This is a genomic window from Streptomyces sp. LARHCF249, from assembly GCF_052871255.1.
Map to the genome: position 1 here is coordinate 152344 of NZ_JBIXJQ010000005.1, position 115343 is coordinate 267686.

95 protein-coding genes and 2 pseudogenes (1 of these 97 running past the window's edge) are annotated in these 115343 nt (G+C 71.4%); 65 read left to right on the top strand and 32 right to left on the bottom strand.

Annotation, left to right across the window (positions count from 1 at the left end; all coding sequences use genetic code 11):
• The first annotated feature begins 140 nt into the window (after nucleotides 1–140).
• From ACIPUC_RS15690 to ACIPUC_RS15720, 7 genes are all read left to right on the top strand, one after another.
• Nucleotides 141–1226, top strand: coding sequence for an LLM class flavin-dependent oxidoreductase (locus ACIPUC_RS15690; RefSeq protein ID WP_446589874.1), 1086 nt, complete (start codon nucleotides 141–143; stop codon nucleotides 1224–1226).
• Complete coding sequence (locus ACIPUC_RS15695) at nucleotides 1223–1837, top strand: FMN reductase (protein WP_446589876.1); 615 nt, start codon at nucleotides 1223–1225, stop codon at nucleotides 1835–1837. Before ACIPUC_RS15690 ends, ACIPUC_RS15695 begins: the two co-directional genes overlap by 4 nt.
• Nucleotides 1838–1897: 60 nt before the next feature.
• Nucleotides 1898–4672 (top strand): helix-turn-helix transcriptional regulator, encoded by a 2775-nt coding sequence (locus ACIPUC_RS15700; protein WP_446589877.1) that lies wholly within the window; start codon nucleotides 1898–1900, stop codon nucleotides 4670–4672.
• 137 nt (nucleotides 4673–4809) lie between these two features.
• Entirely contained in the window at nucleotides 4810–6057 is a 1248-nt protein-coding gene (locus tag ACIPUC_RS15705) for a PucR family transcriptional regulator (RefSeq protein ID WP_446589879.1), read from the top strand.
• 152 nt (nucleotides 6058–6209) lie between these two features.
• On the top strand, nucleotides 6210–7061 hold the full coding sequence (locus tag ACIPUC_RS15710; protein WP_446589880.1) for an alpha/beta fold hydrolase: 852 nt from the start codon (nucleotides 6210–6212) through the stop codon (nucleotides 7059–7061).
• A gap of 41 nt (nucleotides 7062–7102) precedes the next feature.
• Nucleotides 7103–8011 carry a helix-turn-helix domain-containing protein gene (locus ACIPUC_RS15715; RefSeq protein WP_446589881.1) on the top strand — a complete coding sequence of 303 codons (909 nt, stop codon included), beginning with the start codon at nucleotides 7103–7105 and terminating at the stop codon, nucleotides 8009–8011.
• A gap of 170 nt (nucleotides 8012–8181) precedes the next feature.
• Nucleotides 8182–8895: an alpha/beta fold hydrolase gene (locus ACIPUC_RS15720; protein WP_446589882.1), complete on the top strand. Its 714-nt coding sequence runs from the start codon at nucleotides 8182–8184 to the stop codon at nucleotides 8893–8895.
• A gap of 70 nt (nucleotides 8896–8965) precedes the next feature.
• Here ACIPUC_RS15720 and ACIPUC_RS15725 read toward each other — a convergent pair whose 3' ends face one another.
• The 5 genes and pseudogenes from ACIPUC_RS15725 to ACIPUC_RS15745 all read right to left on the bottom strand — a co-directional run bounded on the left by ACIPUC_RS15725 (nucleotide 8966) and on the right by ACIPUC_RS15745 (nucleotide 20303).
• Nucleotides 8966–9607: a hypothetical protein gene (locus ACIPUC_RS15725; protein WP_446590459.1), complete on the bottom strand. Its 642-nt coding sequence runs from the start codon at nucleotides 9605–9607 to the stop codon at nucleotides 8966–8968.
• A 184-nt stretch (nucleotides 9608–9791) separates the two neighbouring features.
• Nucleotides 9792–10244 (bottom strand): annotated as a pseudogene (locus tag ACIPUC_RS15730) (MFS transporter); the annotation flags it as partial.
• Between the two features lie 89 nt (nucleotides 10245–10333).
• Nucleotides 10334–11125 (bottom strand): thioesterase II family protein, encoded by a 792-nt coding sequence (locus tag ACIPUC_RS15735; protein ID WP_446589883.1) that lies wholly within the window; start codon nucleotides 11123–11125, stop codon nucleotides 10334–10336.
• 72 nt (nucleotides 11126–11197) lie between these two features.
• A complete protein-coding gene (locus tag ACIPUC_RS15740; protein WP_446589884.1) occupies nucleotides 11198–18706 on the bottom strand; it encodes an SDR family NAD(P)-dependent oxidoreductase in 7509 nt (2502 codons plus the stop codon).
• A gap of 421 nt (nucleotides 18707–19127) precedes the next feature.
• Entirely contained in the window at nucleotides 19128–20303 is a 1176-nt protein-coding gene (locus ACIPUC_RS15745; protein ID WP_446589885.1) for a magnesium and cobalt transport protein CorA, read from the bottom strand.
• Between the two features lie 135 nt (nucleotides 20304–20438).
• Between ACIPUC_RS15745 and ACIPUC_RS15750 the strand changes: the two genes are divergently transcribed.
• Nucleotides 20439–21602 (top strand): winged helix DNA-binding domain-containing protein, encoded by a 1164-nt coding sequence (locus ACIPUC_RS15750; protein ID WP_446589886.1) that lies wholly within the window; start codon nucleotides 20439–20441, stop codon nucleotides 21600–21602.
• A 144-nt stretch (nucleotides 21603–21746) separates the two neighbouring features.
• A complete protein-coding gene (locus tag ACIPUC_RS15755; RefSeq protein ID WP_446589887.1) occupies nucleotides 21747–23288 on the top strand; it encodes an AMP-binding protein in 1542 nt (513 codons plus the stop codon).
• Nucleotides 23289–23396: 108 nt separating this feature from the next.
• Here the strand turns inward: ACIPUC_RS15755 and ACIPUC_RS15760 are convergent, their stop codons facing one another.
• The 5 genes from ACIPUC_RS15760 to ACIPUC_RS15780 are packed head-to-tail and all read right to left on the bottom strand — an operon-like array spanning nucleotide 23397 to nucleotide 28289.
• Nucleotides 23397–24605, bottom strand: coding sequence for an aminotransferase class I/II-fold pyridoxal phosphate-dependent enzyme (locus tag ACIPUC_RS15760; protein WP_446589888.1), 1209 nt, complete (start codon nucleotides 24603–24605; stop codon nucleotides 23397–23399).
• A complete protein-coding gene (locus tag ACIPUC_RS15765) occupies nucleotides 24595–25332 on the bottom strand; it encodes an alanine--tRNA ligase-related protein (protein WP_446589889.1) in 738 nt (245 codons plus the stop codon). The genes ACIPUC_RS15760 and ACIPUC_RS15765 overlap by 11 nt, the downstream gene beginning before the upstream one ends.
• A 7-nt stretch (nucleotides 25333–25339) precedes the next feature.
• Complete coding sequence (locus ACIPUC_RS15770; protein ID WP_446589890.1) at nucleotides 25340–26314, bottom strand: pyridoxal-phosphate dependent enzyme; 975 nt, start codon at nucleotides 26312–26314, stop codon at nucleotides 25340–25342.
• A complete protein-coding gene (locus ACIPUC_RS15775; RefSeq protein ID WP_446589892.1) occupies nucleotides 26311–27354 on the bottom strand; it encodes a DMT family transporter in 1044 nt (347 codons plus the stop codon). The genes ACIPUC_RS15770 and ACIPUC_RS15775 overlap by 4 nt, the downstream gene beginning before the upstream one ends.
• Nucleotides 27351–28289, bottom strand: a complete 939-nt coding sequence (locus ACIPUC_RS15780; RefSeq protein WP_446589893.1) for a GHMP family kinase ATP-binding protein — start codon at nucleotides 28287–28289, stop codon at nucleotides 27351–27353. The genes ACIPUC_RS15775 and ACIPUC_RS15780 overlap by 4 nt, the downstream gene beginning before the upstream one ends.
• Before the next feature lie 295 nt (nucleotides 28290–28584).
• Between ACIPUC_RS15780 and ACIPUC_RS15785 the strand changes: the two genes are divergently transcribed.
• Both ACIPUC_RS15785 and ACIPUC_RS15790 read left to right on the top strand, forming a co-directional pair.
• Nucleotides 28585–29532 (top strand): LysR family transcriptional regulator, encoded by a 948-nt coding sequence (locus tag ACIPUC_RS15785; protein ID WP_446589894.1) that lies wholly within the window; start codon nucleotides 28585–28587, stop codon nucleotides 29530–29532.
• A gap of 9 nt (nucleotides 29533–29541) precedes the next feature.
• Nucleotides 29542–30486 (top strand): DMT family transporter, encoded by a 945-nt coding sequence (locus ACIPUC_RS15790; RefSeq protein WP_446589896.1) that lies wholly within the window; start codon nucleotides 29542–29544, stop codon nucleotides 30484–30486.
• Between the two features lie 114 nt (nucleotides 30487–30600).
• On the opposite strand, the gene ACIPUC_RS15795 is transcribed toward ACIPUC_RS15790, so the two are convergent.
• Entirely contained in the window at nucleotides 30601–31374 is a 774-nt protein-coding gene (locus ACIPUC_RS15795) for a LuxR C-terminal-related transcriptional regulator (RefSeq protein ID WP_446589897.1), read from the bottom strand.
• Nucleotides 31375–31665: 291 nt separating this feature from the next.
• Between ACIPUC_RS15795 and ACIPUC_RS15800 the strand changes: the two genes are divergently transcribed.
• The 21 genes from ACIPUC_RS15800 to ACIPUC_RS15900 all read left to right on the top strand — a co-directional run bounded on the left by ACIPUC_RS15800 (nucleotide 31666) and on the right by ACIPUC_RS15900 (nucleotide 57698).
• The gene (locus ACIPUC_RS15800) at nucleotides 31666–31872 is read left to right on the top strand and encodes a hypothetical protein (RefSeq protein WP_446589899.1); all 207 of its coding nucleotides are present in this window, start codon (nucleotides 31666–31668) and stop codon (nucleotides 31870–31872) included.
• Between the two features lie 14 nt (nucleotides 31873–31886).
• Nucleotides 31887–32678 (top strand): thioesterase II family protein, encoded by a 792-nt coding sequence (locus ACIPUC_RS15805; protein WP_446589900.1) that lies wholly within the window; start codon nucleotides 31887–31889, stop codon nucleotides 32676–32678.
• 46 nt (nucleotides 32679–32724) lie between these two features.
• Complete coding sequence (locus ACIPUC_RS15810; RefSeq protein WP_446589902.1) at nucleotides 32725–33627, top strand: isocitrate lyase/PEP mutase family protein; 903 nt, start codon at nucleotides 32725–32727, stop codon at nucleotides 33625–33627.
• A complete protein-coding gene (locus ACIPUC_RS15815) occupies nucleotides 33624–34586 on the top strand; it encodes a 3-oxoacyl-ACP synthase (protein WP_446589903.1) in 963 nt (320 codons plus the stop codon). Before ACIPUC_RS15810 ends, ACIPUC_RS15815 begins: the two co-directional genes overlap by 4 nt.
• Nucleotides 34586–36808, top strand: a complete 2223-nt coding sequence (locus ACIPUC_RS15820) for an iron-containing redox enzyme family protein (protein ID WP_446589904.1) — start codon at nucleotides 34586–34588, stop codon at nucleotides 36806–36808. Before ACIPUC_RS15815 ends, ACIPUC_RS15820 begins: the two co-directional genes overlap by 1 nt.
• Before the next feature lie 80 nt (nucleotides 36809–36888).
• Nucleotides 36889–38097 carry an acyl-CoA dehydrogenase family protein gene (locus ACIPUC_RS15825; RefSeq protein ID WP_446589905.1) on the top strand — a complete coding sequence of 403 codons (1209 nt, stop codon included), beginning with the start codon at nucleotides 36889–36891 and terminating at the stop codon, nucleotides 38095–38097.
• A 75-nt stretch (nucleotides 38098–38172) separates the two neighbouring features.
• On the top strand, nucleotides 38173–39342 hold the full coding sequence (locus ACIPUC_RS15830; protein ID WP_446589907.1) for a cytochrome P450: 1170 nt from the start codon (nucleotides 38173–38175) through the stop codon (nucleotides 39340–39342).
• Between the two features lie 110 nt (nucleotides 39343–39452).
• Nucleotides 39453–40562, top strand: coding sequence for a saccharopine dehydrogenase (locus tag ACIPUC_RS15835; RefSeq protein WP_446589908.1), 1110 nt, complete (start codon nucleotides 39453–39455; stop codon nucleotides 40560–40562).
• Nucleotides 40552–41772 (top strand): saccharopine dehydrogenase family protein, encoded by a 1221-nt coding sequence (locus tag ACIPUC_RS15840; protein WP_446589909.1) that lies wholly within the window; start codon nucleotides 40552–40554, stop codon nucleotides 41770–41772. The genes ACIPUC_RS15835 and ACIPUC_RS15840 overlap by 11 nt, the downstream gene beginning before the upstream one ends.
• The gene (locus tag ACIPUC_RS15845; RefSeq protein ID WP_446589910.1) at nucleotides 41769–43136 is read left to right on the top strand and encodes an ATP-grasp domain-containing protein; all 1368 of its coding nucleotides are present in this window, start codon (nucleotides 41769–41771) and stop codon (nucleotides 43134–43136) included. Before ACIPUC_RS15840 ends, ACIPUC_RS15845 begins: the two co-directional genes overlap by 4 nt.
• Nucleotides 43126–44466, top strand: coding sequence for an MFS transporter (locus ACIPUC_RS15850; RefSeq protein WP_446589912.1), 1341 nt, complete (start codon nucleotides 43126–43128; stop codon nucleotides 44464–44466). Before ACIPUC_RS15845 ends, ACIPUC_RS15850 begins: the two co-directional genes overlap by 11 nt.
• A gap of 80 nt (nucleotides 44467–44546) precedes the next feature.
• Nucleotides 44547–45866, top strand: a complete 1320-nt coding sequence (locus ACIPUC_RS15855) for a lysine N(6)-hydroxylase/L-ornithine N(5)-oxygenase family protein (RefSeq protein WP_446589913.1) — start codon at nucleotides 44547–44549, stop codon at nucleotides 45864–45866.
• Nucleotides 45854–46954 carry an NAD(P)/FAD-dependent oxidoreductase gene (locus tag ACIPUC_RS15860; protein WP_446589915.1) on the top strand — a complete coding sequence of 367 codons (1101 nt, stop codon included), beginning with the start codon at nucleotides 45854–45856 and terminating at the stop codon, nucleotides 46952–46954. The genes ACIPUC_RS15855 and ACIPUC_RS15860 overlap by 13 nt, the downstream gene beginning before the upstream one ends.
• Complete coding sequence (locus tag ACIPUC_RS15865; protein WP_446589916.1) at nucleotides 46951–49263, top strand: class I tRNA ligase family protein; 2313 nt, start codon at nucleotides 46951–46953, stop codon at nucleotides 49261–49263. Before ACIPUC_RS15860 ends, ACIPUC_RS15865 begins: the two co-directional genes overlap by 4 nt.
• Nucleotides 49260–52607 (top strand): non-ribosomal peptide synthetase, encoded by a 3348-nt coding sequence (locus ACIPUC_RS15870; protein ID WP_446589917.1) that lies wholly within the window; start codon nucleotides 49260–49262, stop codon nucleotides 52605–52607. Before ACIPUC_RS15865 ends, ACIPUC_RS15870 begins: the two co-directional genes overlap by 4 nt.
• Nucleotides 52604–54136: an AMP-binding protein gene (locus ACIPUC_RS15875; protein ID WP_446589918.1), complete on the top strand. Its 1533-nt coding sequence runs from the start codon at nucleotides 52604–52606 to the stop codon at nucleotides 54134–54136. The genes ACIPUC_RS15870 and ACIPUC_RS15875 overlap by 4 nt, the downstream gene beginning before the upstream one ends.
• The gene (locus tag ACIPUC_RS15880) at nucleotides 54126–54434 is read left to right on the top strand and encodes an acyl carrier protein (RefSeq protein ID WP_446589919.1); all 309 of its coding nucleotides are present in this window, start codon (nucleotides 54126–54128) and stop codon (nucleotides 54432–54434) included. Before ACIPUC_RS15875 ends, ACIPUC_RS15880 begins: the two co-directional genes overlap by 11 nt.
• 3 nt (nucleotides 54435–54437) lie before the next feature.
• Nucleotides 54438–55076 (top strand): GNAT family N-acetyltransferase, encoded by a 639-nt coding sequence (locus tag ACIPUC_RS15885; protein ID WP_446589920.1) that lies wholly within the window; start codon nucleotides 54438–54440, stop codon nucleotides 55074–55076.
• Nucleotides 55073–56122, top strand: a complete 1050-nt coding sequence (locus tag ACIPUC_RS15890) for a C45 family autoproteolytic acyltransferase/hydolase (protein WP_446589921.1) — start codon at nucleotides 55073–55075, stop codon at nucleotides 56120–56122. The genes ACIPUC_RS15885 and ACIPUC_RS15890 overlap by 4 nt, the downstream gene beginning before the upstream one ends.
• Nucleotides 56123–56163: 41 nt before the next feature.
• A complete protein-coding gene (locus tag ACIPUC_RS15895; RefSeq protein ID WP_446589922.1) occupies nucleotides 56164–56916 on the top strand; it encodes a 4'-phosphopantetheinyl transferase family protein in 753 nt (250 codons plus the stop codon).
• 26 nt (nucleotides 56917–56942) lie between these two features.
• On the top strand, nucleotides 56943–57698 hold the full coding sequence (locus tag ACIPUC_RS15900) for a hypothetical protein (protein ID WP_446589923.1): 756 nt from the start codon (nucleotides 56943–56945) through the stop codon (nucleotides 57696–57698).
• Between the two features lie 78 nt (nucleotides 57699–57776).
• Here the strand turns inward: ACIPUC_RS15900 and ACIPUC_RS15905 are convergent, their stop codons facing one another.
• On the bottom strand, nucleotides 57777–58265 hold the full coding sequence (locus tag ACIPUC_RS15905) for a glutathione peroxidase (RefSeq protein WP_446589924.1): 489 nt from the start codon (nucleotides 58263–58265) through the stop codon (nucleotides 57777–57779).
• Nucleotides 58266–58390: 125 nt separating this feature from the next.
• On the bottom strand, nucleotides 58391–59260 hold the full coding sequence (locus ACIPUC_RS15910) for a hypothetical protein (RefSeq protein ID WP_446589925.1): 870 nt from the start codon (nucleotides 59258–59260) through the stop codon (nucleotides 58391–58393).
• A gap of 235 nt (nucleotides 59261–59495) precedes the next feature.
• Between ACIPUC_RS15910 and gcl the strand changes: the two genes are divergently transcribed.
• Complete coding sequence (gene gcl, locus ACIPUC_RS15915) at nucleotides 59496–61283, top strand: glyoxylate carboligase (protein ID WP_446589927.1); 1788 nt, start codon at nucleotides 59496–59498, stop codon at nucleotides 61281–61283.
• 142 nt (nucleotides 61284–61425) lie between these two features.
• Here gcl and ACIPUC_RS15920 read toward each other — a convergent pair whose 3' ends face one another.
• The 4 genes from ACIPUC_RS15920 to ACIPUC_RS15935 form a co-directional block, all read right to left on the bottom strand.
• A complete protein-coding gene (locus tag ACIPUC_RS15920) occupies nucleotides 61426–62004 on the bottom strand; it encodes a TetR/AcrR family transcriptional regulator (protein WP_446589928.1) in 579 nt (192 codons plus the stop codon).
• A gap of 522 nt (nucleotides 62005–62526) precedes the next feature.
• Nucleotides 62527–63984 (bottom strand): catalase, encoded by a 1458-nt coding sequence (locus tag ACIPUC_RS15925; RefSeq protein ID WP_446590429.1) that lies wholly within the window; start codon nucleotides 63982–63984, stop codon nucleotides 62527–62529.
• Nucleotides 63985–64198: 214 nt separating this feature from the next.
• Nucleotides 64199–65089: a 2-hydroxy-3-oxopropionate reductase gene (locus ACIPUC_RS15930; protein ID WP_446589929.1), complete on the bottom strand. Its 891-nt coding sequence runs from the start codon at nucleotides 65087–65089 to the stop codon at nucleotides 64199–64201.
• 75 nt (nucleotides 65090–65164) lie between these two features.
• Nucleotides 65165–65998 carry a TIM barrel protein gene (locus tag ACIPUC_RS15935; RefSeq protein WP_388558968.1) on the bottom strand — a complete coding sequence of 278 codons (834 nt, stop codon included), beginning with the start codon at nucleotides 65996–65998 and terminating at the stop codon, nucleotides 65165–65167.
• 126 nt (nucleotides 65999–66124) lie between these two features.
• Between ACIPUC_RS15935 and ACIPUC_RS15940 the strand changes: the two genes are divergently transcribed.
• The 7 genes from ACIPUC_RS15940 to ACIPUC_RS15970 all read left to right on the top strand — a co-directional run bounded on the left by ACIPUC_RS15940 (nucleotide 66125) and on the right by ACIPUC_RS15970 (nucleotide 72075).
• On the top strand, nucleotides 66125–66376 hold the full coding sequence (locus ACIPUC_RS15940; RefSeq protein WP_079154403.1) for a thiamine-binding protein: 252 nt from the start codon (nucleotides 66125–66127) through the stop codon (nucleotides 66374–66376).
• Nucleotides 66373–66756: a helix-turn-helix domain-containing protein gene (locus ACIPUC_RS15945; protein WP_446589930.1), complete on the top strand. Its 384-nt coding sequence runs from the start codon at nucleotides 66373–66375 to the stop codon at nucleotides 66754–66756. The genes ACIPUC_RS15940 and ACIPUC_RS15945 overlap by 4 nt, the downstream gene beginning before the upstream one ends.
• A 166-nt stretch (nucleotides 66757–66922) precedes the next feature.
• Nucleotides 66923–67441: a 2-oxo-4-hydroxy-4-carboxy-5-ureidoimidazoline decarboxylase gene (gene uraD, locus ACIPUC_RS15950; RefSeq protein ID WP_446589931.1), complete on the top strand. Its 519-nt coding sequence runs from the start codon at nucleotides 66923–66925 to the stop codon at nucleotides 67439–67441.
• A gap of 2 nt (nucleotides 67442–67443) precedes the next feature.
• Nucleotides 67444–67833: a hydroxyisourate hydrolase gene (uraH, locus tag ACIPUC_RS15955; RefSeq protein ID WP_069922566.1), complete on the top strand. Its 390-nt coding sequence runs from the start codon at nucleotides 67444–67446 to the stop codon at nucleotides 67831–67833.
• Nucleotide 67834: 1 nt separating this feature from the next.
• Entirely contained in the window at nucleotides 67835–68758 is a 924-nt protein-coding gene (pucL, locus tag ACIPUC_RS15960) for a factor-independent urate hydroxylase (protein ID WP_446589932.1), read from the top strand.
• A 191-nt stretch (nucleotides 68759–68949) separates the two neighbouring features.
• Nucleotides 68950–70353 carry an 8-oxoguanine deaminase gene (locus ACIPUC_RS15965; protein WP_446589933.1) on the top strand — a complete coding sequence of 468 codons (1404 nt, stop codon included), beginning with the start codon at nucleotides 68950–68952 and terminating at the stop codon, nucleotides 70351–70353.
• A 333-nt stretch (nucleotides 70354–70686) separates the two neighbouring features.
• Entirely contained in the window at nucleotides 70687–72075 is a 1389-nt protein-coding gene (locus ACIPUC_RS15970; RefSeq protein WP_446589935.1) for a nucleobase:cation symporter-2 family protein, read from the top strand.
• A 199-nt stretch (nucleotides 72076–72274) separates the two neighbouring features.
• Here the strand turns inward: ACIPUC_RS15970 and ACIPUC_RS15975 are convergent, their stop codons facing one another.
• The 3 genes from ACIPUC_RS15975 to ACIPUC_RS15985 all read right to left on the bottom strand — a co-directional run bounded on the left by ACIPUC_RS15975 (nucleotide 72275) and on the right by ACIPUC_RS15985 (nucleotide 76229).
• Nucleotides 72275–73465: a GDSL-type esterase/lipase family protein gene (locus tag ACIPUC_RS15975; protein ID WP_446589937.1), complete on the bottom strand. Its 1191-nt coding sequence runs from the start codon at nucleotides 73463–73465 to the stop codon at nucleotides 72275–72277.
• Between the two features lie 288 nt (nucleotides 73466–73753).
• Nucleotides 73754–75373 carry a malate synthase A gene (aceB, locus tag ACIPUC_RS15980; protein WP_446589938.1) on the bottom strand — a complete coding sequence of 540 codons (1620 nt, stop codon included), beginning with the start codon at nucleotides 75371–75373 and terminating at the stop codon, nucleotides 73754–73756.
• A 271-nt stretch (nucleotides 75374–75644) separates the two neighbouring features.
• The gene (locus ACIPUC_RS15985; RefSeq protein ID WP_446590431.1) at nucleotides 75645–76229 is read right to left on the bottom strand and encodes a nucleotidyltransferase family protein; all 585 of its coding nucleotides are present in this window, start codon (nucleotides 76227–76229) and stop codon (nucleotides 75645–75647) included.
• Between the two features lie 329 nt (nucleotides 76230–76558).
• Between ACIPUC_RS15985 and yczR the strand changes: the two genes are divergently transcribed.
• Nucleotides 76559–78049 carry a MocR-like transcription factor YczR gene (gene yczR / locus ACIPUC_RS15990; protein ID WP_446589939.1) on the top strand — a complete coding sequence of 497 codons (1491 nt, stop codon included), beginning with the start codon at nucleotides 76559–76561 and terminating at the stop codon, nucleotides 78047–78049.
• Between the two features lie 31 nt (nucleotides 78050–78080).
• Here yczR and ACIPUC_RS15995 read toward each other — a convergent pair whose 3' ends face one another.
• From ACIPUC_RS15995 to ACIPUC_RS16010, 4 genes are all read right to left on the bottom strand, one after another.
• Nucleotides 78081–79805, bottom strand: a complete 1725-nt coding sequence (locus ACIPUC_RS15995) for a PP2C family protein-serine/threonine phosphatase (RefSeq protein ID WP_446589940.1) — start codon at nucleotides 79803–79805, stop codon at nucleotides 78081–78083.
• Nucleotides 79806–79850: 45 nt separating this feature from the next.
• Nucleotides 79851–80762 (bottom strand): SigB/SigF/SigG family RNA polymerase sigma factor, encoded by a 912-nt coding sequence (locus ACIPUC_RS16000; protein ID WP_446589941.1) that lies wholly within the window; start codon nucleotides 80760–80762, stop codon nucleotides 79851–79853.
• A 141-nt stretch (nucleotides 80763–80903) separates the two neighbouring features.
• Nucleotides 80904–81533 (bottom strand): response regulator, encoded by a 630-nt coding sequence (locus ACIPUC_RS16005; RefSeq protein WP_446589943.1) that lies wholly within the window; start codon nucleotides 81531–81533, stop codon nucleotides 80904–80906.
• Nucleotides 81533–82738: a sensor histidine kinase gene (locus tag ACIPUC_RS16010; RefSeq protein WP_446589945.1), complete on the bottom strand. Its 1206-nt coding sequence runs from the start codon at nucleotides 82736–82738 to the stop codon at nucleotides 81533–81535. The genes ACIPUC_RS16005 and ACIPUC_RS16010 overlap by 1 nt, the downstream gene beginning before the upstream one ends.
• A gap of 134 nt (nucleotides 82739–82872) precedes the next feature.
• On the opposite strand from ACIPUC_RS16010, the gene ACIPUC_RS16015 reads away from it, so the two are divergent.
• Complete coding sequence (locus ACIPUC_RS16015; RefSeq protein ID WP_446589946.1) at nucleotides 82873–83958, top strand: ABC transporter permease; 1086 nt, start codon at nucleotides 82873–82875, stop codon at nucleotides 83956–83958.
• Nucleotides 83955–84647: an ABC transporter ATP-binding protein gene (locus ACIPUC_RS16020; RefSeq protein WP_446589947.1), complete on the top strand. Its 693-nt coding sequence runs from the start codon at nucleotides 83955–83957 to the stop codon at nucleotides 84645–84647. The genes ACIPUC_RS16015 and ACIPUC_RS16020 overlap by 4 nt, the downstream gene beginning before the upstream one ends.
• Nucleotides 84648–84716: 69 nt before the next feature.
• Here the strand turns inward: ACIPUC_RS16020 and ACIPUC_RS16025 are convergent, their stop codons facing one another.
• A complete protein-coding gene (locus tag ACIPUC_RS16025) occupies nucleotides 84717–85520 on the bottom strand; it encodes an IclR family transcriptional regulator (RefSeq protein WP_446589949.1) in 804 nt (267 codons plus the stop codon).
• A gap of 336 nt (nucleotides 85521–85856) precedes the next feature.
• Here ACIPUC_RS16025 and allB point away from each other — a divergent pair, with 336 nt between their 5' ends.
• Nucleotides 85857–87191 carry an allantoinase AllB gene (allB, locus tag ACIPUC_RS16030; protein WP_446590433.1) on the top strand — a complete coding sequence of 445 codons (1335 nt, stop codon included), beginning with the start codon at nucleotides 85857–85859 and terminating at the stop codon, nucleotides 87189–87191.
• A 2-nt stretch (nucleotides 87192–87193) separates the two neighbouring features.
• Nucleotides 87194–88327: an allantoicase gene (gene alc, locus ACIPUC_RS16035; protein ID WP_446589951.1), complete on the top strand. Its 1134-nt coding sequence runs from the start codon at nucleotides 87194–87196 to the stop codon at nucleotides 88325–88327.
• Between the two features lie 161 nt (nucleotides 88328–88488).
• Here alc and ACIPUC_RS16040 read toward each other — a convergent pair whose 3' ends face one another.
• Together ACIPUC_RS16040 and ACIPUC_RS16045 are read right to left on the bottom strand one after the other, a co-directional pair.
• Nucleotides 88489–89223 carry an SDR family oxidoreductase gene (locus tag ACIPUC_RS16040; protein WP_446589953.1) on the bottom strand — a complete coding sequence of 245 codons (735 nt, stop codon included), beginning with the start codon at nucleotides 89221–89223 and terminating at the stop codon, nucleotides 88489–88491.
• Nucleotides 89224–89272: 49 nt separating this feature from the next.
• Nucleotides 89273–90721 (bottom strand): MFS transporter, encoded by a 1449-nt coding sequence (locus ACIPUC_RS16045; protein WP_446589954.1) that lies wholly within the window; start codon nucleotides 90719–90721, stop codon nucleotides 89273–89275.
• Between the two features lie 56 nt (nucleotides 90722–90777).
• On the opposite strand from ACIPUC_RS16045, the gene ACIPUC_RS16050 reads away from it, so the two are divergent.
• Together ACIPUC_RS16050 and ACIPUC_RS16055 are read left to right on the top strand one after the other, a co-directional pair.
• Nucleotides 90778–91776, top strand: coding sequence for an ArsR family transcriptional regulator (locus ACIPUC_RS16050; RefSeq protein ID WP_446589955.1), 999 nt, complete (start codon nucleotides 90778–90780; stop codon nucleotides 91774–91776).
• 120 nt (nucleotides 91777–91896) lie between these two features.
• The gene (locus ACIPUC_RS16055) at nucleotides 91897–92517 is read left to right on the top strand and encodes a dihydrofolate reductase family protein (protein WP_446589957.1); all 621 of its coding nucleotides are present in this window, start codon (nucleotides 91897–91899) and stop codon (nucleotides 92515–92517) included.
• A gap of 49 nt (nucleotides 92518–92566) precedes the next feature.
• Here ACIPUC_RS16055 and ACIPUC_RS16060 read toward each other — a convergent pair whose 3' ends face one another.
• Nucleotides 92567–92935 (bottom strand): hypothetical protein, encoded by a 369-nt coding sequence (locus ACIPUC_RS16060; protein WP_446589958.1) that lies wholly within the window; start codon nucleotides 92933–92935, stop codon nucleotides 92567–92569.
• Nucleotides 92936–93069: 134 nt separating this feature from the next.
• On the opposite strand from ACIPUC_RS16060, the gene ACIPUC_RS16065 reads away from it, so the two are divergent.
• Nucleotides 93070–94008 (top strand): DMT family transporter, encoded by a 939-nt coding sequence (locus ACIPUC_RS16065; RefSeq protein WP_446589959.1) that lies wholly within the window; start codon nucleotides 93070–93072, stop codon nucleotides 94006–94008.
• Nucleotides 94009–94072: 64 nt separating this feature from the next.
• Here the strand turns inward: ACIPUC_RS16065 and ACIPUC_RS16070 are convergent, their stop codons facing one another.
• The gene (locus ACIPUC_RS16070; RefSeq protein ID WP_446589961.1) at nucleotides 94073–95077 is read right to left on the bottom strand and encodes a Gfo/Idh/MocA family protein; all 1005 of its coding nucleotides are present in this window, start codon (nucleotides 95075–95077) and stop codon (nucleotides 94073–94075) included.
• 139 nt (nucleotides 95078–95216) lie between these two features.
• Between ACIPUC_RS16070 and ACIPUC_RS16075 the strand changes: the two genes are divergently transcribed.
• From ACIPUC_RS16075 to ACIPUC_RS16120, 10 genes and pseudogenes are all read left to right on the top strand, one after another.
• On the top strand, nucleotides 95217–96227 hold the full coding sequence (locus ACIPUC_RS16075) for a sugar ABC transporter substrate-binding protein (protein ID WP_446589962.1): 1011 nt from the start codon (nucleotides 95217–95219) through the stop codon (nucleotides 96225–96227).
• Complete coding sequence (locus ACIPUC_RS16080) at nucleotides 96224–97258, top strand: ABC transporter permease (protein ID WP_446589963.1); 1035 nt, start codon at nucleotides 96224–96226, stop codon at nucleotides 97256–97258. The genes ACIPUC_RS16075 and ACIPUC_RS16080 overlap by 4 nt, the downstream gene beginning before the upstream one ends.
• Nucleotides 97228–98124 carry an ATP-binding cassette domain-containing protein gene (locus ACIPUC_RS16085; RefSeq protein ID WP_446589965.1) on the top strand — a complete coding sequence of 299 codons (897 nt, stop codon included), beginning with the start codon at nucleotides 97228–97230 and terminating at the stop codon, nucleotides 98122–98124. Before ACIPUC_RS16080 ends, ACIPUC_RS16085 begins: the two co-directional genes overlap by 31 nt.
• The gene (locus ACIPUC_RS16090; protein WP_446589966.1) at nucleotides 98121–99317 is read left to right on the top strand and encodes an ROK family glucokinase; all 1197 of its coding nucleotides are present in this window, start codon (nucleotides 98121–98123) and stop codon (nucleotides 99315–99317) included. The genes ACIPUC_RS16085 and ACIPUC_RS16090 overlap by 4 nt, the downstream gene beginning before the upstream one ends.
• Nucleotides 99314–99901 carry a hypothetical protein gene (locus ACIPUC_RS16095; protein WP_446589968.1) on the top strand — a complete coding sequence of 196 codons (588 nt, stop codon included), beginning with the start codon at nucleotides 99314–99316 and terminating at the stop codon, nucleotides 99899–99901. Before ACIPUC_RS16090 ends, ACIPUC_RS16095 begins: the two co-directional genes overlap by 4 nt.
• A 28-nt stretch (nucleotides 99902–99929) precedes the next feature.
• Entirely contained in the window at nucleotides 99930–100562 is a 633-nt protein-coding gene (locus tag ACIPUC_RS16100; RefSeq protein WP_446589970.1) for an MBL fold metallo-hydrolase, read from the top strand.
• A gap of 30 nt (nucleotides 100563–100592) precedes the next feature.
• Nucleotides 100593–101378: an exodeoxyribonuclease III gene (locus ACIPUC_RS16105; protein ID WP_446589972.1), complete on the top strand. Its 786-nt coding sequence runs from the start codon at nucleotides 100593–100595 to the stop codon at nucleotides 101376–101378.
• Nucleotides 101379–101453: 75 nt separating this feature from the next.
• Nucleotides 101454–101894, top strand: coding sequence for a DUF6278 family protein (locus ACIPUC_RS16110; RefSeq protein ID WP_446589973.1), 441 nt, complete (start codon nucleotides 101454–101456; stop codon nucleotides 101892–101894).
• A gap of 132 nt (nucleotides 101895–102026) precedes the next feature.
• Entirely contained in the window at nucleotides 102027–102770 is a 744-nt protein-coding gene (locus ACIPUC_RS16115) for an amino acid ABC transporter ATP-binding protein (RefSeq protein ID WP_446589974.1), read from the top strand.
• A gap of 28 nt (nucleotides 102771–102798) precedes the next feature.
• Nucleotides 102799–103152 (top strand): annotated as a pseudogene (locus ACIPUC_RS16120) (transporter substrate-binding domain-containing protein); the annotation flags it as partial.
• A gap of 67 nt (nucleotides 103153–103219) precedes the next feature.
• Here the strand turns inward: ACIPUC_RS16120 and ACIPUC_RS16125 are convergent.
• Together ACIPUC_RS16125 and ACIPUC_RS16130 are read right to left on the bottom strand one after the other, a co-directional pair.
• Nucleotides 103220–104806 (bottom strand): CocE/NonD family hydrolase, encoded by a 1587-nt coding sequence (locus ACIPUC_RS16125; protein WP_446589975.1) that lies wholly within the window; start codon nucleotides 104804–104806, stop codon nucleotides 103220–103222.
• A gap of 156 nt (nucleotides 104807–104962) precedes the next feature.
• Entirely contained in the window at nucleotides 104963–106126 is a 1164-nt protein-coding gene (locus ACIPUC_RS16130) for an Ig-like domain-containing protein (RefSeq protein ID WP_446590435.1), read from the bottom strand.
• 250 nt (nucleotides 106127–106376) lie between these two features.
• On the opposite strand from ACIPUC_RS16130, the gene ACIPUC_RS16135 reads away from it, so the two are divergent.
• Genes ACIPUC_RS16135 through ACIPUC_RS16160 form a run of 6 tightly spaced genes read left to right on the top strand, consistent with a single transcriptional unit; the run spans nucleotide 106377 to nucleotide 113226 of the window.
• Nucleotides 106377–107537, top strand: a complete 1161-nt coding sequence (locus tag ACIPUC_RS16135) for a lipid II:glycine glycyltransferase FemX (protein ID WP_446589977.1) — start codon at nucleotides 106377–106379, stop codon at nucleotides 107535–107537.
• Nucleotides 107534–109192 carry a murein biosynthesis integral membrane protein MurJ gene (gene murJ, locus ACIPUC_RS16140; protein WP_446589978.1) on the top strand — a complete coding sequence of 553 codons (1659 nt, stop codon included), beginning with the start codon at nucleotides 107534–107536 and terminating at the stop codon, nucleotides 109190–109192. The genes ACIPUC_RS16135 and murJ overlap by 4 nt, the downstream gene beginning before the upstream one ends.
• A gap of 39 nt (nucleotides 109193–109231) precedes the next feature.
• Nucleotides 109232–109915 carry a response regulator gene (locus ACIPUC_RS16145; RefSeq protein WP_446589980.1) on the top strand — a complete coding sequence of 228 codons (684 nt, stop codon included), beginning with the start codon at nucleotides 109232–109234 and terminating at the stop codon, nucleotides 109913–109915.
• A 6-nt stretch (nucleotides 109916–109921) separates the two neighbouring features.
• Complete coding sequence (locus tag ACIPUC_RS16150; protein WP_446589981.1) at nucleotides 109922–111367, top strand: ATP-binding protein; 1446 nt, start codon at nucleotides 109922–109924, stop codon at nucleotides 111365–111367.
• Nucleotides 111364–111891 (top strand): hypothetical protein, encoded by a 528-nt coding sequence (locus tag ACIPUC_RS16155; protein WP_446589982.1) that lies wholly within the window; start codon nucleotides 111364–111366, stop codon nucleotides 111889–111891. Before ACIPUC_RS16150 ends, ACIPUC_RS16155 begins: the two co-directional genes overlap by 4 nt.
• A gap of 42 nt (nucleotides 111892–111933) precedes the next feature.
• Nucleotides 111934–113226 (top strand): cytochrome P450, encoded by a 1293-nt coding sequence (locus ACIPUC_RS16160; RefSeq protein WP_446589983.1) that lies wholly within the window; start codon nucleotides 111934–111936, stop codon nucleotides 113224–113226.
• Here the strand turns inward: ACIPUC_RS16160 and ACIPUC_RS16165 are convergent.
• Entirely contained in the window at nucleotides 113186–113911 is a 726-nt protein-coding gene (locus ACIPUC_RS16165; RefSeq protein WP_446589985.1) for a hypothetical protein, read from the bottom strand. The genes ACIPUC_RS16160 and ACIPUC_RS16165 overlap by 41 nt on opposite strands.
• Nucleotides 113912–114007: 96 nt before the next feature.
• Between ACIPUC_RS16165 and ggt the strand changes: the two genes are divergently transcribed.
• A protein-coding gene (ggt, locus tag ACIPUC_RS16170) for a gamma-glutamyltransferase (RefSeq protein ID WP_446589986.1) crosses the window boundary here: on the top strand, nucleotides 114008–115343 show its 5' portion. The gene runs 464 nt beyond the window's last position; the window shows 1336 of its 1800 coding nt (coding positions 1–1336); its start codon is at nucleotides 114008–114010; its stop codon lies beyond the right edge, outside the window.

The window sequence follows — 115343 nt, forward strand, 5'->3', positions numbered from 1 at the left end:
GGTCAACACCGCCCTCCTCGCCTTCCTGGCGAAGTGACGCAGCACCGTTGACCCGCGGGGGGCCGCCGGAGCCCCCGGCGTCACCCCGGCCCCCGGTTCCCGGCGCGGGAACCGGACGAGCCCAGGAGAGCAGACACCCCATGCAGTTCGGCATCTTCACCGTCGGGGACGTGACTCCCGACCCCACCGACGGTCGCACCCCGACCGAACGCGAGCGCATCAAGGCGATGGTGGCCATCGCCCTCAAGGCCGAGGAAGTCGGCCTGGACGTCTTCGCGACGGGCGAGCACCACAACCCGCCGTTCGTCCCGTCGTCGCCGACGACCATGCTCGGCTACATCGCCGCCCGCACCGAGAAGCTGATCCTGTCCACGTCCACGACGCTGATCACCACCAACGACCCGGTGAAGATCGCCGAGGACTACGCGATGCTCCAGCACCTGGCCGACGGCCGGGTCGACCTCATGCTGGGGCGCGGCAACACCGGTCCGGTCTACCCGTGGTTCGGACAGGACATCCGCCAGGGCATCAACCTCGCCAAGGAGAACTACACGCTGCTGCGCCGGCTGTGGCGCGAGGACGTCGTGGACTGGGAGGGCACGTTCCGTACGCCGCTCCAGGCCTTCACCTCGACACCCCGGCCCCTGGACGGCGTCCCGCCCTTCGTCTGGCACGGATCCATCAGGTCCCCCGAGATCGCGGAGCAGGCCGCCTTCTACGGCGACGGCTTCTTCCACAACAACATCTTCTGGCCGGCCGACCACACCAGGCGCATGGTGCAGCTCTACCGGCGCCGGTTCGCGCACCACGGCCACGGCCGGCCGCAGGACGCCGTCGTCGGCCTGGGCGGACAGGTCTTCATGCGCAAGAACTCCCAGGACGCCGTACGGGAGTTCCGTCCCTACTTCGACAACGCTCCCGTGTACGGCCACGGCCCGTCGCTGGAGGACTTCACCGAGCAGACCCCGCTGACGGTGGGCTCTCCCCAGCAGGTCATCGAGCGGACCCTGTCGTTCCGGGAGAGCGTCGGCGACTACCAGCGCCAGCTGTTCCTGATGGACCATGCGGGCCTGCCTCTGAAGACCGTCCTCGAGCAGCTCGACATCCTCGGCGAAGAGGTCGTGCCCGTCCTGCGGAAGGAGTTCGCGAAGGGACGTCCGGCCGACGTGCCGGAGGCCCCCACGCACGCGTCGCTCCGAGCCGTCCGGGAGGTGTCCGCCGCATGAAGCTGATCGTCGTCTCCGCGGGGCTGAGCACCCCCTCCTCCACCCGCCTGCTCGCGGACCGGCTGGCCGAGTCGGCCCGTGACGAACTCGCCGCCCGGGGGCACGCGGCGTCGACCGAGGTCGTGGAGCTGCGCGAACTGGCCGGCGACATCGCCAACCATCTCGTGACCGGATTTCCGCCGCCGCGACTGAGCGCCGCGATCGACGCGGTGACGGGGGCCGACGGCCTGATCGTCGTGACTCCCGTGTTCGCGGCTTCCTACAGCGGTCTCTTCAAGTCCTTCTTCGACGTGATCGATCCGGACGCCCTCTCCGGGAAGCCGGTCCTGATCGCGGCGACGGGCGGTACCGCCCGCCACTCCCTGGTCCTTGAACACGCCGTGCGCCCGCTCTTCGCCCATCTCCGCGCCGTCGTCGTCCCCACCGCCGTGTTCGCGGCCTCCGAGGACTGGGGCTCGGGGGGAGACGAGTACACCGACGGCCTGCCCGGCCGCGTCCGCCGGGCGGGCGTCGAGCTCGCCGCGCTCACGGCGGCGCGCCCGGTCGGTGAAGAGCCCGAGGACGACGTCGCCGTCCTCGAACGGCAACTCGCCGACCTGCGCTTCGACTGAGACGGGCCCCTGGGCCGGGCGACGGCGGGGTGGTTCATATGGTTCATACTGTTCCGCCCTATGAGCGTGAACAGAGTGACGACAAGCACCGTGCCCGAGGAACTCGAGGGTGTACGGACGCCGCTGCGCGGCAGGGACGCCGAACTGGCGTTCATCGAGGCGCGGCTCGACGCGCTCGACCGGGGCGAAGGCGGGATCATCCGCGTCGAAGGCCCCGTCGGCATCGGCAGGTCCAGGATCCTCGCGGAGTCCGCGGCAGCCGCGAGGCGGCGCGGGACGAGGGTGTTCGAGGGAGCGGCGGACCCCGACGCACAGTTCGTGCCGCTCGGCCCGCTCCTCGACGGTCTGCTCTCCGGCGAGGAACCGCTGTCGGGCGCCGTCCGTCTCAGGGACCTCGCGACGACGCCCGGCCAGCGCTTCTGGCTGCTCCAGGAACTGGGGGACCGCCTGCGGGAGACGGCTCGAAACGGCCCCCTGCTCGTCGTCCTCGACGACCTCCAGTGGTGCGACGACCTGACCCTTCTCACCTTCAACACCCTCGCGGCCGGACTCTCGTCCCACGCCATCCTGTGGCTGGTCGCCGTGCGCGGCGGCAGCGTGCCGTCGGGAGTGCGCACGACCCTGGACCGGATCCGGCAGGCAGGCGCACACGAGCTGGCGCTGGGAGCGCTGGACGACCGGGCGACCACACGGATCACCGAGGACGTCCTCGGCGCCGCTCCCGACCCGGACGTCCTCCGCGTCGCCCGCCGCGCCGAAGGAGTCCCGCAGCTGCTGGTCGAGCTGCTCGGCTCGCTGCGGGAGGCGGTGACGATCGAGAACGGCACGGCCGGGCTGTCGGCCGGACCCCCCGCCCCACGGGAACTCCCCTCGGTCGTGCGCCGCCTCGACCAGCTGTCCGACGAGGCACGGGAGCTGGTGCAGACGGCGGCCGCCGCGGGCGCTCCGGTCACCGTCGCGCTGCTGGCCGAACTGCTCGGCAGGTCCTCGGCGGCGCTCATCACAGCGGTACGGGAATCCCTCGACGCCGATCTGCTCACCGAAAGCGGGGATCGCCTCGCCTTCCGCCACGACCTGGTCCGCGAGGCGGTGGAAGCCGGCCTCCCCCTGTCCCTGCGTCAGGCCCTGCGTGGTCCGGGACCAGGAGACGCGGCGGAGGCCGACCGGCTGCGCACCGCCGCGGCGGAACTCGCGGCCACCGCTCCCGGACCCGCCGCGGAACGCGGCCTCAAGGCCCTGGAACTCACCACGGCGGACGCTCCGGAGCGGCCGAGGATCATCGCCGAGACGATTCCGCTGCTCTGGCAGACGGGCCGGGCCGCCCAGGCGCGTGAGCTGGGAGCCTCCGCCCTGGCGACCGGCGGCCTCGGACCTGAGGACGAGGCGCGCATACGCCTTGCCCTGGCACGCCTCGCCGTACCGTTCGACTTCTCCGAGGCGGTCCGGCAGGCCCGTGCCGGGGCGGCACTGCCCGGGATCCCCGTGGACCTCAGGGGGCGACTGCTCGCCATGCTCGCCGTCGGCCTGTCGATGGCGGGCGAGCACTCGGCGGCCGAGCAGGTCGCCGCGGAGGCGTGGGAGACCGCAGCGGCAGCGGGGGACCGCTCCGCCGAGGCCACGTTGACGACGGTCCGCTCGGCCGTGAGTTTCCACCGCATGGACTTGGCCGAGGCGTTCCGGCAGGCCGAGCGGGCCGCCGCGCTGGCCGACGCCCTGGGCGTCAGCACCTCGCTGTGGGTGCCGGAGGCCTTGTGGCACGCTCTCCTGTCGAACACCACCGGACGCTCGGCGGAGGCGCTCGCTGCCGCGGAGGACGGCATCCGGATCACCGGGGAGCAGGGCCGGACGGCGGCCACCCGTATGTGGCTCATGACCAGGTCCCGCATCCTTCTGGAGGCCGGACGGCTGACGGACGCCCGGGCCGACGCCGAAGCCGCGTCCGCGACGACCGACGATCTCGGCCCGGGCAACCTCGCCGACGTCACGCTCCGGTACGTGATGATGCGCGTCGCCCTCCACACCAACGACCGGCAGACCGCTGAAGCGTATGCGGCGGAGGCGAGGCGCATGCGGAGCGACGGCGCACCCGTCGTCCGGCACTTCGGCTCCTGGATGCTGGCACTGATGGCCGACTTCGAAGGCCGGCCCGACCGTGCCATGGCCGAACTCGACGAGGTGATGACGTCGCCCGCCGCGGACCGGCCGGCCTACGCCGGCTTGGTCGACCCTGCCGACGCCCCGGTCCTCGTCCGCCTGGCGCTGCGTGCCGGCGCGCACGAACGGGCCGCGCAGGCAGTGGCCCTGGCCGAGCGGCTGGCCGTGCTCAACCCCGACCTCACGTTCCTCGCGGCCACCGCCGCGCACGCCCGGGGGCTCCTCGACAACGACCTCGCCCCTCTCGTACGCGCCGTCCGGCTGTACGAGGACTGCCCTCGGCCGTTGGCCCGGGCCTCGGCGCTGGAGGACGCCGGACGCAAGCTGGCGGCCACCCGCAGGTCCGAAGCGGTGCCGTACTTCGACACGGCCCTCGCGCTCTACGCGCGAGCGGGGGCCGAGCGGGACGTCGCACGCGTCCGCCGGCGCCTGCGGGCCGCCGGTGTCCGCCGCCGGCCCTCGACGGCCGGACTCTCCGGTGCCTGGCCCGAGCTGACGGCAGCGGAGATACGGGTGGTACGGCTCGTTGCCCGAGGGCTGACCAACCAACAGGTGGCCGAGCACCTCTCCCTCTCGCCGCACACGGTGGGTTCGCACCTGCGCCGGGTCTTCACCAAGCTGGACATCACCTCGCGCGCGGAGCTGGCCCGGCTGGTGAAGCATCGCGACAGCGGAGAGTAGTCGCTTCGCATCCCCCGTGGGCGTCGTGGCAATGGACGATTCGTGTGATGTGCCGACGTCGCCGTTTCCTCAAAATGATCAAGAGCCGCGGAATGGAGAAGTCCGCGGGGAACCGTTGGTCGAGAGAGGAACAGCGCATGACCGCAAGGCTCCAGCGAGCCCGCCCCGGCAGCCCCGAGCTCCAGGCCCTTGTCGACGAGCTCGCGGAGCGGCTCGGCCGGTCCGTCGCCGTCGACGACCCGCTGGTCCGCATGGTGTGCACGAGCCGCCACTTCGGCGACGAGGACCCGGTCCGCATCGGCACCCTCTTGCAGGGCCGCGCCGACAACGCGACCATCCGCTACGTCCTGGCCCAGGGCGTGACCCAGTGGTCCCGAGCCGGATTCATCGATGGCCGTGACGATCTCGGACTGCTGCCCCGTTACGTCGTGCCCCTGCGCGAGCGCGGGCATCTCCTCGGACTGCTCATGGTGGTCGTGCCCGGGAAGACGCTCGCGGAGCACGAGACACGTGCCATCGCCCGGGCCGCGGACGCCATGGCCGCCCAGATGCACGGAGAGCACCTTGCCACCGACAGCCGGAAGGCCGACGAGCGGGACCTCGTCCTCGAACTCGTCGCCGCCGACGTCGCCGCCCGTACCACCGCACGGCGGCGAGGCAAGGAACTCGGACTGCTCGGAGCTGCCGGGCACGTCCTGGTCACCGTCGTCCAGCTGCACTGCGCGACCGAGCTCGTGCGGCAGTCCGAGGCGGCCCTGTGGGGGGCGCTGGAGGGGTTCCGGCAGACGCGTTCGGCCCAGGGCCTCATCGCGATCGGCAAGGAGCGGGCGACACTGCTCCAGCTGCGCGACCGCCCGCCCGGCCAGGACGAGGTCACCGCACAGTCCGCTCGCATCCTGGACGAACTCCGCACCTTCCTGGGTCCGTCGGCGGACCCCGTGATCGGGGTCGGCGGCCGGCACCCCGGCCTGGACGACGCATGGGCGTCGTACGAGCAGGCGCTCGTGGCGGCACGCGCGGCACGCCGACTGCCCACCCTGAAGAGCGTCGGTGACTGGGAGCTGCTCGGGGAGCTCGCGGTGCTGCTCCAGCTCCCCGAGCACGTTCTGAACGCGTCTTTGGTCCCGAAGCCGCTCCGTACCCTGAGCGGCACTCATGGCGGCGACCGCCTGCGGGACACCCTGCGCTGCTTCCTCGAACGCGCGGGATCGATTCCCAGGACCGCGGACACGCTGGGAATCCACCGCACCTCGCTCTACTACCGCCTGCGCCAGATCCAGGAGATCACCGGGCTCGACCTCGACGACGGCGCCCACCGGCTCACTCTGCACCTCGGCCTCAGGATCGAGGAACTCCTCGCCCCGGGCGGCGACGGGGCCGTCTGACCACGGACCCTCTGACCACGGACGTGCTTCGACAAAGCGAGGAGGATCCACGGCCCGATTCCTACAGCTCGCGGTGGTGCGGGCGGCGGGCCCCATTCGATGATGTTCGGGACGGGCGGGACGACGTACCGCCTCTGACCAGGGGAGAGGTCATGAAGGAACTGATCACGACGGACGGCGCACGGCTCGCGTACCAGGACACCGGCGGCGAGGGCGTCCCGCTGGTGATGCTGCACGGCTGGGGGCAGACGCAGGCGATGTTCCGGCACCAGATCGAGGGGCTCGCGCCCGGTCGTCGCGTCGTCACCGTCGACCTCCGCGGCCACGGGAAGTCCGGCAAGCCGCGTCACGGCTACCGCATCGCCCGGCTCTCCCGCGATGTGCTCGAACTCGTCGACCATCTCGGTCTCGACCGTTTCGACGCGCTGGGCTGGTCGATGGGTGTCTCCGTGTGGTGGAGCTTCATCGACCAGTACGGGACCGGACGGATCCGGCGCTTCGTCGCCGTCGACCAGCCCGCAGCGGTCGCCGCCGTGCCCTGGATGACCGAGCGGGAACAGCGGGACTCCGGCGCCATCTTCGATGTGTCGGGGCTGTTGTACCTGGGTGCGGCCCTCGCGGGGCCGGAGGGCGACACGGTCCGCGCCGACTTCGTGCGCGGCATGTTCTCCGGCGAGCCCGACCCCGAGGTGCTGGCCTTCGTCGGCGAGGAGATCCGGTCGACACCCGCCTACGCCGGCGTACCGCTGCTGTTCGACCACTGCGCGCAGGACTGGCGGGACGTGCTTCCCCGGATCGATGTGCCGACCCTGGTGATCGGCTGTGAGGGAAGCCATGTGCACCCCGATTCGCAGCGCTTCGTCGCCGAGCGGATTCCCGGCGCCCGCCTGCACGTCTTCGCACCGGGCGTGGCCAGCTCGCACTTCCCCTTCCTGGAGAACCCGCCGGCCTTCAATGCCGTGGTGGAGAAGTTCCTGGCCGAGGAGCCGGCGAACGGGGTGTGAATCCGCCCTCCGCCCGCACGCACCTACGGCTAGGAATCCCCATGACCCTCACACTGATGTCCCGTGCGCCCGAACGGGTGCCCCGGCAAGCACCCGATCCGGCCCCGCCCTCCTCCCGCTCCGGGTGGCTGGTCCAGATGCTTTCCGAAATGCCGGAGACGAACGACCGGACCCACGTCTACCTCGGCGTCCATGTCCGCGGGCCCGTGACCGTCGTCCACCGGCGTGCCGAGACCCTGTTGGAGCCGAACGACCTGTTCTTCTGCGACCCGGCCCGACGGCATCTGCTGCGGTTCGGTGAGGACTGCCAGATGATCTTCTTCCGGGTGCCCCGGTGCTATCTGGGCGTCACGGAGTCGGAACTCGACCAGGTGCTCGGCGTACCCGTACGCGGCCGGGAGGGGCTCGGGGCGCTGGTGTCCGACTTCCTGACCGCGCTCGCCGCCAAGGCGGAGTCCCGCCAGTCCACGATCGGGGACCGGCGTGCCCGGACAGCCGTGCATCTCCTCTCCGTCCTGGTCATGGAGCTCCTCGAAGCGGACGCGACGGACGAGGCCGACGACGCGTCCGGGACCGTCAACGAGATGCTGTCGCGCATTCGCGTCTACATCGAAGAACATCTGATGGACCCGGACCTCTCACCGGAGTCGATCGCACGCGCCCACCACATCTCCGTCCGGTACCTGCAGAAGCTCTTCCAGAACGACGGCAGCACGGTGAGCCACTGGGTGCGGCAGCGCAGGCTCGAGTTCTGCCGCCTCGAACTCGGCCGCTCCAACCGGAGGGTCACCATGGCCGCGGTGGCACACCGCTGGGGCTTCAGCAGCCCCTCGCACTTCAGCCGCACGTTCCGCGGGGCCTACGGCATGAGCCCCAGCGAATGGCAGGCGCTGGCGACCTCCGCCTTCGCTACGACGACTGCCGGCGCCCAGGACGGGCGAAGGCGCTGAGACGCGTGTGCGCCGTCGTGCCGGCGCGGATGCGCGCACGTACAAGAGGTGCCGCTTCCACGGCTCTACCGTGAGTAGCCGTCGCACGGACCTCTTGCCGCACTCCGGGCCGCGCCCTGACCGTCGTGACGACGCGCCACACGTGGCCCGACACCGAGAAGAGAACTCGCATGCCCCACCCCACCGTCGTCCTCGTGCACGGTGCCTTCGCCGACGCGACAGGCTGGATAGGCGTCATCTCGGAACTGCGGAGCAGCGGTATCCCGGTGATCGCTCCGTCGAACCCGCTGCGGGGGCTGACGTCGGACGCCGCCTACCTCACCTCCGTCCTCGCGCAGGTCGACGGCCCGGCCGTACTCGTCGGCCACTCCTACGGCGGTGCGCTGATCACCGTGGCCGGCGCCGCGCAGAACGTCGTCGCGCTCGTCTACGTGGCCGCCTACGTGCCCCACGAGGGCGAGAGCCTCGGCCAGCTCCAAGGGAGCTTCCCCGAGTCCCCGCTGAAGGGCAGCCTGAAGGAGTGGACCTACCCGCTCCTCGACGGCGACTCCGGGGTCGAGGTCACCATCGAGGAGACGGCCTTTCCCTCCGTGTTCGCGGCGGACGTGCCCGAGGGAGTCGCCGCCGTCCTGGCAGCGGCCCAACGCCCGCTCGCCACTGCCGCCTTCACCGAGACCGCGTCCGCGGCGGCGTGGCGGACCAAACCGTCCTGGGCCCTGGTGGCCGGGTCAGACCGCACGATCAGCCCCGAGGTCCAGCGCTTCGGCGCCGCACGGGCCGGCGCCGTCGTCGTCGAACTTCCGGACGCCTCCCACGCCGTCGCCCTGTCCGAGCCCACACGGGTCGCCGACCTGATCAGGGACGCGGTACGGGCGACGAGCTGACCGACCGGCCTCCGCGACGACAGGGCCCTCTTGGCCGCCACGGCCTCGGCCCCGGCGGGGCTGTCCGTGGTTACTCACGGGTGATGCGCGGCGCCGTCGGTGAGTGGCTTGATGGCGCAGGCGTGAGGAGCAGGGGCGGTACAGCCCCGAGGACCGCACCCCCGCCTCGCCGAGGGGCGTGAGGGGCAGTGGTGGGAAGAGCCTGACACGTCTGGGAGGGCAGGAGGAACGTGGCGGCCACGGCAGCGAGGAGAGTCGCCGCGGCGGCCAGGAAGGCCGTGCCGGTCAGGCCGGCGACGAAGGATTCGCGTGCGGCTGCGAGGAGTTGCCCGCGCAGGGAGTCGGGCAGTGCGGGGGCGGTGGCGATCGTCGTGAGGCCTTGGTGGATGACGGTCTGAGCCAGGGATGCGGGCACGTCGGTGCCGGCGAGGCGGTCGGCCATGTGGTGGCTGTGGATCGTCACGAGGAGAGATCCTTGTACGGCAACGCCCAGTGCCGAGCCGATCTGACGTGTGGCGTCGTTGATGGCTGAGCCGAGTCCGGCACGATCGCCCGGGGTTGCTCCCATGACGGTCTCCGTCGCGGCCGCTGCCGACAGACCCGCGCCCACGCCCGCGGCCGTCTGGAAGACGACGAGATGGCCGTACGCGGAGTTGGCGGTCGTGGTGGCGAGGAAGGTGAAGGCGGCCGTCGCGACGATCAGCCCTGCCACGATCGGGAACCGATCGCCCCACCGGGCTGCGAGCGGCAGGCTGCCCACGGCCCCGATCACGAGTCCGGCCGGCCCATACCAGGAACAGCAATCCGGCGGCGGACGTGAGGGCGCCGGGGACGTCGATGGGTTTGCCCGATCCGTGCGACTCGGGTACCACCAGCACGGCGAGCACGACCGTGATGGCGATGACGGGCAGGTTGATCCAGAAGCCGGCGCGCCAGGAGAAGTGCTCGACGAGCCAACCGCCGATCACGGGTCCGGTGAGACCGCCCGCGCCGAGGACCGCCGTCCATACCGCGATGGCCCGCCGGCGCAGCTGTGGTTCGGGAAAGAGGTTGTGGATGGTCGACAAGGTGGCGGGCATCAGCAGGGCCGCTCCCGCGCCCATGCCGCCGCGTGCCGCGATCACCTGCTCCGGTGTCCGGGCGAGGGCGCCCAGCAGTGACGCTCCAGCACACAGTGCCAGTCCGATGACGAAGGCGCGCCGACGGCCGATGCGGTCGGTCAGTGCACCGGCCGTCAGGACAGTGCCGCCCAGGACGAGGGCGTAGCCGTCGACGATCCACTGGATCTGGGCCATCGACGGCTGGAGATCGGCCTGCAGATCGGGGACGGCGACATTGAGCATGGTCATGTCGATGCCCAGGAGGAACAGGCCCAGGCACACGGTCAGCGTCGCCGCCCAGCGCCGAAGGTCGCCCGATTGCCGTGTCGTGGTCTGGCTCACGGCTGGGTTGCGTATCGCCTGGCGGCGACGAGGTCCTTACCGAGCCGGTCGGTCAACTCGCGTGCCTGGTCACGGGGGTAGGCATGGGAGCCGGGGAAAATGCGCGGTGTGACCGGCTGAGCTGACAGGTCGCTCCAGGTGCGCAGGAACTCCGGAGGGAAGACGGCGTCGTCGCGGGCGCCGTATACGGAGAGCGGCAGGTCCAGGGGCGGTTCGTCGTACTGGTGGTACTGCAGTGCCATCAGAATGTCCGCGAGGAACGGTGTGTACGCCGTGGCCATGAGGCGGGGATCGGCCAGGAGCTCCTCCGGAACGGGGCCGTAGAGGTCAGCCAAGCGGGCGCGACCGGCGAGCATGACCCGCGCGAGCTGTGCGATGGGCACGTCGAGGTGCGGGGCGGGCCACGCGGAGAGCGCGAGGAGCAGGGGGCCGCGGTGTTGCCTGCGACGCAGGACGCGTGTGGTGGCGTAGGCAAGCAGGGCTCCGACGCAGTGCCCGAACAGCGCGAACGGTCGGCGGTCGTCCACTTCGTGGATCACCTCGGCCAACCGGTCGGCGACCTCGTGCGGGTCGGTCAGACACAGCTGCTCGGCGAGCGCTCCGCGGCCCGGCAACTGCACGGCGAACAGATCCACCGTCTCGGGGAGGTGCTCGGCCCAGGTTCTGTAGAAGGCGGGACCCAGACCCGCGGGTGGTACGCATACCAAGCGCAGAGCCGCGGCCGGCCGACGGGTGATCGCGACGAGCGATGGCCGGCCGGCCGGGTTGTGGCCGATGGGCGATGCCACGAGATGGTGTCCCCTCAGGTCTGCAACGGGCTCGGGTGCGGCGCCGGGTTCGGTGTCGCACACGGTCGACGGTCAGTCGTTCGCGTTCGCCTGATAGCCCAGGCGGGTGAGCACGCGTTGGGCGATCTCCGACAGATGCGCGGCTCCGGACACTTCCATCACGGGGAGTTCACAGCCGAGGTCTCTGCTCACTGCTTCGGTGAATTCCAGGGACATCAAGGAGTCCACGCCCAGCAGGTCCAGACGTCGCCCGCGGTCGATGCGTTCCGGGGTGGTCTGCAGGACGCCCGCCAAGAGCTCGGCGAGCTTCTCCTCGACCAGCTTCGCGGCCTGTGCGGGAGTGGCCTCGGCGAATGCGACCCGCATCCGGTCCGCGTATCCCGTTTCGTCCCGTTCGCGGAGCAGCCCGGCGGTGCGCGGTACCGCCAGGTTGGGCGTGAGACGCCCCAGCCGGTCCCAGTCGAAGTGACCGACGGTGACGACCCGGGCGTCCGGGTGGACCAGCAGTCGATCCAGTTCCGCGAGGGCGTCGGCGCAGGTCAGCTCGTTGAGCCCCAGTGCGGCCATCTCGTCGTTCCGTCCGGTGCGGTGCACGTACCCGGAGTCGCCGAGGGCACCCCACTGGACGGCCAGGGCCGGTACGCCGGCCCGGTGGCGGTCGCGGACCAGCGCCTCCAGGACCATGTTGCCGGACACGTAGGGGGCTTGTCGGATGTTGCCGATCAGGGCGGCCACGGAGCTGTAGACGACGAAGAAGTCCAGGGGGCGGTCGCGGGTGAGTGTGTCCAGGAGCAGGCCACCGGTCATCTTGGGGCCCAGGACCGTACGCAGGCGCTCGTTCGACGATCCGGCCAGCGGCGCGTCGTCGAGGACCATGGCCGCGTGGACGACACCGGCCAATCGGCGTCCGGAGGCGTCGATGTCGTCGAGGACGCGTCGCAGCGCCGATTCGTCGGTGACATCCGCCGCGCAGGCGGTGACGTCGGTCCCGTCACCGCGGAGGTCCGCCAGGAGCGATGCGGCTTCGGGGGCCTCGGTGCCGCGGCGGCCGATGAGGGTGAGGTGACGGGCGCCGCGGGCGGCGAGGTGGCGTGCGGTGGCGGCACCGAACCCGCCGAGGCCGCCGGTGACCAGGTACGTGGCTGTGGAATCCAGGTCGGGCCCCGTCGGCGGACTCTGGACCTGTACACCCTCCTCGAACGTGATCACGATCTTGCCGGTGTGCCGGGAGTGCTGGAGGCTCGTGAACGCCTCCTCGATGCGCCGGGCCGGGTAGGCACGGAAGGGCAGCGGGTGGTATGTGCGGTCGTGCACGGAGGCGGCGAGAGCCGCCAAGGCGGTGTCCAGGACGGCTGACGTACCTCCGACCATGGTCGTCAGGTCGACGCCGAAGAACGCGAGGTTGTGCGCGAAGGGGGCCAGCGGCAGCCGACTGTCCAGCAGGAAGTCGCGCCTGCCCAGCTCCAGGAACCTGCCGTGTGGTTTGAGCACGCCGAGGCTGCGGACAAGTGCCTCGCCGGCGAGGGAGTTGAGGACCACGTCGACGCCCTGGCCGCCGGTGAGGTCCTTGACCTGTTCGGCGAAATGCAGTCGGCGCGAGTCCAGGACGTGTTCGACGCCCAGCAGTCGCAGCAGATCGCGCTTCACGGGGGTTCCCGCGGTCGCGATCACATGTGCTCCTACCCGGCGGGCGTACTGGAGGGCGGCCAGGCCGACTCCGCCCGCCGCGCCGTGCACCAGGAGCGTCTCGCCCGCGGCGAGTCGCGCCAGGTGCCCGAGGCTGTACTCGACGGTCAGGCCGACCAGCAGCAGCGTGGCGCCCTCGGCGGACGTCATGCCGGTCGGCAAGGCCATGACGCGGTCGGCGCGGGCCCGGACATGGGAGCCGAAGCAGCCTTCCGCCAGCGCGGCGACGCGGTCTCCCGGCGCGAAGGTGGTGACCCCGGGGCCGATCGCGGTGATCACCCCGGCGCATTCGAAGCCGATGCCGGCGCTGTCCGGCCGAGGGGACGAAGCGGCTGGGACGTGGCCAGTCGCGATCATGACGTCTTTGTAGTTCAACGCGGCCGCCCCGACAGCGACCACGACTTCACCTGCCCGCGGGCGGGGAACGTCGGCGGGGCGCCAGCCCAGCCGGTAGTGCAGTCCCGGCGCGTTCAAAGTGAGCGTGTAGCCATCGGCGCCGCTGGAGCCTTGTGGCGGGCCCAGGGGCCTGACCACCGTCACGAACCGGCCCGCCGGCGTGAGGAGGACCTCGTCCTCCTCCGGTCGCAGCAGCATTTCCCGCGTTACACGTTCAGCCAGCAGGTTACGGTCCGCGGCGTCCCGTACTCCCGCGAGGGCGATCCGGCGGACGGTCAGGTTCTGGTGCTCGTTCGCCAGAGTGCGGGCTGCGCCCCACACGGCGGCGGATTCAGGCACGGGCGGCGTGGACAGGACGGCGTCGCGGCCACAGCTGACCACCCACACGGTGAGATCGGCGGCGTCCGGCCGCCGCTCGCAGGCGGCACCGACGGCCCCCAGTACCGCCAGATGGCACACCGCCGTCTCGGTCTTCTCCGTCGCCGAGCCGGCCTCGTCGGCTTCGGCGATCAGGACGACGTCGGTCGGGGACCGCTTGCCGCACAGAAGTGCCGTCCACGACTCGACGGTGTCCTCGACGGAAACGGCACGGACTGCGCCGCCGTGGCCGTGCTCACGCAGGGCGGCAACCAGTGAACCCGTCATCGGGGTCTGCGTACGGCCGTTGCGCGGCAGCTCACCCACCAGCCAAGTGCGGGACCCGGTGTCGTGCGCGGCCCCCTCCGGGACGCCGCCCGGATCGAGGCCGTGGGAGCGAGGCCTACGGGCAGCGAGGATGACCGAGTTGTCGCTGAGCGAGGCCGCTGCTGCCTGACCGCTCTGCACGGTGGCGGAGAATCCGCAGTCGCGCAGGACGGGCTCCCACTCGGCGCGCGGCAACAGCGGCCCTGCGGGACGCAGCTCGTCGTCGGTCGCCTCCCAGAACGAGTCCAGCAGGCCGAAGACCGGTGCGAGCAGGCTGTTGTCGTGGTACTCCAGCGCGAGTAGGTGTCCGCCGTCGGCCAGCAGGCCGGCGAGGCGGCGCAGAGCGGCCTTGAGGTCCTTCGTGGCGTGCAGGACGTTGGATGCGACCACGATGTCGAACGAGGACTCCGCGAATCCCTGGCCGGCAGGGTCGGCATCCAGATCCAGAGCCCGGTAGTCGACGAACTCGTAGCGGGACAAGCGGTGCTTGGCCTGCGCGAAGAAGGCGGGCGAGATGTCGGTGAAGGTGTAACAGGTGCGCTCGGGCGGCAAGTGCGGCACCAGCGCGGCCGTGGTGGCTCCGGTACCTGCGCCCACTTCAAGGATGCGCAGCGGGCGGTCGCGCGGCCAGCGTTCCACGATGCCCGACATCAGCGTTTCGCAGATTCGGCCCTGATGGCCCATGGCGACGCCGTCGTAGAAGCGCGCGGCCAAGGCGTCGGTGTCGGAGAACAGCAACTCCAGAGGACTGACGGTCCCCCGAAGTACCCCGCTCAAGTGCTGTCCGCAGAGACCGTACGTCTGCGCCATGACGGCCCAGCCCGGGTAATCCCTCAACAGCGCGTCGAACAGCTCCTGCGGGGCGGGTTCCCCCGTCAGACGCCAGCGGTCGGCCCCCTCAGCGGCCAGGACACCGTGCTCGACCGCCGTGCCCAGCAAATGGTGCAGCAGCCGAGTGCACTTGGCATCGGCACCTGCCGCAAGCAGCGATTCCACGGTCACGAGGTCGGTCTCGGGCACGAGTTCGCGTACGGCGGAGCCGACGAAGTGCGCCACCATCCGCAGCAGGTCCGTGCGGAAGGCGCCGTACGGACCTGCGGTCCACCCGGCGGCGAGCGCGCCCAGGTCCTCCTCACAGGTGGCGAATACCTCCGCGGGAGACGGCAACGGGACCGGGCGGACCGCCTCGCCGGGCAGCGGTGCGGCGCGCAGCACCTCCATCAGCCTCTGGGGTCGCGGCGGGCGGCCCGCCTCGAAGCGGCGGAGCGTGCAGCCCAGGACCTCCAGCGCGACCACCCCGTCGGGGTCGCTGACCGTGATGTCCCACACGGCCTCCTGCGCGGTCGCCGTCCGTGCCCGGACATGCACCAGCCCGGTCTCGGGCATCGGCTGCCAGGCGCGCACCGTCTCGATGGAGGCGGGCAGGAACGGGCAGGCATCCCCGCCGAGGGCGGCGATGAGCGGCATGCCCGCCTGGAGGGCACCGTCCAGCAGGGTGGGGTGGGCCTGATGCCCGGGCGAGGGCTCGATCGTGCACCCGTACTCGGCCAGCACCTCCCCGGGCCCCGTGCGCAGCGCGGACAGGGGCCGGAACGCCGGCCCGTAGGGCAGGCCGGCCCGCGCGCAGGCGGCGTAGTGCTCCTGCACGGACACCGCCTCGGACAGACGGGCTCCGACCAGGCCGGGGTCCAGGGCCGGCGGCCGGTCCCGCAGCAGGCGCCGGACCCGGCCGCGGGCGTGTTCGTTCCAGTCGCCCTGCTCGCCGCTTCGGCTGCTGACGACGAGCACACCGTCCGGGGCCAGGCTCGTCGACAGCTGGACCCGCATGTCCGGATCGTCCAACGGCAGCGTCAGGGCCCGGCCGATCCGCAGGCCGGTCACCTCGATCGGGGCATCGAGGATCTCCCGCCCCGCGCCCAAGGCCATGTCCACGTATCCGGCGGCGGGCCACACCACCGCCCCCGACACCACGTGATCGCCCATCCAAGTCAGGGAGTTCGCTTCGACCTGCCGGCGCCAGACGGGATCGGCAACCGGCTGGCGGGCACCCAGGAGCGGATGCTGCGCCCGCGGGGACGCCGCCTGCGCGGCGTCCTCCAGCCACCAGTCCGGGTGACCGTTCCAGTGCCGCTCCCGCTGCCAGGGGTAGGGAGGCAGATCAGCCACCCTTCCCCGCCGTGGGAACACCAGCGTCCAGTCGACCTGCGCACCGACGGCCAGCAACCGCGCGTAGGCCTCGTCAAGCGCCGCTGGACCCGGCAGCGAGCGCGACACCGTCGTCACGACGGCGACCGGCCGTGTCCGCTTCGCCGCCGCCCGCCGCAGGTACGTGCTCAGCACCGGGTGCGGGCCGATCTCCACGAGCACGTCGCACTGGTGCTCGGCACCGGTCAGAGCGTCGACGGCCTCGGCGAAGCGCACCGGCTCTCGGACGTTGAGCCACCAGTACGACGCGTCCAGCTCCGGGCCCGCCACGGCGTTCCCGGTAACGGTGGAGATCAGCGGGATCCGGCACTTGCCGGGGCGCACGTCGGCCAACGCCTCGCGCAGCGGGGCCTCGATGATGTCCATGGCCGCGCTGTGGAAGGCGTAGTCCAGGCCCAGATCCACGAAGAAGACGCCCTCGTCGTCCAGGCGGTCCCCGAACTCCTGCAGCGCCATCGCCTCACCGGCGATCGTCACGTCCTGGTCGGAGTTGATCCCGGCGACGGCCAGGCGTTCGCCGTAGCCCTCGGCGGCCAGCCGCCCGCACGCGGCCTCAGCCCCGAGCCCGATCGCCGCCATCCGGCCCGCTCCTGCCGTCGCCGCCTGGGCGCGGCTGCGCTCGGCGATCACGCGACATGCCTGGGACCGGCTCAGCGCACCCGAACAGTAGGCCGCCGCGACCTCACCCACGCTGTGGCCCACGACCGCCGTGGGTTCGACACCGCGGGCGGCCAGTGCGGCCACGACACCGGCCTGCACCGCGAAGAGCAGGGGCTGCGCCACCTCGGTACGCTGCCAGCGCGACGGGTCCGGTGCCCAGGCCAGCTCCGACAGCACCGACCAGCCCAGCATCGGCGCCAACTCCGCGTCCACGGCCATCACCTCGGTCGCGAACGCGAGGTCCCCGCTCAGCAGATCGGCGCCCATGCCCACCCACTGGGACCCGTTGCCGTCGAAAACGAAACCCACCCGGCCCAGGGAAACCGCGGCCGCCGAGACCGCCCCGGCCGCGGGCTTTCCCTCCGCGACGGACCGCAACGCCGCCGCGACCTGCTGCGGGCCGTCGGCGAGCACGGCGATCCGGTGTTCCTGCCCCGCCCGGCGTCGGCAGGCGGTGAACGCGGCGTCGTAGAAGGCATGTGCGGGCTCCGCGCCGCGTTGCTCCGCCTGTTTCCGGAAGTGCTCACCCCACGCATGCGCTGCGGCGGCGAGGGCCTGGGGAGTCCGCGCGGACACCACCACCGGCAGACGCCCCGTACCACCGGTCGCGTCCTTCGCCGACGACGGCCCGTCCGACATCGACGAGGCACCATCCGACGAGCGGACCGACCTGGCACCGGGCGCCTCGGCCAGGACCACGTGAGCGTTGGAACCCCCGAAGCCGAAGGAGTTCACCCCCACTACGCCCCGGCCGCTCGTGTCCAGTGGCCGTTGGCCGGTCACCGGCTCCAGCCCCAAAGAGGCGAAGTCGATGGCCGGGTTCGGCGGCACGGCATGCAGCGTTCCGGGAATCGTCCGTTTCTGCAGGACCAGCAGCCCCTTGAGGAGACCCGCTACGCCCGACGCCGCTTCCAGATGCCCGAGGTTGGACTTCACCGACCCCACCGGCAATGCCGCCGCCGACCGTCGCCCCCGACCCAGCGCCCTTCCCAGCGACTCGCATTCGATCGGGTCGCCGACCTGCGTCCCCGTGCCGTGAGCCTCTACGTAGGCCACCTCATCCGGGCGGATGCCCGCGGTCGCGTACACGTGCTCCAGCAACGCTGCCTGTGATCGGGCGCTGGGCAACGCCAACCCGGCGGTGCGCCCGTCCGCGTTGACCCCGCTCGCCAGGATCACCGCGTGGACGCGGTCCCCGTCCGCGAGCGCCGCGGCCAGCGGCTTGAGCAGGAGCACACCCGCGCCTTCGGACCGTACGTAGCCGTCCGCCTGCGCCGAGAACGGCCTGCACCGCCCAGTGGGCGAGAGCATCGACGCCTGGGAGAACCCCACGAAACCGCCAGGGTTGAGAATGACGTTCACCCCACCCGCGAGAGCCAGCGGAGCGTGCCTCGAGCGCAGTGCCTCACAGGCCTGGTGCACCGCGGTCAGCGCTGAGGAACAGGCGGTGTCCACCGCGTTTGAGGGGCCGTGGAAGTCGAACACGTAGGAGAGGCGATTGGCGGTGTTGCAGGACGCCGAACCGCCCATCGTGTAGGGGCCGATCGTGCGGGGCCGTCGCTGCTGCAGGTCCAAGTAGTCGTGCGAGGAGACGCCCATCACCACGGCCGCGTCGCTGCCGGCGAAGTCTGCCGGATCGATCGCGGCGTCGTCGAACGCCTCGACCGCGCATTCCAGCAGCAGCCGCTGCTGAGGATCGATGCGCGCCGCTTCCTTGGGTGAGATCCCGAAGTAGCCCGCATCGAACGACGCCAGGTCGTCGAGTAATCCGCCGGCCGCGGTGTAGGACTTGCCGGCCCGTGCCGCGCCGGCGGCCACGAAGGCCGCCGTGTCGAATCGGCCGGCGGGGACCTCACCGACCAGATCCCGGCCCTCCTCAAGAGCAGTCCACAGTCCGCCCAGGGATGTGATCCCGCCTGGAAGGCGCAGACCGACCCCCACCACTGCCACTGCGTCTCCGGCCGGACTTGCGGGTACCGAGCCTGGGCACGAGACATCGATCTCAGCTGACAAGGCAAACCTCCGCAGCGCCAGAAGGGGAGCATTCCCGAACCGCCGGAGTCTCGTTGCAACCAGCAGCGGGGTAACGGGCGGGCCGGATGCACACCAACGTCCCCCGAGCGTGATCGACATGTCCAATCAGATTCGATCTACCGCTGACATTCACCCGTTCGGCGGGCGTGCGCGCTGTCCGGACTCGGAGAGCTGCCGGGCAGCCCCGTGCGGCGGCAGGCTCGGCGAAGTACCGGCTTGTGGTGCCCGCGGTGGTCCGCGTCCGCTACGGCGCTGACGAGACTGCCGTGGGTGCGCTCGGCCGCAGCCGGGGCCACCGCTGCCTTTCACCAACACCAAGAAGAAACAGCGGCTGGGTCTAGAGCCAGTCCCGACGCTTGAAGATGAGGTACAGGCTGAGGCAGACCACCGCCATGAGGGCCACGGCGAAGGGGTATCCGAAAACCCAGCGCAGCTCTGGCATGGCTTCGAAGTTCATGCCGTAGATCGTTCCCACGAGTGTGGGAGCAAACAGGATGGCGGCCCACGAGGAGATCTTCTTGATCTCCTCGTTCTGTTCGAAGCCGGCCTCGGCGAGGGCTCGCATTTCGGCGTTCTGCTGTTGGGAGACCAGGGTGGCGTTGACCGTCAGGATTTCCGTGAGGGCCTGGCGGAAGCCGTCGACGCGTTCGCTGGTGTGGGTGACGTGGTCGGCCACGTCGCGGAGGTAGCGCTGGAGTTCCTCGTCCGTGCCGTACTTGGCGAAGCCCGCCATCAGGCCGTGGAGCATGCCGACCAGGGGGCGGGTGGCGCGCTGGAACTCGACCATTTCGCGGGAGAGTTCGTAGATGCGGCGGGAGACCGCCGGGTCGCCGCGGAAGACCTCGGTCTCGATCTCGTCGATGTCCGTCTGCACGCCCTCGACGACCGGGACGTAGCCGTCGACCACCGCGTCGAGGATGGCGTACAGGGCGGCCTCGGGGCCGAGGGAGAGGAGTTCCGGGGTCTGCTCCATGCGGTGGCGGACCGTGGAGAGGTCCGGGGCCCCGCCGTGCCGGACCGTGATCAGGAAGTCCGGGCCGACGAAGATGTGGAGCTCGCCGAACTCCACCTCCTCCTGGGCGTCGAGGTAGCGGGCCGCGCGCAGGACGACGAAGAGGGTATCGCCGTAGCGCTCCAGCTTCGGGCGCTGGTGGGCCTCGAGCGCGTCCTCGACGGCGAGTTCGTGGAGGTTGAACTCGGCCGCGAGCGAGTGGAGTTCGGGCTCGGTCGGGCGGTGCAGGCCGATCCAGGCCATCCCGTCGGGCTCCTCCCGCAGCTTCCGGAAGGTGTCCGCCAGGGTGGCGGGGGAGGCGACGCGGCGGCCGTCGCGGTAGACGGCCGAGTCGATCACGCTGCGGTGGTTCGGAGGCGTGGCGGCGGGCGGCGCCGGCTGCGGGGCGGCCGGGGACCCCGCCGGGGGAGTGGCGGGCGGGGACGCGGGGCGACGCCATCCCGCACGCTTTCCGGCGGACGGAGGCACGGGGCGGGGGCGGCGGTCTGGGCGCTCCGACATCGCAGGTCAGCTCCCGGTCGAACTTCTGTTTACGGGCAAGATGCAGGATATACGGGCGTTCCGCCGCGCGGACGCGCCGCCGGAACCTTCTCATCGAGGACCGTAGCTGTCCGCAAGGGCGGATAGCTTGCTGTCATGGCCCCCAGGACACCGCACCCCGTACTCGACAGCCGCGCGCTCAACCGTGCCACGCTCGCCCGCCAGCTCCTGCTGAGCCGCGCCGAGATGTCCGCGCGGGACGCCGTCGGCCACCTCCTCGGACTCCAGGCGCAGAACGTGAAGCCGCCCTACTACCAGCTCCACGCCCGCCTCGCCGGCTTCCGGCCCGCCGAGCTGGCCGGGCTCATGGAGTCCCGGGAGGTGGTCCGGATGGTCACCATGCGGTCGACGATCCACACGCACACCGCGGACGACGCCCTCACCCTGCGGCCCATGGTCCAGCCCGCCCGCGACCGCGAGGTGAACTATTTCCGCAAGGGACTCGCCGGGGTGGACCTGGAACGCCTCGCCGAGCTCGCCCGCGCCTTCGTCGACGCCGAACCGCGCACCATGGCGGAGCTCCGCGAGGAACTGCTCAAGGAATGGCCCGGCGCCGACCCGCAGTCCCTCTCCGTCGCCGCCCGCTGCCGGCTGCCGCTGGTCCAGGTCACTCCCCGCGGCGTCTGGGGGCGCAGCGGACAGGTCCGGCTCACCACCGTGGAGAACTGGCTCGGGCGGCCCGCGGCAGCAGCGCAGCCCGTGGACGAGGTCGTCCTGCGCTACCTCGCCGCCTTCGGCCCCGCCTCCGTGAAGGACATGCAGGTGTGGGCCGGGCTGACCCGGCTGCGCGAGGCCTTCGAAAGGCTGCGCCCCGGTCTGGCCGTCTTCCGGGACGAGCGTGGAGTGGAGCTCTTCGACCTGCCCGACGCGCCCCGGCCCGACGCGGACACGCCGGCGCCGCCCCGCTTCCTCCCCGAGTTCGACAACCTCCTCCTCTCGCACGCCGACCGCACCCGGGTGGTCGCGCCCGAGATCAAGGGCCGCACCTGGACGGGGAACCAGTCCCACTGCACCCTGCTCGTCGACGGCTTCCTCGCGGGTCTCTGGAGACAGGACGGAGAAACGCTCACCATCCACCTGTTCCACGACACCTCTGCGGCGCGGAAGGAGGAGATCGCCGCCGAGGGGGAAGAGATGGTGAGGGTGATGGGAGGCCGCCTCGAAGGCCCGGAGGGCCCCGAGGACCCCGGGAAGAACCCTGGGAGCAACACCGGGGAGCCGGGCAAGGTCTCCGTACGCTTCGGGTCAATCCACGGCTGACGCGGTGCTGGTGGTCCGTACGCCCCACGCGGCACGATGCCCGGCATGACATGACGACCGCTGCCGACCAGCCGAACGCCCGGCCGCCGCCCGTTCCGCCGCCGGCGCCCCTCCATGCAGTTGCCCCGATACCAGGAGAGAGCAATGCGGATTCCGATGACCGTCGAGGACTTCCTCGACCGGGCCGAGCTGGGGTTCTCCCACAGCCCCGGCGTGGTCGACGAGCCGGACCAGCCTGCCGCGCCCGTGCCCGTATCGACGTACGGGCGGCTGGGCGAGCGGGTTCGGGCCTGGCAGGCCGGCTTCGACCGGCTCGGTGTCGGCGAGGGCGCGCGGGTGGCGGTGGTCAGCCACAACTCCGCGCGGATGCTCGAGCTGTTGTTCGCGGTGCCGATGAGCGGTCGCATCTGCGTGCCGGTCAACTTCCGCCTCAAACCCGAGGAGGTCGACTACGTGGTGCGGCAGAGCGGGGCCTCGGTCCTGCTCGTCGACCCGGAGCTGGACGAGGCGCTCGCCGGCGTCACGGCCCGCCACCGGTTCGTCCTCGGAGCACAGACGGAGAGCGAGCTGATGCGCTTCGGCGTCGCGCCGCGCCCCTGGTCGAACCCGGACGAGGACGCCACCGCGACGATCAACTACACGTCGGGCACCACCGCCCGTCCCAAGGGCGTACGGCTGACCCACCGCAACATCTGGGTCAACGGCCTGACCTTCGGGCTGCACACCCGGGTGTGGGAGCGCGACGTCTACATGCACACGCTGCCGATGTTCCACTGCAACGGCTGGGGAATGCCATACGTGATGGCCGGCCTCGGAGTCAAGCAGGTGGTGCTGCGCAAGGTCGACGGCACCGAGATCCTGCGCCGGGTCGACGAACACGGCGTCACCCTCATGTGCGGCGCGCCCGCGGTGTGGAACGCCGTCCTGGACGCGGCGGCGGACTGGGAGGGCGAGATCCCGGGCCGTGACCGTGTACGGATCGTCTGCGCGGGGGCTCCTCCGCCCAGCAAGACGATCCAGCGGGTCGGGGAGGAGCTGGGCTGGGAATTCACGCAGATCTACGGCCTGACCGAGACCTCGCCGCTGCTCACCTTCAACCGGGCGAGGCCCGCCGACGCGGACCTGTCGGCCGAGGAGCGGGCGCGCAAGCTGTCCCGTGCGGGGCTGCCCGCTCTCGGGGTGAAGCTGAAGGTCTCCGAGTCCGGTGAGGTCCTGGCCCGGTCGAACGTCGTGCTCGACGGGTACTGGGACAAGCCCGAGGAGACTGCGGACGCCCTCGAGGGAGGCTGGTTCCACACCGGTGACGGCGGCACGATCGACGACGCGGACGGGCACCTGACGATCTCCGACCGGAAGAAGGACGTGATCATCACCGGCGGCGAGAACGTCTCGTCGATCGAGGTGGAGGATACGATCTTCAGCCATCCGGCGGTCGCCGAGGTCGCCGTCATCGGTGTGCCGCACGAGAAGTGGGGCGAGACGGTCAAGGCGCTCGTGGTCCTCGCCGAGGGGGCCACCGCGCAGGAATCCGACATCATCGCCCACTGCAAGCAGCGGATGGCCGGCTACAAGGCGCCGACGACGGTCGAGTTCCGCGACGCCATCCCGCGGACGGCCACCGGAAAGATCCAGAAGTTCAAGCTCCGCCAGCCGTACTGGTCCGGCCTGGAGCGAGAGGTCAACTGAGCGGCGGCGGTGACGAACCTGTGCGGTTGGAATCCGTGCGGGCGGGGCGGGCAGCGGATTCCAACCGACCACAGGTTCCTCAGATCTCCCCGGGCACCCCGCCGCCGTTCACAGCGCCGCCCGGATCCGGTCGAAGGCCTCGCCCAGCACCGCCGGATGGCCGGCGGCATTGATTCGGAAGTACCCGGCGTACGCATCGCCCCCGAAAGCTTCCCCGGGAAGGGTGTGGACCCGGGCGTCGGCGAGGGCGCGGGCGAAGCGCTGCGCCTCGTCCGGCGCGGGGAATCCGGCCCACACCAGATAGGTGGCCTCGGGTGCGACGACGTCCACCCGCAGCGGGAGCCGGGAGAGTTCCGCCCGGACCAGTTCCACGCGCTCGGCGAGCTGGGCGCGCAGCGCGGCCAGCCATCCGGTCCCCTCCTCGTAGCAGGCGACCGTGGCGATGGCGCCGAGGCTTCCCGGGCGCCCGAGCAGACCCTGCGGCAGCCCGGCGAGCGCCCCGGCCGTGCGGTCCGAGGCGTAGACCGTGGCGCTCTTGAGGCCGGCGATGTTGAACGCCTTGGACGCCGAGGTGAGCCCGAAGACCCGGGCCCGGTGCACGGCGGGGTCGGCGAACACGGACCGCGGCTGCCCCGCGAGCCCGAGCGGCATGTGCACTTCGTTCGCGAGCAGCAGCAGGTCGTGCTCGACGGTGAGGGAGAGCGCCGCGGCGATCTCCCCGCTGTTCCAGGCCCGGCCCACGGGGTTGTGCGGCTGGCACAGGATCCAGGCCGCGGCACCGGCCGCGGCGGCGGCGTCGAGCGCGGCGAAGTCGTTCCGGTAGCCGGCCGCGTCCCGCAGCAGGGGCACGGGCACCGGGCGCATGCCGGCCTCCTCGACCACCGTGAACAGGTCGCCGTACACCGGTGTCTCCACGATGACGGCGCTGCCGCGCGGCAGTTGGTCGCGCAGGAGCGTCCGCAGCCCGGCCAGGATGTCGGTGGTGCAGCGCAGTCCTGCGGGGGAGGCGTGGTGCTCACGGGCCAGATGGCGTGCGCAGGCCTGTTCCTGCTCACCGGTGAGGCCGTATCCCGTCTCGCCCTCCCGTACGGCGCGTTCGAGCGTGTGGCGCAGGAACTCCGGTGTTTCCAGATCCATTTCGGCGACGCCGAGGCAGATCCTGTCCGGTTCGAGCGCGCCCACCTGCCACTTCAGGGTGCGCCGGGCGCGCAGGACGTCCATGTCCGCGATGAATCGCGGGGGCGGGGCCTGCCCGTCCGGCCCGGCGGCCGCTCGGACCGGGGCGTTCTCGTGCGGGGGGCGGTCGTCAGTCGGCATCGCGGTCCAGCTCGACGTAGAGGCGGGTGCCGCCCTTCCCCTTGGTGCGCCGGCGCACGGTGATGCCGCCGCGGATCTCCTTCGGGTGCCGCACGTGGGTGCCGCCGCAGGGGATCTCGATCTCTCCCGAACGCCAGACGAAGACGTCGGCGGCCCCCGGCAGCGGGGTCACGACCGCGTCCCCGGCGGACTCGAGAAGGGCGAGGACACGGTCCTGGATCTCCGGCACCGCCTCGCTGGGGATCGCACAGCCGAAGTCGAAACGAGCGGCGCTGTCGCTGATGTGACAGCCGCGGGTCGAGCGCATCTGGCCGTGCGCCGTGAGGTATTCGCCGGTGGCGTGGAACAGGAAGTGCGCCAGGGTGTGCATCTGCATGTTGCGGAAGCGGCGTTCCCAGTCGATCTCCATGGCGACCTCCGCTCCCACCTCGAGCGCACAGGGTTCCTCGAACACGTGGTAGAACACCGCGTCGATCGTGGCGACTTCACCGTTGGGAAGCTGATAGGGCCGGCCGCCAGCCTTCTGTACGTCCACCACCCGCTGTCCGTCGACGGTTCCCTGGTCGGCGACCTGCCCGCCGGACTCGGCGTAGAACAGGGAGCGGTCGAAGATCGCGTGGTGCCCCTCGACCGCCAGGACGACGGCCGTCGCGCTGGTCGCGTACGGGTCGTGGTGGAAGAGCTGGGCCGTGGCGGGAGCCTTGCTCCACAGTGCGGGGTTGATCATCGGTCCGTCATCCGTTCAGCAGTGTCGTTCCGTACAGTTCGCCGCGGTCGGCGAAGAAGGTGAGTATCTCGCCGTCGGCGGACGGTCCGAGGTCCGCGGCGAGTTGGCGGGCGCCCATGTAGCAGACGCCGGACGATCCGCCCACGCTGAGCCCTCGGGCGGCCAGTTCCCGCACGCCGGCGCAGGCCTGGGCGTCGGAGACCCGGTAGACGCCCGCGACCCGGCTCCTGGCCGTGTCGATCACGGCGGGGATCCGGTTCTGGTTGCCGGTGCCGCGCAGGATGCTCCGGGCCGGTGAGCCGCCGAAGGTGATCGAACCCTCGCGGTCCGCCACGTAGGAGGGGATGCCCTTGGCCTCCAGCATCGCGGACAGGGCGGCGAAGTGTCCGCCGCTGCCGACGCAGAAGATTCCGGCGGTGATGCGCGAGAAGTCGAGGGCGCCCATCAGGTGCGGTACCACCCAGCGGGTGTAGACCTGCGGGTTGAGCGGGCTGTCGTTCTGGTTGGTCCAGTAGTGGTCGGGGTGCGCGGACAGGATGGACTGCAGCAGGTCGTCGCGGGCCTGCTGGCTGCCGAGGACCGGATGCGGGGTCTCGGCTATGTGCAGGGTCCCGCCGACCAGTTCGATCTTCCGTCGGGTGATGTCCGGGATGCCGGGGTCGGTCACCAGGTGGACGGGGTGCCCGAGCAGGCGGCCGGCCACCGCCAGGCCGAGGCCCAGGGAGCCCGACGTGGACTCGATGACGGTCTGGCCCTCGGCGAGCAGTCCCTGCTCGCGGGCCAGGAGGAGCAGGCCGAGGCCGAGGATCGACTTGAAGCTGGTCTCGGTGGCCGGGCTGCCGTGGACGGCGCGCAGCCGCAGTGCGGAGGCCTCGAAGCCGCCGCAGTCCACGGTGCTCAGCCGGCTGAGCTCTTCGATGAGTTCGTACGGATCGGGGCTGCGGTGGTGCGGCGCCGTCCGATGGTGCAGCGTCAGGCTCACTTCTTGCCCTCCAGGAGGTTCTTGGCCCAGAAGATCGAAACGAGGAGCACGCCGATGCCCGCCATCTGCACCAGGCTCAGGCGCTGGTCGAACAGGACCAGGCCGTAGACGGCGGCTGCGACCGGCTGCAGCAGCACGAACAGTGCGGCGAGCTGGAGCGGCAGGAACTTCACGGCGTGTGCCATCAGGGTCTGGCCGAGCAGCTGCGAGGTCACCGCGAGGGCGATCAGTACGAGCCAGCCCTTCGCGCTGGTGGGCCACAGGCTCTCGCCGAGCAGGGCCGCCACGGCGAAGCAGGCGATCCCGCAGACCAGGCTGAGGGTGGCCATGATGCGGGTGGCTTCGTGGCGCTCGCGCAGGCCCTTGGCCACGACGAGGAACAGCGCGTAGAACACCGCGGTCGCCAGGGCGAGGAGGTCGCCCCGCAGGTGCTGGGGGTCGAGGCCGGTTCCGAGGATGACCAGGATGTACAGGCCGGCCAGCGCGAGCAGAGCGGGCATCGCGAGACGCCACGGCAGCCGGTCGCCGAAGAGCAGGAGGCAGAGCGGGGCGATGATGAACGGCACCAGATTGGCCAGCAGGTTCGCCTCGGCCAGCGAGGTGTAGAGGAACGAGATGTTCCACAGGCACAGGTCGGCGGCGAGGAACAGCCCGCCCAGGACGATCAGGAGCTGGTCCCGCCGCTCGATCCGGGTGGCGGTGGCGGGCCGGTCGGCGCCGGCGGCCGTGGCGGCGGCGGCGTTCTGGCGCGTGCGGCGTGCGGCGGCCATCGCCATGCCGAGCAGCATGGGTGCGGCGAGCAGCGAACGGTATCCGCCGGTGGCCACCGGGCCCACCTCGCTGATCCGGACGAAGACACCGCCGAGCGCCAGGCAGCAGACCGCGAGGAGCACCATGAGCTGCGCACGGGCACGGCTGCCCGGCTTTTCCTCTGCGGCGGGCTGCGGCTCGTCCGCGACCGGGGCGGGGAGGACCCCGTGTCCCGCTTCTGTCGCCGAGTCCGTCGAGTCCGTCGACTCCGTCGTGACTGCGCGGCTCATGAGCGCCCCGACTCCTTCAGTGTGTAGAGGTCGCTGTCGTACCCGAGAGAACGCAGTGCTCTCCGGGATTCAGCGACACGAAGATCGTGGTCCGTCTGGTGCTTCGAGAAGATGAGCCCGGCCACCGTTCCGCTGTGTGCCACGCACACGCCGAGGGCCCCCCACTCCTTCTTCACCGCCATGAGGTCCCCCAGGGACTTCTTGGGGAGCCGGTCATTGTGCAGTTCGCTGCTGAGGGTCGCTATTTCTGCGGCCGCATCGCCGTCATTCGCGAGGAGCGCCGCATCGAGTTCGGCGAAGAGCCGCTCGTAGATTCTTGCCTTTCCCGGGTCCTCCGGGACTTCCCGGTGGAACTCCTCCGTGCGCACCCAGCCGCCCTCGTCGACTCCGACGATGCTCCACCGCAGATCCGTATCGTATTTCGCGATCAGGGTCTGCGACCGCTGGGCACAGGAGGCGATTCCGGGATGCAGCAGATAGTCGCCGTATTCGAGCTTTCGTGCCACGGAGAGCGCGAGCGCGTGCGCCACCGGCGCGGGGGTCGCCGGGTGGGATTCCCGGAGGCAGAGCAGGGCGACGGCCAGGATGTCGGCGGTCGAGCTCGCGTGTCCTTTGGCCACCGGGATGTTCGACGTGATGTCGATGGTGAGACCGGCGTGTGAGAACCCCACCTCCGCGCTGAGGGCCTCGAAGGCGGCGAGCGCCTTGGTGCGGTCGGCCGGGCTGATCGTGAGTGCCTGCGTGCCGGGGCCCTCGGCCCGTCGCAGCCGCGCCGCGCAGGTCAACTCCTCGACGGGCGCCGTGAAGAGGAAGTGCTCGTAGCCGCGCTCGCCGACGGTGTAGCCCTGCAATATTTCTCCGAATGCGCCGTGGACGGTGCTGGCGATCTTGTCGTGCATGGGGTCGTTGTACGCGGCGGCGAGCGCGTCCGGCAACCAAAGGAAACCTGCTGGCTGCCATAAGCAAGGGCATCGCGGAGGCGATCGCGAATCACACAGCGCGCCCGGTTTGCTCCGGTTGTCATGATAGGCGACCCGTTCAAGATCATCTTGCTTATCGGTGGCGAAAGGACTTCTTATGCAAACCCCCCGCTCGCGGTTGATGTTCAAGACTCGGTAAAACCGCACCCGTATCACTCTGTGGACCGGCCGATGCGTCCATAACGCCCGATACCACCGGGTCCTAAAGCGGAGTTGCTCGATTCCATTTCTCCTGCTTACGGTTCGCCCCATGATCGAGACGCGTCATCTCCGCACGCTGCGCGCCGTTGCGCAAACGGGCTCTTTCGCTGCCGCGGCACGGCAGCTGAGCTGTACCCAGCCGGCCGTGAGCCAGCAGATGAAATCCCTTGAAATGGCCATGGGTACTCCGCTTTTGATCCGTACCAGCCGTGAAGTACGGGTCACCGAGGCCGGTGCGGCCCTGGTGCGGCATTCGGCCGGAGTGCTCGCCGGACTCCACGCGGCCGAGGAGGAGATGGCGGCATTCGCGGGACTGCGCACCGGACGGGTGCGGCTCACCTCCTTCCTCAGCGGCACGTCGGCACTGATACCGTCCGCCATCGCCGCGATGCGCGCCGCCCATCCGGACGTGGAGGTCTCCCTGGCGGAGGCGCCTCCGCCGCGCTCCATCGACCTGCTCCGCAATGCCGACTGCGACATCTCCCTGGCCTTCCGCTACCCGGAGATCCCCGGCGCGGGCGCGAACACGCAAGAGGACTGGAACGACCTCGCGGTCCGCCCGCTGCTCACCGACCCTCTGGTCGTGCTGGTTCCGGAAGGGCACCGCCTCGCCGAGGCGGGACAAGTGGAACTCGCCGAACTGGCCGGGGAATCCTGGATCATGGGCTGCCACCGCTGTCGCCGCCATCTTCTGCAGCTGTGCGAGCGCGCCGGCTTCGAGCCGCGCGCCGAGTACCGGACGGACGACTATCCGACCGTGATCGGGCTGGTCGCGGCGGGCCTGGGCGTCGCGGTGCTGCCCGAACTGGCCCTGGGCGGGCCGCCGACGGCGCCGATTCGGCTGCTCCGCCTGGAGCCCACGGTGCACCGGGAGGTGGTGGCCCTGTCCATGTCGACGTCCCCCTCCGTTCCGGCGGTCGGGCTCATGCTCCGCGAACTGGAACGATCCGCCGCCCGCTTGCCGGGGACGTCACCGGTTCACCGCGGCCCAGGCTAGGTTGCTCATATGAACTCATCATCTGGACGTTCCGGAATGGATCGAGGGGCGCTGTTAGCCGCATCGGTCACCGTGGTGCTGTGGGCCTCCGCGTTCGTGTCCATTCGTGCCTCAGCCGACTATTTCGAACCCGGGGCGCTGGCGCTGGGACGACTCCTGACCGGCTCGCTGGCACTGGTCTGCCTGCTGCTGGCGAAGGGCGGTGGAGTGCCGCCGCGCCGGGCGTGGCCCGGCATCGTGGGATCGGGGGTGCTCTGGTTCGGCGTCTACATGGTCGTACTGAACTGGGGAGAGCAGCTGGTCGACGCGGGAACGGCGTCCATGGTCGTCAACGTCGGGCCCATGGTGGTCGCGCTGCTCGGCGGCTGGTTCCTGAAGGAGGGGTTCCCGCCGCTGCTGCTGGCCGGCATGGCCGTCTCGTTCGTCGGCGCGGTCGTCGTCGGGTTCTCGTCCTCCGGCGGCGGATCGTCCTCGCTCCTGGGCCTCGGGCTCTGCCTGCTGGCCGCCGTGGCGTACGGGGCCGGCGTGGTGTTGCAGAAGCCCGCACTGCGGCACGCGACCCCGATGCAGGTGACGACGTACGGCTGTCTGATCGGCACCGTCGCGTGTCTTCCGTTCAGCGGGCAGCTGGTGTCGAACCTGTCCGCGGCGCCCGTGTCGGCCACGCTCAATGTCGTCTACCTGGGGCTCTTCCCCACGGCCCTGGCCTTCACCACCTGGGCGTACGCGCTGTCGCGGACCACCGCGGGCAAGATGGGAGCCACCACCTACGCGGTGCCCGCCGTGGTGGTCCTCATTTCCTGGCTCGCGCTGGACGAGGTGCCGGGGTGGGTCACCCTCCTCGGCGGCGCCATCTGCCTGGGCGGCGTGGCCGTATCCCGGCTGCCCGGATTCCGCAGGCGCGGACCCGAAGAGGCCACCGCGCCGGCGGCCGGTGTGGAGACAGCACGCTGAGGTGACCCGCCGGGGCGGCGAAGCCGGAGGCGACACGGGCAGGGGCGGGGACATCATGTCCCCGCCCCTGCCCGTGTCCCCGCCCCGCTTCTCGCGTCGCCCCGCTCCCGGACCTCACACGATGAACGTGGTCTCGTTCCTGCCCAGTTCGTAGCCGAACTGAATTCGGGTGTGTGCGCCCAGCTCCTGCTTCATCGCCGCGATATGCCCTTGCAGTGATCTCTCGCTGATACCGAGCCGCCGGGCGATCTGCTTGTCGGGATAGCCCGATACCAGTAATTTGCTGATGGAGTTCCGGAGTGAGGGAATGACCTGCTCGGCCGCCCTCGTGGCATGTGTCGAAACGAAGGGGAAAGGCCTCGCCCGATCCCAGGAGCGCTCGAACATGTCCTTGAGGAAGCGCACGACGGCGGGCTCCCTGATGGCCAGGGCATTCGTACGGTCTTCATTCGCGGAGATGAACGCGACGTCTTCATCGATGATGATCATCCGGTCGAAGAACTCGGCCAGTGTGCGGACCTGGACTCCGTAGTCGGAGACGGTTCGCACGTAGTTCTTCGTCGCTTCGTCGAATCGCGTCGTGTGCTGGTACAGGGTCCGCATGGCGACGCCCCCCGCGATCTGGCGGCGTACGGATTCGAGGGCGTCGTCCAGGGTCGGTCCCGGGCGCGGCCCGTCGGGCTGGGCGGTCAGGATCTCCTTGCGCGCATCGGCGAGAGCCTCGTCGATGGCCGCCGCAATGGCCTGGAGCCCGAAGTGGTAGCCGATCCGGGCATCGGGGGGAGCCGCCGCGGCCGAGGGCGCGGCCGGCGCCGCGGGCGAGTCGGCCAGGCCGCCCGCGACGAGCCGGGAGAGCGCCTGCAAATGCTCGGACATGAGCTGCTGCACACCGCTCGGCCCATCCGGAATTCCGTGTTCCATTACTTTCCCCCACTCGTCCGTCCTGCCGGTTTCCGGGTGCCCAAAAGGTCTTGTAGGGCCGACCGAATGCCCCATATTTCCTGGTGTGCGGCTTTTAGGATCCATCGGATTTTAGCAGTGCGGGAATATGAGACATCTCGAAGCTTGAGCGAAAGTCGATCCGGGCTCGAGAGTGATCAAGGCGGGTCGCAGCGACCGCCCACCACTCCACTCAACGGTCCGGCGGCGCATGCCCCGCCTTTCGGGAGGCTTGACGAAATGTTGGAAACCTTTTCCCGCCCCAGTACGTCGTTCCGCTCGCGCCTGACGGTCCGCATCGTCGCGGCGGGCATTGTCGCCACGCTGGCCGGTGGCTTGTTCGCGGTGTCCGCCGCGCAGACGGACACCGCCCACCAGGCATCGGATGACGTAAAGATCCTGGCCGATGTTGGCTGGAATTCACCCACGCCCAAGGCGACTCCGTGAGCGCGATCGTTCCTGTGAGCTCTTCCCCCTGGTTCATGTGCGACGGAACGGAATCCGAGCCGGGACCCGCCGCACGCGTCTACTGCTTCCCGCACGCCGGCGGCAACCCGCGCTCCTTCCTCGGCTGGCAGCCGGACCTGGCGGGCGTGGCCGAGATCGCCGGGCTCTGCCCCCCGGGACGCGGCCGCCGCTACCGGGAGCCCGCCCTCACCGATGTAGCGGAACTCGCCGACGCCGTGGCCCACGAGATCTCCACCACCGCAGACCGCCCCTTCGTCCTTTTCGGCCACAGCTTCGGCGCGGTGCTGGCCTTCGAGGTCGCACGGCGCATCGGCCACCTGCCGGACTTCCGCCACCTGGTCGCCTCCGGCTGCTCGGCCCCCTCGCTCCTGCCCACCCGGCGGGTGGTGGAGACCGCCCGGCTGGAAGGCCGGGAGTTCACGCAGGCCGTGGGCTTCTTCGGCGGACTGCCGCCGGAGGTCATGGCCGACGAGGGCCTGCAGGAGCTGCTCCTGCCGAACCTTCGCGCCGACTTCCGCATGGTCGCCGGGTACACGTACCGGCCGGCCGCACCCCTGTCCGTACCGGTGACCTTGATCAACGGTGTGGACGACCCCCACATCGGCGAGGCCGGGCTGCAGCCCTGGGACCAGGAATGCCTCCGGCCGCCGGCCCGGAACTGGTCCGAGGGCGGCCACTTCTACTTCGACGGCCGCTCCCGGTCCGTCACCGACATCCTCCGGTCGCTCCTGTCCGGAGCGCCCGACGTCGGGCAGCCTGGCGACTGGCACGTCGAACTCATCTGACCGTGCCGGACCCGTACGACACCAGCGCCACAGAGGAACTCCTGCCGTGAACCTGCCTGTTACCGCCTCCGAATACTCCGTCGACCCCGTCGACCAGCGTGCCCGTGCCCTGGCCTTCCGCCGGCTCCACCAGGGCACCGAGCCCTTCGTCATCCCCAACCCGTGGGACGCGGGAACCGCGCGGCTGCTGACCGGCCTCGGATTCGCGGCCCTCGCCACCACCGGTGCGGGGCTGGCCTACCGCCTCGGCCGGCCCGACGGAACCAATCTGGTGGGCAGGCGGGAGATCCTCGCGAACGCCGCGGAGATCGTGGCGGCGACGCACCTGCCGGTCTCCGCCGACCTCGAGAGCGGTTTCGGCGACACGCCGAAGGACGTGGCCGAGACCATTCGGCTCGCCGCCGCAGCCGGTCTGGTCGGCGGCTCGATCGAGGACTCCACCGGCCGGGCCGACGACCCCGTACGCCCCCTGGAGGAGGCCGTGGAGCGCGTGGCCGCGGCCGTGGCCGCCGCCCGGGAGCTCGACTTCCCCTTCACCGTGACGGCCCGCGCCGAGAACTTCTTCCAGGGCCGCTCCGACCTGGCGGACACCATCCGCCGGCTCCAGGCGTACGAGGCCGCGGGCGCCGACGTCCTCTACGCGCCGGGCCTCCCGGACGCCGAGGCGGTGCGCGCCGTGTGTGCCGCCGTCCGGCGCCCGGTCAACGTCCTGATGGGTTCGCCCGCCCTGCCGCTGTCCGTGGCCGAGCTCGGCGAACTCGGCGTACGACGGATCAGCGTCGGCTCGGCGCTGGCCCGGGCGGCGCTCGGTTCGGTCGTCCGGGCCGCCGAGGAGATCCGTACCCGCGGGACCTTCGGCTTCGGAGCGGACGCCCTTCCCTATCCCGCAGCCAACGCGATGATGACACCGGCCCCGCCGGCCGGTCAGGAAAGCGACTCCTCACGGTGAACGTCACCCCCGTCCATCTGTCCGCCCCGCGCTACGTCCTGGGCGAGAACCCGGCCGACCACACGACCATGACGAACCTGACCGCACGCGCCGCCGAGCTGCGCATGCCGGCCAAGGCCTCGCTGTGGGGATGGGGAACGATCCACCGCACCGGAAAGAACCTGGAGACCCTGGCCGTGGAGGGCGGTCGGGCGACGCTCGCCGCGGCCGGGGCGGGGCCCGACCAGGTCGACGCCCTCATCCTCTGCTCGACCCGGTTCCCCGGCGGACCCCGGACGCACGGTGGCTTCGTCCAGGCAGTCATGACCGGACTGGGGCTGACCGGCGCCGCCTTCACCGGCGTCACCCTGAACCGCTGCACCAATCTGCTCGTCGGAGTGCGCCTCGCGCAGGCGCTGGTGGCCTCCGGGCAGCATCGCACCGTGCTGGTCGTCACCACCGACCGGATATCCGACGAGGCGACCCGCATGGAGAACTTCGCCCTGTTCAGCGACGGTTCGGCCGCCTGCCTGGTGAGCGCCCGGCCGTACGGCGAGGACGCGTACGAGATCCTCGGCGGCGCCTCCGCGCAGGACCTGCCTTCGCTCGGCTGGTCCAACGAGATCAGCTCGGACCTGGCTCGGGTGGTCAACGACCGCATCCTCACCCCGCTCGAGCTGACCCTCAAGGACGTGGACGGTCTGCTGCACCCGAACCTCTTCAAGCCGATCGCCGTCCTGAAGGAACGCCAGGCCGGGTTCAGCGCCGACCAGTTGTTCCTGGACAACATCGCCCGCGTCGGGCACTGCTTCGCCGCCGACCCCCTGATCAACCTCGTGGACCGCGCCGAGGCGGGAACGCTGCGTGACGGCGGTCTCTACCTCCTGGCGTCGAGCGTGCCGGGCGTACGCGTCGGCGTACTCCTGCGCAAGCTGTCCGCCGCCCAGCAGCCGACGAGCGACGAAACCACGGAGTTCTGATGAACGCGCACACCGGATTCCCCCTCCCGGACCGGACCACCTCCCTGCCCCGCGCCCCCTTCCGCTTCAGCCCGAAGGCCGCCGAGGACGCCACCGCGGTCCTCGACGCCGGACCGGCCGACATCTTCCGGCAACTCCTCGACGACCAGGAGAGCGAGACGACCCTGCTCGTCGCCCGCCGGGCCCTGCACGCCTTCCTGCCCACGGCCGGAGACGAGGCCCCCGCGGACGCCGACGCGATCGCCGCCCGCGTCCGGCAGGCCCGCACCGCCCTGGAACCGGACCTCGCCGGCCTGCGCGAGCGCGGCTCGCAGACGTACCGCCTCGTCCTGCGCCAGCGGGCACCCCTCATGCTGCTCGCCGGCTGCTGGCTCGACAACGTCTCGCAGACCGCCACCCAGCCGTCGGCCATCGTCAACCGGCTCTTCGGCCAGTACTTCCACCTCCAGGGCGAGGGCACCCCCGAGCGCGGGTTGCTCGCCAAACGGCGGCGTGCGCTCGCCGAGCTCGAGGTGCACCTGCCCGAGATCGAGACCGTGGACTTCCTGAAGGAGACCGAGGCGCGACCGCTGACCGCGCTGCACGCCTCGTTCTACCTCGCGCTCTCCCGGCTGCCCGCCTCCTTCCTGCCCGAAGTCGTGGGCGTGCACTACGCCGTGACCGCCCTGGGCCTCGACGATCTGCTGCTGGGTACGACCACCCCCTTCCTGGACGAAGCCCAGGCCCGTACGGTCCTCGCCGAGTACCTCACGCTGACGGAGAGCTCGCCGACCGGCGCGCAGGACCGGCAGCGGACGGCCCGCGCGATCGAGCTGGTGCTGCGCCTGGAGCGGGAGCACACCGCGCTCCTCGGCGAACTGGCCGACTGGCACGACGCACTGTCCCTGGACGCCAAGGTCGGACGGATCGTGGCCCGGCACGCGCCGTACGCGGGCCGCCAGCACCGCAGCGTGCGCCTCGGCGACCGGCGGCTGTCAGAGTGGCTCGACGACGAGAACATGGATCTGGCGGCCTTCGTCGGCCGGTTCCGCGAGGCCCGGCAGATGAAGCCCGCCCGCGAGGGCGTGTGCCGGTTCCTGCGGTCCATCAAGTTCGGCGGTCCGATGTTCGGCATCTTCGACGAGCACGAGGCGGCCGTGTTCACCGAGTGGGCGCAGGCCATCGCGGCGGGTGAGCCGGCGGACCTCGACTTCCGGCCGAACACCGCCGGCGACGCGCAGGCCCTGGCCTGGTCCGAGGCGCTGCGCGGCAGCGACCCGGCCGATACGGTCCTGGTCGAGGCCCCCTCCGGCCTCGACGACCGACAGCTGTTCCACCGCGTGGTCAACATCGAGCAGTTCCCCCACATCCTGGGGACCGCCCGGGACCGGGCCGAAGCCAACCTTGCCGACGCGGAAGTGCTGTTCACGCACGGAGCGGGCGGCATCCTCACCGACGCCGAGTACTTCGACTACACGCCCGAGGCGCTGATGGCGCGCGTCGAGGCGATCTACTGGGACAAGCTGGTGAACCCGTACCAGCCCCTCACGGAGATCCCCGACCGCGACACCGTGATCTTCGAGCAGAGCACCTTCGCCCTCGGCAGCCTGATCGACGGCACCTGGGCGCAGCGCATCGGCAACCTCGGCCGCAACCACCGGCAGAGCGACCACATGCTGTTCTCCATCTACGCCGACGAAATGGGCCGCGGCGACCTCGACAAGAACCACATCACGCTCATCCACCAGGTGCTGGCCAGCATGGACATCCACCTGCCGCACATCCGCCAGGACGAGTTCCTGGAGCAGGGCGATCTGCCGGACGGGCTCTACGGGTTCTCCATCCACCAGGTGTGCCTGGCGCTGTTCCCCGACACCCTCTACAACGAGATCCTCGGCTACAACCTGGGCATCGAGATGTTCGGGCTCGGAGCGATGCGACTGCACGAGATACAGAAGCTGCGCAGCCACAACCTCGACGCGGGCTACGAGCAGGCGCACCTGTCGATCGACAACTTCTCCGCCGGGCACGCCCGGCAGTCGGCCGACATCATCGTCTCCTACCTCGACGGCATCCGGCGCACCTCCGGCGAGGAAGCCGTGCAACGGGAGTGGCGCCGTATCTGGCGCGGTTACGCCTCCTTCGCCTACTTCGTCGAGCACAAGCTGGTCGGCCAGGTCCGTGCCGCATCGCCATCGGCCGCCGCTCCCGCCGACGACGACGATGCCGGCCTGCTCATCTGACGATCGTCCGCGCCGCCCTCGAGGCCTTGCCGCATGACGCCGTACCCGCCGACGCCCGCCCCCTCGCACGGAGAACTGTCTTGGACCTCACCAGCGCCTTCGATCAGGAAATCCTGGCCCTCCCCTTCTACGACGACCGGCACCGCGGCCTGGCGAACGCCATCGGCACCTGGTGCGACGGCCGCGCCCCCCTGTGGAACGAGGTCCGCAGACAGGACCCGGAGAAGGCCGGACGGCAACTGGTCCGCACACTCGGCGAGGACGGCTGGCTCGCCTTCCTGGACCCGCGGACCGCGCCCGACGCCCTGCCCGGTGACTTCCGCAGCATCTGCCTGATGCGTGAGGCGCTCGCCTACGCCGAGGACCTGGCCGACTTCGCCTTCTCCATCCAGGCCCTCGCCGCCACGCCGGTCATCCGGTACGGCAGCGAGGAGCAGAAGGAGCGCTACCTGCCGCGGATGGCCCGGGGTTCGCTCATCGGCGCGTTCGCGGTCTCCGAGCACGAGGCGGGTTCGGACATCGCCTCGGTCGGGCTGCGGGCCGAGCGCGACGAGGACGGCGGATACGTCCTGAACGGGCAGAAGGCGTGGATCGCCAACGCCGGGATCGCGGACGTGTACGTCGTCATCGCCCGCACCGGCGAGGGCCCCGGCCCGCTGGGGCTGAGCGCCTTCCTCGTTCCGGCCGACTCCCGCGGCCTGCAGGTCCACGAGCGCCTTGACGCGGTCGCTCCGCGCGCCTTCGGCCACCTCTCCTTCGAGGACTGCCGGCTGCCCCGGGAAGCCGTGCTGGGCAAGCCGGGCAAGGGCTTCGTCATCGCGATGGACCTGCTGGAGCGGTTCCGGATGACGGTCGGTGCGGCGGCGCTCGGGTTCGCCCGCCGGGCCGCCGACACGGCGCTGGCCCACGCCCGCAGCCGCCGGATCGGCAACGACAAGCTGATCGACCTCCAACTGACCAAGGCGACCCTGGCCGACATGGACGTGCGGCTCAACGCGGCCGCGCTGCTGGTGGCGCGGGCGGGCTGGGAGGCCGACCAGGGCAGCAGGCGCTTCGCCCGGCATTCGAGCATCGCCAAGCTGTACGCGACCGAGGAAGCCCAGCACGTCGTCGACTCCGCCGTGCAGTTGCTCGGCGCGGCGGGCGTGGTCGCCGACAGCGTCACCGAGCGCCTGTACCGGCAGATCCGTTCCCTGCGGATATACGAGGGCACCTCGGAGGTCATGCGGCTGACGATCGCGGGCACCCTCGACGCCCGGCGCGCCGCGCTTCCCGCCCGCTATCTCTGACGCACGCTTCCCCCAAGCGACGCCACTGCCCGGCCCCGGGCACCGACATGCCGAGCACCAGCAAGGAGCACCCGGATGACCCACCCGATCGAAGCGGTCAGGCTGGCGGACCCGTACCCCGGCTACGCGGCCCTGGTGGCCGAGCGCCCCTTCGCCTACGACCCGGCCGTGAACGCCTGGGTCGCGGCGGACGCGGCGGCGGTGCGCGCCGTGCTGGGCTCCGCCGCCCTGCGGGTCCGCCCGGTGGCCGAGCCGGTGCCCGCCGGGATCGTCGGCACGGCCGCGGGGGAGGTGTTCGGGGATCTGGTGCGGATGACCGACGGCGACCTGCAGCACCGCCTCAAGGGCGTGGTCTCCCAGGCGCTGGGGACCGCCGATCCCGCGCACGCCGCGCGGCTGGCCGCCGAGCAGACCCGGGCGGTACTCGCGACGGGTGGCCACGTCCCCTTCGAGGAGTTGATGTTCGCCGTTCCCGCCCGGGTCGTGGCGCGCCTGTGCGGGCTGGACGCGGACGGATCGGCGCAAGCCGCGCGGCTGATCGGCGAGTTCGTCCAGTGCATCCCCGCCCTGGCCACCCCGGAGCAGCAGCGGGCGGCGGCGCTCGCCGCGGCCGGGCTCCGGGAGTTGCTCGGCCCCGGCATCGAGGCCGCCGGGGCCGCCGGAGCCGCCGGAGCCGCCGGGGACGGGCTGCTCGCCGCGCTCGTACGGGCGGCGCGCGACGCCTCCTGGACCAGGACGGCCCCGCTGCTGGCCAACGCGGTCGGGTTCCTGTCCCAGACGTACGACGCCACGGCCGGCCTGATCGGGAACACGCTGCTGGCGCTGGCCAGGGAGGAGACCCCGAAATCCCCGGCCGAGCGTGAGGCGTTCGTCCGCGAAGTGGTCCGGCACGACGCGCCGATCCAGAACACCCGCCGTTTCGCCGCCGAGCCGTTCCGGCACGGGGCCGCACAGGTCGCGCCGGGCGAGCAGGTGCTGGTGCTGCTCGCCGCCGCCAACCGGGACCCGGCGGTCAACCCCGAACCGCACACCTTCCGGCCCGGCCGTGAGGCGCCGGCGGTCTTCACCTTCGGCGCCGCCGCCCACCGGTGTCCCGGAGAGAACCTGGCGGTGGCGATGGCCGACGCGGTCGTCGGGACGCTGCTGGACTCCGGGTTCGACCCGGCACACCTGCCGTCCAGGCCGTTCGGGCCGGCCGAAGTGACGTACCGGCCGCTGGCCAACGCACGGATCCCGGTGCTGTAGCGACGCGATCCGCCTCCGCAGTGAGCACATTCAAGGCTACCGCCTGCCCATTTCTTTCAGACTTATGACAATAAGTCAGCGCTTTTCCTCATGAGGGAGAAACAAACCACATGTCAGACAATCCTCACCTTTGGATGCGGGCCGAATCCCGGCCGAGCGAGCGCCGCGCGCCCCTCGTCCCCGAGGACGCCGCCCGCCTGGTGGGCCAGGGCGTCGAGATCACCGTGGAGGAATCGGCGCAGCGCGTCTTCCCCCTCGAGGACTACCTCGCCGCGGGCTGCCGCCCCGCTGAGGCGGGCAGCTGGACCGATGCGCCCGGCAGCGCCCACGTCCTGGGCCTGAAGGAGCTCCCCGAGGGCCCCGAGGAGCTGATCCACCGCCACATCTACTTCGGACACGCCTACAAGGGGCAGACCGGGGCGAGCGAGCTGCTCGCCCGGTTCACGGCAGGCGGCGGCGCACTCCTCGACCTGGAGTACCTGACCAGCGCCGACGGCCGGCGGCTGGCGGCCTTCGGCTACTGGGCCGGCTACGTCGGCGCGGCGCTGGCCGTCCTGCACCGGCGCGGGCGGCTGCGGACCCCGCTCGTCCCGACCGGCCTGGAGGCGCTGGACGCCCTGCTGAAGGAGCCCGGCGAGAACGGGAGCGCGCTGGTGATCGGCGCCCTCGGGCGCAGCGGCCGCGGTGCGTGCGACGCCCTGGCCACGGCGGGCCTCACCCCCACCCGGTGGGACGTCCAGGAGACGGCCGCGCTGGACCGCGCGGCCCTGCTGGACCACGACATCCTCGTCAACACCGTCCTGATGAACCGGCCCACGCCCCCGTTCCTGACCCACGCCGACCTCGACGGCCCCCGCCGCCTCTCCGTGGTGTCGGACGTCACCTGTGACGTGACCTCGGCATGCAACGTCCTGCCGGTCTACACCGAACTCACCGACTGGGACCGGCCGGTACGCCGCCTGCGCGACGGCGACCGGCCGGCCGACCTCATCGCCATCGACAACCTGCCCTCGCTGCTTCCGGTGGAGGCCAGCCGGGCCTTCTCGGCGGAGCTGTGGCCCGTCCTGGCGAACCTCGGCGGGGCCGATCCGGTCTGGGCGCGCTGCCTGGGCCACTTCGAGACCGCCGTCGCCACCGGCGTCGCGGGGACCGGGAACGGCGAGCCCGCCGGGCACCGCGCGGACGACGACGAGCGCAAGGAGTACGCAGATGCCCGCTGACCGGATATCGACCGCCCCGGAGCCCGCCCCGGAGCCCGCCCCGGTGCCCGCCAGCGGCACCGTCCACTGGATAGGCACCGGCCTCTCGACCGGCCGCAGCGGCCTCGGCCTGCTGTGCGCGCAGGCCGGCCACGTCGTGCTGTGGGACCGTACGGCCGAGCGTGCCGCCGACCGGCTCGCCGCCCTGGGCCTGACCGGCCACGCCGAGGTACGGGCCCTGACGGACGGGGCCCTGGAGGCCGAGGTCGGCGCCGGGGACGTGATCGTGTCCATGCTGCCCGCCGCCGAACACCCCCGGCTGCTGCGCCTCGCCATCGACCGCCGGGCGCACTTCGCCTGCACCAGCTACGTCTCCGAGGAGATCGCCGGGCTCGAGGAGCGCGCCGCCGAGGCGGGCATCGTGGTCCTGACCGAGGCCGGACTCGACCCCGGCATCGACCACCTGATGGCGCACCTGCTGGTCGCACGAGCCCGGGAGGCCATCGGGGACACCGCCGAGTCGGTCGACTTCACCTCCTACTGCGGCGGCATCCCCGCCGTTCCCAACGAGTTCCGCTACCGCTTCAGCTGGGCGCCGTACGGCGTGCTCGCCGCGCTAGGCTCCGCCGCGCGCCACGTCGCCGACGGCGTCGAGAGCACCGCCGCACGCCCGTGGGAGGCCACCACCGTCCACCGCCTGGCCGGCGAGGACTTCGAGGTCTACCCCAACCGGGACAGCGTCCCCTTCGTCTCCCAGTACGGCATCCCCGAGGGCTGGCACCTGCGCACCTTCGTCCGCGGCACCCTGCGCAACGCCGGCTGGCGCGCCGCCTGGGAACCGGTCTTCCAGGTCGTGGCCTCCGGTGACGAGGTACAGGTCCGCCGGCTCGCCAAGGAGCTGGCCGAACGGCACCCGACCACCGAGGCCGACCGCGACCGCGTGGTGCTCTCCGTGGCGCTGGACGTACGCGCCGCCGACGGGAAGCGCTGGCAGGGCTCCTACCTGATGGACCTGACCGGCGAGGAGTCGGAGAGCGCGATGGCCCGCGCCGTATCGCTGCCGATCGCCTACGGCGTCACCCGCCTGCTGGCCGGGGCGCTGCCCCCCGGTCTGCACCGCGCCGGCCAGTCCGAGGAGGAGGCCGGCCACTGGATGGCCTTCCTGGACTCCAACGGTCTGGGCAGCACGTTCACCGACACCGTCCCCGCCCCCCGAGGAGCCGACGCATGACCACCGCAACAGAACCCGAAGCCGCTGTGGAGGCCGGTTCCGAGACGGTGCCCGAGGCCTTCGTCCTCACCGGTGCCTTCTGGGTCGTCTGCCGCAACCCCCGCTACCTGGCGGAGCTCGCCGCACGCGGCCTGAAGGTCCTGCTCATCACACCGGCGGGCTACCGCGATGCCGCGGAAGCCGCCCGCAAGGACCCGGAGCACCCGGCGTTCCTGCTCGACGACATCGCCTTCGTGGACGGCTCCCTCGACCAGGAGGGATCGTTCCTGCCGGGGTTCATCGCCCGCGCCCGCGCCTGGCGGCACACGTACACGATCGTCGGCGCGTACGCGGTGGGCGAGACGCTGGTGGAGCCGACCGGCCTGCTGGGCGACGCGCTCGGCCTGCCGGGCCCGGGGCTGCGGGCGACCCGCGCCTGCCGCAGCAAGTACCTGCAGCGCTGGTACCTGGACGAGTTCAGCCCCGCCTCCCTGGTGATCCCGCCGGGGGAGCGGGAGGACACCGCCCTCGACGGGCTGCCGTACCCGGTGGTGGCCAAGCCCGCCACCCGCCATTCCAGTTCGGGCGTGGTGACGATCGCGGACGCGGCCGAGCTGCGGGCCGAGCTGGCCGGCTACCCCGAGTACGAGACCCTGCTGGTCGAGCAGAAGGTCGAGGGCCACGAGTACTCGGTCGAGAGCCTGGTGCAGGGCGGCGAGATCGTCTTCACCTCGGTCACGAGCAAGGAGACCACCGAGTCGGACGCCCGCTCCTTCGTGGAGCTGTCCCACTCGGTCCCCAGCGCCCGCCCCGGGGTGGACGGCCAACTGCTGGACGCCAACCGCCGGCTGCTGCAGACCCTCGGCTTCCGCGACGGCATCGCCCACGCCGAGTGGCGCACGGGTGCGGACGGGCGGGCCTACCTGATGGAGGTCGCCGCCCGGACGCCGGGTGACGGTCTGCTCGCGCTGTACCACCTGGCCACCGGCCGGCCCCTGGAGCCCGAGATCGTCAAGATCGCGCTGGGCGAGCCCGCCGACTACCCGGCGCCGCGCCGCTGGACCCGCCAGGTCTACCTGGACCACACGCCCGGCACCCTGGAGAACGTCTCCGTCGACTGGCCGGGGATCGACCCCGTCTGGGTCGGCGAGGGCGGCATCTGGCCGGAGATCACCCCGGGCGAGGCCGACGACCCGGCCGCGCTGCGGGCGGTCCTGGTGCTCAAGGAGAAGGGCGCCCGGCTTTCGCCGCTGGCCAGCTCCGACGACCGGGCGGTCACCTTCCTCATCGACGCACCCTCCGCGCAGGAGCTGGACGAGCTGGAGCGCCGGGTCCGCGCCGCCGTGACGCTGACCGTGGGGAGGGCGGAAGGACATGGCCTCTGACACCACCACCGAGGCGGACGCCGGCACCGCCGCCGGCGCCACCGCGGAGAAGGAGCAGCGCGCCACCGTATGGGGCACCTTCCGCGAGGCCCCGCTCGCGGTGAAGACCGTGCTCGCCGGGGTCCTGGTCAACCGCCTCAGCGGTTTCCTCCAGATCTTCCTCGTCCTGTTCCTCACCGCCAAGGGCTACTCCGACGGAAACACCGTCCTGGCCCTGGGCGTCTACGGGGCGGGAGCCGTCGTCGGCTCGCTGATCGGCGGCACCCTGGCGGACCGGATGGGCGTGCGCAACGCCACGGTCGTCTCGATGGGCAGCACGAGCGTGCTCACCGCCGCCCTGCTCTACGTGCCGAGCTTCCCGGCGCTGCTCGCCGCGATCGCCCTGGTGAGCCTCGGCTCACAGCTGTTCCGGCCGGCGTCGGCAACACTGCTGGCCGAACTGACCGCCGAGAACCGGCAGGTCATGATCTTCGCGATGTACCGCTTCGGGCTCAACCTGGGCGCGACGGCCGCACCGCTGGTCGGGTTCGCCCTCTACAACGCGGGCGGCCACGGGTACACCCTGCTGTTCTGGGGCGAGGCCGTGATCGCCCTGGCCTACGCGGTGTTCGCCTGGGCGACCCTGCCCGCCCGGGTCGGTCCCGCCCCGGCCGGCGCCACGACGGACGCGGACGCGGCGCCCGGCGGGTACGCGGCGGTGCTCCGGGACCGCCGGTACCTGCTGTACCTGATCGCGGCCCTGTGCCACGCGGCCGTGTACATGCAGTACCTGTCCACGCTGCCGCTCTACATGAAGGACGAGGGGCTGGCGCTCTTCTGGTACACCCTCGCCGTCTCCCTCAACGGGTTCATCGTCATCGCCTTCGAGCTGCTGCTCACCAAGCTCTCGCAGGAATGGCCGCTGAAGGTGACGATCGGTCTGGGATTCGCGCTGGTCGGTGCCGGTGTGGCCTTCTACGGTCTGCCCATCGGACCCGCGGCCGTGATCGTCGGCACGCTCATCTGGTCGATCGGCGAGATCATCGGCGGCCCCGCGGTGTTCGCCTATCCCGCGACCGCCGGACCGGCGAGGCTGCGCTCCCGGTACATCGGCAGCTTCCAGTTCATGTTCGGTCTGGGCACCGCCGTGGGTCCGATGGTCGGCAGCTGGCTCTACCTGCGGCTGGACGGTCTCGTGTGGCCCGTGGTGGCCATGGGGTCGCTGCTCGCGACGGTCTTCGGACTCATCGCCGTACGCCGTCCCGCACCCGCGCCCGCACCTGCGCCCGTGCCCGAATCCGTGCCCGAATCCGTGCCCGTGCCCGTGCCCGAACACGCGTCCGCCAAGTGACCCGCACCCCCCGCACGTACCGCCGTCATCAGCACGACTCGGCCGGTCAGCCGCCGGCACGCCTCGAAGGAGACGACCGCATGAGCACCAACCCCGTCCGCCCCGGGTCCGACCACTACCGCTGCATCGGCATCGGAGTGGGCCCCGCGAACCTCAGCCTGGCCTCACTGCTCCACGGTCGCCCGGATGTGGACAACCTCTTCATCGACCGGAAGGAAGCCTTCGGCTGGCACGACAACCAGCAGATACCCGGCGCCACCCTGCAGGTCTCGATGTTCAAGGACCTCGTCAGCCTCGCCGACCCCCAGAGCCCCTTCTCCTTCCTGTCCTACCTGCACGACCAGGGCCGGGTGTACCACTTCCTCAACGCCCAGTTCGCCGACGTGCCGCGCCTGGAGTTCCGCAACTACCTGGCCTGGGCGGCCCGGCGCAACCCGAACGTCGTCTTCGGCGAGACCGTGGAGGAGGTCGGCTTCGACGAGGTCTTCACCCTGCGCACCGACCGCCGCACGGTGACGGCCGAGAACATCGTCGTCGGCGTGGGCAACCAGCCCTGGGTCCCGCCGCAGGGCACGCTCGGCGCCACCCAGTTCCACGTCAACGACTACGTCGAGGCGGCCCGGAACCTGGGCGGCAAGCGCGTCGTCGTGGTCGGCGGCGGCCAGTCCGGCGCCGAGGCCTTCCTGGACCTGATCTCCCGGCCCGCCGGCGAACGGCCGCGCCGCGTCTCGTGGATCTCGCGCCGCCGCAACTACTTCCCGATCGACGACTCGCCCTTCACCAACGACTACTACATGCCGTCCCACTCGGACTACTTCTACGGCCTGCGCCCCGAGGCCCGCGCCAGCTTCAACGCCCAGCACGTCCTCAGCAGCGACGGCATCTCCGAGTCCACGCTGCGCGACGTCTACCAGGCCGTCTACGTCCACCGCTTCGTGGAGGGCAACAGCGACCTCGTCGGGCTGCACCCCAACCGGGACGTCGTCGCGGTCGAGGAGAACTCCGTCGGGGGCTGGGACCTGACCGTCCGGCACAACGACGAGCCCGGCGCCCCCGCGGAGCACTTCGACGCGGACGTCGTCGTCTGGGCCACCGGCTTCCGGCCGGCCCGGATGGACTTCCTCGCCCCGATCGCCGACCGGCTGGAACGCGACGGCGACGAGCTGCGCATCGACGAGGACTTCGCGGTGCGCTGGGACGGCCCGGCCGACCGCAGCGTCTTCGTCCAGAACGCAGCGCGCGGGCAGCGCGGCCTGGCCGACCCCAACCTCAGCCTGAACGCCTGGCGCAGCCAGCGCATCGCGGACCGGCTGTGCGGGGTGCGCAGCGACGAGCAGCTGGCGTCCTTCATCGAGTGGTCCGCCAAGTCCCCCGAGGCGAGTGCCGCATGGACCGCGTGATGACCCCGCCGCCGCTGGAACCGGAGGCGTACGACATCGCGGTGGTCGGAGGCGGCGTCCTCGGCCTCAGCATCGCCCAGGAGATCCTCACCCGGCAGCCGCAGGCCCGTCTGGTGGTCCTGGAGCGGGACGCGGTCGGCAGCGGCGCCACCCGCCGCTCGGCGGGTCTGCACTTCCCCCGCGGCTCCTCGGAGCGGATCCGCGCCATGGCCGCCCACAGCCAGGAACGCTACGCGGCGCTCAAGGCGGCCCGCCCGGAACTCCCCATCCACAGCCTGGACATGACGGTGGTGGCACCCGCTTCGGCGCAGGAACGGCTGCAGGAGGTCTACCTGCCGCAGGCGCGGCTGCGGCCCGTCCGCGAGGTGGCCGGCGCGACCGCCCTGCTGCCGGAGGGCACCGCCGCCTGGGAGGGCGACGGCTGCCAGTACGCGGACGTCCACGCCCTCACCCAGCTGCTGGCGCGCGATCTGCGCCGCACCGCGGAGTTCCGCGAGGGCGTCGAAGTCACCGCGGTGACACCCGGCGCCGACTCGGTGGAGCTCTCGCTGGGCACGGGCGGCACGCTCCGTGCCGGTCAGGTGGTCCTGGCCCCCGGCCCCTGGCTCGCGGCGCCCGCCTGGAAGGACCTCGTCGCACCGCTCGGGGCCCGGGTGAAGAAGATCGTGGCCCTGCACATCGAAGTCCCGCCCGCCGCGGGCGACCGGGCTGTGGTCTTCCAGGACGAGGACGCCTTCCTGCTGCCCTATCACGAGCGCGGGCACTGGCTGTTCAGCTACACCTGCCAGGAATGGGACGTCGACCCGGACACCGTCGCGTCGAGCCTGACCCCCGCCGACCGGGACGCGGCCCTCGCCGTCCTGGCCCGCTACGCACCCCACCTGATCGAGCACTGCGTCTCCGGACGCGTCTTCTGCGACGCGTACGGCCCCGGCTTCGAACCACTCGTCCGCCCGCTCACGGCCGACGGCCGCGTGGTGTTCGCGGGAGCCGCCAGTGGCTCCGGGTACCGGCTGGCTCCTGCCATCGCGGCACAGACCGCGCACCTGCTCCTCGCTCCGTCCCCCGGAAAGGACGACGTTTCGTGATCATCAACACCTATGACGCCACCGTGCTCAGCGAGGCCTTCGGCATCGACATGAGCGACATCCACGGTCTGGGCGTCGGCGCCGGCTGGGGCCGGGTCTCGCCCGGCACCAGCTCCGACAGCCACCAGCACGACGAGACCGAGTTCTTCGTCATCGTCAGCGGCCGCGGCGAGTTCCTCGTCGACGGCGAGCGCCACCCCGCCGCTCCCGGCACGGTCGTCCTGTTCGAGCCGTTCGAGTCCCACGTCCTGGAGAACACCGGGGACACCGACCTGGTCTTCCTCACCCAGTACTGGCGGGACGCCGGGCGCGCGCTCACCTCGGCGCTCAGCGCCGAGCGCAAGGACTTCCGCGACCGCCCCGTCTTCGTCTTCTCCACCCCGCCCACCCCCAACGGCGACCTGCACCTCGGCCACCTGTCGGGTCCCTACCTCGGTGCCGACGTCTTCGTCCGCCACCAGCGGCTGAACGGCACCAAGGCCTGGCACCTGACCGGCAGCGACGACTACCAGAGCTATGTGGTCGCCGCGGCCGCCGCCGACGGCGTCGAGCCGGCCGAGGCCGCCGCCCACTACAGCGCCGAGATAGCCAAGACGCTCGAGCTGATGGACATCTCGCTCGACCAGTACACCGTCACCGACACCGCACCGGAGTACCGGGCCGGTCTGCAGGACTTCTTCTCCCGCACGGTCTCCTCGGGCCGGGTCACGGTCACCGAGGCGGACGCCCTGTTCGACGCCGAGACCGGCCGGTACCTCTACGAGGTGGACGTCAAGGGCGACTGCCCCGGCTGCGGTTCGGGCGCCGGCGGCAACATCTGCGAGCAGTGCGGCGAGCCCAACGTCGTCACCGACCTGACCGACCCGGTCTCCGCCCTCTCCCCGGCCCCTCCGCGGCGCGGCCCGGTCTCCCGCTGGTCGCTTCCGCTGCACGAGTTCCGCGAGGACCTCGACGCCCACCACCGCCTGGGCAGGGTCCCGGCCAGGCTGCGCGAGCTCACCGACCGCCTCTTCCGCCGCCCCAGCCTCGACATCCCCGTCAGCCACCCCTCCTCCTGGGGCGTTCCCCCGGCCGAGAAGGACCTGGACGGGCAGGTCATCTGGGTGTGGCCCGAGATGTCCTACGGCTTCCTGTACGGCATCCAGGCCCTCGGCGCCGGGCTCGGAGAGAACTGGAAGGCCGCCGAACCGGAGCAGGACTGGAAGATCGTCCACTTCTTCGGCTACGACAACAGCTTCTACCACTCGGTGCTCTACCCGGCCCTGTACAAGCTGGCCTTCCCGGGCTGGACGCCGGACATCGACTACCACGTCAACGAGTTCTACCTGCTGGAGGGCCAGAAGTTCTCCACCAGCCGCCGCCACGCCATCTGGGGCAAGGAGATCCTCGGCCCGGACTCGGTCGACGCCGTCCGCTACTTCCTCTCCCGCACCCGCCCCGAGGGCGAGCGGACCAACTTCCAGCGCGCCGCGTACGAGGCCACCCTCGAGGACACCCTGATCGGCACCTGGCAGGCCTGGCTGAACGACCTCGGATCCCGGGTCGCCAAGCACTACGGCGGCACGGCCCCCGACGCCGGTACCTGGACGCCGGAGCACTCCGCCTTCCTCGGCCGCCTCGGCAACCGCCTCGCCGCCATCTCCGCCAGCCTCGGCTCCGAGGGCTTCTCCCTCAACGAGGCCGCCGCCGAACTCGACGGCATCGTCAACGACACCGTGCGCTTCTCCCGCAAGGAGGGCCTGCTCGCCGAGACCGCCGGCTGGGAGAGCGAGGCGCGCACCGCCATCGCCCTCGAACTGGCCGCGGCCCGGCTGCTCGCCCACGTCGCCGCCCCGGTCATGCCCCGCTTCGCCGCCCGCGTGGCCGAGGCGATCTCGCTGCCCGTACCCACTGCGTGGCCGCGTACGGTCGAACTCGTCGCCCCGGGCAGCGAGATCCGCCTGGCCGAGGCCGTCTTCTTCGTCCGGACCGACCGGCCGGCCGCCGGCGCCACCGCTGCCGACGCCGCCCCCGCCGCCCCTCCCGCTCCCACCGCCGGCCCGCGCCTGGTCGACTGGCTGAGCGGGCTCGTACGGACCCTGCTGCAGCTGTCCGCCGACGACGTGGTCGCCCCACGCGGCCTGAGCGCCCTCGGCACCAGTTCACTGCAGGCCGTCACGCTGCAGTACCAGATCCTCGAGGCCCTCGACGTGGACGTCACCCTCGACGAGCTGAGCGACGCCGAGGACATCTCCGCGCTCGCCGCCCTCGTGGAGGAGCGCGCCGGGGACACCGCCGTCACCGAGCTGGTCGGGGCGGATGCCCGATGAGCGTCCGCGAGGTACTGCGCGAGATCGAGGACCGCGGCCTGTTCGTGGAACTCTCCGGTACCGACCTGCGCCTGCGGGGCGGCCGGCAGAACATGGAACCGGAGTTCATCGCGCGGATCAAGGCCGTGAAGGAAGACCTGATCGCCCACCTCCTCGAGGAGGAGAAGAGCGGTCCCAGCTTCCCCCTCACCACCCTGCAGCGCGCCTACCTGCTGGGCCGCAGCGGCATCTTCGAAATCGGCGACGTGGCCAGCCACGTCTACCACGAGATCGAGGGCTTCTGGGACGTGGACCGCCTGGAGGAGGCGCTGGCGGCCGTCGTCGACGCCCACAGCGCCCTGCGTTCGCGCTTCTCCGCCGACGACCGGCAGGTCACCGAGAGCCGCCGCACCCCTCTGCGGATCCGCCGCCTCGACCTGCGGTCCAAGAGCCCCGAGGAGCAGGACCGGATCCGCGGCGAACTGCGCGAGGAGCGCTCGCACCGGGTACTGCCCGCCGACCGGGCGCCGCTGCTCGCCGTCGAGGTGACCGTCCTCGCCGACGACAGGATGGTGCTGCACGTCAGCCACGACGGGCTGGTCATGGACGGGATCAGCATGTTCCTGTTCTTCCGCGCCTGGTGGCGGGAGTACCAGGGCGCCGGCCCCGGCGCGCCGGAGGAGCTGCTGTACGAGGACTACGTCACGGCCCTGGAGGCCGGGCGGGACCGCGCCCCGGCCCGCCGCTCGCGCGACTACTGGCTCGCCCGCGTCGACGAGCTCGCCCCGCACCCCGACCTGCCGTTGCGCACGAGCCCCTCGGCGCTGTCCTCGTCCCGGTTCTCCCAGCGCCGCGTCCGCCTCGGCCAGGAGGCGTGGGAGACCCTCAAGGAGCGGGCCGCCGACGCCGGCCTGACCCCGTCGGCGGCGCTGCTCGCGGCGTATGCGGAGACCCTGGCCACCTGGGGCGCCGGAGCCCGGTTCACGATCAACACCACGGTCGCCCACCGTCCGCCCATCCACCCCCGCGTGTTCGAGGCCATCGGCAACTTCTCGGACACCCTGCTCGTCGAGGCGGAGGTGGACCGCAGCCTCACCTTCGCGGAGCGGGCCCGCGCCCTGCAGACCCGGCTGCGCAAGGACCTCGACCACCGGCACTTCTCCGGCGGCCAGGTCATGCAGGAACTGGCGCGCCGCCGCGGAGGCGTGGCGGGCGCCCGGATGCCCTTCACCTTCAACAGCGCGATCGGCCACGGCAACGCCGAGGCCGACGGCTCGGCCCTGGAACTGTTCGGCCCGGAGGTCTTCACCGTCTCCCAGACCCCGCAGATCTGGCTCAACGCCTTCGCGATGGAGCAGCACGGCGGTCTCGTCGTCCAGCTCGACGGCATCGACGAACTGTTCCCGGAGGGGCTGCTGGACGCCTTCACCCACGGCTACCAGACCCTGCTCGAGGAACTGACCGCCCTGCCGTCCTGGCAGCGCACCTCCTTCGACCTGCTGCCCGAGGCGCAGCGCGAGCGGCGCCGAGAGGCCAATGACACGCAGGTCCCGCTGCCGCCGACCATGCTCGGCGACGCGTTCGTCGAGCATGCCCTGCGGACCCCGGACGCGGCCGCGATCCTCACCTCCGACCGCGAGGTCGGCTACGGCGAGCTGCTGCACCGGGCCGCCGCCGCGGCGCGCTGGCTGCGCGAGGGCGGCGTCGGCCGGGACGAGCTGGTCGGCCTGGTGATGCACCGCGGCCCCGAGCAGATCGTCGGCATTCTCGCCACCGTGCTCGCCGGAGCGGCCTACCTGCCCGTGGACGCGGGCCTGCCCGCCGAGCGGCAGGACTACATGCTGCGCGACGGCCGGGTGCGCCGCGTCCTCACCAACGCCGACTGGCAGGACGCCGGCGGCGAGCGGGAGGTCATGCGGCTCGACGTCACCGACCACGGCGCCGGCAGCGGCACCCACCGTGTGGACGGCCCGCCCGAGGTACCCGCCCGCCTGCCCGGCTCGGACCCTGACGACCTCGCCTACGTCCTCTACACCTCCGGCACCACGGGCGCGCCCAAGGGCGTCATGGTCACCCACCGCAACGTCGCCAATGTGGTCGCCGACTGCCACAAGCGTTTCGGCATCGCCCCCACCGACCGGTTCTTCGCCATCAGCGCCTTCAACTTCGACCTGTCCGTGTGGGACGTCTTCGGCGCCCTGTCGGCGGGCGCGGCCCTGGTCATGCCCGACCGGGACAAGGCCGTGGACCCGGCACACTGGCTGGACCTGTGCGAGAGCGCGGGGGTGACGGTGTGGAACTCCGTACCCGCGATCGTCAACCTGCTGCACGACCAGGCGGTCGCGGACGCGGTGGTCCCGCCCGCGCTGCGCCTCGTGATGATGAGCGGCGACCGTGTCCCGCCGGCCCTGCCGGCCGCGCTGCGCAGGCTCAGCGCCGACCTCGACGTGATCTCCCTGGGCGGCCCCACCGAGACGACGATCTGGAACATCCTGCACCCGGTCGGGCCGGACGAGGACGGCAGCGAGTCCATCCCGTACGGCCGCCCGAACGCCAACAACCGGGCCTACGTCCTGGACCGGGACGGACTCGACGCCCCCGACTGGGTGACCGGCGAGATCTGCGCGGCGGGTACCGGCCTGGCCCGCGGGTACTGGGGAGACGAGGAACGCACCGCCGAACGGTTCTTCCACGACCCCGTGCGCGGCGAACGGATGTACCGCACCGGGGACCTGGGCCGGATGCTGCCCGACGGCAACATCTCGATCCTGGGCCGCAGCGACTTCCAGATCAAGGTCAACGGCTACCGCATCGAGGCCGGTGAGGTCGAGACCCGCCTGGTCGCCGTCCCCGGCGTCGCCAAGGCGGTGGTCGCGGGCCAGGCCGGCGCCCAGGGCGCCCGGCTGGTCGCCCACCTGGTGGCGGCCGGCGAAAACCGCCCCACGGACGCCGAGCTGCGCGACGCGCTGCGCCGTGATCTGCCCGACTACATGGTGCCCACCGCCGTCGTCTGGCATGTGGAGCTGCCGCTGACCAAGAACGGCAAGGTGGACCGCAGCAAGCTGGCCACGGCGGCCGTCGCGGCAGCGGCCCCCGCACCGCAGACCCGCAGCGGCGGCGAGCCCACCACGGAGACCGAGAAGACCCTCGTCGCGATGTGGACGAAGGTGCTGCCCGGCAAGCAGGTCGGCATCCACGACAGCCTGGGCTCGCTGGGCGGCGACTCCATCGCCGCCGCACGGATCCTGACCGCGGTGCGCAAGCAGTTCGGGATCTCCGTCCCGCTCGACGCGTTCACCGAGATGGACTGCGTCCACGCACTGGGCCGGGCCCTCGACGCGCAGCGGGAAGAGGCGTCCCGATGACCGTCACCTCGGTGATCAACCGGATCGTCACCACCGCTCCGTCCGGCGGCAGGATCTCCTTCGCCCGGCTGGACGGTACGCAGACCATGGGCCTGCCGGAGCTGTACGAGCGGGCGGGCCGGCTCGCCGGGCACCTGCGGGACCGGGGCGTCGGGCCGGGCGACCGGATCGGCATCCTGGCCGCGAACAGCCTGGAGTGGGTGCTGCTGGACCTGGCGGCGCTGCGCCTGAAGGCGCAGACCGCGGGGTTCGAGCCCGGCAAGTTCGACCCGGCGGACGACCTGACCGGACGCTACGGCCTGACCCTGCTCTTCACCGATCGGCCCACCGACACCACCCGGTCCGTGCCGATGAGCGAGGTACGCGCACTCTCGGAGCCGCCGGCGAGTCCCGGCGACGTGCCGGCCCCGGAGCCCGTCACGTGGGGCCCCCGCGACGTGACCACCATCAAGTTCACCTCCGGCAGCACCGGCACCCCCAAGGGGCTCGGCGCGACGGCCGGCAGCATCGACGGCTCGCTCGCGGCGGTGCAGGAGATTTTCCACCACGCGCCGGGTGACGACCTGTTCGTCTTCCTGCCGCTGTCGCTGCTCCAGCAGCGCTACTGGATCTACTCGGCGCTCGCCCACGGGCACGACGTCACGATCAGCACCTACGAGGCGGCCTTCGCGGCGATGCGCCGGGTCAAGCCGACCGTGGTCATGGGCGTACCGGCCTTCTACGAGACCGCCAAGCGCCAAGTCGAGTCCCGCATGCGGCGCTCGGGCGGCACGGCGACCGCCGCCGAGGCAGCCCGCCACCTGTTCGGCGACCGGATCCGCTACCTGTGGACCGGTTCGGCACCGGCCGACGCGGCGATGCTGCGCTTCTTCACGGACGCCGGACTGCCCGTCTACGAGGGCTACGGCCTCAACGAGACCTGCATCGTCGCGAAGAACCACCCCGGCGCGACCCGCGAGGGCAGCGTGGGGCGCGTCCTGCCGGGCAAGGAGGTGCTGTTCGACGAGGACGGGGTGGTCAGCGTCCGCAGCGACCATCCGGTCGGCTACGGCTACACGTACGCCAAACCGGGGGACTCCGAGCGCGTCTTCGACGCGGACGGCACGGTGCGCACCGGCGACCTCGGCTACATCGACGAGGACGGGTTCCTCTTCATCCGGGGCCGGGCCGATGACGTCATCGTCCTGGACAACGGCAAGAAGGTCATCGTCCGGCCGCTCGAAGAGCACATGCGCACCAGTCCGGCCATCGCCGAATGCGTCCTGTTCTGCCCCGCGCAGACGGACCTGGTCGCGGTCGTCTCACCGGCGGCCCTGCCCGCCGACCCGGACGCCGTCCTCGCCCAACTCACCCTGACCAACGCGACCTTCGGCAAGGACGAGCAGATCAGCCGCGTCGTCATCGCCGACGAGCCGTTCAGCATCGAGAACGACCTGCTCACCTCGCAGTACAAGCCCAAACGACCCCGGATCCTGGCCGCCTACCGGACCAGCCTCCACGACAGCAAGGCAGGAATCCATGCACCCTGACACCGTCATCGACACCGTCATCGACACCGCTATCGACACCGCCATCGAGAACGCGGCCCGCGAGGCCCTCTCCGCCGTCCTCGACCCGGAGGTCCCCCCGCAGGAGCTGGAGCTCGACGCGGACATGGCCGGCTCCTACAGCCTGACCTCCCTCAACAAGGTCCTCTTCCTGACCGAGGTGTGCGAGGCGACCGACGTCGACCTCGCCAACTTCACCGAGCACGACCTCGCCGACATGCTCACCCTGCGCAACGTCATCGAGTCCCTCACCCGGCACAGCAACAACAAGGCGGTCTGAATCATGTCCTGGTCCCAGAATGCTGCAGCGGTCCTGGAGAACGAGCACGTCCTGCTGCGGCCGGTCGCCGAAGCCGACCGCGAGGCCGTGCGCGCCGTCGCCATGGACCCCGACATCTGGCGCTACTTCGTCTCCGCGGTCACCGACGACGCCGACTACGCCACCTTCTTCGACGCCTGCCTCGCCGACCACGCGGCCGGCCGCCGTGCGGTCTACGTCATCGTCGACAAGGCCTCGGGCCGCGTCGCGGGCAGCATGAGCTTCGGCAACATGGCCGAGGCCGACAAGCGCCTGGAGATCGGCTGGTCCTGGCTGGGCCGCGACTTCCGCGGCAAGGGCATCAACCGCTGGGCCAAGTACCTGCTGCTGCGCCACGCCTTCGACGTCCTAGGGGCCGAGCGCGTCGAGTTCAAGACGGACATCCTCAACATCCAGGCCCGCCGCGGTCTGCGCAACATCGGCGCCGTCGAGGAAGGCACCCTGCGCAGCTTCAACTTCATGCCGGGCGGCCGCCGCCGTGACGCCATCTTCTACAGCGTCCTGCGCGCCGAATGGCCCCGCGTGGAGGCCGAGCTCGCCACGAAGCCGAAGGTCGCCCCGCAGGAGCCGCAGGACGCCGCGGTGCTGAGCGCCGCCCGATGACCGGCGGCGGGGAGATACCCCTCATCCACGCGTCCGGCGACCCGTTCGCCGTGGGGCGCGCCCACGGGGAGGCCCTCGCCGGTCCCCTGCGCGCCTTCCTCGACGACTCGCTCTGCCGCCTGAACAAGGTCATGCAGGAGCCCGTCTCGCCGGCCGGACTGCTGCCGTCGATCGCCGCCTACCGGGCGGCGGTCACGGCGGCGGTCCCCGCCCTCGGCGAGGAGGTCGCCGGCCTCGCGGCCGGGGCCGGCATCGAGGAGCACGAGGCCTGGCTGCTGCAGTTGCGCCGGGAAATCATGGGCTACCGCAAGGTGCCCACCATGGGCGACTGCACGACGTACGCCCGCACCGGCGCCGGTGTCCCGGTCCTCGCCCAGACCGTCGACCTCAACGGTGATCTGGACGACTACCTGAGCGTGCTGGAGGTCGAGCGGTCCGACCGGCCCGGGCGGCGTTCGCTCGTCCTGAGCTTCGGCGGGCTGCTCGGCTACCTCGGCCTCAACAGCGACGGCCTCGCTATCGGCCTCAACCTGGTGCTGGGCGGAGACTGGCGCCCCGGTGTCCCGCCGTACCTCGCGATCCGGCACCTGCTGGACTCGGCGGGCAGCGTCACCGAGGCCCTGGAGATCCTGCGCGGCCTGCCGCTGGCCAGCTCCCGCACGCTCGTCCTGTGCGATCGCGAGGGCGCCGTCTACGTCGAAGTCCTCGGCGACGAACTGCGCGTCGTGGAGGGCCCGGAGGCCGTCCACGCCAACCACTTCCTGCACCCCGACTTCGTCGCGGGCGACGAGATCAACGTCTTCGCCCGCAACTCCTCGGTCCGCAGGCTGAAGGCGGCCGGTGCCGGACTCGCAGCGCTGCCCCCGGACGCGGACGCCGAAGCCCATTTCGGGCTGCTGTCGGTACCGCCCATCTGCGTACCGGACCGCGGCGACATCCGCGCCGAGCGGACCGTCGCGGCCGTGGTGATGCTGCCGGACCGGGGCGAGCTGCACGTACGGCCCGGCGATCCGTCGCTCAGCACCACCCAGGTCTTCCGCCTGTAGCGGCCGCCCCGGCCCCTGCACCACCGAAAGGAGGAGAACACATGGACGTATGGCTGGTGGATCTGGACGAGCACGCGTGGTCACCGGCACGGTACGCGGACACCGGCACCCGCCCGGGCGGCAGGGCCCGTGCGACACCGGAAGAGAACAGGCGCGCTGCGGAGTTCACCCACGCGTCCACCACCCGCCGCTTCCTGCGGGCCCGGCTGGCGGTGCGCGAGCTGCTGGGGCAGCGGCTCGCCGTCCCCCCGGCGGAGCTGCGCGTCGCTCATACGTCGCACGGAAAGCCGTATCTGCCGGACCATCCACACCTGCACATCAGCTGGTCGCGCTCGGAACGGCTGCTGCTCCTCGCCGCGGCCGACACCGGCCCGATCGGCGTGGACATCGAATGGCTGCGGCCGATGCCCGCGGCCCTGGACGCGCTCGCCACGGTCTACCCCGCCCTGCCGGTCACCGCCGAGCCCGAGGTCTTCCTGCCGGCCTGGACCCTGCTGGAGGCCGCGGTCAAGGCGACCGGCCTCGGGCTGGCCCGGGGGGCGAAGGACGTCGATCTCGCACTCGGCCCGGGCAGCACCGTGTCGCTGCGCGGCATCGCCGGCCACGGGCCCCCGGACGCCTGGTACGGCCGTACGGAACCCCTCGCGGCAAGCGGCGCGCTCCCGGCGGCCGTGGCCGCGGTGGTCACCCGGGACCGGCCCCCGATGTCGCTGAACCAGCTGCTCGGGCGCGACCGGCCGACGCCGGCGCCTCCTTCGCAGGGCAGTACGGACTCCTTCGTCCTGACCCTGTGACCGTCACCCACGCATCGAGGAACCCCATGACGACCCGACCCACCACCGCCCTGCTCAGGCTGCACGCCGTCGCCCCCGGGCTCGGCACGGCCGACCTGGCACGCGCCGTCTCCCTCACCCTGACGGGCGAGGGCTCCCCGCCCGGGGGCTGGCGCGCGGGGCGGCGGGGCCGAGTTCTGCAGTACGAGGAGGCCGCCGCCGAGGTGACCGGCGGGTGGGACGGCCCCGAGCTGCGGCTGCGGTACCGGGGCGAGCCGGCCGCGGCGGCCCGGGCCGCCGGACTGCTGGACGCGATCGCCGCCGTGGCGGCCGGGGCGGACCCGGCCACCGCTCACCCCATCGCCCGGCCCGCCGCCCTGCCCACGGCTCCCGTCGGCGTACCCGGAGCGGACCGGGACCCGGCACCGCCTGTGGACGCGCCCGCCTACCTGGCCTGGCGGGCTCTGATGGCGCGCTGGCAGGTCGCCGACCGCGACCTCGCGGAGATCACCGCACCGGGCGTGCTCACGGCACCGGGCCCGCTCGCCGCTGTCGCCCACACGGCCGGCCCGTACCGCCCCGAGGAGCCCGTCTTCGTCTTCGACCACGTCGGCCCTCCGACGCCGCCGCCCGGCTGGCTGCTGCGTGCCTGGTTCGCGCCCGACGCGGGTGTCTACCACTGCTCGGTCGCGTCCGGCTCCCGGCTGTCCGTCCGCTCGCCCGAGCCGGCCGCCGCCGACCGCCGCGCGGAGCTGCTGGCCGCCTGGCAGGTCCTGACCGCCCGCTACGAGGCGGAGGTCTGAGCGACGGGGGTGCGACGGCTGATGCCCGGGCCGCAGACGGCCCGGGCATCAGTCGTACCCTCCCGCGCGTGACGGGCCTCAGGCGGGCAGGTGCGCCTCGATGGCGGCGATGACCTCGGGGGACTCGGGCTCGGTGCGCGGGCGGAAGCGCGCCACGACCTCGCCGGCGGGGGAGATCAGGAACTTCTCGAAGTTCCACTGGATGTCCCCCGCCTCGCCCTCGGCGTCCGGGACCTTCACCAGCTCCTGGTAGAGCGGGTGCCGGTTCTCACCGTTGACCTCGGACTTCTCCAGGATCGGGAAGGTGACGCCGAAGCCGGCCGCGCAGAAGGTCTGGATGTCCTCGGCGTTGCCCGGCTCCTGCTCGCCGAACTGGTTGCAGGGCACGCCGATGACGGTGAAGCCCTTCTCCTCGTACGCGAACTGCAGCCGGGCGAGGCCCGAGTACTGCGGGGTGAGCCCGCACTGCGAAGCGGTGTTCACCAGCAGGATCGCCTTGCCCTTGTGGGCCCCGAGGCTGGTCGGCTCGTCGGACAGGGTGGTCAGCGGGATGTCGTACAGGCTCATCGGGCTCTCCTGGCAGGAAGCGGATAACGCCTCCGAGCGTAGGTGATGCCCGGCGCGCGCGGCCGGGGCGGTGGCCGGGCGTCCGGCGGGTCAGTGCCAGCCCGCCGGCCAGCCCTCCGGCTCGGCTAGGCGCCCGTGCCGACCAGCTCGTCCGCCGGGTCGTTGACCGGCTGCGGCATGCCGGTGAGGTCCATGACGAAGAGGGGTATCCCCAGGTCGTCCGCGCGGGTGCGGGCGTCCTCCGTGTACCCGGCGAGGGAGAAGTAGACGCTGGTCGCGGAAGCTGTGAGTCCGTTCAGCCAGACGCACTCCACCGCGCGCACCCCGGCCGGCGCCGTGGTCGGGTCCACCTGCGCCACCAGCCCCGGGGCCCGCAGGTCCACGGCCGCCGAGGGGATCGGGCGCCCGTCGGGCTGCCGTACGTCCCGGAAGCCCAGCCAGCGCAGGTAGAGCGCGGCGGTGGCCACCGCGTCGCGGGTCGTACGGATGGTCACCGGCCGGAACGCGGGGCGCGGCACCGGCGTGGCCGACGGCGGTGACGGGTGCGCCGGGGACCGGTCGCCCGGAGCGGTACCGCGGCCTCCGGGGCGCTCACCGGACTGCCGACCGGACGGCGCGTCGGACTGCGGACCGGACTGCGGATCGGTCGTCGGTGTCCCGGTGGCCGCCGGCTCCGCCCCCGAGCCGCCCACGCCCCCGCCCCCGGCCGCTCTCGACACGGGTTGCGGGTGGGCGGGGTGCACCGCGATCCGCACCACCGTGCCGCACGACGCGCACCCCACCTCGGGATGCGGCCACTCGCTCTCCCGCCCGCACGACTCGCAGCGCACCGCCACCCAGGCGTCCGACCAGGTCCGATGCGTCAGCGGCTCCGGCGGAGCGGCCAGGTCCAGCGCGGGGTGGACCGGGCTGCCGCAGGCACAGGGATAGACCGGGACGGTGTAGCCGTTCTCGCGCAGGCACGCCGGGCAGCGCACCGGTACCGCTTCTGCCATGAGACCTGGACCCCCTCCGTCGCTGTGCGTAGGTCCATGCTCCACTACGCGCGACCGTCCGGGCGACCACACCCGCCATTTGTGCAAGTTGCCGAGCGAGACGCGGCTTTTGGTGCCATCCGGGGTCCCGTACCGCCTTGACGTCGGGGAAGCCGCCGCTTAGCTTGTTCCGTATAGCAGAACAAAACTTCCGGATTACGGAAAAGCCTGACCGTCGGACCCGCAGGAGAACTCGATGCCCCGTATGACAGCCGCCGCCGCTGCAGTGGAGATCCTCAAGCTCGAGGGCGTTTCGCAAGCCTTCGGCGTGCCCGGCGCTGCGATCAACCCGTTCTACCGCGAGCTCAAGAACGTGGGCGGCATCAACCACACGCTGGCCCGCCACGTCGAGGGCGCCTCGCACATGGCCGAGGGATACACCCGCGCCAAGGCGGGCAACATCGGTGTCTGCATCGGTACGTCCGGCCCCGCCGGCACCGACATGATCACCGGCCTGTACTCGGCGATCGCGGACTCGATCCCGATCCTGTGCATCACCGGTCAGGCTCCGGTCTCGAAGCTCCACAAGGAGGACTTCCAGGCCGTCGACATCGCCTCGATCGCCAAGCCGGTCACCAAGGCCGCGACCACCGTCCTGGAGGCCGCGCAGGTCCCCGGCGTGTTCCAGCAGGCCTTCCACCTGATGCGCTCCGGCCGCCCCGGCCCGGTCCTGATCGACCTCCCGATCGACGTCCAGCTGACGGAGATCGAGTTCGACCCGGAGACCTACCAGCCGCTGCCGGTCTACAAGCCGCGGGCGTCCCGCGCCCAGGCCGCCAAGGCCCTGCAGTTCCTGCTGGAGTCCGAGCGCCCGCTGATCGTCGCCGGTGGCGGCATCATCAACGCCGACGCCTCCGACCTGCTGGTCGAATTCGCCGAGCTGACCGGCGTCCCGGTCATCTCCACCCTGATGGGCTGGGGCGTCATCCCCGACGACCACGAGCTGAGCGCGGGCATGGTCGGCGTCCAGACCTCGCACCGCTACGGCAACGCGACCTTCCTGGAGTCGGACTTCGTCCTCGGCATCGGCAACCGCTGGGCCAACCGTCACACCGGTTACAACCTCGACGCGTACCTCGGCGACCGCAAGTTCGTCCACGTCGACATCGAGCCCACCCAGATCGGCAAGATCTTCGCGCCGGACTTCGGCATCGCCTCCGACGCCAAGGCCGCCCTGGAGCTCTTCATCGAGGTCGCCAAGGAGCTCAAGGCCGAGGGCAAGCTGCCGGACTTCTCCGCCTGGGCCGCCTCCGGCCAGGAGCGCAAGGCCACCCTCCAGCGCCGCACGCACTTCGACAACATCCCGATGAAGCCGCAGCGCGTGTACGAGGAGATGAACAAGGCCTTCGGCCCGGAGACGCGCTACGTCACCACCATCGGCCTCTCCCAGATCGCCGGCGCGCAGATGCTGCACGTCTTCAAGCCGCGCCACTGGATCAACTGCGGCCAGGCCGGCCCGCTCGGCTGGACCATCCCGGCCGCGATCGGTGCCGCCACCGCCGACCCCGAGACCCCGATCGTCGCCCTCTCCGGCGACTACGACTTCCAGTTCATGATCGAGGAGCTCGCGGTCGCCGCGCAGCACAAGGTCCCCTACGTCCACGTCCTCGTGAACAACGCCTACCTGGGCCTGATCCGTCAGGCGCAGGGCGGCCTGGGCATCAACTTCGAGGTCAACCTCGAGTTCGAGAACATCAACACCCCGGAGCTCGGCGTCTACGGCGTCGACCACGTCAAGGTCGCCGAGGGCCTGGGCGTCAAGGCCATCCGCGTCACCGACCCGAACGAGCTGGGCGCAGCCTTCGAGCAGGCCAAGAAGCTGGCCCAGGAGTTCCAGGTCCCGGTCGTCGTCGAGGCCATCCTGGAGCGCGTCACCAACATCTCGATGAGCAAGACGGTCGACATGAGCGATGTCACCGAGTTCGAGGAGCTCGCGACCGAGCCGGGCCACGCCCCGACCGCGATCAAGGCCCTCAAGGTCTGATCGACACGTCAGCAGTACGCGACGACCCCCGCCCCTCCGTCAGGAGGAGCGGGGGTCGTTCCGCGTGCAGGGGTCGTTCCGCGTCCAGGGCTCTCTCCGTGCCCGGGCGGTACCCGGCGGGCGGTGCCCGGTGGCGAGGCGCCTACGGCCGCGGCCCGAGCTCCGCGTCCACCGCGCCGGTCAGCAGCTCGCGGGCGCGCTCCAGGGTGAGGGAGCCGCTCAGCCAGCGCTCGCTGAGCCCCTCCACGAGGGCGGTGAGCCGCTCGGCGGCGTCCAGCGGCTCGACGTGCAGGTCGGCGAGTCCGGCCGCCTGGGCGTCGGAGACGGCGTCCGCGGTGTCCTGCGACCAGGAGCGGGTGGACTCCGCCAGGGTCTCGCGCAGGTCCGTGTCGAAGATGGCGCTGGCCCGCAACTCGCCCCAGGCGGTGCTGTTCTCGCGGACCCGCGGGATGTCCTGGAGCTCGCTCAGCAGCAGCCGGAGCAGCGCGTCGCGGGCGTCCTCGGCGTCCTCCAGGGCCTCGTCGGTGTAGCTCGTGGCGCGGTCGCTGATGAAGGCCAGGGTGCGCTGGACCAGGCCGGCGCGGTCCTTGAAGTGGTAGTAGATCAGCCCGGTCGACACCCCGGCCTCGGCGGCGAGTTCCTCGACGCGCAGCCCTCTGACGCCGCTGCGGGCGATGAGGCGCACGGCTGCTTCCAAGATCAACGACTGGCGGTCGGCCACGCTCGCTCGCACCTTTCGGTCGGACACCCCTTGACTGAGCTTTCAGTCAGGTCCGACGATAACTCCCGCCGCGACGATCCTGACGTGACCTTCAGTCAGGATGCCGGTCAGTACCGCGGCACAGGAGAGTGGGCGGGGGAACGACAAAGCGCCGAGTCACGGGACCGTCCGTGACTCGGCGCTCTGGTTGTTACCGCCCGACGGAGCGAGGCTGGCGCGACAGGACGTTCGCACCGCCGGGCGGAGTAGGAGGCTCCTCGGTTCCGTGCGGGGGGCTCTGTGCGCGGCCCCCGTACGGGAGAGGAGTGGCTGGGACCGTGGCGGGCGGGCGACGAGAACTCCGGCGCCGTCTCCCTCAGGTCAAGAGACGGGCCTCGGAACCCATTACCACCGCACTGGCTCGCACGCTCGCCACGGTCCTCGTCCGGCCCTCACCGCGTACCACCCCTCATCCGGGTAAGCGGGTCGGGCTCGGTACCCGGGGCCTGACCTCCCGTCAGGCCCCCGGTACAGCTGTTCGGCTCAGGCGTCGCGCAGGGCGCGGACGGCCTCCTCGACGCGCTTGCCGTAGTCGGCGTCGGCGGCGTGGAAGTGAGCCAGGTTCTTCTCGATGACGTCTTCCAGGGTGACCTGAGACAGACCGCCGGCGATGTTCGCCACCAGGCGCTGCTTCTCGGCCTCCGACATCAGGCGGTAGAGCTCACCGGCCTGGAAGAAGTCGTCGTCCTTGGTGTGGGCCGGGGCCTCGTGGGTGCCCGTGTAGCCGGAGACGGCCTTCGGGGCGCCCAGCGCCAGACCGGTCTCGGCCGGACCCTGGTACGAGTTGGGCTCGTAGTTCTTGTCGTGGCGCGAGCCGTTGCGCAGCGCCATGACCCCGTCGCGGCCGTAGTTGTCGGCCTTCGTCGCCTTCGGGGCGTTCACCGGCAGCAGGGTGTGGTTCACACCGAGGCGGTAGCGCTGGGCGTCGGCGTACGCGAAGAGGCGGCCCTGGAGCATCTTGTCCGGCGAGGCGGTGATGCCCGGGACGAAGTTGTTCGGGGAGAAGGCGGACTGCTCGACCTCGGCGAAGACGTTGTCCGGATTGCGGTCGAGGACCAGGCGGCCCACGCGCTGCAGCGGGTAGTCGCTGTGCGGCCACACCTTGGTGAGGTCGAACGGGTTGAAGCGGTAGTCCGCGGCCTCGGCGGCGGGCATGATCTGCACGTACAGGGTCCACGAGGGGTTCACACCGCGCTCGATCGCCTGGAGCAGGTCGGTCTGGTGCGAGTTCGCGTCCTTGCCGACGAGCTCGGCGGCCTGCTCGCCCGACAGGCAGCGGATGCCCTGGTTCGTCTTGAAGTGGTACTTGACGAAGAAGGCCTCGCCCTGCGCGTTGGTCCACTGGTACGTGTGGGAGCCGTAGCCGTTCATGTGGCGGTACGACGCCGGGATGCCGCGGTCACCCATCAGCCAGGTGATCTGGTGCGTCGCCTCGGGGGCGTGCGCCCAGAAGTCCCAGACGTTGTCCGGCTCCTGCTTGCCCGTGAAGGGGTCGCGCTTCTGGGAGTGGATGAAGTCGGGGAACTTGATCGGGTCCTTGATGAAGAACACCGGGGTGTTGTTGCCGACGAGGTCGTAGTTGCCCTCTTCGGTGTAGAACTTCAGCGCGAAGCCGCGCGGGTCGCGGACCGCGTCCGCGCCGCCCAGCGAGTCGGCCACGGTGGAGAACCGCAGGAAGGTCTCGGTCTTCTTGCCGACCGTGTTCAGGAACGCGGCGCTGGTGTACGCGGTGACGTCGTCGGTCACCTCGAAGTAGCCGTACGCGGCCGAGCCGCGGGCGTGCACCACGCGCTCCGGGATGCGCTCACGGTTGAAGCGGGCAAGCTTCTCGAGCAGCTGCTGGTCCTGGACCAGGAGCGGGCCACCGACGCCGGCGGTGGCGGAGTTCTGATTGTCGGCGACCGGGGCGCCGGACTCGGTCGTCAGCGTGCGCTTCGACATGGTGACCTTCCGTACGGGTAACTGCTGACGGAAAGCGTCTTCCGTCATGCGGAACAGCCTAATTTCGGCAAGAACTAAACGTCAACAGTTTGTTGAACGAAGTTGAAGAGAGGTGATCCGGACGGCGCCGGCACTTGGGCGCGACAGGACAGGTGTCAGCACCGGCGCCATCCGGAAACTCAGGTCCCCGTAGGGGGAGGGGTGCTCTGCGAGATCAGAGCTGGGCGCCGGAGAGGCGCTCGACGGCGCGGAGCAGGGCCGAGTGGTCCAGGCCGCCGTCACCCTGGGCGCGCAGCGAGGCGACCAGCTGGGCGACGACCGCGCCGACCGGGAGGGCCGCACCGACGTTGCGGGCGGCGTCGGTGACGATGCCCATGTCCTTGTGGTGCAGGTCGATCCGGAAACCGGGCTTGAAGTCGCGGTTCAGGAAGTTGTCCTTCTTGCGGGTCAGGACCGTGGAGCCGGCCAGGCCGCCGTTGAGGACGTCCAGGGCGGCCTGGAGGTTCACGCCCGACTTCTCGAGGAAGACGACGGCCTCGGCGCACGCCTGGATGTTCACCGCGACGATGAGCTGGTTGGCGGCCTTGACCGTCTGGCCGGAGCCGTGCGGGCCGCAGAGGACGATGGTCTTACCGAGGGCCTCGAGGACCGGCAGGGCCTCGTCGAAGTCGGCCTGCTCGCCACCCACCATGATCGACAGTACGGCCTCGATGGCGCCGGCCTCGCCGCCGGACACCGGGGCGTCCAGGACGCGGATGCCCTTCGCGGCGGCGTTCTTCGCCAGGTCGATCGAGGTCTGCGGGGTGATCGAGGACATGTCCACGATCAGCGCGCCGGACTTGGCGTTCTCGAGGATGCCGTTCTCGCCGTAGGAGATGGCCTCGACCTGCGGGGAGGCGGGCACCATCGTGATGATGACGTCGGCGTCCTTGACGGCCTCGGCGATGGAGCCGGCCGCGGTACCGCCGGCGGCGGCCAGGCGCTCCAGCTTGTCCTGCTCCAGGGTGAAGCCGGTGACCGAGTAGCCGGCCTTCAGGAGGTTCTCGGCCATGGGGGAGCCCATGATTCCGAGGCCGATCCAGGCAATCTTGGGGAGGTTGCTCATGACGAGGATCCTTCTCTTAATGCTTTGTACGAAAAGTGCGTGTGGTGCCTGGCTGATCGCCTGGACTTTGTCCGCCTACTTGGCGGCGCGGGCCTCGGCGGGCAGCCACGCGAAGGACGCGGCAGCGTCGGCGGCCTTGTACTCCAGGCCTACGTAGCCCTCGTATCCGGCCTTCTTCAGCTGGTCGAGCAGCTCCTCGAGGGGCAGCTCACCGGTGCCGGGGGCGCCTCGGCCGGGCTTGTCGGCGATCTGGACGTGCCCGGTCTTGGCGGCGTACTTTTCGATGACCTCGGAGAGGTCCTCGTCGTTCATCGCCAGGTGGTACAGGTCGAGCAGGAACTTGGCGTTCCCGAGGCCGGTGGCCTCGTTCACCTTGTCCACTACCTCGATGCCGGCCGGGGCGCTCACCAGCGGGTAGAGCGGCGACTCGGGCTTGTTGAGGGTCTCGATCAGGAGGATCGCGCCGACGCGGTCGGCGGCCTGAGCGGCCACGACCAGGTTCTGGAGCGCGAGCTCGTCCTGGACCGCCGGGTCCACGCCTTCGACGCGGTTGCCGTAGAGGGCGTTCAGCGCCTTGCAGCCGACCGAGGCCGCGAAGTCGGCGGCCACGTTGATGTTGGCGTTGAAGCGCTCCGACTCCTCACCGGGAACCGACACCGCACCGCGGTCCGGGCCCGGCAACTGGCCGGCGTAGAAGTTCAGGCCCACCAGCTGGGTGCCGGCGTCCTCAAGAGCCTTCTTGAGGGCGTCGAGCTCCGCCTGTGCGGGGGTGGGGGTCTCGATCCAGGGCCACCACAGCTCGACCGCCGTGAAGCCCGCCGCGGCGGCAGCCGCGGGACGCTCCAGAAGCGGGAGTTCCGTGAAGAGGATCGAAAGGTTTACATCGAAGCGCTGGTCCGTGTATCCCATGAGGGGTGTGCGCTCCTTCCGTATTGCGGAAGTTAGTTTCTGCTTGATGGAAGACTGCATGGAGGTTCGCGCGGCTGTCAAGTACGGACTCCCGAAAAGTCGCGACTGCCAGGTAGCTTGGCGAGCGTGCGATTGAGAGTGGAGTTCACGACCGAGCCCTTCGACCTCGAAGAGGCCCCTGCCCACGCCGTGGCCGCTCGCGAGGTCATCCAGAAGGCCCAGCTGGACGCGGTGGATGTCGGCCCGTTCGGCAACACCGCGGAGGGTGAAGCCGACCGGGTGCTGGCCGCGGTGGGCGCGCTGCTGCGCGATTCCCTGGAGGCCGGGGCCACCCGCGTCTCGCTCCAGGTCAATGTGCTCGGGGAGGACACGCCATGACCGAGCCCCGCGACCACCCGTTCGTCACCGCGGTCAAGCCGCTGGTGGACGCCATGGGCGGAGAGCTGATGGATCCGGCCCTGGCCCAGCCCGACGACGTCGTGCTCAGCTGGGAGGGGCAGGACCTGCTGGCCGTGCGCCTGCCGCAGCTCTCGGATTCGCTGGACCACATCCTGGCCGCGCTGGAGCGCCGGCACGGCGTACCGTTGTCCCAGCTCGACCGGAAGGCCAAGCAGGACATCGTGCGGATACTGGAGGCGCGAGGCGCCTTCTCCGTACGGCACGGCGTGGAAACGGTCGCGGGCGCCCTGGGCGTAAGCCGCTTTACGGTTTACAACTACCTGAACCGGGAAAATCCCAACAAGACCGCCCAAAAATGAAGCCAAGCGTGAACGCAGCCTGACCCACAGTGACAAGCCGCCGCCCAATTCATCCGGGCGGCGGCTTTTGTGTACGGGAAGTTTCAACAAAGTGTTGACGCCGTGTTGTCGAGGGCGTTAGCTATGCGCAGCCCGTCAAAGCAACAACAGGCCACGGAGGCCTACCGTGACTTCGAGTCCGACCCCGGGTCTCACCCGGTTCAACGCCTTGGACGACAGCGCGGCCACGGCCGAGCTGCACGAGGTGTGCGCCAGCTCGGCATGGGTCAGCAAACTGCTCGCCCAGCGCCCCTTCCCCGGCGCCGAGTCCCTGTTCGCCGCGAACGAGTCCGCCATGGCGGAGCTCACCGCGGAGGACCTGGGCGAAGCGATGGGAGGCCACGCGCCGATCGGCCGGCCGAAGCCGGGAGACCCGACCTCCGCCCGCGAGCAGCGTGGCATGGCCGGCGCCTCGGAGGAGCTCAAGAACGAGCTCCTCGAACTGAACCTGGCGTACCAGGAGAAGTTCGGCCACGTCTTCCTCATCTGCGCCACCGGTGCGACCGGTGAGTTCATGCGGGACGCGGTCAAGGTCCGGATCGACAACTCGCCGGAGCAGGAGCGAGAGATCGCCCGCGGTGAGCTCGTCAAGATCAACAAGATCCGTCTGACCCGCCTCGTCGAACGCACAGAAGAAGGAGAGTGAGCATGAGCACCGCGACCACCGCGTCGGTGTCCACGCACATCCTGGACACCAGCATCGGCAAGCCCGCCGAGGGCGTCGCCATCTCCCTGTCGGCCCGCACCGGGCTCGACGGTGAGTGGGCGGCCCTGGGCGGCTCCGCCACCGACGCCGACGGGCGCTGCAAGGACCTGCCGGCGCTGCCGGAGGGCACCACCCACGTGCGTCTCGACTTCGAGACCGAGACGTACTTCTCCAAGAAGCAAGCCGAGGCGCAGCAGGACGCCCCCCGCGTAAGGGACAGCGCTACGTTCTTCCCCGAGGTCACCATCACCTTCGCGGTGAACCCGGGCGAGCACTACCACGTACCGCTGCTGCTCAACCCGTTCGGCTACTCCGTTTACCGAGGGAGCTAGCATGGCCACGATTCTGGGCCAGAACCAGTACGGCAAGGCAGAGAACCGCGTCGTCAAGATCACGCGGGACGGCGACACCCACCACATCAAGGACCTGAACGTCTCGGTCGCCCTCTCCGGCGACATGGACGACGTCCACTACTCCGGCTCGAACGCCAACGTCCTGCCGACGGACACCACCAAGAACACGGTGTACGCGTTCGCCAAGGAGTACGGCATCGAGTCCGCCGAGCAGTTCGGCATCCACCTGGCGCGCTGGTTCGTCAACAGCCAGGAGCCGATCCAGAAGGCGCGCATCCGGATCGAGGAGTACTCCTGGGACCGGATCGCCACCTCGGACGCCAACTCCAAGTTCATCGGCTCCGACGAGGTGAACCACTCCTTCGTCCGCAAGGGCATGGAGACCCGCGTCACCCAGATCACGTACGACGGCACGAACTGGGAGGTCATCTCCGGCCTCAAGGACCTGGTCGTCATGAACTCCACGAACTCCGAGTTCTGGGGTTACGTGAAGGACAAGTACACGACGCTGAAGGAGGCCTACGACCGCATCCTGGCCACCCAGGTGTCGGCTCGCTGGCGCTTCAACTGGTCGGACGACGAGCAGCGGATGCCCAACTGGGAGAAGTCCTACGCCGAGACCAAGAAGCACATGCTCCAGGCCTTCGCGGAGACCTACTCCCTCTCGCTGCAGCAGACCCTGTACCAGATGGGTTCGCGCATCATCAACCACCGTTCGGAGATCGACGAGGTCCGCTTCTCGCTCCCGAACAAGCACCACTTCCTCGTCGACCTTGAGCCGTTCGGCCTCAAGAACGACAACGAGGTCTACTTCGCCGCGGACCGCCCGTACGGTCTGATCGAGGCCACTGTTCTCCGGGACGGCGTTGACGCCCGTATCCCCGTGGACATGACCAACCTCTGATGCGGCACGCGTGTCCCGGGGCTCCGCAGTGGCCCCGGGACGGCGCGACACTTTTTGAGCTTCCTGATTCGGCACCCGGACGCATCTCCAGGGGCGGCAGTACTGTCAGCTGTCAAGGCCCCAGGCTCCGGCACTCAAATCTCCTGGGCCTTGCCGTGCCCGCACCGCCACTGAAAGCACGAGGAAGTCCCATGGCAGCATCGGCAGCCCTTGACAGCGCGGTCGAGCGCATCGTCATCGAGAACTGTGCGATTGCGACCGTCGACGCGAACGACACCGAGTACGCCTCGGGCTACGTGGTCGTCGCCGGCAACAAGATCGAGTCGATCGGTGCGGGCAAAGCCCCCGAGAACCTCGACAATGTGGTCCGCCGCATCGACGGCACGGGTCACCTCGTCACCCCCGGCCTGGTCAACACCCACCACCACTTCTACCAGTGGATCACGCGTGGTCTGGCCACCGACCACAACCTCTTCAACTGGCTCGTCGCGCTGTACCCGACCTGGGCGCGCATCGACGAGCAGATGACGTACACGGCCGCGCAGGGCTCCCTCGCCGCGATGGCCAAGGGCGGCGTCACCACCGCCATGGACCACCACTACGTGTTCCCCAAGGGCTCCGGCGACCTCTCCGGCTCGATCATCCGCGCCGCGTCCGAGATGGGCGTCCGCTTCACCCTCGCCCGCGGCTCGATGGACCGCAGCGAGAAGGACGGCGGCCTGCCGCCGGACCACGCGGTCGAGACCCTCGAGGGTGCGCTCGCCGACACCGAGGCGACCGTGAAGAAGTACCACGACGCCTCCTTCGACGCGATGACCCAGGTCGCCGTCGCCCCCTGCTCGCCCTTCTCGGTCTCCACCGAGCTGCTGAAGCAGGGCGCCGAGCTGGCTCGCCGCCTGGGTGTGCGCATGCACACGCACGGCTCCGAGACCGTCGAGGAAGAGAAGTTCTGCCACGAGCTCTTCGGCATGGGCCCGACCGACTACTTCGAGTCGACCGGCTGGCTCGGCGAGGACGTGTGGATGGCGCACAGCGTCCACATGAACGACTCGGACATCGCCGCGTTCGCCCGTACCAAGACCGGTGTCGCGCACTGCCCGTCCTCCAACGCCCGTCTGGCCGCCGGCATCGCCCGCGTCCCGGACATGCTGGCCGCCGGCGTCCCGGTCGGCCTCGGCGTGGACGGCACCGCCTCCAACGAGTCCGGTGAGCTGCACACCGAGCTGCGCAACGCGCTCCTCATCAACCGCCTCAACACCGTCCACCGCGAGCGCGCCCTGAACGCGCGCCAGGCCCTGCGCCTGGGTACGTACGGTGGCGCCCAGGTCCTCGGCCGCGCCGACAACATCGGCTCGCTCGAGGTCGGCAAGTGCGCCGACCTGGTGATGTGGAACCTGAGCACGTTCCTGCACTCCTCGATCGCCGACCCGGTCACCGCGCTGGTCTTCGGTGCGGCCGCCCCGGTGACCGCGTCGTTCGTCAACGGCAAGCAGATCGTCGAGAACAACCGACTGCTCTTCGCCGACGAGGACGCCATCGCCGTGTCCACGCGGGAAGAGGCCCAGCGCCTCGCGCGGATCTCGGCGCAGGCCTGATCTTCCGCCCGGCTCTGCCGGGCGGACCTCCAGAGTCCGGCCGGGGGGGACGGCCCCCGGCCGGCAGCCGCGGACCCGAGCGGGGTCCGCGGCAGCCGTTCCCGGGTGGCGCCCGAGGTGATCCGAGGGCGCGCCCCGGGGGCGGTGACTCGTGCCACTGGCTCCGCTGCACAGCAGCGTCACGCGGAACGGTTTTGGGCGAATCGTTTCTGCACCCCTTGGGACAAGCATCCGCACCACCCACAACTGAACACAGGCTCGACTCGCAACGCTTTCGCACCACCTCCATGACACCCACGTCCCTGCCGACGTGTTACCCGACCGGAGGAAGCCGTGGCCGCAATGCCCAGGTTTCGCAAAGACGCAGTCGCAGTACCGGAGGAGAAGCACCCGGTCGACGAGACCCTGCCTCCGCTGAAAATGTTCACCAGCGGTCTCCAGCACGTCGCCGCCATGTACGCGGGTGTCGTCGCCCCGCCCATGATCGTCGGTCCGGCCGTGGGCCTCTCCGCCACCGAGACCGCCTTCCTGATGGGCGCCTCGCTCTTCACGGCGGGCCTCGCCACCCTCCTCCAGACCCTCGGATTCTGGAAGATCGGCGCCAAACTCCCCTTCGTCAACGGCGTGTCCTTCGCCGGAGTGACCCCGATGATCGCGATCGGCAAGGGGGAGGGGGACAATGCCATCCCCGTCATCTTCGGCGCGATCATCGTCGCCGGAGTCATCGGCTTCTTCGCCGCCCCCTACTTCGGCAAACTCGTCCGCTTCTTCCCGCCGGTCGTCACGGGCACGGTCATCACCCTGATCGGCGTCTCCCTGCTGCCCGTCGCCTTCAACTGGTCGCAGGGCGGCAACAGCACCGCCGGCGACTACGGCTCCATGCGGAACATCGGCATGGCGGCCGCCACCTTGGTGATCGTCCTGCTGATGCGCAAGCTCCTGCGCGGCTTCCTCCAGCAGATATCCATCCTGCTGGGCCTGGTCGCGGGCACCCTGATAGCCCTGCCGCTCGGCATGACCAGCTTCGACGCCGTCAAGAACGCCTCGGTGGTCGGCTTCCCGACCCCGTTCCACTTCGGCGCCCCGCAGTTCCAGGTCGCCGCGATCATCTCGATGTGCATCGTCATGCTCGTCTGCATGACCGAGTCCACCGCCGACATCCTGGCGCTCGGCAAGATCGTCGGCCGTCCGGCGGACGCGAAGACCATCGAGGGCGGTCTGCGCGCCGACACCCTGGGCAGCGCGATCAGCCCGCTGTTCAACGGCTTCATGTGCAGCGCCTTCGCCCAGAACATCGGGCTGGTCGCGATGACCAAGGTGCGCAGCCGGTTCGTGGTCGCCGCCGGCGGCGGCATCCTGATCCTGCTCGGCCTGTGCCCGATGGCCGCCTCCGTCATCGGGGTCGTCCCGCTGCCCGTCCTCGGAGGCGCCGGGATCGTGCTCTTCGGCTCGGTCGCGGCCAGCGGCATCCAGACCCTGGCCGGCGCAGCCATGGAGAAGGGCGAGAACGCCCTGATCGTCGCCGCCTCGGTGGGCATCGGCCTGATCCCGATCGCCGCGCCGCAGTTCTACCACGCCTTCCCCAAGGACCTCCTGGTCGTCCTGGACTCGGGCATCAGCACCGGCTGCGTGGTGGCGATCCTGCTCAACCTCGCCTTCAACCACCTCGGCGCCCGGCGCGGGGCGGACACCCCGGACCCGGTCCCGGTCCCGGTGCACTGAACCGCGTACGGCGGTGTGCACGCCACCCGCTGCGGGTGTGGCGTGCGCACCGCCGTACGCATGCTTCAGGGACCTCGGCGACAGGCCGCAACTCCCGGTAGACCGGGCGCTCTTCGGATCGGCGGCCGTATACGAAATGCCGTCCTGCCGCGCGGCGGCGGCGGCCCCGAAGCTGATCACCGAGTACGGGCGCTTCCGGTTACGGAGCGGGCGTCAGGTACATCCCCGTCTGGTCGGCCCCGGCGGTGTTCTTGCAGCTGAAGCCGGACGCGGCGGGCTGCGCCACGACCAGGGCCAGGCAGCGCCCCGCGGCCAGCTGGCCGAAGTAGTTCGGGTGCATGGACTCCTGGATCAGGCCCTGCGACTCGTTGTTGTCGATCCAGCGCGCCCACTCGCTCGTCGTGGCCGACGCCGGGACCGTCGAGGTCACCTGCTTGCTCGCCTTGGCGCACACCTCGCGCCCCTGGAGCATGTCCCGCAGGTCCAGGAACTGCACGCCCTTGGCGGCGGCGACACCCTTGATGCGGTTCGCGATCTGCGGGACGAGCGAGTCCCGGGCCCAGTCCGAGTCGCGGTTCCAGAAGGGGCATCCGCCGGTGTTGAGGCGGCTCCAGTCGCTTTGGGTGTACCGGTTCTCCGCACCGCGCGGGATCGGCGACGGGTAGGACTGCAGCACGATCCGGTAGGAGGAGTCGGCGTAGCCGGCCCCGCGCATCACGGCCCGGACCTCGTCCACGGACTTCCCGACCGCGCCCATCACCGCGTCGATCTTCTGGTCCACGCCGTACTGCTGGTCGTCGTAGCAGTACGAGTTCCAGATGATGAAGTCGTACGCGCAGTCCTTGATGATGTCGGCGAAGCCGAGGTCGTTCCCGCCGACGGACAGGGCGATGACCTTGACGTTGTGGCTCGCGGCCACCGCGGCGAGCTGATCGGCCTGCGGGGCCTCGCCCTTGAAGGCCACCCCGCCGTTGGAGGCGCGGAACACGTTCTCGGACGTGGCCCCGGAACAGGCCAGGTTGACCGCCACGTCCGCGATCGCCCCGGCGCTGCGCACCTCGGCGGAGTCGGAGCGGTGGCAGCCGCCCGCGGTGGTCCCGTAGACCTTGCCGGGATCGTACGTGCTGGCGCTGACCCAGCCCCGGTCGGTGCCGTTGCGGCTCCCGGTGTTGGTCAGGCTGTTGCCCTTCCAGCGCCCGGCCTCGCCGGAGATGTAGCTGTCGCCCATGGAGACCACGGCGGTGGGCCCGCTGCCGGGGCTGGCGGCGGAGGTCCCGGCGCCGGCGGCCATCAACGCGCCGACGGCGAGCGGCAGAACCATTCCGGCCCCGGCGAGTCGTCGCACACGACTGCCGGCCCGGTCCTTGCGGGCAGTGCGGAATCCGATCACGGCGGAACTCCTGCGGTCGGCCATGCGGGAGCCAAAAACAACTCCGCCGCATGGCTGGGGAAGTGGGGGTACCGCCGGCCGGTGGCATCGGAAAGGTGACACGCGCCCACTTGTTACCGCTAGGTACAGTCATGTTACGAACGAGTAACAACCGACCGGTCGTTCGGCCCCACCCCCCGCAACCCACCCCAAAACGACCCGGAAACGACTCCGCCCCCGGCGCCGGGAGGCGACGGGGGCGGAGGGGGGCGTGTTCGACTGCTGTGCGTTTCAGTCGAATTCAGACATTCAGCCGACCAGCTGGTCGTACGCGGGGAGGGTGAGGAAGTCCGCGTAGTCCGCGTCCAGGGAGACCTGGAGGAGGAGGTCGTGGGCCTGCTGCCAATTTCCGGCGGCGAAGGCCTCCTCGCCGAGCTCGGTGCGCAGGGCGGCCAGTTCCTCCGCCGCGATGGCGCGCGTCAGCTCGGCCGTGGCCGTCTTGCCGTTCTCGAAGACGACTCCGGCGTTGATCCACTGCCAGATCTGCGAGCGTGAGATCTCGGCGGTGGCCGCGTCCTCCATCAGGCCGAAGATGCCGACGGCGCCGTGGCCGCGGAGCCAGGCCTCGATGTACCGGATGCCGACCTGGACGGCGTTGCGCAGGCCGTCGTACGTGGGCTTCGCGTCCAGCGAGTCGATCGCGATGAGCTCGCCCGGGGCCACCGAGACGTCCTCGCGCAGGCGCTCCTTCTGGTTCGGCTTGTCGCCGAGCACCGCGTCGAAGGAGGCCATCGCGATCGGGACCAGGTCGGGGTGGGCGACCCAGGAGCCGTCGAAGCCGTCGCCGGCCTCGCGGTCCTTGTCGGCCTTGACCTTCTCGAAGGCGATCTTGTTCGCCTCGGCGTCCTTGCGCGACGGGATGAAGGCCGCCATGCCGCCGATGGCGTGCGCGCCGCGCTTGTGGCAGGTGCGGACCAGGAGTTCGGTGTACGCCCGCATGAACGGGGCGGTCATCGTCACCGCGTTGCGGTCCGGCAGGACGAACTTCTCGCCGCCGTCACGGAAGTTCTTGACGATGGAGAAGAGGTAGTCCCAGCGGCCCGCGTTCAGGCCGGCCGCGTGGTCGCGCAGCTCGTAGAGGATCTCCTCCATCTCGTACGCGGCGGTGATCGTCTCGATCAGGACCGTGGCGCGGACGGTGCCCTGCGGGATGCCGACGTAGTCCTGGGCGAAGACGAAGATCTCGTTCCAGAGGCGCGCCTCCAGGTGCGACTCCGTCTTCGGCAGGTAGAAGTACGGGCCCTTGCCGAGGTCGATCAGACGCTTCGCGTTGTGGAAGAAGTACAGGCCGAAGTCCACCAGCGAGCCGGAGGCCGGGCCGCCCTCGAACTGGAGGTGGCGCTCCTCGAGGTGCCAGCCGCGCGGCCGCATCACGACGGTGGCGAGCTGCTCGGCGGGCTTCAGTGCGTATGCCTTGCCGGTGCGGGCGTCGGTGAAGTCGATGCGGCGCTCGTAGGCGTCGATCAGGTTGAGCTGGCCGAGGACGACGTTCTCCCAGGTGGGGGCGGAGGCGTCCTCGAAGTCGGCGAGCCAGACCTTCGCGCCCGAATTCAGGGCGTTGATGGTCATCTTGCGGTCGGTCGGACCGGTGATCTCCACGCGGCGGTCGTTCAGCGCGGCCGGGGCCGGCGCGACCTTCCAGTCGCCCTCGCGGATCTGTGCGGTCTCCGGGAGGAAGTCGAGCGTGGAGGTGCGGGCGATCTCGGCGCGCCGCTCGCCACGCCGGGCGAGGAGCTCGGCGCGACGCGGGGCGAACCGCCGGTGGAGCTCGGCCACGAAGGCCAGCGCCGCTTCTGTGAGGACTTCGTCCTGTCGGGGCAGGGGTTCGGCATCGACGATGGCCAGCGATGACGGCGCTGGTGCGGACATATCTGTCACTCCTTGCAGCGGCGGTGCCTGGCGGCCGCGGGGGAATGCTCGCGCGCGGACGGCACGGAGTGCCGTCGATGGTGGAGAGTTCCAAACTACGGTCGCGGGCGCCGTCTGTGGGTTCAGGGCGCTTCTGACCAGTGGATAGTAATTTCCTCATGGTGGAAGTTCAATGGTTTGTTGATATCGAGATTCTCCGAGTCGACAGATTCTTCCGGCGGGATGGCTCTCAGTGCCACACCGGTCACGCCCTGCGCTGCCAGAACGCGCCTCAGTCCCGCTCGAGCCGCGCCAGATCGGCCGGCACGTCGATGTCGAAGGGTTCGGCCACATCCGCGCACTCCACCAGAGTGAGCTCTGCCGCGTGCTGTGTCAGGTGGACACGCGCACCCTTGTCGCCGTCGGCCGTCTGTGCGATGTCCGCCCAGCGGTCCGAGCCGAACAGCACCGGGTGGCCGCGCTCCCCGCCGTAGGCCGCCGCGACCAGGCTGGCGGGGGAGCGGTACGCCTCCCGGACCCGGGCCACGGCCGCCGGACCGATGCCCGGCTGGTCCACCAGGGAGACCAGGGCCGCGCGGGCGCCCGTACCGGCCAGGGACGCGAGGCCGACCCGCAGGGAAGAGCCCATGCCCTGCGCCCAGTCGGGGTTGTCCACGACCACGCATCCCGCCAGGTCCGCGCGCTCGCGGACCTCGGCCGCCGAGGCGCCGAGCACCACGTGGACGGGACCGCAGCCCGCCTCGCGCAGCACCCGCACGGCGTTCTCCACCAGCGGGCGGCCGCGGTACGGGAGCAGGGCCTTGGGCCGGCCGCCCAGGCGGCGGCCGCCGCCCGCCGCCAGGAGCAGGCCCGCGATCACCGGTGCGCCGGCGGGGAGAGCCGGGTCGGGAGGGGAGTCGGAAGGGGCGTCGGAACGGGTGTGGGAACGGGTGTGGGAATCGGCTGACATGCCACCGATTCTCGCTCCCGCGGGGAAACCCGGGTGCGGCGCGTCAGCGAGCGCCGTACGGCGGCCAGCGCGGCCCCCATCCGCAGCGGCTCGGAGATCCGGTTCTCGGCGGCAGCCAGCAGGGCTCGTTCGTCACGGTCGGTCAGCATCACACGTCTCCTTGCCAATCGGGGGCCAATGCGGCGAGTCTGGTCCTCGATTGGCCTGGCCGTCAGAGCCAATCAGGGAAGGTTGGCATGGCAAACGGGCGAGTGGTCCAGACAGCGGACAGAACGATCGGCAGCCGTCAGCTCGCTGCCCTGCTCCCCGCGGAGGTGCTGGCCCGCCCCGGGTACCGGGCGCTCGCCGACGCCGTGCGCACACTGATCCTCGACGGCCGCATCGCCCTGCACGTACGGCTGCCCGCCGAGCGCGAACTCGCCGAGGCGGTCGGCGCCAGCCGGGCCACCGTCACCGGCGCCTACGACCTCCTGCGCGAGAGCGGCTACGTCCGCAGCCGCCGCGGCTCCGGCACCTGGACCGAACTCCCCGACGGCCACCTGCCGGTCGGCTCGCCCGGCCTCATCGGCGGCGGTACCGGAGGCCGACCCGACGGCGGCCCCGGGATCGACCTCGCCATCGCGGCCATGGGCGCCCCGGAGGGCAGCCTCGCGGAGGCCTTCGCCTGGGCCGCCCCGCGGCTGCCCCGGCTCGCCCGGAGCCCCGGCTACCACCCCTTCGGCCTCCCCGACCTGCGCACGGCCGTCGCCGAACGGTTCACCCGGCGCGGGCTGCCCACCCGCCCCGAGCAGATCCTGGTCACGGCCGGGGCCCAGCAGGCCTTCGCCCTGGTCGTCAGCCTGCTCTGCCGCCCCGGGGACCGGGTCGTCACCGAGAACCCGACCTACGCCAACGCCCTCGACGCCCTGCGCCACGCCCGGCTGCGCACCGGGTCCATAGCCGTCTCCGACGCGGGCTGGGACATGGACATCGCCGAGTGCACGCTGCGCCAGGCCGTGCCCAGGCTGACGTACGTGATCCCCGACTTCCACAACCCGACCGGCGCGCTGATGCCGGCGGAGCAGCGGCTGCGGCTGCTCGCGGCCACCCGGGCCACCGGGACCTGGCTGGTCGTCGACGAGACCATCGCCGACATCGCACTGGACGAGCCCGCGCCCGCGCCGCTGGCCTCGCTCGCCCCGCGCGGCGGCGCCGAGCACGTGATCACCATCGGTTCGCTCAGCAAGACGCACTGGGGCGGCCTGCGGGTGGGCTGGATCCGGGCCACCGCCAAGATGATCACCGAGCTGACCTCCGTACGGGTCTCCGCCGACATGAGCGGCTCGGTGATCGACCAGCTGGTCGCGCTCCCGCTGATGGAGGGCCTGGACCGGTCGCTGCCCGCGCGCCTGGCACAGCTGCGGATCCAGCGCGAGGCCCTGGTCCGGTCCCTACAGCGGCACACCCCGGAATGGTCCTGGCAGCTCCCGCCGGGCGGGCTCTCGCTCTGGGTCGACCTCGGCGAGCCGGTCAGCTCCGCCCTGTCCGAACGGGCCGCGGCGGCTGGGGTGCACATCGGCCGCGGCGCCCGCTTCGGAGTGGACCCGGGCACCTTCGAGCACCGGCTCCGGATTCCGTACACACTGCCCGCCGACCGCCTCGACGAGGGCGTCCGCCTCCTCGCGCAGGCCTTCCACGACGGGGTCCCGCTCTCCCCGGCGGTGGAACGGCCCTACTGGGTGGCCTAGTCGTCCGGGCCGGTGGACGCGGCGCCCGGCGTCAGCCGACGCCCAGGGCCACCAGGCAGGTGTCGTCCTCGTGCTCCTCGGGCGTGTACGCGTCCATGATGCGGTCGAGGGTCTCCTGGGGGTCGAGCCCGCCGCACCCCGTCAGTACCTTGCGCAGCACGTCGATGCTGTCCGCGATGTCCTCACCCCGGCGCTCGACCATGCCGTCCGTGTAGAGCAGCAGGAGATCACCGGGGCGGAGTTCCGCGGTCGCGGTCTCGTACTCGTGCCCGGGCAGGAGTCCGAAGAGGGGGCCTCGGTGCTGCGTATCCAGCACCGAGGCCGTACCGTCACGCAGCAGCAGCGGCGCCGGATGGCCGGCACACGCCCAGCGGAACCGGCGCTCCGGGTCGACGTGCCCGATGATCGCGGTCGCCGTTTCGGCGGCCGGGTCGGCGCACAGCAGCTCGTTGAGCCAGGTGGTCAGCTGGCCGGCGTGCGTCCCCGGGGCATGGGCGAGACCCGCGAGGGCGTGCCGCTGCTGCGCCATCCGGGCGACCGCGCTCAGCCCGTGGCCGCAGGCGTCGCCGATGGCGAGCAGGACCCGGCCGTCCGGCAGCAGGCGGCACTTGTACCAGTCGCCGCCCACCGCCGCGTCCGGTTCCGCCGGCAGGTACGCGGCCGCCACGGACAGGCCCGCCTGGGCGAGAGCGGCGGAGTGCGTCGGCAGCAGGGCCTCCCGCAGGGCGGCGGCGACCCGCCGCTCGGCGGCCGCCTCCTCCCGCAGCCGGTCCGACTGCCTGCGCGTCGCGGCGAGCCGCTGGCGACTGCGCACCTGGGACGTCAGATCGCGCGCGATGACGTGCACCGACCAGGGAAGCCCGTCGATCGCGATGACGGGATGCCCCACGAGGTGCAGGGTGCGCACCTCCCCGAGCACGCTGAAGCGGATCTCGGTCCCCGACGGCTCCTCGCCGTCGACCAGCGCCAGCAGGAACTTCCCGAAGCGCGGTACGTCGTCCAGCAGGACCATGTCGCACAGTTCGGCGAGCGTCAGGGGACGGGACGGATCGTTGCGGAAGATCGAGGAGAGCCCTTCCGACCAGGCGACCTCGCCGGACAGCAGGTCCCAGGTGCCCCAGCCCATGGACGCGATGTACTGCGCGTCGAGGGAGAGCAGCTCCATGCGGTTGTGGGCCGCCCGCCACGTCGCCAGGACCTTGTCGCCGCAGGACGAGGCGTCGTACAGGAGTTTCGTGCGGTGCAGACCGTCGCTGCGCTGCTCCGTGTAGTCCAAGGCGTACGCCTTCAGGGCGCGGCCGGTGTCCAGCACCGAGTCCAGGGCCCTGACCAGCCCGCCGACCGCGGCCCCGGGCTGGACTTCGAGCAGCCGCCGGCCGATCTGGCGGTCCGGAGCCTCCAGCCACTCGGCCGCGCGGACGTGGTTGCCGGCCTGGACCGTGAAGTCGACCGTCCGCCCGGTCTCGTCGCGCACGGGAGTGAACAGCGCGGCCGACAGCGGAATGGCGGGCAGGGTCGCGCAGACGCACTCCCACGGGTCGTGTCCCTCGACGACGTCACCGCAGCCGTGCCCGGGCCCCGCAGTACCGCACGGGCAAAGCTCCTCGCCGGAGTCCGCCGACGGCGCCCCGTCCGGTGCGGGGCGTTCGTCGAGCCGGACCCCGGCCCCGTGGCGGGCGGCCTCCCGCAAGGCTCTGACCTCGCGGGCAAGGTGCTGCTTGAGCGTGTCGGGGTCCTGGGGGATCAAGGGGCTCATAGGTCATCACCGGCTGGGTAGCTGTCACGGACCGTGCCGCCGGGGTCAACCGGCGAGCATGCCCGTGCGCAGTCTGGTCAGGATGCGGGTCAGGAGGCGCGAGACCTGCATCTGGCTGATGCCGAGTTCGGCGCCGATCTCGGACTGGGTCATCTCCCGTCCGAACCTCAGGTACAGGATCTCCCGGTCCCGTTCGCACAGCTCGTGCAGCAGGGGGCCGAGGGCGTGCAGGTCCTCGAAGAGCTCGATGGCACGGTCGCTCTGGCCGCCGGCGTCCGCCGGGGTGCGAGACGTGCGCCTCGGCGCGGCCTGCTCCTCGCCGCCCGTCGGCGCGTCCAGGGGCTCGGTGGAGTAGCCGTTGGCCGCGACGAGCCCCTCGATGACCTCTTCCTCGTCCAAGCCGAGGTGGCGGGCGATCTCGTGGACGGTGGGGGCGCGGCCCAGCGTGGCCGCGAGGTCCTCTCCGGCCCTGGTGAGCTCCATGCTGCGTTCTTTGAGCCTGCGCGGAACGCGCACGGCCCAGGTCGTGTCCCGGAAGTGCCGTTTGATCTCCCCGCTGATGTACGGGAGGGCGAGGGTGGAGAAGTGCACCCCCCGGTCGGGATCGAAGCGGTCGATCGCCTTGATCAGGCCGATCGTGCCGGCTTGGACGATGTCCTCCAGCTCCGCGCCGGCCCCGCCGGCGTTCCCCGTACGGAAACCGCGTGCGGCGAACCGGACGAGAGCCATGTTCATCTCGATCAGCGTGTTGCGTACGTACTGGTACTCCGCCGTACCCTCCGGCAGGCTCCGCAGGCGGGCGAAAAAGAGCCCCGTCAGCTCCCGGGCGTCCTCGGGGGCCAACTGGTGGGCCAGGGCGATCCGGGGAACCCCGGCCCGGTCCGGTATCGATGCAGTCGCTTCCGCCGAGGCGAAATGGCTGGTGGTGCGGTCGATGGGGGTGGTGGATCCGGGCACGGTCCCGTCCTTCCGTCCGTCGGTGCAGGGCTGCCAGGGGCGCCTGCCCGCCGTGCCCGCCGTCCACGCCCTCCAGGACGCCAAAGGGGCCGTCCGGCCCGTCGGCCCGGGACTTTCGTCCGTCCCGCCCCCTGGGCGGGGCTACGGGGTGCGGATCAGGCGGCGGGTGGCCGCCGCTGCCACCGCCGAGGTGCGGGAGTCCACGCCGAGCTTCGCGTAGACGTGCACCAGGTGGGACTTGACCGTGGCCTGGCTGAGGAAGAGCCGCTTGGAGATCTGCTGGTTCGACAGGCCGTCCGCGACCAGTTGCAGCACCTCCAGCTCCCGCTTCGTCAGCGCCTCCGCCGGCGTCCGCATCCGGTCCATCAGCCGCAGCGCCACCGCCGGGGCCAGCGCCGACTGCCCCGCCGCGGCCGTCCGTACCGCCGCCGCCAGCTCCTCCGGCGGGGCGTCCTTGAGCAGGTAGCCCGAGGCGCCGGCCTCCACGGCCGCCAGGATGTCCGCGTCCGTGTCGTACGTGGTCAGCACCAGCACCCGGGGCGCGTCCTGGCGGGACGTGATCAGGGCCGTCGCTTCGGAACCGTGCATCCCGGGCCCGAACTGGAGGTCCATCAGGACGACGTCCACCGGCTCGGCCGCAGCCAGCTCCACCGCCCGTTCGGCGGTCGCGGCCTCGGCCACCACCGCGAAGTCCGGTTCGGTGTCCAGTACCGCGCGCAGACCCGCCCGGACCACCGGGTGGTCGTCCGCGAGGAGCAGCCGGATGGTCATCAGGACGCCTCCAGGGGCAGCGGCAGGGTGACGGCCACGGCGGTGCCCTGGCCGCGGTCGGACTCCACGGTGAACAGCCCGCCCAGGGTTTCGGCGCGCGAGCGCATCGCGGGCAGCCCGAAGCCCCCGTCCCCGCGGGCCGCGGTGGCCGAGGAAGGGTCGAAGCCCTGCCCGTCGTCCACGATGTCCAGGGTGACCGAGGCGTCCATGAAGGTCAGCGTGATCTCGGCGCGCTTCGCCCGCGCGTGGCGCACCACGTTGGCCAGCGCCGACTGCGCGATCCGCAGCAGGGCCACCTCGTACGGGGTCGGCAGCACCCGCGGCGCGCCGCTCAGCGAGAACCGCACCCGCGGCCAGGGCGCCCCGGTGCACAGCCGCTCCAGCGCTGCGGCCAGCGAGCCGTGCTCCAGATCCGGCGGGGTGAGGGCCCGTACGAAACGACGCGCCTCGGCGAGGTTCTCCTGGGCGGCCTCCCGGGCCTGCGCGATGTGCGGCAGGGCCGCCGAGTCCTCCGGCAGCGCCCGTTCGGCGGCCCGCAGCAGCAGCTGGATGGAGGACAGCCCCTGGGCCAGGGTGTCGTGGATCTCCCGGGCGAGCCGCTCCCGTTCGGCGAGGATCCCGGCGCTCCGCTCGGCGGCGGCCAGTTCCGCCCGGGTCGTGATGAGCTCCTCGATCAGCTCCCGGCGGCGTTCGCTCTCGCGGTACAGCGCCTGGTAGCCCAGTACGGTCGCCACCGCCACGGCCCCGCCCAGCAGCGGCCCGAGGAACGCTCCCGGGGTCACCGCGCTGCTGTGCGCGAGGAAACCCCCGATGGCCGCGCAGGCGGTCAGCGCGACGGCCGCGACGCCCCAGCGCAGCCGCAGCAGGTGCAGTTCCAGGAAGTACAGCGGGAAGGCGATCCACAGCCCGTCGGGGGAGACCGCCAGCAGGGCCGCCCAGGCCGCGCCGAGCGCGGCCAGCCACACCGCCCCGGCGCGCGGCGAGCGGTGCACCACGGGGGCGCGTACGCCGCCCGCGTACACGGCGGCCAGCACCGCGCAGGCGCCGACCACCCAGCCGGCCCGGGGCGCGGAGTCGGCCAGCGCCCGCCCGGCGGCCAGCGCGAGCAGCCCCAGCAGCAGGGCGTGCAGGCACAGCCGCAGCACCTTGGACACGGGGGTGAGGGGACGGGAAACGGCGGGAACAGGGGAAACGGGAGGAGTCATCGCCGGACCAGCGTAAGTCGGGCCGGGCCGGCCCCGGTCAATCGAAAGTTCGATGTCCCGGTGCGCCCTTCGATACGAGGATCGCTACCGTGGCGCGATGCCTTGTGTCCACGCGGAAGACCAAGGTGGGGGACATGTTCGTCGCATGGAGAGATCTACGGTTCGCGAAGGGCCGGTTCGCCCTCATGGGCACGGTCGTCCTACTGATCACACTGCTGGTCGGCCTGTTGTCCGGACTCACCGCGGGCCTGGCCCGGGAGAACATCTCGGCCGTCACCGGGCTGCCCGCCACGCATCTGGCGTTCGCCGCGCCCGCGGGTGACCAGAAGGTGTCCTTCACCAGCTCGCAGGTTCCGGAGAGGGCCTGGCAGGCCTGGCGGGCGCGGCCCGGGGTGAGCGCCGCCGAGCCCCTCGGCATCCGTACCACCAACGCCGCCTCGGGCGGGCGCACCGCCGCGGTGTCCGCCTTCGGCGTGGAGCCGGCCGGGGGGCTGGCCCCGCGCGGCGCGGGCCTCACCCAGGGCCGGGTCGTCCTCACCGAGAAGGCCGCGAAGGAGCTGGGCGGCCTCACCGCCGGAGCCAAGCTGAAGATCGGCCCGCTCGAACTGGCCGTGGCCGCCGTCTCCGGCACCGCCGCCTACAGCCACACCCCCGTGGTCTGGATGGACCTGAACGACTGGCAGCGCATCGGCAACCCCGGCACCTCCCTGGAGACCCTGGCGACCGTCGTCGCCGTCTCGGGCGACGGCATCGGCCTGGCCGCCGCTGACCGGGCGGCCGGCACCAGGGCCCAGACCGTGGACGAGGCCCTGGGCGCCATAGGCTCGTACCAGGCCGAGAACGGCTCGCTCCAGCTGATGCGCGGCTTCCTCTTCGTCATCTCGGCCCTGGTGATAGGCGCCTTCTTCACGGTGTGGACCATCCAGCGCAGCGGGGACGTCGCCGTTCTGAAGGCACTGGGTGCCTCCACCCCGTACCTCCTCAAGGACGCGCTGGGCCAGGCCGTGGTGATGCTCGCGATCGGCACCGGGCTGGGCACGGCCCTGGCCGCCGGGTTCGGGGCGCTGATCAGCGGCGGGAACGTGCCCTTCGTGCTCGACGCCGCCACCGTGCTGGTCCCGGCCGCCGTGATGATCCTGCTCGGCGCCCTGGGCGCGGCCCTGTCCATCCGGCGGATCACCGCCGTCGACCCGCTGACCGCCCTCGGGAGCGCCCGATGACCCTGCTCGTCCACGACGTCACGCTCACGTACCCCGACGGCGACTCACGGCTCACCGCGCTCGACGCGGTCCGCCTGGAGGTGCCCGCCGGCACCCTGACGGCGGTGATCGGACCCTCCGGTTCCGGCAAGTCCAGCCTGCTCGCCGTCGCCGCCACCCTGGTCACCCCCGACTCCGGCCGGGTGGTCGTCGCCGGCCGGGACACGGCGGAGCTGAGCGCCGCCGAGAAGTCGGCCCTGCGCCGCGAGGAGATCGGCATCGTCTTCCAGCAGCCGAACCTGCTGGCCTCGCTCACCGCGGCCGAACAGCTCCAGGTCATGGCGCACCTCTCCGGCCGGCCCTCGCGAGCGCTGCGCCGGCGCGCGCTGGAGCTGCTGGACGCGGTGGGTCTGGCGGACAAGGCCGACAAGCGGCCCCACCAGCTCTCCGGCGGCCAGCGCCAGCGGATCAACATAGCCCGCGCCCTGATGAACGAGCCCGCCGTGCTGCTGGTCGACGAGCCGACCAGCGCGCTGGACCACGAGCGCGGCGCCGCCGTGCTCGACCTGCTGGTCACGCTGACCCGCGAGCGCTCCACGGCCACGGTGCTGGTCACCCACGACCACGCCCACCTGGAGCGGATGGACCGGACGGCGACCATGGCCGACGGCCGCCTGACCCAGAGCCCGGACCCGGTCCCGGCGTCCTGAGCGCGGGTACGCGAACGGCCCCGGCGCCCCTCGCGGAGGGGGCCGGGGCCGTTCGCACAGGCCGGCGCGCTACGCGGGGGTCTGGTTGGAGAGCGCCACCGACAGCTCGGCCGCGACGCCCTGCAGGATCGGCACGAAGGACTCGGCCACGGCCTCGGTGACCCGGCCGGCCGGACCGGAGATGGAGATCGCGGCGGCGGTCGGCGAGTTCGGCACCGACACGGCGAGGCAGCGGACTCCTATTTCCTGCTCGTTGTCGTCGACCGCGTAGCCGGACTTGCGGACCTTCTCCAGCGCCTCGAGGAAGCCCTCGGGCGTGGTGATGGTCTTCTCGGTCGCCGCGGGCATGCCGGTGCGCGCGAGCAGGGCCCGCACCTCGTCGGCGGGGGTGTAGGCGAGGAGGGCCTTGCCCACGCCGGTGGAGTGCGGGAGCACCCGGCGGCCGACCTCGGTGAACATGCGCATGGAGTGCTTGGACGGCACCTGGGCGACGTAGACGATCTCGTCCCCGTCGAGCAGGGCCATGTTCGCCGTCTCCCCGGTCTCCTCGACCAGGCGGGCGAGGTAGGGGCGCGCCCAGGTGCCCAGCAGCCGCGACGCCGACTCGCCGAGGCGGATCAGCCGGGGCCCGAGGGAGTACCGTCGGTTGGGCTGCTGGCGGACGTAGCCGCACGCGACGAGCGTGCGCATGAGACGGTGGATCGTGGGCAGCGGCAGTCCGCTGGCCGCGGAGAGCTCGCTGAGGCCGACCTCACCCCCGGCGTCGGCCATGCGTTCGAGCAGATCGAAGGCGCGCTCAAGGGACTGGACGCCACCGCTGGCGGCGGTGGGCTTGGCGGAAGCGTCGGTGGTGCTGGCGCTGGACGTCGGCACGGCGCGGTCCTTTCGGTGCTGGCAGGCAAGGAAGCAGCCTACCGGTCGGTCGGCTTCGGCCCTAGAGCAGGGGCGATGCCGTCCCCGCCGGTCAGAGGCGGTTTGTCCGGGTGACGGACGTCCTCGGGAAGTTACCTCCCCGTCCCCCGGTGGTGGTAGCTACATTCTGTATAGCGAAATCTTAATTCCATCCTGTGGAAACATCCAATCGCGATGCGGGCGTGTCAGTGGTCCGTCCGGGCGCTCTTGACTGGCTCTCGATCGCCGTGAAGACTCCGTCAACAGAACGTTGAATTTCGCTCTGTGGAAGTAGATGGGGAGGTTCCGGTGGCCGACGTGGCTGTGGAACTGGTACTGCGCTCGACGCGCGTCATCACCCCCGAGGGGACGCGCGCCGCTTCGGTGGCCGTCGCCGGCGGGAAGATCACGGCCGTGCTGGCGTACGAGGCCGGGGTACCGGCCGGCGCCCGGCTGGAGGACTTCGGCGACGACGTCCTGCTCCCCGGTCTGGTCGACACCCACGTCCACGTGAACGACCCGGGCCGCACCGAGTGGGAAGGCTTCTGGACGGCGACCCGCGCCGCCGCGGCCGGCGGCATCACCACCATCCTCGACATGCCCCTGAACTCGCTGCCGCCGACCACCACGACCGGCAACCTGCGCGTCAAGCAGGAGGTCGCCCGCGCCAAGGCGCACGTGGACGTCGGCTTCTGGGGCGGCGCCCTGCCGGACAACGTCAAGGACCTGCGCCCGCTGCACGACGCCGGCGTCTACGGCTTCAAGTGCTTCCTGTCGCCCTCGGGCGTGGAGGAGTTCCCCGAGCTCGACCAGGAGCAGCTCGCCGCCTCCCTCGCCGAGATCACCGGCTTCGGCGGCCTGATGATCGTGCACGCCGAGGACCCGCACCACCTGGACGCGGCCCCCGTCGTCCCGGGCCCGAAGTACGCGGACTTCCTCGCCTCGCGCCCGCGCGACGCCGAGAACACCGCCATCGGCAACCTCATCGCCCAGGCCAAGCGGCTGAACGCCCGCGTCCACGTGCTGCACCTGTCCTCCAGCGACGCGCTGCCGATGATCGCCGCCGCCAAGGCCGAGGGCGTCAAGATCACGGTCGAGTCCTGCCCGCACTACCTCACCCTCACGGCCGAGGAAGTCCCGGACGGCGCCAGCGAGTTCAAGTGCTGCCCGCCCATCCGCGAGGCCGCCAACCAGGACCTCCTGTGGGACGCGCTCGCCGACGGCACCATCGACTGCATCGTCTCGGACCACTCGCCGTCCACGGCGGACCTGAAGACGGAGGACTTCGCCTCCGCGTGGGGCGGCATCTCCTCCCTCCAGCTGGGCCTGCCCGCCATCTGGACCGAGGCGCGCCGCCGCGGCCGCACCCTGGAGGACGTCGTGCGCTGGATGTCCGCCGCCCCGGCCGCCCTCGCAGGCCTGACGCAGAAGGGCGCGATCGAGGTGGGCCGCGACGCCGACTTCGCGGTCGTCGCCCCTGAAGAAACGTTCACTGTGGACCCGGCCGAGCTGCACCACCGCAACCGGATCACGGCGTACGCGGGCAAGACCCTGCACGGCGTCGTCAAGTCCACCTGGCTGCGCGGTACGCAGATCGCCGACCACGGCACCCCGACCGAGCCCACGGGCCTCCTCCTCGAAAGGCAGAACTGACAGTGGCACAGCGTTCAACTGGACTGACCTCCTTCACCGGCAACGCGAACCCGTACGGAGGAGGCGACCCGTACGCGGACTACCGCACCGCGGACTTCCCGTTCACCCAGTACGCGAACCTCGCCGCCCGTGAGCTGGGCGCCGGTGTCATCGCTGCCAACGACGAGTTCTTCGCCCAGCGCGAGAACCTGCTCATCGCCGAGGCCGCGCACTTCGACCCGGAGCACTTCGGCCACAAGGGCAAGATCATGGACGGCTGGGAGACCCGCCGCCGCCGCGGCGTCTCGGCCACCCAGCCCTGGCCGACCGCCGAGGACCACGACTGGGCGCTCGTACGCCTGGGCGCCCCCGGCGTCATCCGCGGCATCGTCGTCGACACCGCCCACTTCCGCGGCAACATGCCGCAGGCCGTCTCCATCGAGGGCACCAACTGGGACGGCGCCCTCGCGCCGACCCCGGAGGAGCTCCTCGCCGACGACGTGAAGTGGACCGTGCTCGTCCCGCGCACCCCGGTCGGCGGCCACGCGGCCAACGGCTTCGAGGTGACCGCCGAGCAGCGCTTCACGCACCTGCGCGTCAACCAGCACCCGGACGGCGGCATCGCCCGCCTGCGCGTGTACGGCGAGGTCGTCCCGGACCCGAAGTGGCTCGCCACGCTCGGCACGTTCGACGTCGTCGCGCTCGAGAACGGCGGCTCGGTCCAGGACGCGTCCAACCGCTTCTACTCCCCGCCGACCAACACCATCAACCCGGGCCGCTCCCGCAAGATGGACGACGGCTGGGAGACCGCCCGCCGCCGCGACAACGGCAACGACTGGATCCGCTACCAGCTCGTCGCCGAGTCCGAGATCCGCGCCGTCGAGATCGACACCGCCTACCTCAAGGGCAACTCGGCCGGCTGGGCCTCCCTCTCCATCAAGACGGGCGAGGAGGGCGAGTGGGCGGAGTTCCTGCCGCGCACCCGCCTGCAGCCCGACACCAACCACCGCTTCGTGCTGGACACCCCGGCGGTCGGCACCCACGTCCGGATCGACATCTTCCCGGACGGCGGCTTCTCCCGCCTGCGCCTGCACGGCTCCCTGACGGAGGCCGGCGCCGCCGCGCACGACGCCCGCGCCCAGGAACTCGGCGCGTAGTCCGGCCCCGGGGGCCGACACCCCCGGGGATGGAGGGCCCGTTGGGGCGCACCGCCGTGCGGTACGCCCCAACGGGCCCTCGGCGCGTCCAGGGCCGACGCACCAGGGCCGGCGCATCCGGGCCGCCGCGTCCGGACCTGCCCGCACGCCCGGCCGGAGGGCTACGCGGCGTGGCCGCCGTCCACCGCGAACTCGGCGCCCGTCGCGTACGCGGAGTCCGGCCCCGCGAGGAAGGACACCACGGCCGCGACCTCCTGCGCGGTGCCGAAGCGCCCGAGGGCGGTCATCGCCGCCTGCGGGCCGGCGTACGGACCGTCCGCCGGGTTCATGTCGGTGTCCACCGGTCCGGGGTGGACGATGTTCGCCGTGATCCCGCGCTCCCCCAACTCCCGGGCGAGAGCCTTCGTCAGCCCGATCAGCGCCGACTTGCTCATCGCGTAGAGGGTGCCGCCGGGAGCGGGCACCCGCTGGGTCATGCAGGTGCCGATGGTGATGATCCGGCCGCCCTGCCGCATCCGTCCGGCCGCCGCCTGCGCCATGAGGAACACCCCGCGTACGTTGACCGCCAGTACCCGGTCCACGTCGGCCGGGCCCAGCTCCGCCAGCGGCCCGAGCACGCCCACCCCCGCGTTGTTCACCAGCACGTCGAGCCGCCCGAACTCCCGCACCGTCCGCTCCGCCGCCAGGGCGGCGGCGGCAGGATCCCCGGCATCGGCCCGCACGGCGATCGCGCGCCGCCCGAGCGCCTCGATCTTCCCGACGACCCCGGCCGCCGCCTCCGCGTCGCTGACGTAGGTGATCACGACGTCGGCCCCGTCCTCGGCCAGCCGCACCGCACTCGCCGCTCCGATCCCGCGGCTGCCACCGGTCACCAGGGCCACCGTGTTCTCGTTCATGCTTCTTCCTCCCTTGTTGGTTGCGACTTCAATGAAATCGCCGGGAGGCCTACGGGGCTGGCAGGAATCCGACCGGGCGTTTTGCGGCCCGCACCCGGCGGACGGAGTCGGCGGCGGGAGCCGTCAGCAGCGCCAGCAGCAGGCAGACTCCGAGCCAGCCGCCGTGTCGGTAGAGCTGCAGGCCGAGCCAGGATCCCGCGCTGCCGCCCAGGTAGACGCACGTCATGTAGGCGGTGTTCAGCGCGCTGCGGGAGTCGCCGCGCAGGGCGTAGAAGCGGGCCTGGTTGGCGATCATGCCGCACTGCATGGCGGTGTCCAGCAGCAGTGTCCCGAGGAGGAGCGCGACGAGCCCCGCGGTACCGCCCCGGGCGCCGACGGCGAGGACGGCCGCGGCGGCGAGCGTGGCGAGGAAGCAGGTCAGGTTGACCGGGTCCGGGCCGTGGCGGTCCACGATCCGGCCGGCCACCGGGGTGCACGCCATGGTGATCGCCCCGGTGAGCGCCACGAGCCCGAGCGCCTGCGGGCCGAAACCGTAGAGCGGGCCGGTGAGGAGCAGTGCCAGGCAGGTCCAGACGGCGGAGAACCCGCCGAAGAGGGCCGCCTGGTAGCCGGCGGAGCGGCGCAGTTCGGGCTCGGCGCGCAGCAGCCGCAGCGGCTGGACCGGCAGCGAGCGGAGGCGTACCCGAGGTGAGGCGCTGGCGGGGGTGGGCGGGGTGGCGGGCGTGGCGGGGGTGACGGACGTGGTGGCGGTGGCGCGCAGCGCACGGGCCAGCACCACCGTGAGGCACAGCACCACGAGCCCGGCCACCAGGTAGGGGGCCCGCCACCCGAACCGCTCACCGAGCGCACCGCCGAAGGTGCGGGCCAGGAGCATGCCGCCGATGGAGCCGCTGAGCAGCGTCCCCATCACCGCGCCGCGCCGCCCCTCGGCGACCAGGCCGACCGTCATCGGGCCGATGAGCTGGGCGGACGTGGTCGTCACGCCGACCAGGGCGCTGGCGGCGACGAGTTGGGTCAGGCTGCGGGCCAGGGCGGCGGCGAGCAGGGCCGCCCCGCTCGCCGCGAGCAGGGTGACGAGGAGGCGGCGGTAGGGCAGCCGGTCGCCGAGGGGGACCAGCAGGAAGATGCCCGCGGTGTAGCCGATCTGCGTGGCGGTGACCACCACGGCAGCCTTGTCGGGCGAGGTGCCCAGACCGGCGGCGACCAGCGGGCTGACGGCCTGTGGGAAGTAGATGTTGCCGACGGCGACCGCGCAGGTCAGCGCGAGGAGCGCGATCAGGCGCCGATCGAGCGTGGTCGGCGCCGTGGACGCCGGCGCCGGCGGGGCGGCCGGTGTCCCCGAGGCGGCCGGCGTCGCCGGTGTCCCCGAGGCCGCTGGTGCTGCCGGTGCCGCCGAGGCCGCTGCCGGCGCCGCCCTGGCTGCAGGGCCCGCCGGGGCTGTTGGCGGCTTCCGCTCGCTGCGGGCCCGGTCGGCCGCCGCGACTGCTCTCTCTGTCATGCCCGGCAGTCCAGCCCACCGGACCACCCCCGCCAATGGATGTAGCCTCGGGCTTAATGATCAGCTTCGGGCTCGATGCCGACGACCTCGCGGACACCCGCTTCGCCCTGTCCCCGCTCCAGGACACCGTGCTGAGCCTGCGCGTCCTGCGCGAGCCGGGCCTGTCCGCGATCCACACCCCCTGGCGCCGCTCGGTGGTCCCACGCCTCGGTGGCCTCGACACGGCACTCCTCACCTCGCTGGTCGCGCAACGCCGCACGCTGCCCGACTTCCTGAGCCCCCGCCCCCAGCGGTTCTCCGCCACCTTCGCCGAGGAACTGGCCGTCGTACGCCGCACGCCGGCAGGCATCGTGCGCCGCGACCTGCTGGACGCGCACGCCCCCGACCCGCTGCCCGCGCCGCTGCACGCGGCGACCGCCGACGACGAGGGTGCGGTCATCACCCTGCGCGACACCATCTGCGAGCTGCTCCACGCGTACTGGACCCTCGCGATCAAGCCGGCCTGGCCGGCGATACGGCTCGTCCTCGAAGCCGACATGACCTACCGGGCCCGGCAGCTCGCCGTCGGCGGCGCCCGGCGGCTGTTCGCCGACATGCACCCCCACCTGCACTGGGACGACGGAACCCTGCACATCGACAACGTCCTCGGGGACTTCCACATCCCGGCCGCCGGCCGCGGACTGCTCCTGATCCCCTCCGTCTTCGCCCACAAGCCCGCCCCACCCGTCACCGCCGACCAGCCACCCGCCCTGGCCTATCCCAGCAGGGGCGTGGCCACCCTGTGGTACGCCCCGCGCCCTCCCGACGCCACCGCGCTCGGCAAACTCCTCGGCGCACCCAAGGCCGCGCTCCTCGCCCTCCTCGACGGCCCCCTGCCCACCGTCGAGATCGCCCGCCGCCTCCAGGTCACCCCCAGCGCCGTCTCCCAGCACCTGGCGGTCCTCCACAGCACGGGCCTGGTCACCCGCGCCCGCGACGGCCGCCACGTCCTCTACCGCCGCACTCCCCTCGGCGACCAGCTCCTGAGCCCCGGCGGCCCCACCGAAGGCCGGTGACCGGTGCGGGCGGGTGATCGTGGGAGCGGCCCGCGCGTTTCCGCGTGGCGGAGCGATGAGAATCCGGGGGAGCGGGAGTCTGAATCTGCGTAAGGACGATCGAGCCAGGAGCGCAGAGTCATGGGCAAGCTGACCCTCACCACCTTTCTGACCCTCGACGGCGTGATGCAGGCGCCCGGCGGGCCCGAGGAGGACACCAGCGGCGGGTTCGCGTACGGAGGCTGGGTGGTGCCGTACGCCGACGAGGGCATGGGGGAGTTCGTCAACGAGGTCTTCGAGCGGGCCGGGGCGTTTCTGCTCGGGCGCCGGACGTACGACATCTTCGCGGCGTACTGGCCGGAGCACGACGACCCCGCCGACCCCGTCCCGAACAAGCTGAACAGGCTGCCGAAGTACGTCGCCTCGACCACCCTGAAGGAACCGTCCTGGGGGCCGGCCACCGTGATCGACGGGGAGCACCTGCAGAGCGAGATCGTCCGCGTCAAGGACGCGCTGGACGGGGAGCTCCAGGTGCACGGCAGCGGGCAGCTCGCGCAGTGGCTGCTGGCCCGGGACCTCGTGGACGAGCTCAACCTGCAGGTCTTCCCGGTGTTCCTGGGAGCGGGGCGGCGGCTGTTCCCGACCGGCGGGCTGCCGACGGCCTTCGAGCTGACCGGCTCCCGTACGACGTCCAGCGGCATCGCCATCCACACCTACCGGACGAAGGGGCGCGCGACCTTCGGCACCTTCCTCGACACCTGAGCGGCGTCTGCCGCGGCCCGGCAAACCTGCCGGGCCGGCACCAGGCCGTCTAGCGCGGGTCCAGCGCCAGCTGGACCACGCGGCGCTCGCGCAGGACCAGCAGGTCCGGGGACTCGTGCTCGTAGTGGCGGATCCGGCCGACCGGGCCCGGCGGGCGGATGTGGGGTGCGAGGAGCAGCAGCAGGTCCTCGAGGTCCGGTAGCTGCTCGGCATGAATCTCCTGGCGGCTGGTCAGGGCCCAGCCGCCGCGGTCGTCCGGCCCGAAATCGCCGACGAGCATGCCGCCGACGCGCCGCGCCGGGCCCCGGGTCCCGAGGAGTCCCTCCGGCGCCAGTTGGCGCCGGAGCTCCGCGACCACGGCGTCCGGGGTGGTTTCGACGAGGTCGAAGGCCAGGTCCAGGGCGTAGAGATCAGCCATGTCCCCGATGCTACGGGGCCGGTCCGACAGGACCGCAAAGGGGTCGACCGGCATGATCGGCTCCGGTACGGTGAGCCCGCACGCGTGCGAGCCGCCGAAGTCTCCACTCATTTCGGACCGTTGGAGACCGCCCGGTGACCGTGACCTCGCCCGCCCTCGAAGCCCGGAACGGCAACGCCCCCGGCAGCGGCCCCCGCCGCGCCGCCTGGCTCGCCGACCTGCCCGTCCTGGCCGTCGCCGTCGTCTGGGGCGGCAGCTACCTCGCCGCCAAGGGCATCACCACCACCCAGACCGTGATCGGCGTACTCGTCCTGCGCTTCGCGCTCGTGCTGCCCGTGCTGGTCGTCGCCGGGTGGCGCCGGCTGCGCGCGCTGACCCCCGCCCAGCTGCGCGGCGCCGGGCTGCTGGGCCTGGTCCTCGGCGGGATCTTCCTGCTGGAGACCTACGGGGTCGTCCACACCTCCGCCACCAACGCCGGGCTGATCATCAGCCTGACCATGATCTTCACACCGCTCGCCGAGGCGGCCGTGCAGCGGCGCAAGCCCTCGGGCGCGTTCCTCACCGCCGCCGCGGTCTCCGTCGCGGGGGTCGTCCTGCTCACCCAGGGCGGGGGACTCACCGCGCCCAGCCCGGGCGACCTGCTCATCCTCTGCGCCGCCCTCGCCCGCACGCTGCACGTCCTGCTCATGGCCCGGGTCAAGGCCGTCCAAGGCGCCGACCCGCTCTCCCTCACCACCGTCCAGCTCGGCGGCGCCGTCCTCGTCTTCGCGGTCCTGGCCGCAGTGCCCGGTACCGGGGACAGCCCGTGGGCCGCGGCCGCCGGGTTCGGGGCCGCCGAGTGGGCGGGGCTGGTCTTCCTCTCCGTCCTGTGCACGCTCTTCGCCTTCTTCGTGCAGATGTGGGCCGTCCGCCGCACCTCGCCCTCCCGCGTCAGCCTGCTGCTCGGCACCGAGCCGCTGTGGGCGGCCGCCGCCGGCATCGCCATCGGCGGCGAGCACCTCGGCCCCCTCGGCATCGCCGGCGCCGCCCTCGTGCTCGCCGGTACGGCATGGGGCCGCCGCACCGTCGGCTGATTGTCCGAAACCGCTCCCCATCCAGGGCGAACAGCGGCCCTAAGGTGGCCCGATGGCCACCCGCTCACCGATCCGGGAGCTCCTCCAGCCGGACCCGGCGCCCCTCGCGGCGCGAGAGCTCGCACGCCTCCGCGACCCGGAACGCGGCGAGCGCCTCCCGGCCGTCGCAGGGGTTCGGGCCCTCGCCGCGGACCAGCCGTACGAAGGCCGCCAGCTCCGCCTCGTACGCGGGGCCGAACCGCTCGAGGAACCCCGTCCACGGCTTGCTCGCCGGCGGCGGGCCATGCGGCTCGGTCGAGGCGATCGGCGTACGGTCGTCCAGCCCGGCGGAGACCTGGTCCAGCTCCCCGGCCAGCTCCATCCGCACGTCGTACCCGGCGCCGTTGCACCGCGTACCGGTCGCGGTGACCAGCGTCCCGTCGTCCAGCATGAGCACGGCCGCCGCGGTGTCGATGTCGCCCGCCTCCCGGAACTGCGCCGGACCCGCGTCCGACCCGGCCGCGAACACCTCGGCCACCTCGTGCCCGGTGACCCAGCGGACCATGTCGAAGTCGTGCACCAGGCAGTCCCGGTACAGCCCGCCGGAGGTCGCCAGGTACGCCGCGGGCGGCGGAGCCGGATCGGCCGTCATGGTCCGTACGGTGTGCAGCCGGCCCAGGGCGCCCGAGCGGACCAGCTCCCGGGCCGTGCGGTAGCCCGCGTCGAAGCGGCGCATGAAGCCCACCTGGAGCACGCCGCCGGCGGCGTCCACCTCGCGCAGCACGGCCAGGTTCCGGGCCAGGTCCGGGGCCAGCGGCTTCTCGCAGAACACCGGCAGCCCGCCGCGCACCGCCCGAACCGCCAGCTCCGCGTGCCCCTCCGTCGCGCAGGCCACGACCACCGCGTCCACGCCCCAGGTGAAGACCTGCTCCACGGAGGGCGCGGCGGTGGCCCCGAGCCGGTTGGCCAGCCGCGCCGCCCGCGCGGGATCGGCGTCGGCGAGCAGGAGCGAGCCCGCCTCCGGGTTGCGGGCCAGTGCCGCCGCGTGGAAGGACCCGATCCGGCCCGTCCCGATGAGCCCGATGCGCATGCACTCAACCTGACCCCGTACGGGGGACCTGTCAATCTGCCCGGGCATGCCCCGATGAGCCTGCATGGTCCACTGTGGCGGATACTGAGCGGCTGGAACCGGAATGACCGAATTGGTGACGAGGGAAGGGCACGGCGACGTGGCTAGGGTTCGGACAGGGGTACGCGTCGTGGGCGCCGTGCTCGCGGCGGTACTGGGAGCTTCGCTCGCGGGCTGCAGCAGTACGGGCGGCAAGCGTGCCGAGGAGCGGGCTAAGGCCGCCGAGGCGGGCCGGCCGGCCGTCTCCACCCCGCGCTGGACCTTCGCGATGGTCACGCACGCGGGCGACGGCGACACCTTCTGGGACATCGTCCAGAAGGGCGCCAAGGAGGCCGCGGCGAAGGACAACATCAACTTCGTCTACTCCCACGACGACCAGGCGCAGCAGCAGGCGCAGTTCGTGCAGAACGCCATCGACCAGAAGGTCGACGGGATCATCGTGAGCCTGGCCAAGCCGGAGGCGCTCAAGGACGTCATCGGCAAGGCCGTCAAGGCCGGCATCCCGGTGGTCACGGTCAACTCCGGATCCGCCCAGTCCGCCGAGTACGGAGCGCTCACCCACATCGGCCAGGACGAGACGATCGCGGGCGAGGCGGTCGGCACCGAGCTGGGCAAGCGCGGCCGCAAGAGAGCCGTCTGCGTCCTGCACGAGCAGGGCAACGTGGGCCACGAGCAGCGCTGCGCCGGGGCGAAGAAGACCTTCTCCGGCACCATGGAGAACCTGTACGTGGAGGGCACCAACATGCCGTCCGTGCAGGCCGCCATCCAGGCGAAGCTCCAGGCGGACCCGAGCGTCGACTCGATCCTGACGCTCGGCGCCCCCTTCGCCCCCACCGCGGTCAAGGCCAAGGAGGCCGCCGCCAGCAAGGCCGAGGTGGACACCTTCGACCTCAACGAGTCCGTGGCCCGCGACCTGAAGTCGGGGGCCCTCGGGTTCGCCGTCGACCAGCAGCCCTACCTGCAGGGGTACGAGGCGGTCGACCTGCTGTGGCTCTACCGCTACAACGGGGACACGCTCGGCGGCGGCCGTCCGGTGCTCACCGGACCGCAGATCGTCACCGGCGCCGAGGCCGCCGAGCTGGAGGACTTCATCAGGCGGGGCAGCCGATGAGCACGTCCGCCGCCGCCGTGGACGAACGGCTCGCGCCCACCTCCGTGGTCCGCAGACTGCTGGGCCGCCCGGAGCTGGGTGCCGTCGTCGGCGCCGCCGCCGTCTTCGTCTTCTTCTCCTTCGCCGCCGACAGCTTCCTGCGGGCGTCCAGCCTCAGCACGGTCCTGTATTCCGCCTCCACCATCGGGATCATGGCCGTCCCGGTGGCCCTGCTGATGATCGGCGGCGAGTTCGACCTCTCCGCCGGTGTCATGGTCACCACCTCGGCGCTGCTGAGCTCGATGTTCAGCTACCAGATGACCGCCAACGTGTGGGTCGGCGTCCTGGTGTCCTTGGCCGTCACCCTGGCCGTCGGCTTCTTCAACGGCTTCATGCTGACCCGTACCAAACTGCCCAGCTTCATCATCACGCTCGGCACCTTCCTGATGCTGACCGGCCTGAACCTCGGCTTCACCAAGCTGATCAGCGGCTCGGTCTCCACCAAGACCATCGCCGACATGGAGGGCTTCTCCTCCGCGCGCGCCCTCTTCGCCTCGCAGTGGAACGTCGGCTCGGTCACCCTGAAGGTCACCATCCTGTGGTGGCTGGCCCTGGTCGCCGTGGCCACCTGGATCCTGCTGCGCACCCGCGCCGGAAACTGGATCTTCGCGGTGGGCGGCGGCGCCGACGCGGCCCGCGCCACCGGCGTCCCCGTCGTGAAGACCCGGATCGGCCTCTACATGGGCGTCGCCCTGTGCGCCTGGATCTCCGGACAGCACATCCTGTTCTCGTTCGACGTGGTCCAGTCGGGCGAGGGCGTCGGCAACGAGTTCCTGTACATCATCGCGGCCGTCATCGGCGGCTGTCTGATGACCGGCGGCTACGGCTCCGCCATCGGCTCGGCGGTCGGCGCCTTCATCTTCGGCATGACGAGCAACGGCATCGTCTACGCCCAGTGGAACCCGGACTGGTTCAAGTTCTTCCTCGGCGCGATGCTGCTGCTCGCGACGCTGCTCAACGCATGGGTCCGCAAGCGGGCGGAGGCGAAGTGACCACCACAGTGTCCGATGCGAGGGGCGCGGCTTCCCTGGTGAAGCTGACCGGCGTCAGCAAGTACTACGGCAACATCCGCGCCCTCCAAGGGGTCTCCCTGGAGGTCTCGGCGGGCGAGATCACCTGCGTGCTGGGCGACAACGGCGCCGGCAAGTCCACCCTCATCAAGATCATCGCGGGCCTGCACCAGCACGACGCCGGCTCCTTCGAGATCGAGGGCGAGGAGACCGTGCTCGCCAACCCCCGCGCGGCCCTCGACCGCGGCATCGCCACCGTCTACCAGGACCTCGCCGTCGTCCCCCTGATGCCGGTCTGGCGCAACTTCTTCCTCGGTTCCGAGCCGACGAAGGGCCGCGGCCCCCTCCGCCGCCTGGACGTGGAGTTCATGCGCGAGACCACCCGCGCCGAGCTGCTCCGCATGGGCATCGACCTGCGCGACGTGGACCAGCCCATCGGCACCCTGTCCGGCGGCGAGCGGCAGTGCGTGGCCATCGCCCGGGCCGTCTACTTCGGGGCGAAGGTCCTCGTCCTCGACGAGCCCACCGCCGCGCTCGGCGTGAAGCAGTCCGGCGTGGTCCTCAAGTACGTCGCCGCCGCCCGCGACGCGGGCCTCGGCGTGGTGCTGATCACCCACAACCCGCACCACGCCCACCTCGTCGGAGACCGGTTCGTGCTGCTCAAGCGCGGCACCATGGCGGGCAGCCACACGCGCGACTCGATCACCCTGGACGAGCTCACCCGCCAGATGGCGGGCGGCTCCGAGCTCGACGAACTGAGCCACGAACTGGAGCGAGTGGCAGAATCAGGTCCGGACACCGCGTCCGGCCCCCTTTCCGACGCCGACAGGAACGACACGACTCGATGAGCACGTACCGGGACTTCACGCTCGCCCACCGGGGGTCGGCGCGAGGCACCGTCCTGCGGACCATCGGGAGCCGTGAGCGCCGGTCGCACCTGACCGCCCCGCGGGTCCCGACCGTCGGCATCGACATCGGCGGCACCAAGGTGATGGCCGGGGTCGTCGATGCCGACGGCGTCATCCTGGAGAAGATCCGCACCGAGACCCCGGACAAGTCCAAGAGCCCCAAGGTCGTCGAGGACACCATCGTCGAGCTGGTGCTGGACCTCTCCGACCGGCACGACGTGCACGCCGTGGGGATCGGGGCGGCCGGCTGGGTCGACGCCGACCGCTCCCGCGTCCTGTTCGCGCCCCACCTGGCCTGGCGCGACGAGCCGCTGCGCGACGCGCTCCAGTCCCGGCTCGTGGTCCCGGTCATGGTCGACAACGATGCCAACACCGCTGCCTGGGCGGAATGGCGCTTCGGAGCCGGGCGGGGCGAGGACCACCTCGTCATGATCACCCTCGGCACCGGTATCGGCGGGGCCATCCTCGAGGGCGGCCAGGTCAAGCGCGGCCGGTACGGGGTCGCCGGCGAGTTCGGCCACATGCAGGTCGTCCCCGGCGGGCACCGCTGCCCCTGCGGCAACCGCGGCTGCTGGGAGCAGTACAGCTCCGGCAACGCCCTGGTCCGCGAGGCCCGCGAGCTGGCCGCCGCCGACTCGCCGGTCGCGCACAACATCATCGCCAGGGTCGGCGGGAACGTCTCCGAGATCACCGGGCCGCTCATCACCGAGCTGGCCCGCGAGGGCGACGCCATGTGCGTCGAGCTGCTCCAGGACATCGGCCAGTGGCTCGGCGTGGGCATCGCCAACCTGGCCGCCGCCCTCGACCCCGCCTGCTTCGTCATCGGCGGTGGCGTCAGCGCGGCCGACGACCTGCTGATCGGCCCCGCCCGCGACGCATTCCGCCGCCACCTCACGGGCCGCGGCTACCGTCCCGAGGCGCGGATCGCCAAGGCCGAGCTCGGCCCCGAGGCCGGTATGGTCGGTGCCGCCGACCTGGCCCGGCTCGTCGCCCGCCGCTTCCGGCGCGCCACCCGCCGCCGCGTCGAGCGCTACGAACGGTACGAGCGCTACGCGCAGCAGCTGGGCCGGCGCGCCCCCGGCCCCACGGACGCCACGGACGCCACGGACCCCAAGGACACGGAGCAGCAGTGACCCCGCCCTCCCTGCCCCGCCAGGCCGCTGCCCCCGACGGGGGCGGCCCGCCGCCCGCCGCCGAGGACCGCAGGCACGTCGTCAAGCGCCGCTGGATCACCGCGATCATCATCCTGCTGCTGGTCGGCGTACCCGCGGGCTACCTGGCCATCTCCACCCAGCAGAGCCGAGAGAGCGGCCGTGACAAGGCCGCCAGGGTCGGCGCGTCCAAGGTGCGTCCGGGCTGGCCCTCCAGGGTGCAGCGCAGCATCTACGAGGTCCCCATCCCGCCGAAGGCCTGGCGGGTCGGGTTCCTGGAGACCAACAACTGGCGCACGAGCCGGCTGTTCACCCAGTTCGCCGTGACCCCGGAGGACCTGGACGGCTTCCTCGCCGACATCGGCACCAGCCGGGAGGAGCTGACTCCCGGGGTATCGATCTCCGAGCACGACACCTCCGTCGCGGGATGGGACTGGAAGCCCGGGACCGAGTGGCTCGGGACCACCCTCGAACAGGACGACCCGAGGCCCACCCGGGACATCACCGTCGACCTCACGGACCCCAAGGTCTCCAAGGTGTACGTGGTCTCCTCGACCACCCCCTGAGCGCCCCGCCGGCGGCTAGCCTGAGATCATGAAGCTCACCAAGCGGCTGCATTCCTGTGTCCAGCTGGAGAAGGACGGGCGCACGCTCGTCATCGACCCGGGCGCCTTCAGCGAACCGGACGCGGGCCTGGGGGCGGACGCCCTGCTGGTCACGCACGAGCACCCCGACCACTTCGACGAGGGCCGGCTGCGCGCCGCCCTCGAAGCCGATCCGGCCGCCGAGCTGTGGACCCTGCGCAGCGTCGCCGACCGGATCGCCCCCGCCTACCCGGGCCGGGTGCACACCGTGGGCCACGGCGACACCTTCAGCGCCGCCGGATTCGAGGTCCAGGTGCACGGCGAGCTGCACGCCGTGATCCACCCGGACATGCCGCGGATCACCAACGTCGGGTACCTCGTCGACGGTTCGCTCTTCCACCCCGGAGACGCGCTGACCGTGCCCGGGGCGCCGGTGGACACCCTGATGGTCCCGGTGCACGCCCCCTGGAACAAGGTCGCCGAGGTGATCGACTACCTCCGCGAGGTCAAGCCGCGGCGGGCCATCGACATCCACGACGCCTACCTCGCCGACATCGCGCGGCCCATCTACGACATGGCCCTGGACACCCTCGGCGGCACCGACCACGGCCGGCTCTCCGCGGGCGACACCACCGACCTGTGACTGTCGGTGCCGGGCGGTAGGTTGGGACGCATGCGTATCGCCACGTTCAACGTCAACTCCATCACCGCCCGGCTGCCGCGCCTGCTGGCCTGGCTGGAGGCCTCCGGCACGGACGTCCTGTGCGTCCAGGAGACCAAGTGCTCCGCGGAGCAGTTCCCGCACGCGGAGCTGCGCGAGCTCGGCTACGAGTCGGCCGTCAACGCCACCGGGCGGTGGAACGGCGTCGCCCTCGTCTCCAAGGCCGGCCTGGACGACGTGGTCATGGGCCTGCCCGACGGGCCCGACTACGAGGGCGTCCAGGAGCCCCGCGCGATCTCCGCCACCTGCGGCGGGGTGCGCCTCTGGTCGGTGTACGTGCCCAACGGCCGCGAGGTCGAGCACGACCACTACGGCTACAAGCTGAACTGGTTCCGCTCGCTGACCACCGCCGTCGCCGAGGACGCGGCCGGCCCGCGCCCCTTCGCGGTGCTCGGCGACTTCAACGTGGCCCCGACCGACGAGGACGTGTACGACCCGGCGGTCTTCGCGGGCCTCACCCACGTCACCCCCGCCGAGCGGGCCGCCCTGGAGGCGCTGCGGGCGGCCGGGCTCTCCGACGTGCTGCCCCGGCCCCTCAAGTACGACCGGCCGTACACGTACTGGGACTACCGCCAGCTCGCCTTCCCCAAGAACCGGGGCATGCGCATCGACCTGGTGTACGGGAACGAGCCCTTCGCCAAGGCCGTCACCGATGCCTACGTCGACCGCGAGGAGCGCAAGGGCAAGGGAGCGTCGGACCACGCGCCGGTCGTCGTCGACCTGGACCTCGACCGCTAGTCCCGGTCGCAGCACTAGGACCGCTCCAGGCGCGCCCTGTGGCCAGCGGCGGGTCCTGGTGCGACGCTGGGCGGTATGAACATCCCTTTCCTGGACAACTGGCTGAACCGGCACGAAACGGAGCGGGCCGCGGGTCTTGCCGCCGCCCTGGCCGATGATCCCGAGGGCATCGCCGAGTTGTTCTCGGAGTGTGAGATGCTGCGCGTCCAGGCGAGGGCGGCCGGACTCGAACTCGACGAGACCCAGGTCTCGTTGGAAGCGCTCGACCAGCTGATGCCGCGCTGGCGGCGGGATCCGGAGATCGTGCCGTGGCTCGGCAACGACGCGGGCTTCTACCTCGGGACCGTGATCATCCGCACCATCCCGGGGACGGCCTGGCAGGTGTGGCCGAACGGCCAGCCGGTGATCCGGCTGGCCTCGGGCCGCGAGCTGAACGTGATCGAGTCCGGGGTGTCCTGGGCGATGACCGGATCCCCCGAGCTCAGCCAGGCGTACGCCGAGGCCTCCGAAGGCTGATCGCCGTAGAGGCGCATGCGGCGAGGTTTATGCGACGTTTATGTCCTTTTAGGCGTGTCGAGGTGAAGTGCCCTTCCTGGGCTGGATAGTTTGCGCAGACCTCGACACACCGACAAATGGGCAGGGCAGCGCATGGTCGTCGATCCGTTGATCGAGCTGCGGGACGTCAACAAACACTTCGGGACGCTTCACGTCCTGCAGGACATCAACCTCACCGTCGGCCGCGGGGAGGTGGTGGTGATCATCGGCCCCTCCGGCTCCGGGAAATCGACCCTGTGCCGGGCGATCAACCGGCTGGAGACCATCGAATCGGGCACCATCCTCATCGACGGGGAGCCGCTGCCCGCAGAGGGCAAGGATCTGGCGAGGCTGCGGGCCGAGGTCGGGATGGTGTTCCAGTCCTTCAACCTCTTCGCCCACAAGACCGTCCTCGCCAACGTCTCCCTCGCCCAGGTGAAGGTCCGCGGGCGCAAGAGGGAAGAGGCGGACAAGCGCTCCCGGGAGCTGCTGGAGCGCGTCGGCCTCGCCGACCAGGCCGCCAAGTACCCCGCGCAGCTCTCCGGCGGGCAGCAGCAGCGCGTGGCCATCGCCCGCGCCCTCGCCATGAACCCCAAGGCCCTGCTCTTCGACGAGCCCACCTCCGCGCTCGACCCGGAGATGATCAACGAGGTGCTGGAGGTGATGCAGCAGCTCGCCGCCGAGGGCATGACCATGGTCGTGGTCACCCACGAGATGGGCTTCGCCCGCTCCGCCGCCAACAGCGTCGTGTTCATGGCCGACGGCAGGATCGTCGAGAACCGGACCCCGGAGGAGTTCTTCACGGCTCCCGAGAGCGCCCGGGCGAAGGACTTCCTCTCCAAGATCCTGAAGCATTGAGGGGGCCCGTCCGATGATCTCGATGCCAGAGGACCTGCCCGTGCACCAGGTCGACACGGCGTTCCGGCTGCCCGACTCGCGCACCTGGGAGAAGGCCGGGCGCCGCGGCCGCCTCGTGGTCGGCGCCAAGGAGGACCAGCCGTACATGGGGGAGAAGGACCCGTCCGGCGGCCGCTACTGCGGCTTCGACATCGAGATCGCGAAGATGACGGCGGCCTCGCTCGGGTTCGACCCCGGGACCATCCGGTTCAGGACGATCGCCTCCGCCAACTGCGAGACGGTCCTGCAGAACGGCCAGATCGACCACTGCGCCGGCACCTACACCATCAACGACAACCGCAAGAAGCAGGTCGGCTTCGCCGGCCCCTGCTTCATGGCCGGAGGAGTGGTACGGCCGGGCCGGGAGTAGCCCCGAGGGGGAGCCCTCCCAGCCCGGCAGCAGCCGTGGATCACTGCTCGCGCAGCGGCACCGAGACGTAACTGGGATCGGTGGCCGGCGAGGAGAAGGTCAGCTGTGCGCCGGTGGGGTTGTGCTCGATGTAGAGCGGGTCGACCGTGTCGATGACAAGGGCGAGCCGATGGCCCTCGGGCACGTCGTAGGCGGTGGAGAAGAGCTCCAGGTCCACCCCGAAGGCCTGCCCGGGGGTCTTGCCGTGGAAGGTGTACGGGGCGTTGCTGACGAGCTTGCCGATGCCGAGCGGGCCGACGTCGTAGAGGTAGGCGACGAAGGTGCCGTCGCCCTTGGTGGGCGTGACGGTGGTGTGCAGTTCCACGGTGCCGCGGATGCGGCGCGGCTCGTCGTAGCGTCCGGACTGCCAGACGGCGGCGAAGGCGCGGGGGAGGAGCGGGATCGAGGCGGTCGGGGGTGCCTGGGCGAGCTGGTCGAGGATGCTGGAGAGGAAGATGATGCCGCCGTTGGCGCCGGAGTCCACGTTGGCGAAGAGGTGCTCGCTGTCGGAGAGCGCGAGCTTCTCGGTGCCGGCCGCGCCGACCGACTTCCAGTCCGCGTAGCCCTCGTAGCCGTTGTTGCTGCGGGACTTGAGCTGCACCGGGGCCTCGGTGTCCACCCCGTTGCGCTCGCCCTTGAGGTAGCGGTCGAACCAGCGGTGGGCGTTGGTCCAGGTGTCGTTGGGCAGGCCGAGCAGTCCGGTGGCCTCGGCGGTGGCGTGGTCGCCGGGGCGGAACTCCAAGCGCTTGGGGCCGGTCAGCCGCTCGAAGAACCTCGCGTACTGGTTCGGCGGGAAGATGGTGTCGCCCCAGGCGTTGCCCAGCATGATCGCGGCGCCGTTGGCGTTGATCCGGTCCACCTGCTCGGACGCGGAGCGCTTCTTGCCCCACTCGATCATCTGCTGCTCGCGGTCCAGCCGGGATCCGAGGAAGTCGCCGAGGATCGACTGGAGTTCCGGACCGGGGCGGCCGGTGAGGTAGCCGGCGGCGCCGAGCATGCCCGCGGCCTGGAGGTGCTGGGTGCGGCCGGAGTAGATGGAGTCGATGAGGTCGGCCCAGCCGCTCATCGCGACCACGGCCTTGATCCGCGGGTCGTGCGCGGAGGCCAGCAGGCTGATGCCCGCGCCGTACGAGACCCCGCCGAGGCCGATGTGGTCCGCATCGGCGGCGGTGTGGGCCAGGGCCCAGTCGATGACGGCCGAGACGTCCGCGACGTCCGGGGGGCCGGCGACCTCGATCTGCCCGCCGGAGAGCCAGAAGCCGCGGGAGGTGTAACTGACCACGACATAGCCGGAGTCGGCGAGCTTCTTGGCCTGGGCGATGTATTCGATCTGCGGCATGCCCCAGCTCGTGGGCAGCACGATCAACGGGTACTTCGCGCCTGCCACGGCGCCCGACGGGGCGAACACGTTGCCCTTGAGGGTGATGCCGCCGGAGCCGGGGATGTCGTGGAAGCTCAGCTCCGAAGAGGCGTCGGCGGTGACCGCCGCGGTGGTGGCGGGAGCCGCCTGGGCCTGGTGGGGGGCCAGGCCCAGGGCGGCTGCCGCCAGCAGGGCTGCCACGGCTGCGGCGGTGGTGGTGCGTTCCATCGATCACTCCTCGCGTGCGCCGGGGTTGTCAAAGTGACCCGACGGTAACGGGAGTGGATTACCGAAGGTAACCCGTGAGTAAGTTACGCGCTGGTAACGATTGATTCGTGTCAGCAGGCAGGCCGGCCGTTTCGGGAGCCCGGCCGCCTTGGGGGCTCAGCCGTTCTGGGGGGCGCCGGATGCGGCGCTCTTGGCCTTCCACTGGTCCCAGGACAGGTTCCACTCGCCGTATCCGTTGCCGATGTCCGCGTTGCCCTTCGAGCCGCCGCCGACGACCTCGAAGGGGTCGCCGATCTGGGACTGGGCGAAGAAGTCCTTGGCGTCGGCGTCGCTCATCCCCACGCAGCCGGAACTGGTGTTGGCGCGGCCGAAGTTGCCGGAGTTCCACGGTGCGGCGTGCGCGTACATGCCGGACCAGGTGAGCCGCATCGAGTAGTCGACCATCTTGTCGTAGGCGTCGTCCAGGCCCACCGTCTGGGAGTCCATCCGGATGGTGCCCTCCTTGGTCATGATCACCATCTTCCCGGACCAGGACGCCTTCTTGCCGCCCGGAGTGCCGGCCGAGATCGGGATCGTCTTGAGCGCCTGGCCGTCCTGCGTCACCGACATCTTCTTCGTGTCGAGGCTGACCTCGATCCGGCGATCCTTGCCGATCTTGAACTCGGTGTTGTAGTCACGGGCGAACAGCCCGCCGCCCTTGCCGGAGTCCACGCCGTTCAGGTTCATCTCGACCTTCACGTCGGTGCCGGACTTCCAGTACTCCTTGGGCCGCCAGTCGACGCGGTCGTTGCCGGAGTAGTCCTTGATCCAGCCCCAGGAGCCCTCGGTGTTGTCCGAGGTGGTGACCTTGAGCTGCTTCTCCACCTCGGCCTTGTTCGCCACCGGGTTGTCGAAGACGAGCGACACCGGCATGGCCACGCCCACCGTGCTGCCCTTGGGTATGTTGATCGAGACCTTGTTCACCTTGTCCGCGGCGGAGGTCTTGAACTGCGTCGAGGCGCTCTGGCTCTCGGTGTTCTGCGCTTCCACCTTGTACTCCGCGCCGGGCGCGGCATTGCGCTCAGAGGTCCAGGTCTTCCCGTCGTCGGATATCTTCCCGGGCAGCTCCGCCCCCTTGGCGTCGGTCACCTTCACCTGGGCCAGCTTGCCCTCGGCGATCGTCACCGTGACGGGCTCGCCCGCCTTCACCTGCTCGCCCGTGAGGTTGACCGAGACCGCCATGTCCGCCTTCGGCTTCAACTCGGCCTTGCCGGTCGCACCGCCCCCGCTCCCGCCCGAGCATGCGGTCAGCGCGGCGGCCAGAAGTGCGGTGCTCGCCATGGCGGTACGGCGTATGCGGCTCAACGAAGGTCCCTTCGAGTAGCGGGAAATAATGACCGTTCGCAAACGTAGATGCGAATGGGGCGACTCTAGGTTGCGCAATCCGCAGAAAAGATCGTGCCTTCGGTTGTGACATGGACCGCAGCGAAACGGTCATCGTCCGGTCACAATCGCCGCGCACTTCGGTCATGGACGGCTGTGAGAGTCCTGTGCATCCCAGTCGCCGGACGCACAGGAAGGCCGATCAGCCATGTGTGCACTGCTCGTGACCACCCAGCAGGACCAGGACCAGGAGCTCCGGGTGCGCGCCCTGTCCGTCGCCGAATACCAGGAGTTCCTTTCCCGGCACCGCCGGGCCAGCTTTCTCCAGTACCCCTCATGGGCCCGGGTAAAGGACCTTTGGCGCTCGGAAAGGGTCGGATGGCACTACCCCGACGGGACGCTCGCCGGTGCCGGACTCGTTCTCTACCGCCAATTCCCCGGCACCCGGAAATACTTCGCCTACCTCCCCGAGGGACCCGTCGCCGACTGGGCCGACCCGCACATCGACCGCTGGCTGAACCCGCTCCTGCGCCACCTGAGGGCGGCCGGAGCCTTCGCCGTCCGCATCGGCCCCACCCCCGCCTACCGGCGCTGGGACGCGGCGGGCGTCAAGTCCGCCACCGGGCCCGGCCGGCAGATCTCCGACGTCCTCGCCACCGAGGTGGACCCGGTCGGCGCCGCCCTCGCCGACCGGCTGCGCACCCGCGGCTGGAAGCGCTGCGGCGGCGAGGACGACGGAGACGCCCAGCCCCGCCACGTCTTCCGGGTCCCCCTCGCCGGCCGCACCCTCGACGAGCTGTGGTCCGGCCTGAACCAGGAGTGGCGCCGCAACGTGCGCAAGGCCGCCAAGTCCGGAGTGGAGACGGTCGTCGGCAGCGCCGCCGACCTGCCCGAGTTCTACCGGCTGCTGCGGATCACCGAGGAGCGCGACGGCTTCCGGCTCGGCCGCTCCCTGTCGTACTACCAGAAGCAGTACGAGGCACTCAACTCCGAGGAACCCGGCCGCATGCGGCTCTACCTGGGCATACACCAGGGCGAGATACTCGCCGCGCACACGATGGTCGTCGCCGGGAACCGCGTCTGGTACCAGACCGGCGCCTCCGCCGACCACCGGCGCGACGTGCGGCCCAGCAACGCCCTGCAGTGGCGCATGATGTGCGACGCACACGCCCTCGGAGCGGACGAGTACGACATGCGCGGGGTACCCTCCACCCTCGACCCCGACGAACGCTCGTTCGGACTGCTGCGCTGGAAGCTCGGCACCGGCGGACAGGTCGTCGAGACGCTCGGAGAGTGGGAGAGACCGATGGACGGATACGCCAACACGGCGCTCTACAAGGCGTTCCAGGCCTACATGGCCCGCCGGTGACGTCCGCCACCGACACCAGACCGGCCACCGAGGGCGCCGGCACCAGCGCCGCACCGCAGAAGACCTCGGTCCTGCGCAGCGGCGCGCTCATGGCGGCCGGCTCGATCGTCTCCCGCGCCACCGGCTTCGTCCGCTCCGCCGTCGTCGTCGCCGCGCTGGGCACCGGACTGCTCGGCGACAGCTACGCCGTCGCCAACACCGTCCCGAACATCCTGTACATGCTGCTCATCGGCGGCGCCCTCAACGCCGTCTTCGTACCCGAGCTGGTCCGCGCCGCCAAGGAGCACCGGGACGGCGGCGCCGCCTACACCGACCGGCTGCTGACCGCCTGCACCGTGGCGCTCGTGGTGCTCACCGCCGTCGCCGTACTGGCCACCCCGCTGATCGTCGGCGCGTACACCCCCTCGTACACGGGGGCCCAGCAGAGCACCACCGTCGCCCTGGCCCGCTTCTGCCTCCCGCAGATCCTCTTCTACGGGCTCTTCACCCTGCTCGGCCAGGTCCTGAACGCCCGAGGGCGGTTCGGCGCGATGATGTGGACCCCCGTCCTCAACAACGTCGTGGTCATCGCCGTCTTCGGGCTGTTCCTCTTCGTCTCCCACGATGCGGCCGGCGGCCTCACCGCCGCCGAGACCCGGCTGCTGGGCCTCGGCACCACCGCCGGCATCGTCATCCAGGCCCTCGCCCTGGTCCCCTCGCTGCGCGCCGCCCGCTTCCGCTGGCGCCCCCGCTTCGACTGGCGCGGCAGCGGCCTCACCCGCCCGCTGCGCAACGCGGGCTGGCTGGTCCTGCTCGTGTTCACCAACCAGATCGCCTACTGGGTCGTGACCCGGCTCTCCACCACCGTCGGAGACCTCGCGGGCGGCGCGGGCTACGCCGCCTACAGCAACGCCTACCAGCTGTGGGTCGTCCCCCAGGGCATCATCACCGTCTCCCTCGTCACCGCCCTGATGCCCCGGATGAGCTCCGCCGCGAGCGACGGCGACCTCGCGGGCCTGCGCAAGGACGTCTCGTACGCGCTGCGCTCCAGCGCCGCGCTCGTCGTCCCCGCCGCCGCGCTCTTCGCCGCCCTCGCCCCCTGGGTGATCGGCGCCGTCTTCGGGTACGGGCGCACCGGCGCAGCCGACGTCGAAGCCATGGCGGGCATGCTGATCGCCTTCGCCCCCGGCCTGATCGCCTACTCCGCGCAGTACGTGCTCTCCCGCGGCTTCTACGCCCTCTCCGACACCCGCACCCCGTTCTTCCTGAACCTGGTGATCGTCGCGCTGAACGCCGGGCTGTCGTACGCCGCCTACCACCTGCTGCCCCTGCGCTGGGCCGTGACCGGCATGGCGGGGGCCTCCTCGGTCGCCTTCACTGCGGGCGCCGCCGTCACCGCGTACGCCCTCGCGCGGCGGCTCGGCCCCCGCGCGGGCACCCGCACCGAACGGCGCGCCACCGCCGTACGCACGCACCTGCGGCTGCTGGCCGCCTGCGCACCGGCGGCCGCCGCCGGGTACGCTGCGGCCCGCGCCGCCGACCGGTTCGGCGACTTCGCCGCGGTCGGAGCGGGAACCGCCGCACTGCTGCTCGTCGTCGTCCTCCTCGCCGGGCCGCTGCGCCTGACGGAGATCACCGACCAGCTCGGCTCCCTGCGGCGCAGGATCGGCCGTTAGCCGGAGGCGAGCCATGAACCACCTTGGGATACTGACCGGATGCCACGCGTACTGCTGATCGAGGACGACCCTTCCATCCGGGAGGGCGTGGGCCTCGGCCTGCGCCGCCGCGGCCACGAGGTGAGCGCCGCGGAGACCGGCGAGGCGGGGCTCGAGCTGATGGCGGGCTTCCGCCCCGAGCTGGTGCTGCTCGACCTGATGCTGCCGGGGATCAACGGCGTGCAGGTCTGCCGCCGGATCCGCGAGACCAGCGAGGTGCCGATCATCATGCTCACGGCGCGCGGCGACGACTTCGACATAGTCATCGGCCTTGAGGCCGGCGCCGACGACTACATCGTCAAACCCGCCCGCACCGAGGTCATAGAGGCCCGGGTGAAAGCCGTGCTGCGCCGCCTCAGCACCCCGGCCGGCAGCCGCCCCGAGGTCGAGCACCACGGCGAACTGGCCATCGACCGCGCCGGCCTGACCGTCGCCAAGAACGGCGAGCGCGTCCCCCTCGCGCCCAGCGAGCTCAAGCTCCTGCTGCACCTGTCGTCCTCTCCCGAACAGGTCTTCTCCCGCCAGCAGCTCCTCGAGTACGTCTGGGACCACAGCTACCACGCCGACGCCCGGCTGGTGGACGCCTGCGTACGCCGGCTGCGCCACAAGGTCGAGGACCCCGACCGCAGCCCCCGCTACATCCAGACCGTGCGCGGCTTCGGCTACCGCTTCGGCCCCCTGTAGGCGGCCGTGAGACGCATAGCACCGCTGGGCCTGCGCAGCCGGCTGATCGCGGCCTTCCTGCTGGTTGCCGCGATCAGCGCCGTGACCACCGCCGCCCTCACCTACCAGCAGGCGCGCAACGCCATCCTCAAGCAGACCCAGGACACCGCGGTCAACACCCTGCGGGACCAGGTCGAGCAGCAGCAGATCCGCCTCCCCCTGAGCCAGCAGGAGCTCCAGCGCGTCGTCATCGAGCTCGGCAAGCGTGGCAAACCCCACCCGTGGATCGTCTTCGGCGAGTACGGCGGCCTGCGCGTCTCCACCAACCCCGGCACGCCCACCTCCACCGTGATCACCGACAGCCTGCGCGACGAGGTCCGCAACAACCCGTACGCCGCCTTCCAGCGCGTCGAGGACCAGCGCGGCAACCCGTGGCTGACGATCGGCGTCCCCGCCCTCTTCGAGCACAACGGCCACACCGAGTCCACCGGGGCCGTCTTCTACGCCAGCGTCCCGCTCGCCACCGAGAAGCAGACCGTCGAAGCCATGGTCGAGGCCGCCCAGCAGGGCGCCGTCCCGGGGCTGGCCATCGCCATCGTTCCCGCGCTGCTGGCCGCCCGCAGCGTACTGCGGCCGGTCCGCGACATGCGCCGGGCCGCCCAGCGGCTGGGCCGCGGCCGTCTCGACACCCGCATCGAGGTCCGGGGCGCCGACGAACTCGCCGGACTCGCCCGCACCTTCAACGAGACCGCCCGCGCCCTCGAACAGTCCGTGACCGAGCTCCAGGAGGCGGAGGCCCGCGCCCGCCGCTTCGCCTCCGACGTCTCCCACGAACTGCGCACCCCCCTCGCCGGGATGCTCGCCGTGACCGAGGTCCTCGACGAGGATGCCGCGCGCCTCGACGCCGACACCGCCAAGGCCCTGCGCCTGATCAGTGCCGAGACCGGAAAACTCGCCGTCCTGGTCGAGGACCTGATGGAGATCTCCCGTTTCGACGCCCGGGCCGCCGAGCTCAACCTCGACGACCTGGACATCGCCGAAGCCGTGCGCAAGACCCTCGAGCGACGCCACTGGGACGATGACCGCGTCGTCACCGAGCTGCCGGACCGGGTGCGCGCCCGGCTCGATCCGCGCCGCTTCGACGTGGTCCTCGCCAACCTCGTCGGCAACGCCCTGCGGCACGGCGGCGCCCCCGTACGCGTCACCGTACGGACCGCACCGGGCGAGGACGGCGAACGGCTGCTGATCGACGTCGCCGACAGCGGGCCCGGCATCGCCCCCGAGGTGCTGCCGCACATCTTCGACCGCTTCTTCAAGGCCGACGCGGCCAGGACCCGCTCCGCCGGCAGCGGCCTCGGACTCGCCATCACCCTGGAGAACGTGCGCCTGCACGGCGGCACCCTCCACGCGGCCAACGGGCCCTTCGGGGGAGCCCTCTTCACCCTCGACATGCCCCTGGAGGCCCGCGTATGACAAGGCGGAAGACGGGGTCCCGGGCCACGGCGGCGCTCGTGTGCTGCGCCCTGCTGCTCGCCGGATGCGGGATCAAACGCACAGGGGTGATCGAGAGCGGCCATGCCGCCACGGTCGTGGTCCCCGGCGGAAAAAAGGGAGTCGTCCTCTACTTCGTCTCCAAGGAGGGCGACCGGCTCGTCCCGATCCCCTTCATGTCCGACGAATACACCATCGCGCCCACGGCGCTCCTGCGACTGCTGCTGGACGGCCCCGGCGGTCCCGCCAGGGAGGCCGGGCTCACCACGGCGCTGCCCAGGCTGCCCGCCGGGCAGGGGGCGGCCGGGCTGGACGTGAGCGAGTACTCGTCGAGCAGGGGCATGACGGTCCGTGTGCCGTTCGCCGTGGGCGAACTATCAGAACTGGCCCGCAGTCAGCTGGTGTGCACCATCGGCGTCTCCGCCGTACCGGACGTCCTGAGCCCGGTCACCCTGCAGGGCACCGACACCGCCCTCCCGTCCGCCGAGTGCGACACGCGGCGCTGACGCGGCCTTGCGGGCGCGGCGGCGCACCGTCACCGTGGCCCCATGGACCGCGCCGGTGACGTCCCCGACGTCTTCGACCCCCGGATCTACGCCGAGGGCATTCCCCACGAGCGCTACCGGCTGCTGCGCGAGCGGCACCCGGTGGCCTGGCAGGCCGAGCCCGAGATCATGGGCTGGCCGGCGGGCCCCGGCTTCTGGGCGGTCACCCGGCACGCCGATGTCGTCACCGTCCTGCGCGACCACCGCACGTACTCCTCCTGGCTCGGCGCCACCCAGATCCGCGACCCCGACCCGGCCGACCTGCCGTTCCTGCGGCGCACCATGCTCAACCAGGACCCTTCCCCACGGCCCTGCGGGCCCGGCGAGACGCCCACGGCCCACGGACCGCTGCGCCGGCTCGTCTCCCGCGCCTTCACCCCCGCCCGCGTCGACGCCTTCGCCGGGCGGGTACGCGAACGCGCCCGGACCCTGCTCGCCGGCGCGCGGGACGGGGCCGAGGGCGGGGCCGCCGACCTGGTGCGCACCGTCACCGACGAGTACGCCCTGCTGAACCTCACCGACCTGCTGGGCGTCCCGGCCGCCGACCGCGCCCTGCTGCTGGAGTGGACCGTACGGATCATCGGCTACCAGGACCCCGAGGACGCCCCGGCGCCGCTGCCCGGCCCCGACGGCAAGCCGCTCAACCCGCGCTCCCCGGCGCTGCTCGGCGAGATGTTCGCGTACGCCCGGGAACTGGCGGAGCACAAGCGCGCACACCCGGGCGACGACGTGATGACGGCCCTGGCCCACGCCGGGCTGGCCCCGGCCGAGCTGGAGATGTTCTTCTTCCTGCTCACCGTCGCGGGCAACGACACCGTGCGCAGCGCGGCCCCCGGCGGCCTGCTCGCGCTCGCCCGCGACCCGGACGCATACCTGATGCTCGCCGGGGGCGGCGTCCCGCAGGACCGCGCCGTCGACGAACTCCTGCGCGTCCACCCGCCGGTGCTCAGCTTCCGCCGGACCGCCGCCGCCGACACCGAACTGGCCGGGCAGCGGATCCGGGCCGGGGACAAGGTCGTGGTCTTCCACGCCTCCGCCAACCACGACGAGCGCGTCTTCACCGACCCCGCGACGCTGGATCTGCGCCGGGCCCCCAACCCGCACGTCTCCTTCGGCGACGGCCCGCACGTCTGCCTGGGCGCCCACTTCGCCCGGCTCCAACTGCGCACCTTCTACGAGGAGTGGTGCGCGGCGATGCCCGTGCCCGAACTCGCGGGCCCGCCCCGGCGGCTGGTCTCCAACTTCATCAACGGCATCACGCGACTGCCGCTGCGGGTGTCCGGGCCGCCGCGGTGACATCGGCGACCAGCTCCGTCACATCGGGCCCGTAGGCATCGGAGTTGATCACCTTCAGCACGAGGCAGAAGGATTCACCCCCGTACTTGCGGGCGAGCCGCTCGTGGTGCCTGGCCAGGTAACGGGCGGCCGCCTGGTTGCTGTTGGCGGTCTGCCCGGACAGTACGAACACCGGTCGGGCACCCTGCCCCGTCGTGAGCCGCGCCAGCAGTACGTGCTCGACCATGCCCTTCTCCCAGCGGTACATCTCCCCGCCGACGGAGATCGCCCCCCGGTCGGGTCCGGGTCCCGTCGTGATGTCGACCCGTACCCCGGGCAGCATGGACGTCAGGTGCGCGGTGGTGCGGGTGTTGGAGACCGGTCCGCCGATGCAGAACTCGGCCCGGTCGCCGAAGCCCTGGCGGGCCCCGTCGTGGGTGACGATCTGCACGTTCGCCCCGCAGTCCTTGATGAGGGCGGAGATCTCCAGCAGGGCGAAGGCATCGTTGCGGTGCAGTGACGAAGGGGTGCCGCCCATCTGCCGGTTGACCACGAACAGGCAGTCGGACCCGGTCGGCAGGCCGAAGAAGGCCTGCTTGCGGCGGAGCGCGCGGCGCCACTGGTAGGTCCGGGTGAACCAGCCGAACCCACCGCTGAGGGCGGTGGCTATCACCCCGAGCACGATGTTGCGCACGTCGTCGTTCATGCGGCGGATGGTAGCCGCCACATGGCTTTCCTGACGCGGGGGGTGCCGTGAAGTTACGCTGCTCCACCTGACAGGCAGTCGACTGGAGGAAACCGGATGCGTGGTCCCGCCGCACGTCAGTTAGCGCTCGTCGCCCTCGCCGGGGCGCTCGTGTCCACCGGGGCCGCCGCTCCGCCGTCGGACGCGGCCACCCCGCCCAAGGTGCCCGTGGCCGCGGGCTACGGCGGGGCCGTCGCCAGTGTCGACGCCGACGCCTCCGCGGCCGGGATCGCCGTGCTGCGCTCGGGCGGCAACGCGGTCGACGCGGCCGTCGCCACCGCCGCCGCGCTCGGGGTCACCGAGCCCTACTCGGCGGGCATCGGCGGAGGCGGCTACTTCGTCTACTACGACGCCGCGTCCCGCCGCGTGCACACCGTCGACGGACGCGAGACGGCGCCCGCGACGGCCACCGCCGCGCTGTTCCAGGAGAACGGCCTGCCCATCCCGTTCGCCGAGGGGCAGACCAGCGGCCTCGGGGTCGGCGTCCCGGGCACCCCCGCCACCTGGAAGAGCGCCCTCGACGCGTGGGGCACCCGCCCCTTGCGCCACCTGCTGAAGCCGGCCGAGAAACTGGCCCGGGACGGCTTCACCGTCGACGCCACCTTCCGCGCCCAGACCGAGGCCAACGAGGCCCGGTTCCGGGACTTCCCGGACACCCGGGAGCTGTTCCTGCCCGGCGGCGCCCTGCCGGTGGTCGGCAGCACCTTCAAGAACCCGGACCTGGCCGCCACGTACGCGGAACTCGCCCGCAAGGGGACCGGCGCGCTGTACCGGGGCCCGATCGCCGAGGACATCGTGCGCACCGTGCGCACGCCCCCGGTGGACCCCGCGGCCACCCGCAAGGTCCGGCCCGGCGACCTCACCACCGACGACCTGCGCGCGTACGGGACCAAGCGGCAGGCCCCGACCCAGGTGAGCTACCGGGGCCTGGACGTCTACAGCATGGCCCCCTCGTCCTCCGGCGGCACCACCGTCGGCGAGGCGCTGAACATCCTGGAGCGCACCGACCTCTCGAAGCTGTCCGAGGCGCAGTACCTGCACCGCTTCATCGAGGCCTCGCGGATCTCCTTCGCCGACCGCGGCCGCTGGGTCGGCGACCCGGCCGCCGAGAACGTGCCGACGAGGGAACTGCTCTCCCAGCGGTTCGCCGACTCGCGCGCCTGCCTGATCAAGCCCGACCAGGCGCTCACCAGTCCGCTGGCCCCCGGCGACCCGCGGAACCCGGCGCCCTGCGCCACCACCGGGCAGGCGGCGCCGACCACGTACGAGGGGGAGAACACCACCCACCTGACGGTCGCCGACCGCTGGGGCAACGTGGTGTCCTACACCCTGACCATCGAGTCCACCGGCGGCAGCGCGATCACCGTCCCGGGCCGCGGCTTCCTGCTCAACA

Bases quoted from the DNA above. Each gene is read 5' to 3' on its own strand.
- ACIPUC_RS15690 (WP_446589874.1), top strand. From the start codon at position 141: ATGCAGTTCGGCATCTTCACCGTCGGGGACGTGACTCCCGACCCCACC.
- ACIPUC_RS15695 (WP_446589876.1), top strand. From the start codon at position 1,223: ATGAAGCTGATCGTCGTCTCCGCGGGGCTGAGCACCCCCTCCTCCACC.
- ACIPUC_RS15700 (WP_446589877.1), top strand. From the start codon at position 1,898: ATGAGCGTGAACAGAGTGACGACAAGCACCGTGCCCGAGGAACTCGAG.
- ACIPUC_RS15705 (WP_446589879.1), top strand. From the start codon at position 4,810: ATGACCGCAAGGCTCCAGCGAGCCCGCCCCGGCAGCCCCGAGCTCCAG.
- ACIPUC_RS15710 (WP_446589880.1), top strand. From the start codon at position 6,210: ATGAAGGAACTGATCACGACGGACGGCGCACGGCTCGCGTACCAGGAC.
- ACIPUC_RS15715 (WP_446589881.1), top strand. From the start codon at position 7,103: ATGACCCTCACACTGATGTCCCGTGCGCCCGAACGGGTGCCCCGGCAA.
- ACIPUC_RS15720 (WP_446589882.1), top strand. From the start codon at position 8,182: ATGCCCCACCCCACCGTCGTCCTCGTGCACGGTGCCTTCGCCGACGCG.
- ACIPUC_RS15745 (WP_446589885.1), bottom strand. From the start codon at position 20,303: ATGTCGGAGCGCCCAGACCGCCGCCCCCGCCCCGTGCCTCCGTCCGCC.
- ACIPUC_RS15750 (WP_446589886.1), top strand. From the start codon at position 20,439: ATGGCCCCCAGGACACCGCACCCCGTACTCGACAGCCGCGCGCTCAAC.
- ACIPUC_RS15755 (WP_446589887.1), top strand. From the start codon at position 21,747: ATGCGGATTCCGATGACCGTCGAGGACTTCCTCGACCGGGCCGAGCTG.
- ACIPUC_RS15760 (WP_446589888.1), bottom strand. From the start codon at position 24,605: ATGCCGACTGACGACCGCCCCCCGCACGAGAACGCCCCGGTCCGAGCG.
- ACIPUC_RS15765 (WP_446589889.1), bottom strand. From the start codon at position 25,332: ATGATCAACCCCGCACTGTGGAGCAAGGCTCCCGCCACGGCCCAGCTC.
- ACIPUC_RS15775 (WP_446589892.1), bottom strand. From the start codon at position 27,354: ATGAGCCGCGCAGTCACGACGGAGTCGACGGACTCGACGGACTCGGCG.
- ACIPUC_RS15785 (WP_446589894.1), top strand. From the start codon at position 28,585: ATGATCGAGACGCGTCATCTCCGCACGCTGCGCGCCGTTGCGCAAACG.
- ACIPUC_RS15790 (WP_446589896.1), top strand. From the start codon at position 29,542: ATGAACTCATCATCTGGACGTTCCGGAATGGATCGAGGGGCGCTGTTA.
- ACIPUC_RS15800 (WP_446589899.1), top strand. From the start codon at position 31,666: ATGTTGGAAACCTTTTCCCGCCCCAGTACGTCGTTCCGCTCGCGCCTG.
- ACIPUC_RS15820 (WP_446589904.1), top strand. From the start codon at position 34,586: ATGAACGCGCACACCGGATTCCCCCTCCCGGACCGGACCACCTCCCTG.
- ACIPUC_RS15830 (WP_446589907.1), top strand. From the start codon at position 38,173: ATGACCCACCCGATCGAAGCGGTCAGGCTGGCGGACCCGTACCCCGGC.
- ACIPUC_RS15835 (WP_446589908.1), top strand. From the start codon at position 39,453: ATGTCAGACAATCCTCACCTTTGGATGCGGGCCGAATCCCGGCCGAGC.
- ACIPUC_RS15840 (WP_446589909.1), top strand. From the start codon at position 40,552: ATGCCCGCTGACCGGATATCGACCGCCCCGGAGCCCGCCCCGGAGCCC.
- ACIPUC_RS15845 (WP_446589910.1), top strand. From the start codon at position 41,769: ATGACCACCGCAACAGAACCCGAAGCCGCTGTGGAGGCCGGTTCCGAG.
- ACIPUC_RS15850 (WP_446589912.1), top strand. From the start codon at position 43,126: ATGGCCTCTGACACCACCACCGAGGCGGACGCCGGCACCGCCGCCGGC.
- ACIPUC_RS15855 (WP_446589913.1), top strand. From the start codon at position 44,547: ATGAGCACCAACCCCGTCCGCCCCGGGTCCGACCACTACCGCTGCATC.
- ACIPUC_RS15860 (WP_446589915.1), top strand. From the start codon at position 45,854: ATGGACCGCGTGATGACCCCGCCGCCGCTGGAACCGGAGGCGTACGAC.
- ACIPUC_RS15870 (WP_446589917.1), top strand. From the start codon at position 49,260: ATGAGCGTCCGCGAGGTACTGCGCGAGATCGAGGACCGCGGCCTGTTC.
- ACIPUC_RS15875 (WP_446589918.1), top strand. From the start codon at position 52,604: ATGACCGTCACCTCGGTGATCAACCGGATCGTCACCACCGCTCCGTCC.
- ACIPUC_RS15880 (WP_446589919.1), top strand. From the start codon at position 54,126: ATGCACCCTGACACCGTCATCGACACCGTCATCGACACCGCTATCGAC.
- ACIPUC_RS15885 (WP_446589920.1), top strand. From the start codon at position 54,438: ATGTCCTGGTCCCAGAATGCTGCAGCGGTCCTGGAGAACGAGCACGTC.
- ACIPUC_RS15890 (WP_446589921.1), top strand. From the start codon at position 55,073: ATGACCGGCGGCGGGGAGATACCCCTCATCCACGCGTCCGGCGACCCG.
- ACIPUC_RS15895 (WP_446589922.1), top strand. From the start codon at position 56,164: ATGGACGTATGGCTGGTGGATCTGGACGAGCACGCGTGGTCACCGGCA.
- ACIPUC_RS15900 (WP_446589923.1), top strand. From the start codon at position 56,943: ATGACGACCCGACCCACCACCGCCCTGCTCAGGCTGCACGCCGTCGCC.
- ACIPUC_RS15905 (WP_446589924.1), bottom strand. From the start codon at position 58,265: ATGAGCCTGTACGACATCCCGCTGACCACCCTGTCCGACGAGCCGACC.
- ACIPUC_RS15910 (WP_446589925.1), bottom strand. From the start codon at position 59,260: ATGGCAGAAGCGGTACCGGTGCGCTGCCCGGCGTGCCTGCGCGAGAAC.
- gcl (WP_446589927.1), top strand. From the start codon at position 59,496: ATGCCCCGTATGACAGCCGCCGCCGCTGCAGTGGAGATCCTCAAGCTC.
- ACIPUC_RS15925 (WP_446590429.1), bottom strand. From the start codon at position 63,984: ATGTCGAAGCGCACGCTGACGACCGAGTCCGGCGCCCCGGTCGCCGAC.
- ACIPUC_RS15930 (WP_446589929.1), bottom strand. From the start codon at position 65,089: ATGAGCAACCTCCCCAAGATTGCCTGGATCGGCCTCGGAATCATGGGC.
- ACIPUC_RS15935 (WP_388558968.1), bottom strand. From the start codon at position 65,998: ATGGGATACACGGACCAGCGCTTCGATGTAAACCTTTCGATCCTCTTC.
- ACIPUC_RS15945 (WP_446589930.1), top strand. From the start codon at position 66,373: ATGACCGAGCCCCGCGACCACCCGTTCGTCACCGCGGTCAAGCCGCTG.
- uraH (WP_069922566.1), top strand. From the start codon at position 67,444: ATGAGCACCGCGACCACCGCGTCGGTGTCCACGCACATCCTGGACACC.
- pucL (WP_446589932.1), top strand. From the start codon at position 67,835: ATGGCCACGATTCTGGGCCAGAACCAGTACGGCAAGGCAGAGAACCGC.
- ACIPUC_RS15965 (WP_446589933.1), top strand. From the start codon at position 68,950: ATGGCAGCATCGGCAGCCCTTGACAGCGCGGTCGAGCGCATCGTCATC.
- aceB (WP_446589938.1), bottom strand. From the start codon at position 75,373: ATGTCCGCACCAGCGCCGTCATCGCTGGCCATCGTCGATGCCGAACCC.
- yczR (WP_446589939.1), top strand. From the start codon at position 76,559: ATGGCAAACGGGCGAGTGGTCCAGACAGCGGACAGAACGATCGGCAGC.
- ACIPUC_RS15995 (WP_446589940.1), bottom strand. From the start codon at position 79,805: ATGAGCCCCTTGATCCCCCAGGACCCCGACACGCTCAAGCAGCACCTT.
- ACIPUC_RS16005 (WP_446589943.1), bottom strand. From the start codon at position 81,533: ATGACCATCCGGCTGCTCCTCGCGGACGACCACCCGGTGGTCCGGGCG.
- ACIPUC_RS16010 (WP_446589945.1), bottom strand. From the start codon at position 82,738: ATGACTCCTCCCGTTTCCCCTGTTCCCGCCGTTTCCCGTCCCCTCACC.
- ACIPUC_RS16015 (WP_446589946.1), top strand. From the start codon at position 82,873: ATGTTCGTCGCATGGAGAGATCTACGGTTCGCGAAGGGCCGGTTCGCC.
- ACIPUC_RS16020 (WP_446589947.1), top strand. From the start codon at position 83,955: ATGACCCTGCTCGTCCACGACGTCACGCTCACGTACCCCGACGGCGAC.
- ACIPUC_RS16040 (WP_446589953.1), bottom strand. From the start codon at position 89,223: ATGAACGAGAACACGGTGGCCCTGGTGACCGGTGGCAGCCGCGGGATC.
- ACIPUC_RS16045 (WP_446589954.1), bottom strand. From the start codon at position 90,721: ATGACAGAGAGAGCAGTCGCGGCGGCCGACCGGGCCCGCAGCGAGCGG.
- ACIPUC_RS16050 (WP_446589955.1), top strand. From the start codon at position 90,778: ATGATCAGCTTCGGGCTCGATGCCGACGACCTCGCGGACACCCGCTTC.
- ACIPUC_RS16055 (WP_446589957.1), top strand. From the start codon at position 91,897: ATGGGCAAGCTGACCCTCACCACCTTTCTGACCCTCGACGGCGTGATG.
- ACIPUC_RS16060 (WP_446589958.1), bottom strand. From the start codon at position 92,935: ATGGCTGATCTCTACGCCCTGGACCTGGCCTTCGACCTCGTCGAAACC.
- ACIPUC_RS16070 (WP_446589961.1), bottom strand. From the start codon at position 95,077: ATGCGCATCGGGCTCATCGGGACGGGCCGGATCGGGTCCTTCCACGCG.
- ACIPUC_RS16080 (WP_446589963.1), top strand. From the start codon at position 96,224: ATGAGCACGTCCGCCGCCGCCGTGGACGAACGGCTCGCGCCCACCTCC.
- ACIPUC_RS16085 (WP_446589965.1), top strand. From the start codon at position 97,228: ATGGGTCCGCAAGCGGGCGGAGGCGAAGTGACCACCACAGTGTCCGAT.
- ACIPUC_RS16090 (WP_446589966.1), top strand. From the start codon at position 98,121: ATGAGCACGTACCGGGACTTCACGCTCGCCCACCGGGGGTCGGCGCGA.
- ACIPUC_RS16100 (WP_446589970.1), top strand. From the start codon at position 99,930: ATGAAGCTCACCAAGCGGCTGCATTCCTGTGTCCAGCTGGAGAAGGAC.
- ACIPUC_RS16105 (WP_446589972.1), top strand. From the start codon at position 100,593: ATGCGTATCGCCACGTTCAACGTCAACTCCATCACCGCCCGGCTGCCG.
- ACIPUC_RS16110 (WP_446589973.1), top strand. From the start codon at position 101,454: ATGAACATCCCTTTCCTGGACAACTGGCTGAACCGGCACGAAACGGAG.
- ACIPUC_RS16115 (WP_446589974.1), top strand. From the start codon at position 102,027: ATGGTCGTCGATCCGTTGATCGAGCTGCGGGACGTCAACAAACACTTC.
- ACIPUC_RS16125 (WP_446589975.1), bottom strand. From the start codon at position 104,806: ATGGAACGCACCACCACCGCCGCAGCCGTGGCAGCCCTGCTGGCGGCA.
- ACIPUC_RS16130 (WP_446590435.1), bottom strand. From the start codon at position 106,126: ATGGCGAGCACCGCACTTCTGGCCGCCGCGCTGACCGCATGCTCGGGC.
- ACIPUC_RS16135 (WP_446589977.1), top strand. From the start codon at position 106,377: ATGTGTGCACTGCTCGTGACCACCCAGCAGGACCAGGACCAGGAGCTC.
- ACIPUC_RS16145 (WP_446589980.1), top strand. From the start codon at position 109,232: ATGCCACGCGTACTGCTGATCGAGGACGACCCTTCCATCCGGGAGGGC.
- ACIPUC_RS16155 (WP_446589982.1), top strand. From the start codon at position 111,364: ATGACAAGGCGGAAGACGGGGTCCCGGGCCACGGCGGCGCTCGTGTGC.
- ACIPUC_RS16160 (WP_446589983.1), top strand. From the start codon at position 111,934: ATGGACCGCGCCGGTGACGTCCCCGACGTCTTCGACCCCCGGATCTAC.
- ACIPUC_RS16165 (WP_446589985.1), bottom strand. From the start codon at position 113,911: ATGAACGACGACGTGCGCAACATCGTGCTCGGGGTGATAGCCACCGCC.